The sequence below is a fragment of the Anaeromyxobacter terrae genome (genome assembly GCF_022690685.1).
Taxonomy (GTDB): domain Bacteria; phylum Myxococcota; class Myxococcia; order Myxococcales; family Anaeromyxobacteraceae; genus Anaeromyxobacter; species Anaeromyxobacter terrae.
Window position 1 is genome coordinate 1 of the sequence record NZ_JALCYY010000001.1, and the last position, 115,343, is coordinate 115,343.

92 protein-coding genes and 1 tRNA gene are annotated in these 115,343 nt (G+C 73.4%); 46 read left to right on the top strand and 47 right to left on the bottom strand.

Features of this window, described 5'->3' with window-relative positions; genetic code table 11:
- The coding region (locus MNY62_RS00005; RefSeq protein ID WP_242342007.1) for a hypothetical protein at positions 1-203 on the top strand (203 nt) is incomplete at its 5' end.
- A gap of 76 nt (positions 204-279) precedes the next feature.
- A complete protein-coding gene (locus tag MNY62_RS00010) occupies positions 280-1,101 on the top strand; it encodes a hypothetical protein (RefSeq protein WP_242342008.1) in 822 nt (273 codons plus the stop codon).
- A gap of 24 nt (positions 1,102-1,125) precedes the next feature.
- Here MNY62_RS00010 and MNY62_RS00015 read toward each other — a convergent pair whose 3' ends face one another.
- Positions 1,126-1,731, bottom strand: coding sequence for a hypothetical protein (locus tag MNY62_RS00015; RefSeq protein ID WP_242342009.1), 606 nt, complete (start codon positions 1,729-1,731; stop codon positions 1,126-1,128).
- Positions 1,732-2,145: 414 nt separating this feature from the next.
- Here MNY62_RS00015 and MNY62_RS00020 point away from each other — a divergent pair, with 414 nt between their 5' ends.
- On the top strand, positions 2,146-2,841 hold the full coding sequence (locus tag MNY62_RS00020) for a glycine cleavage system protein H (protein ID WP_242342010.1): 696 nt from the start codon (positions 2,146-2,148) through the stop codon (positions 2,839-2,841).
- Between the two features lie 84 nt (positions 2,842-2,925).
- Here the strand turns inward: MNY62_RS00020 and MNY62_RS00025 are convergent, their stop codons facing one another.
- Positions 2,926-4,668 carry an acyl-CoA dehydrogenase family protein gene (locus MNY62_RS00025; RefSeq protein ID WP_242342011.1) on the bottom strand — a complete coding sequence of 581 codons (1,743 nt, stop codon included), beginning with the start codon at positions 4,666-4,668 and terminating at the stop codon, positions 2,926-2,928.
- 196 nt (positions 4,669-4,864) lie between these two features.
- Positions 4,865-6,253, bottom strand: coding sequence for an IgA Peptidase M64 (locus MNY62_RS00030; RefSeq protein WP_242342013.1), 1,389 nt, complete (start codon positions 6,251-6,253; stop codon positions 4,865-4,867).
- 198 nt (positions 6,254-6,451) lie between these two features.
- Between MNY62_RS00030 and MNY62_RS00035 the strand changes: the two genes are divergently transcribed.
- Together MNY62_RS00035 and MNY62_RS00040 are read left to right on the top strand one after the other, a co-directional pair.
- Entirely contained in the window at positions 6,452-6,649 is a 198-nt protein-coding gene (locus tag MNY62_RS00035) for a hypothetical protein (RefSeq protein WP_242342015.1), read from the top strand.
- Positions 6,650-6,840: 191 nt separating this feature from the next.
- Positions 6,841-7,254: a response regulator gene (locus tag MNY62_RS00040; RefSeq protein ID WP_242342016.1), complete on the top strand. Its 414-nt coding sequence runs from the start codon at positions 6,841-6,843 to the stop codon at positions 7,252-7,254.
- Positions 7,255-7,265: 11 nt separating this feature from the next.
- Here MNY62_RS00040 and MNY62_RS00045 read toward each other — a convergent pair whose 3' ends face one another.
- The 4 genes from MNY62_RS00045 to MNY62_RS00060 form a co-directional block, all read right to left on the bottom strand.
- Positions 7,266-8,123 carry a tetratricopeptide repeat protein gene (locus MNY62_RS00045; RefSeq protein WP_242342017.1) on the bottom strand — a complete coding sequence of 286 codons (858 nt, stop codon included), beginning with the start codon at positions 8,121-8,123 and terminating at the stop codon, positions 7,266-7,268.
- A gap of 73 nt (positions 8,124-8,196) precedes the next feature.
- A complete protein-coding gene (locus MNY62_RS00050) occupies positions 8,197-8,775 on the bottom strand; it encodes a HEAT repeat domain-containing protein (RefSeq protein ID WP_242342019.1) in 579 nt (192 codons plus the stop codon).
- Positions 8,776-8,785: 10 nt separating this feature from the next.
- Positions 8,786-10,339, bottom strand: coding sequence for a zinc metalloprotease (locus tag MNY62_RS00055; RefSeq protein ID WP_242342020.1), 1,554 nt, complete (start codon positions 10,337-10,339; stop codon positions 8,786-8,788).
- A 56-nt stretch (positions 10,340-10,395) separates the two neighbouring features.
- Positions 10,396-11,067, bottom strand: a complete 672-nt coding sequence (locus MNY62_RS00060; RefSeq protein WP_242342022.1) for an NUDIX hydrolase — start codon at positions 11,065-11,067, stop codon at positions 10,396-10,398.
- Between the two features lie 103 nt (positions 11,068-11,170).
- Here MNY62_RS00060 and ilvD point away from each other — a divergent pair, with 103 nt between their 5' ends.
- The gene (gene ilvD, locus MNY62_RS00065) at positions 11,171-12,850 is read left to right on the top strand and encodes a dihydroxy-acid dehydratase (RefSeq protein WP_242342023.1); all 1,680 of its coding nucleotides are present in this window, start codon (positions 11,171-11,173) and stop codon (positions 12,848-12,850) included.
- Positions 12,851-13,073: 223 nt separating this feature from the next.
- Here the strand turns inward: ilvD and MNY62_RS00070 are convergent, their stop codons facing one another.
- Together MNY62_RS00070 and MNY62_RS00075 are read right to left on the bottom strand one after the other, a co-directional pair.
- Positions 13,074-14,339 carry an RsmB/NOP family class I SAM-dependent RNA methyltransferase gene (locus MNY62_RS00070; protein ID WP_242342024.1) on the bottom strand — a complete coding sequence of 422 codons (1,266 nt, stop codon included), beginning with the start codon at positions 14,337-14,339 and terminating at the stop codon, positions 13,074-13,076.
- Between the two features lie 67 nt (positions 14,340-14,406).
- Positions 14,407-15,135 (bottom strand): energy transducer TonB, encoded by a 729-nt coding sequence (locus MNY62_RS00075; protein ID WP_242342025.1) that lies wholly within the window; start codon positions 15,133-15,135, stop codon positions 14,407-14,409.
- 224 nt (positions 15,136-15,359) lie between these two features.
- Between MNY62_RS00075 and MNY62_RS00080 the strand changes: the two genes are divergently transcribed.
- The 4 genes from MNY62_RS00080 (at position 15,360) to MNY62_RS00095 (ending at position 19,731) form a co-directional block, all read left to right on the top strand.
- Complete coding sequence (locus MNY62_RS00080) at positions 15,360-16,808, top strand: sensor histidine kinase (protein ID WP_242342026.1); 1,449 nt, start codon at positions 15,360-15,362, stop codon at positions 16,806-16,808.
- Complete coding sequence (locus MNY62_RS00085) at positions 16,809-18,200, top strand: sigma-54-dependent transcriptional regulator (protein ID WP_242342027.1); 1,392 nt, start codon at positions 16,809-16,811, stop codon at positions 18,198-18,200. It begins immediately after the preceding gene.
- 250 nt (positions 18,201-18,450) lie between these two features.
- Positions 18,451-19,179: an EAL domain-containing protein gene (locus MNY62_RS00090; protein ID WP_242342028.1), complete on the top strand. Its 729-nt coding sequence runs from the start codon at positions 18,451-18,453 to the stop codon at positions 19,177-19,179.
- A gap of 72 nt (positions 19,180-19,251) precedes the next feature.
- Positions 19,252-19,731 (top strand): DUF456 domain-containing protein, encoded by a 480-nt coding sequence (locus MNY62_RS00095; RefSeq protein ID WP_242342029.1) that lies wholly within the window; start codon positions 19,252-19,254, stop codon positions 19,729-19,731.
- A gap of 19 nt (positions 19,732-19,750) precedes the next feature.
- On the opposite strand, the gene MNY62_RS00100 is transcribed toward MNY62_RS00095, so the two are convergent.
- Positions 19,751-21,406 (bottom strand): fibronectin type III domain-containing protein, encoded by a 1,656-nt coding sequence (locus MNY62_RS00100; RefSeq protein WP_242342030.1) that lies wholly within the window; start codon positions 21,404-21,406, stop codon positions 19,751-19,753.
- Positions 21,407-21,844: 438 nt separating this feature from the next.
- Here MNY62_RS00100 and MNY62_RS00105 point away from each other — a divergent pair, with 438 nt between their 5' ends.
- On the top strand, positions 21,845-22,297 hold the full coding sequence (locus tag MNY62_RS00105) for a response regulator transcription factor (RefSeq protein WP_242342031.1): 453 nt from the start codon (positions 21,845-21,847) through the stop codon (positions 22,295-22,297).
- A 162-nt stretch (positions 22,298-22,459) separates the two neighbouring features.
- Positions 22,460-24,484 (top strand): sensor histidine kinase, encoded by a 2,025-nt coding sequence (locus MNY62_RS00110; protein WP_242342033.1) that lies wholly within the window; start codon positions 22,460-22,462, stop codon positions 24,482-24,484.
- 170 nt (positions 24,485-24,654) lie between these two features.
- Here the strand turns inward: MNY62_RS00110 and MNY62_RS00115 are convergent, their stop codons facing one another.
- Positions 24,655-27,564, bottom strand: a complete 2,910-nt coding sequence (locus tag MNY62_RS00115) for a PAS domain-containing protein (RefSeq protein ID WP_242342034.1) — start codon at positions 27,562-27,564, stop codon at positions 24,655-24,657.
- Between the two features lie 208 nt (positions 27,565-27,772).
- Here MNY62_RS00115 and MNY62_RS00120 point away from each other — a divergent pair, with 208 nt between their 5' ends.
- Positions 27,773-28,030: a hypothetical protein gene (locus MNY62_RS00120; protein ID WP_242342036.1), complete on the top strand. Its 258-nt coding sequence runs from the start codon at positions 27,773-27,775 to the stop codon at positions 28,028-28,030.
- 67 nt (positions 28,031-28,097) lie between these two features.
- Here the strand turns inward: MNY62_RS00120 and MNY62_RS00125 are convergent, their stop codons facing one another.
- Complete coding sequence (locus MNY62_RS00125; RefSeq protein WP_242342037.1) at positions 28,098-28,301, bottom strand: hypothetical protein; 204 nt, start codon at positions 28,299-28,301, stop codon at positions 28,098-28,100.
- Positions 28,302-28,583: 282 nt separating this feature from the next.
- On the opposite strand from MNY62_RS00125, the gene MNY62_RS25520 reads away from it, so the two are divergent.
- The gene (locus MNY62_RS25520; RefSeq protein WP_279426183.1) at positions 28,584-29,414 is read left to right on the top strand and encodes a hypothetical protein; all 831 of its coding nucleotides are present in this window, start codon (positions 28,584-28,586) and stop codon (positions 29,412-29,414) included.
- An 89-nt stretch (positions 29,415-29,503) separates the two neighbouring features.
- Here the strand turns inward: MNY62_RS25520 and MNY62_RS00135 are convergent, their stop codons facing one another.
- Positions 29,504-30,868 carry an MEDS domain-containing protein gene (locus MNY62_RS00135; protein WP_242342039.1) on the bottom strand — a complete coding sequence of 455 codons (1,365 nt, stop codon included), beginning with the start codon at positions 30,866-30,868 and terminating at the stop codon, positions 29,504-29,506.
- 176 nt (positions 30,869-31,044) lie between these two features.
- Positions 31,045-31,299: a hypothetical protein gene (locus MNY62_RS00140; protein WP_242342040.1), complete on the bottom strand. Its 255-nt coding sequence runs from the start codon at positions 31,297-31,299 to the stop codon at positions 31,045-31,047.
- Between the two features lie 98 nt (positions 31,300-31,397).
- On the opposite strand from MNY62_RS00140, the gene MNY62_RS00145 reads away from it, so the two are divergent.
- Together MNY62_RS00145 and MNY62_RS00150 are read left to right on the top strand one after the other, a co-directional pair.
- Positions 31,398-32,561 (top strand): pyridoxal phosphate-dependent aminotransferase, encoded by a 1,164-nt coding sequence (locus MNY62_RS00145; RefSeq protein ID WP_242342042.1) that lies wholly within the window; start codon positions 31,398-31,400, stop codon positions 32,559-32,561.
- A 141-nt stretch (positions 32,562-32,702) separates the two neighbouring features.
- Positions 32,703-33,551: a DUF6544 family protein gene (locus tag MNY62_RS00150; RefSeq protein ID WP_242342043.1), complete on the top strand. Its 849-nt coding sequence runs from the start codon at positions 32,703-32,705 to the stop codon at positions 33,549-33,551.
- 49 nt (positions 33,552-33,600) lie between these two features.
- Here the strand turns inward: MNY62_RS00150 and MNY62_RS00155 are convergent, their stop codons facing one another.
- A complete protein-coding gene (locus MNY62_RS00155) occupies positions 33,601-34,707 on the bottom strand; it encodes a hotdog domain-containing protein (RefSeq protein ID WP_242342045.1) in 1,107 nt (368 codons plus the stop codon).
- Between the two features lie 196 nt (positions 34,708-34,903).
- Here MNY62_RS00155 and MNY62_RS00160 point away from each other — a divergent pair, with 196 nt between their 5' ends.
- Positions 34,904-36,037 (top strand): DUF4382 domain-containing protein, encoded by a 1,134-nt coding sequence (locus MNY62_RS00160; protein ID WP_242342046.1) that lies wholly within the window; start codon positions 34,904-34,906, stop codon positions 36,035-36,037.
- Between the two features lie 56 nt (positions 36,038-36,093).
- Here the strand turns inward: MNY62_RS00160 and MNY62_RS00165 are convergent, their stop codons facing one another.
- Both MNY62_RS00165 and MNY62_RS25525 read right to left on the bottom strand, forming a co-directional pair.
- The gene (locus MNY62_RS00165; RefSeq protein WP_242342047.1) at positions 36,094-36,516 is read right to left on the bottom strand and encodes an antibiotic biosynthesis monooxygenase family protein; all 423 of its coding nucleotides are present in this window, start codon (positions 36,514-36,516) and stop codon (positions 36,094-36,096) included.
- A 123-nt stretch (positions 36,517-36,639) separates the two neighbouring features.
- Complete coding sequence (locus MNY62_RS25525) at positions 36,640-38,616, bottom strand: sigma-54-dependent Fis family transcriptional regulator (protein WP_279426184.1); 1,977 nt, start codon at positions 38,614-38,616, stop codon at positions 36,640-36,642.
- Positions 38,617-38,891: 275 nt separating this feature from the next.
- Between MNY62_RS25525 and MNY62_RS00185 the strand changes: the two genes are divergently transcribed.
- From MNY62_RS00185 to MNY62_RS00215, 7 genes are all read left to right on the top strand, one after another.
- Positions 38,892-39,497 (top strand): OsmC family protein, encoded by a 606-nt coding sequence (locus MNY62_RS00185; protein ID WP_242342048.1) that lies wholly within the window; start codon positions 38,892-38,894, stop codon positions 39,495-39,497.
- Between the two features lie 80 nt (positions 39,498-39,577).
- Complete coding sequence (locus MNY62_RS00190) at positions 39,578-40,819, top strand: flavin-containing monooxygenase (protein WP_242342049.1); 1,242 nt, start codon at positions 39,578-39,580, stop codon at positions 40,817-40,819.
- Positions 40,820-40,833: 14 nt separating this feature from the next.
- Entirely contained in the window at positions 40,834-42,054 is a 1,221-nt protein-coding gene (locus tag MNY62_RS00195; protein WP_242342050.1) for an NAD(P)/FAD-dependent oxidoreductase, read from the top strand.
- A complete protein-coding gene (locus MNY62_RS00200) occupies positions 42,033-42,356 on the top strand; it encodes a hypothetical protein (protein WP_242342051.1) in 324 nt (107 codons plus the stop codon). Before MNY62_RS00195 ends, MNY62_RS00200 begins: the two co-directional genes overlap by 22 nt.
- 116 nt (positions 42,357-42,472) lie before the next feature.
- Positions 42,473-43,696 (top strand): TolC family protein, encoded by a 1,224-nt coding sequence (locus tag MNY62_RS00205; RefSeq protein ID WP_242342052.1) that lies wholly within the window; start codon positions 42,473-42,475, stop codon positions 43,694-43,696.
- Positions 43,693-45,078, top strand: coding sequence for an efflux RND transporter periplasmic adaptor subunit (locus tag MNY62_RS00210; protein ID WP_242342053.1), 1,386 nt, complete (start codon positions 43,693-43,695; stop codon positions 45,076-45,078). Before MNY62_RS00205 ends, MNY62_RS00210 begins: the two co-directional genes overlap by 4 nt.
- A gap of 7 nt (positions 45,079-45,085) precedes the next feature.
- Positions 45,086-48,184 (top strand): efflux RND transporter permease subunit, encoded by a 3,099-nt coding sequence (locus tag MNY62_RS00215; protein WP_242342054.1) that lies wholly within the window; start codon positions 45,086-45,088, stop codon positions 48,182-48,184.
- A gap of 12 nt (positions 48,185-48,196) precedes the next feature.
- On the opposite strand, the gene MNY62_RS00220 is transcribed toward MNY62_RS00215, so the two are convergent.
- The 3 genes from MNY62_RS00220 to MNY62_RS00230 all read right to left on the bottom strand — a co-directional run bounded on the left by MNY62_RS00220 (position 48,197) and on the right by MNY62_RS00230 (position 49,775).
- A complete protein-coding gene (locus MNY62_RS00220; protein ID WP_242342056.1) occupies positions 48,197-48,694 on the bottom strand; it encodes a L,D-transpeptidase family protein in 498 nt (165 codons plus the stop codon).
- A 134-nt stretch (positions 48,695-48,828) separates the two neighbouring features.
- A complete protein-coding gene (locus MNY62_RS00225; RefSeq protein WP_242342057.1) occupies positions 48,829-49,446 on the bottom strand; it encodes a hypothetical protein in 618 nt (205 codons plus the stop codon).
- 5 nt (positions 49,447-49,451) lie between these two features.
- Positions 49,452-49,775, bottom strand: a complete 324-nt coding sequence (locus MNY62_RS00230) for a hypothetical protein (protein ID WP_242342059.1) — start codon at positions 49,773-49,775, stop codon at positions 49,452-49,454.
- Positions 49,776-49,821: 46 nt separating this feature from the next.
- On the opposite strand from MNY62_RS00230, the gene MNY62_RS00235 reads away from it, so the two are divergent.
- Together MNY62_RS00235 and MNY62_RS00240 are read left to right on the top strand one after the other, a co-directional pair.
- Positions 49,822-50,610 (top strand): DUF6962 family protein, encoded by a 789-nt coding sequence (locus MNY62_RS00235; protein ID WP_242342060.1) that lies wholly within the window; start codon positions 49,822-49,824, stop codon positions 50,608-50,610.
- Between the two features lie 95 nt (positions 50,611-50,705).
- Positions 50,706-51,770: an AI-2E family transporter gene (locus tag MNY62_RS00240; RefSeq protein ID WP_242342061.1), complete on the top strand. Its 1,065-nt coding sequence runs from the start codon at positions 50,706-50,708 to the stop codon at positions 51,768-51,770.
- 38 nt (positions 51,771-51,808) lie between these two features.
- Here MNY62_RS00240 and MNY62_RS00245 read toward each other — a convergent pair whose 3' ends face one another.
- Together MNY62_RS00245 and MNY62_RS00250 are read right to left on the bottom strand one after the other, a co-directional pair.
- Entirely contained in the window at positions 51,809-57,346 is a 5,538-nt protein-coding gene (locus tag MNY62_RS00245; protein ID WP_242342062.1) for an AAA domain-containing protein, read from the bottom strand.
- A complete protein-coding gene (locus MNY62_RS00250; protein ID WP_242342063.1) occupies positions 57,343-58,554 on the bottom strand; it encodes a M48 family metalloprotease in 1,212 nt (403 codons plus the stop codon). The genes MNY62_RS00245 and MNY62_RS00250 overlap by 4 nt, the downstream gene beginning before the upstream one ends.
- Positions 58,555-59,064: 510 nt before the next feature.
- Here MNY62_RS00250 and MNY62_RS00255 point away from each other — a divergent pair.
- The 3 genes from MNY62_RS00255 to MNY62_RS00265 all read left to right on the top strand — a co-directional run bounded on the left by MNY62_RS00255 (position 59,065) and on the right by MNY62_RS00265 (position 61,213).
- Positions 59,065-59,502 carry a YciI family protein gene (locus MNY62_RS00255; RefSeq protein ID WP_242342064.1) on the top strand — a complete coding sequence of 146 codons (438 nt, stop codon included), beginning with the start codon at positions 59,065-59,067 and terminating at the stop codon, positions 59,500-59,502.
- A gap of 230 nt (positions 59,503-59,732) precedes the next feature.
- A complete protein-coding gene (locus MNY62_RS00260; RefSeq protein ID WP_242342066.1) occupies positions 59,733-60,386 on the top strand; it encodes a class I SAM-dependent methyltransferase in 654 nt (217 codons plus the stop codon).
- Positions 60,387-60,475: 89 nt separating this feature from the next.
- Positions 60,476-61,213 (top strand): patatin-like phospholipase family protein, encoded by a 738-nt coding sequence (locus tag MNY62_RS00265; protein ID WP_242342067.1) that lies wholly within the window; start codon positions 60,476-60,478, stop codon positions 61,211-61,213.
- Between the two features lie 20 nt (positions 61,214-61,233).
- On the opposite strand, the gene MNY62_RS00270 is transcribed toward MNY62_RS00265, so the two are convergent.
- The 4 genes from MNY62_RS00270 to MNY62_RS00285 form a co-directional block, all read right to left on the bottom strand.
- On the bottom strand, positions 61,234-61,716 hold the full coding sequence (locus MNY62_RS00270) for a hypothetical protein (RefSeq protein WP_242342068.1): 483 nt from the start codon (positions 61,714-61,716) through the stop codon (positions 61,234-61,236).
- 161 nt (positions 61,717-61,877) lie between these two features.
- The gene (locus MNY62_RS00275) at positions 61,878-62,588 is read right to left on the bottom strand and encodes a TFIIB-type zinc ribbon-containing protein (protein ID WP_242342070.1); all 711 of its coding nucleotides are present in this window, start codon (positions 62,586-62,588) and stop codon (positions 61,878-61,880) included.
- 84 nt (positions 62,589-62,672) lie between these two features.
- Positions 62,673-62,981: an FG-GAP repeat protein gene (locus MNY62_RS00280; protein WP_242342071.1), complete on the bottom strand. Its 309-nt coding sequence runs from the start codon at positions 62,979-62,981 to the stop codon at positions 62,673-62,675.
- A gap of 12 nt (positions 62,982-62,993) precedes the next feature.
- Positions 62,994-64,178: an FG-GAP repeat protein gene (locus MNY62_RS00285; protein WP_242342072.1), complete on the bottom strand. Its 1,185-nt coding sequence runs from the start codon at positions 64,176-64,178 to the stop codon at positions 62,994-62,996.
- 342 nt (positions 64,179-64,520) lie between these two features.
- Here MNY62_RS00285 and MNY62_RS00290 point away from each other — a divergent pair, with 342 nt between their 5' ends.
- The gene (locus tag MNY62_RS00290; protein WP_242342074.1) at positions 64,521-65,780 is read left to right on the top strand and encodes an HlyD family secretion protein; all 1,260 of its coding nucleotides are present in this window, start codon (positions 64,521-64,523) and stop codon (positions 65,778-65,780) included.
- A gap of 8 nt (positions 65,781-65,788) precedes the next feature.
- Positions 65,789-67,372 (top strand): DHA2 family efflux MFS transporter permease subunit, encoded by a 1,584-nt coding sequence (locus MNY62_RS00295; RefSeq protein ID WP_279426185.1) that lies wholly within the window; start codon positions 65,789-65,791, stop codon positions 67,370-67,372.
- 259 nt (positions 67,373-67,631) lie between these two features.
- Here MNY62_RS00295 and MNY62_RS00300 read toward each other — a convergent pair whose 3' ends face one another.
- Positions 67,632-68,198 carry a hypothetical protein gene (locus MNY62_RS00300; protein ID WP_242342077.1) on the bottom strand — a complete coding sequence of 189 codons (567 nt, stop codon included), beginning with the start codon at positions 68,196-68,198 and terminating at the stop codon, positions 67,632-67,634.
- Positions 68,199-68,650: 452 nt separating this feature from the next.
- On the opposite strand from MNY62_RS00300, the gene MNY62_RS00305 reads away from it, so the two are divergent.
- The 8 genes from MNY62_RS00305 (at position 68,651) to MNY62_RS00340 (ending at position 90,130) form a co-directional block, all read left to right on the top strand.
- Positions 68,651-68,878 carry a hypothetical protein gene (locus MNY62_RS00305; protein WP_242342079.1) on the top strand — a complete coding sequence of 76 codons (228 nt, stop codon included), beginning with the start codon at positions 68,651-68,653 and terminating at the stop codon, positions 68,876-68,878.
- A 748-nt stretch (positions 68,879-69,626) separates the two neighbouring features.
- Positions 69,627-70,904 carry a hypothetical protein gene (locus MNY62_RS00310; RefSeq protein WP_242342080.1) on the top strand — a complete coding sequence of 426 codons (1,278 nt, stop codon included), beginning with the start codon at positions 69,627-69,629 and terminating at the stop codon, positions 70,902-70,904.
- A gap of 125 nt (positions 70,905-71,029) precedes the next feature.
- The gene (locus MNY62_RS00315) at positions 71,030-81,838 is read left to right on the top strand and encodes a SpvB/TcaC N-terminal domain-containing protein (RefSeq protein WP_242342081.1); all 10,809 of its coding nucleotides are present in this window, start codon (positions 71,030-71,032) and stop codon (positions 81,836-81,838) included.
- A 4-nt stretch (positions 81,839-81,842) separates the two neighbouring features.
- The gene (locus tag MNY62_RS00320) at positions 81,843-82,271 is read left to right on the top strand and encodes a hypothetical protein (RefSeq protein ID WP_242342082.1); all 429 of its coding nucleotides are present in this window, start codon (positions 81,843-81,845) and stop codon (positions 82,269-82,271) included.
- An 81-nt stretch (positions 82,272-82,352) separates the two neighbouring features.
- Positions 82,353-82,694, top strand: a complete 342-nt coding sequence (locus tag MNY62_RS00325) for a hypothetical protein (RefSeq protein ID WP_242342083.1) — start codon at positions 82,353-82,355, stop codon at positions 82,692-82,694.
- A gap of 204 nt (positions 82,695-82,898) precedes the next feature.
- On the top strand, positions 82,899-83,870 hold the full coding sequence (locus tag MNY62_RS00330; protein ID WP_242342084.1) for a peptidylprolyl isomerase: 972 nt from the start codon (positions 82,899-82,901) through the stop codon (positions 83,868-83,870).
- 208 nt (positions 83,871-84,078) lie between these two features.
- Positions 84,079-89,058 (top strand): Ig-like domain-containing protein, encoded by a 4,980-nt coding sequence (locus tag MNY62_RS00335; RefSeq protein WP_242342085.1) that lies wholly within the window; start codon positions 84,079-84,081, stop codon positions 89,056-89,058.
- 22 nt (positions 89,059-89,080) lie between these two features.
- Positions 89,081-90,130, top strand: coding sequence for a Dickkopf N-terminal cysteine-rich domain-containing protein (locus MNY62_RS00340; RefSeq protein WP_242342086.1), 1,050 nt, complete (start codon positions 89,081-89,083; stop codon positions 90,128-90,130).
- Between the two features lie 130 nt (positions 90,131-90,260).
- On the opposite strand, the gene MNY62_RS00345 is transcribed toward MNY62_RS00340, so the two are convergent.
- Positions 90,261-91,037, bottom strand: coding sequence for a hypothetical protein (locus MNY62_RS00345; protein WP_242342087.1), 777 nt, complete (start codon positions 91,035-91,037; stop codon positions 90,261-90,263).
- A 104-nt stretch (positions 91,038-91,141) separates the two neighbouring features.
- Here MNY62_RS00345 and MNY62_RS00350 point away from each other — a divergent pair, with 104 nt between their 5' ends.
- The gene (locus tag MNY62_RS00350) at positions 91,142-92,014 is read left to right on the top strand and encodes a GNAT family N-acetyltransferase (protein ID WP_242342089.1); all 873 of its coding nucleotides are present in this window, start codon (positions 91,142-91,144) and stop codon (positions 92,012-92,014) included.
- Positions 92,015-92,131: 117 nt separating this feature from the next.
- On the opposite strand, the gene MNY62_RS00355 is transcribed toward MNY62_RS00350, so the two are convergent.
- Positions 92,132-92,207 (bottom strand) — tRNA-Gly (locus tag MNY62_RS00355).
- A 112-nt stretch (positions 92,208-92,319) separates the two neighbouring features.
- Between MNY62_RS00355 and MNY62_RS00360 the strand changes: the two genes are divergently transcribed.
- Positions 92,320-93,015 (top strand): molybdopterin-dependent oxidoreductase, encoded by a 696-nt coding sequence (locus tag MNY62_RS00360; protein WP_242342090.1) that lies wholly within the window; start codon positions 92,320-92,322, stop codon positions 93,013-93,015.
- Position 93,016: 1 nt separating this feature from the next.
- Here the strand turns inward: MNY62_RS00360 and MNY62_RS00365 are convergent, their stop codons facing one another.
- The 5 genes from MNY62_RS00365 to prfA all read right to left on the bottom strand — a co-directional run bounded on the left by MNY62_RS00365 (position 93,017) and on the right by prfA (position 97,547).
- Complete coding sequence (locus tag MNY62_RS00365; RefSeq protein WP_242342092.1) at positions 93,017-93,400, bottom strand: zf-TFIIB domain-containing protein; 384 nt, start codon at positions 93,398-93,400, stop codon at positions 93,017-93,019.
- 117 nt (positions 93,401-93,517) lie between these two features.
- The gene (gene hisG / locus MNY62_RS00370; protein ID WP_242342094.1) at positions 93,518-94,180 is read right to left on the bottom strand and encodes an ATP phosphoribosyltransferase; all 663 of its coding nucleotides are present in this window, start codon (positions 94,178-94,180) and stop codon (positions 93,518-93,520) included.
- Positions 94,177-95,445 carry a UDP-N-acetylglucosamine 1-carboxyvinyltransferase gene (gene murA / locus MNY62_RS00375; RefSeq protein ID WP_242342095.1) on the bottom strand — a complete coding sequence of 423 codons (1,269 nt, stop codon included), beginning with the start codon at positions 95,443-95,445 and terminating at the stop codon, positions 94,177-94,179. Before murA ends, hisG begins: the two co-directional genes overlap by 4 nt.
- A gap of 96 nt (positions 95,446-95,541) precedes the next feature.
- On the bottom strand, positions 95,542-96,405 hold the full coding sequence (prmC, locus tag MNY62_RS00380; RefSeq protein WP_242342097.1) for a peptide chain release factor N(5)-glutamine methyltransferase: 864 nt from the start codon (positions 96,403-96,405) through the stop codon (positions 95,542-95,544).
- A gap of 23 nt (positions 96,406-96,428) precedes the next feature.
- Positions 96,429-97,547, bottom strand: coding sequence for a peptide chain release factor 1 (gene prfA, locus MNY62_RS00385; RefSeq protein WP_242342098.1), 1,119 nt, complete (start codon positions 97,545-97,547; stop codon positions 96,429-96,431).
- 114 nt (positions 97,548-97,661) lie between these two features.
- On the opposite strand from prfA, the gene MNY62_RS00390 reads away from it, so the two are divergent.
- Complete coding sequence (locus MNY62_RS00390) at positions 97,662-98,954, top strand: amidohydrolase family protein (protein WP_242342100.1); 1,293 nt, start codon at positions 97,662-97,664, stop codon at positions 98,952-98,954.
- An 84-nt stretch (positions 98,955-99,038) separates the two neighbouring features.
- Complete coding sequence (locus tag MNY62_RS00395) at positions 99,039-100,841, top strand: sensor histidine kinase (RefSeq protein ID WP_242342101.1); 1,803 nt, start codon at positions 99,039-99,041, stop codon at positions 100,839-100,841.
- Between the two features lie 45 nt (positions 100,842-100,886).
- Here the strand turns inward: MNY62_RS00395 and MNY62_RS00400 are convergent, their stop codons facing one another.
- Genes MNY62_RS00400 through MNY62_RS00435 form a run of 8 tightly spaced genes read right to left on the bottom strand, consistent with a single transcriptional unit; the run spans position 100,887 to position 109,548 of the window.
- A complete protein-coding gene (locus MNY62_RS00400; protein WP_242342103.1) occupies positions 100,887-101,462 on the bottom strand; it encodes a GbsR/MarR family transcriptional regulator in 576 nt (191 codons plus the stop codon).
- 9 nt (positions 101,463-101,471) lie between these two features.
- Positions 101,472-102,377: a 4-hydroxybenzoate octaprenyltransferase gene (locus tag MNY62_RS00405; protein ID WP_242342104.1), complete on the bottom strand. Its 906-nt coding sequence runs from the start codon at positions 102,375-102,377 to the stop codon at positions 101,472-101,474.
- Positions 102,374-103,600 (bottom strand): amidohydrolase family protein, encoded by a 1,227-nt coding sequence (locus tag MNY62_RS00410; RefSeq protein ID WP_242342105.1) that lies wholly within the window; start codon positions 103,598-103,600, stop codon positions 102,374-102,376. The genes MNY62_RS00405 and MNY62_RS00410 overlap by 4 nt, the downstream gene beginning before the upstream one ends.
- Positions 103,597-105,474, bottom strand: a complete 1,878-nt coding sequence (gene mqnC / locus MNY62_RS00415) for a cyclic dehypoxanthinyl futalosine synthase (protein ID WP_242342106.1) — start codon at positions 105,472-105,474, stop codon at positions 103,597-103,599. The genes MNY62_RS00410 and mqnC overlap by 4 nt, the downstream gene beginning before the upstream one ends.
- 8 nt (positions 105,475-105,482) lie before the next feature.
- Positions 105,483-106,700, bottom strand: coding sequence for an aminofutalosine synthase MqnE (gene mqnE / locus MNY62_RS00420; protein WP_242342107.1), 1,218 nt, complete (start codon positions 106,698-106,700; stop codon positions 105,483-105,485).
- Complete coding sequence (locus MNY62_RS00425) at positions 106,701-107,324, bottom strand: UbiX family flavin prenyltransferase (RefSeq protein WP_242342108.1); 624 nt, start codon at positions 107,322-107,324, stop codon at positions 106,701-106,703.
- Positions 107,321-108,022, bottom strand: coding sequence for a ubiquinone/menaquinone biosynthesis methyltransferase (locus tag MNY62_RS00430; protein ID WP_242342109.1), 702 nt, complete (start codon positions 108,020-108,022; stop codon positions 107,321-107,323). Before MNY62_RS00430 ends, MNY62_RS00425 begins: the two co-directional genes overlap by 4 nt.
- Complete coding sequence (locus MNY62_RS00435) at positions 108,019-109,548, bottom strand: menaquinone biosynthesis decarboxylase (protein ID WP_242342110.1); 1,530 nt, start codon at positions 109,546-109,548, stop codon at positions 108,019-108,021. Before MNY62_RS00435 ends, MNY62_RS00430 begins: the two co-directional genes overlap by 4 nt.
- Before the next feature lie 128 nt (positions 109,549-109,676).
- Here MNY62_RS00435 and MNY62_RS00440 point away from each other — a divergent pair, with 128 nt between their 5' ends.
- From MNY62_RS00440 to MNY62_RS00450, 3 genes are all read left to right on the top strand, one after another.
- A complete protein-coding gene (locus tag MNY62_RS00440) occupies positions 109,677-109,952 on the top strand; it encodes a hypothetical protein (protein WP_242342112.1) in 276 nt (91 codons plus the stop codon).
- 12 nt (positions 109,953-109,964) lie between these two features.
- Entirely contained in the window at positions 109,965-111,101 is a 1,137-nt protein-coding gene (locus MNY62_RS00445; protein WP_242342113.1) for a glycoside hydrolase 5 family protein, read from the top strand.
- Positions 111,102-111,257: 156 nt separating this feature from the next.
- A complete protein-coding gene (locus tag MNY62_RS00450; protein ID WP_242342115.1) occupies positions 111,258-111,809 on the top strand; it encodes a cytochrome C in 552 nt (183 codons plus the stop codon).
- A 45-nt stretch (positions 111,810-111,854) separates the two neighbouring features.
- Here the strand turns inward: MNY62_RS00450 and MNY62_RS00455 are convergent, their stop codons facing one another.
- From MNY62_RS00455 to MNY62_RS00475, 5 genes are all read right to left on the bottom strand, one after another.
- Positions 111,855-112,511, bottom strand: a complete 657-nt coding sequence (locus tag MNY62_RS00455; protein WP_242342117.1) for a DUF799 domain-containing protein — start codon at positions 112,509-112,511, stop codon at positions 111,855-111,857.
- 1 nt (position 112,512) lies between these two features.
- Positions 112,513-112,917 (bottom strand): DUF4810 domain-containing protein, encoded by a 405-nt coding sequence (locus MNY62_RS00460; protein ID WP_242342118.1) that lies wholly within the window; start codon positions 112,915-112,917, stop codon positions 112,513-112,515.
- 1 nt (position 112,918) lies between these two features.
- Complete coding sequence (locus tag MNY62_RS00465) at positions 112,919-113,221, bottom strand: hypothetical protein (RefSeq protein WP_242342119.1); 303 nt, start codon at positions 113,219-113,221, stop codon at positions 112,919-112,921.
- Between the two features lie 8 nt (positions 113,222-113,229).
- Positions 113,230-114,189 (bottom strand): CsgG/HfaB family protein, encoded by a 960-nt coding sequence (locus MNY62_RS00470; protein ID WP_242342120.1) that lies wholly within the window; start codon positions 114,187-114,189, stop codon positions 113,230-113,232.
- A 237-nt stretch (positions 114,190-114,426) separates the two neighbouring features.
- Positions 114,427-115,233, bottom strand: a complete 807-nt coding sequence (locus tag MNY62_RS00475; RefSeq protein ID WP_242342121.1) for a prohibitin family protein — start codon at positions 115,231-115,233, stop codon at positions 114,427-114,429.
- Positions 115,234-115,343: the final 110 nt, after the last annotated feature.

Here is a 115,343-nt window from a genome sequence, read left to right on the forward strand (position 1 = left end):
ACGAGCGCCAGGCGCGGGTGCGGGCGCGGGCGCTCGCCGCAGCGCGCACGCGGCTCGAGCAGGCGGAGCGCACGGCTCGGGTGGCGCGTCGGACGGCCGAGGCGGCGCTGCGGCGCGCGGACGAGGCGCGCGCGCGGGCGGAGGGCTCGGAGGCAGCCGCCGCGGCCCGACGCGCCGAGCTCGAGGCGCTCGAGCGCGGATGACCCACCGTGACTGCGGGTCTTCCGGTCTCACGCAGCGTGTGCTCTCATCGGCGGACCTTTGCTTCCGGAGGTCCCCATGGGACGCCTGCGCGATGCGCTCCTCGACGTGCTCGGCGACGTGAAGGTGTTCCGCTGGCCGATGTGGATCGTCTACGACCCCGGCTCCTACCGGGTGAAGGGCCGCGACGCGCGGGCGGTGATCGACTGCGTTCGCCCCGGCGACGTGCTCGTCCGCGGCTACGACGCCTACCTCGACGGCAAGCTCATCCCCGGCCTGTTCAGCCACGCCGGGCTCTACCTCGGCCGCACCACCCACGCCGACCGCGCCCTCGCGCCAGCGGACGCGCGCGATCGGCTCGCGATCGGCGAGCAGATCGTCATCCACGCCATCGCCGAGGGCGTCCTCACCGAGGACGTGCTCGACTTCTGCCGCTGTGACCGGCTCGTGGTGCTGCGCTTCCCGGCACGGCTCCGGGCGCGGGCTGAGGCGCCCGCGGACGATCCCGGCCCGCTCGGCGAGGAGGAGCGGCTCGTGCGCGACCGGCTCGCGGGGGGCGGCGAGGTCTCGTTCGAGGAGGCGTGGCCGGTGGTGCGGAGCGTGGCGCTCGCCCAGCTCGGGCTGCCGTACGACTTCGACCTCGACTTCACCGACCTCGAGCGGCTCTCCTGCACCGAGCTCGTCCACCGCGCGACGCGCGCGCTCGCGCCGTTCCTCGGCGTGCAGCCGGAGCGCCACCGGATCCTGGGCCTGTCCGGCGTCGGCATCCTGCCCGACGCGTTCGTGCGCGCTCCGCTCGAGCTCGTCTACGCGAGCCCGTCGATCGCGGCGGAGCGGCTCGGGGCGCTCAGGCCCGTGGCGCCCTCCGAGAGGGCGGAGCAGTCGGTCGAGGCCGCCTGATCCAATGGCGCTGACCGCTCGGGTTCAGTTCCCCCTCGCGCAGCGCGCGAGCGCGGCCGCCTTGGCGCGCGCGTCGGACGACCAGGCGAGGGTGCGGAACGCGTCGGTCGAGAGCGCGAACCACGCGAGCGTCAGATCCGCGCCCTCCTCGGTCTGCTCGAGGCCCGCGAGGAAGCCCTGCGGGTCCGAGACCTCGATCCCCGACTGCTTCCAGATCTCGGCGAGGTAGGCGGCGCGCTCGGCGCTGCAGTCGGGGTGCGCGCTCCTCCACGGCGCGGGCGCCTCTTCCCCCGCTCCCATCCCGGTGACGGTGACCGAGGAGGGCTGCTCGCTCGCGCCCGTCCGCGGGGCATGCCGCTCCGCGGTCGCGGCCGCCGGCGCCTCCGCGCGCGCGAGCGCGGCGGCCGGGACGACGGAGAACGACCCGATCTCGTCGTCCTCGGGCCCGGCCTCCTCCACCCGCAGATAACCCTCCGGGAGCTCGATCGTCTCACCCGGAGCGTAGCGCCGTCCGAGCACCTCCACCTGCGCGTCCCCCGCGTCGATGCTCCCCTCCGCGAGGGGCGGCTCCGGGCGGGAGACGACGGGGATCGCGGCGAGCGCGGCGACGACGAGGAACGTGCGCGACATGGCGGAAGAGCCCTCCGGCACGACAACGTTCGCGCGGGCTCGAGGGTGCGCAAGGCTCCGGGTGCGCGCCTGTGGGGGAGGCGGGCACGCTTCATGGGGGCCCTCCGTCCGCGGGCAGGGAGGACGCACCGGGTGCTCCGGTCCCGCGCGGGCGGGGGCGCCCGCCCATCCGGAGGGACAGCGAGGAATTCACCATGCGTTGACGGACTCAACGTCGACCGCACGCGCGCGGATTCAGGGCGGTTCCGGAGGGAGGCGCGGCGGCGCCCGCTGAGATCCTCCACGCGGCGCGCTGCCGCGGGAGCGTGGACCCGAACGAAAACAAGGGCTCCCTGCCCCGCGAGCGCTGGCCCGCCTCTTGCGGTTGCGGAGGGTGTCCCGTCCGGACCTGGGACCGCGAAAGGGAGCGCATCCATGACGACGTTCGTCTCCATCCTCGAGGTGCTGGGCTCGTTCCTCCTCGGCGTCGCGGCGCGCTCGGCGGTGTTCCTCGCCGGGCTCCTCGCGCTCGCGCTGCCCGCGCTGCTCCTCGCGGTGCTGTGGCGCGCGTTCCAGCGCCGCCGCGAGGCCAGCGTGGAGGAAGCGGGCGGCCTCTCCTTCCGCCGGGGCGCCTACTACGCCCCGAACCACACCTGGCTCGCGCCCGCCGCGCACGGGCTGCGCGTGGGGCTCGACGACTTCGCGCAGCGGCTCCTCCCCTCCGCGAGCGCGGTCGAGCTGCCTCGCCGCGGCATGCAGGTGCGCCGGGGCGATCCCGTCGCCGTGGTGCGCGCGGGCGGCCGGACCATCCGGATCACCGCGCCGGTGGACGGGCGCGTCCTCGCGGCGAACGGGACGCTGCGCGGGGATCCCGGCCTCGTGAAGCGCGAGCCGTACGGGCGCGGCTGGCTCTTCGCCCTCGCGCCGTCGGACGGCATCTACATGACGTTCCCGCAGGACCGCGAGGGCGGCGGCTGGCTGCGCCGGGAGCGCGACCGGCTCGACCGCTACGTCGAGGAGGAGCTCGGTCTCGCCGCGGCGGACGGCGGCGCGCTCCCTCCGCCCGCGCCCTCCACCCTCGGCGAGGACGGCTGGCAGCGGGTCCTCGCGGTCTTCCTGCGCGCCGCCTGACGCTCCCCGGGCGGCACGCCGCCCTGGGCGATCTCGACGAGTGGCGGCCCGCCCCGCTCGAGCGCGGGGTCGGGCCGCGGGCGTTCAGAGGTTGTCCCAGGCGTACCGGCCGGCCTCGAGGACGTGCTTCGCGAGCTGCTTCACGGTCGCGTCCTCGTTGTCGTCGATGCCCGCGAGGTTCTGGTCGACGCGCCGCTTCGCCTGGCGGGCGAGCGCGCGGAGGATCTGCCGCTCCATCTCCGCCGACGCCTCCCCGTGGTCCTCGATCTTGGTGGAGACGCGGGCGAGCACCGCCGCGAGCGCGAACAGGTCCACCATGATGTCGGCGAGGCGCCGCGTCGCGAGCTGCTCGCCGATGATCTTCTTGCCGTGCTTGCGGAGGATCCGGTCCGCGGCGCGCGCGAGCGCGGTCGCCGCCTCCTCGAACAGCGCCGCCTCCGGGGCGAGCGACGCGTGGAGGAGCGTGAAGCGCCCCTTCTCGCGGCGCAGGCCGGTCGCGAGCTGGGCCCGCCGCTTCGCGTAGTCGGAGAGGACCCCGAAGCCCTTGATGGGATCGGCGAAGACCCCGCGCATGGAGCTCGACAGGTCCTTCAGCTCCTCGGCGACGTCGTTCATCGCGGTGAGCGCGATGAACAGGCGCAGGATCTCGTTCGTGCCCTCGAAGATCCGGTTGATGCGGCTGTCGCGCAGCGCGAGCTCGTACGGCATCTCGCGCATGTAGCCCTGGCCCGCCGCGATCTGGAGCGCCTCGTCGGCGGTGCGCCACAGCGCCTCGCTCGAGAGCACCTTGGAGATCGCCGCCTCGACCGCGTAGTCCTCGAAGCCGCGGTCCACGAGCCCGGCGACGAGGTTCACCACGCTCTCCGAGGCGTAGCAGTCGATGACCATCTGGCCGATCTTCTGCTGGATCGACTCGTAGCTCGCGATGGGCTGCCCGAACTGCACGCGCTCGCGGGCCTGGTACACCGCGAGCCCGATGAGCCGCTTCATGCCGCCCACCGAGCCGCCGCCGAGCCCGGTGCGGCCCGAGTTCAGGATCTTCATCGCCAGCTTGAAGCCCTGGCCGACCTCGCCGAGAACGTTCGCCGCCGGGACGCGGACGTCCTCCAGCACGACGGTCGTCGTGGACGAGGCGCGGATCCCCATCTTGTCCTCGTGGGGACCGGTGGAGACGCCCTTCATGTCGCGCGTCACGATGAAGGCGGTGATGCGGCCGCGCCCGTCGAGCGAGGTCTTCGCGAACACCGTGAAGAAGTCGGCGATGCCGCCGTTCGTGATCCAGAGCTTCTCGCCGTTCAGGATCCAGTCGTCACCGTCGCGCACGGCGGTGGTCTTGATGCTGGCGGCGTCCGAGCCGGCGCCCGGCTCGGTGAGGCAGAAGGCGGCGATCATCTCTCCGGTCGCGAGCCTCGGCAGGAAGCGCGCCTTCTGCTCTTCGGTCCCGAAGAGGAGCAGGCCGCGCATCCCGATCGAGCTGTGCGCTCCGACGGTCACCGCCACCGACGCGTCGTAGCGAGCGAGCTCCTGCATGACGCGCGAGTAGGCGGTCGCGCCGAGCCCGAGTCCGCCGTGCACCTCCGGGATGACGAGGCTGAACAGGCCGGCGTCCTTGAGCTCGTCCACGAACGCTCTCGGCATCTCGCCGGCCCGGTCCCAGGCGCGGAAGTCGCGCTCGCGCCCGCCGAGCATCGACTTCAGGGTCTGCAGCACCGCCGCGAGCGTCTCCTTCTCGCCCGCCTTCGGCTCCGGGAAGGGGAGGAGGATCTCCTCCTCGATCTCGCCCATGCAGAGCGAGCGCATGAAGCTCGCCGTCCTCTTGTCGGTCATCGGGGGGCCCTCCGGCCGTTGATTCTGGAATCATAACGCGACGCGCCATCCCGGGCGAGGCGGCGGCTGCGGCTCGGGCGGGGAGCGACCATGGTGGCGGCTCGGCGGGCCCCACCCGGCTTGCCGGGTCCCGTGCGCCGCCGCGGGCGGCTTCGCCGCCATCGCGGTGGCGCCCCGGCGGCCTCGCTTCGCTCGTCTACCGCTGCGGCGACGGACCCGCGTACAGATCGATCACCCGCGACAGCGCCCGCCGGCACACCGCGCAGAAGGGCACCGGATCGCGCGTGAACATCACGCAGTCGAGCTCCGGCCGGTAGTAGCCGCTCGCCTCGTAGTTCGCGCCCTCGAAGGCGCCCACCTTTCCGGTCGTCGGCGCGGAGGCGAGGAGCTTCGTCTCCTCCTTCTGCTGCGCGAGGAAGAGCGCGTCCATCTCCGACTCCGGCCCGTTGCGGGCGCGGATCGCCTTGCGCTGCTCCTGGAACTCCTTCGCGCGGCGGGTGAACTCCTCCTTCGGCCACGGCGTCGGGAGCGGCACGCCCGGCGAGAGGAGCTCCTTCCACTTGGCGGCGTGCGGGTCCGCCGTGACGTTCGGCTCCCACGGCTCGGGGCGCGCCTCGCTCGGCAGGTAGGCGGTGTCCGAGGTGAAGTACTCGTCGGCGAGCGCGGCGAGCGAGTGGCCGAGCTCGTGGACGAAGATGTAGCCCGCCCAGCGGTTGTCCGCGGCCACGGTGGCGTAGAGGTTGAAGATGCCCCCGCCGCCGTAGGTCTCGGCGTTCACGAGGATCGCGACCGCGTCGTAGGGTGCGAAGGAGGCGACGTCGCGCAGCGAGCGGTTCTCGAAGGAGAGGACGTAGCGCTCCGAGCCGAACGCGTCGTACGTCGCGCCGACCCGGCTGCGCCGGTGGATCCCGGTGAGCGGCCGGGAGACGCCGCGCTCCTCCGCCGGGGGACAGATCCCCCACACGTTGAAGTCCCGGCGGCGCGACCGGTACGGCTCGTGCTCGAAGAGGATCCCGACGAGCCGGCGCGCGTCCTTCTCGAACTTGGCGCGGTCCTTCTCGGTGTAGCCGTCGCCGACGAGGAGCAGGTCGAGCTTCGTCGCGGGGTCGCCCGACTCCTGGAGCGCGATGACCGGGCCGGGCGACGGCGGGCGGGCGTCGTCGACGAAGCGATCGTGCGGGTCGACCACGAGCGACCAGACCTCGCGGAACGTCCGCTCCGCGTCGCGCTTCTTCACGACGAGCTGCACCGGCGCGACGGGCGCCGGGAAGCGCACCGACTCCGAGAACGTCCGGTTCGCCTTGCGCGCCTCGTCGGTCAGCTCCCACTCGCCGAAGATCGAGGCGAAGCCGCGGGAGTAGAGGACCTTCTGCGTCGCGAGGTCGCGGATCTCGAAGAAGTACTTGCCGAGGTTCGAGTCGTCGATCGGCCGGTCCGGCCGGCCGGGGAAGGGCAGGGGCTCGAGCACCACGCGATCGAGGCTGAAGCGCTCCTCGGTGGCGGTGCCGGTGTGGAAGTAGTCGACGCGGAGCGTACGCGGGGGCGCCGCGGCGAGGGTGACGGTGGCGAGCAGGGTCGCGAGCATGGCGCGGCAGTGTACGAGGTCCCCGCCGCACCGGCCCAGGGGTGTGCTACGACCGGCCGCTGCGGGGGCGTGGGACCCCTTTGCGCCGATATCGAGCGGCTCGCTGGGGGATGGGCCCCAATCGCGAGCGCCTGAACGCCTGGGCGCACCACGCCGAAGGGGTTGCATCGTGCGCCAGGCGCGGTCTACTTACCGGGCATGGCGGCTCGGAACGACGATCGGCAGGGGCGGGCGCCGTTGAGCCCGAGGGACCTGCTCGAGTTCCGCCCGTGGATGCTCGCGCTCGCGGTCTTCCTCGCCTGCGCGATCGGCATCGCGCTCATGGAGCAGGTCCGCGACGCTCGCGACATGTGGGCCGCGTTCCAGCCGCAGGACGACGCGGGCCAGCACCCCTGAATGATCTGACGGGGCTGCGCCCCCGCCCCACCGAACTCGCTTGGCTCGCCGATCGCCCTCGCACCGCGGCGCGTCGCGCGTGCCCTCCCCCGTGGATCCGCTACGGTCTCCCCGGTACCTCCACGGAGAGAACCGGCGCGCCCCGCTTCTCCGCCGGGTGCCCGCGTCACTAGCTTGCTTCGGCGGCACCGATGGCGCTCCTTCGCATCCTGGTCGTCGACGATAACCACCTCGTCCGCAGGCTCGTGGGCCTGATCCTCGAGGACGCCGGGCACGGGTGCGTCGAGGCGGAGTCCGGAGAGATCGCGCTCGCCCTCGCGCACGCCGATCCGCCGGATCTCGTGCTGGTGGACGACGCGATGCCCGGCATGCGCGGCACAGAGCTCGTCACCGCGCTGCGTCGCTCACCGGATCTGCGCCTCGCCTTCGTACCGGTCATCGGCATGTCCGGGCGCCCCGCGGCGCGCTTCGAGCTGTTCGCCGCAGGCGCCGACGTGTTCGTGCCGAAGCCGGTGGAGGAGGGCGTGCTGCTCGCCGGGATCCGGGCCGCCCTCCACGCGCCGCGCCCCGGGGGTGCCGCGCCGCCCGGCCAGCCTTCGGCCTGATTCCGTGGCGCTCACTCGTCGAGGAGCACGGGGTCGTCGCGGAGCCGGCAGCCCTCGTCGTCGCCCTCCGCGCAGGCGCGCTCGAACAGCGCCCGGGCGCGCGCCTCGTCGTGCGGCACGCCGGCGCCGAAGCGGTGGAGGACGCCGAGGCGGACGCACCCCGCGGCGAGGCCGAGCTCGCAGGCGCGGCCATAGCGCTCCGCGGCGCGGGCGCCGTCCGCCGGCAGTACCCGTCCCTCCTGCAGCACCTGGCCCGCCTCGAGGCACGACTCCCGATCGCCGCCGGCGCAGCGCGCCTCGACCGCCGGCAGCGCCGTCGCCGTGCAGGCCGCGTCCGCGCCGAGGCGACAGGCACGCCACAGCAGCTCCGTCCGTCGCTCGCGGGGCGCGTCGCGGGCGAGCGCGAGGCAGCCCTCCGCGGCGCCGAGATCGCAGGCCCGCTCGGCGAGGCGATCGGCGCGCCCGGGCGAGGTCTCCGCCGCGAGCCGCGCGCAGGCTCGTGCGGAGCCCATCGCGCAGCCCTCCTCCAGGGAAGCGCGCGCCCCCTCGCGATCGCCGCGCTCCGCGCGCAGCCCGGCCGCGCCGTCGCACGCATCCGCGACGCCGGCGGCGCAGGCGCGAACGAAGAGCGTCAGGGCGCGCTCGGGGTCGGGCCTCCCCGCCGTCCCTGCCTCGAGCACGCGCGCGAGCCCGTCGCACGCGAGCCGCCGGCCGGCGTCGCAAGCCTCCTGGAGCGCGTCGGCGCAGCGGGGCTCGCCGCCGCGTGGCTCGGGCGCGCTCGGTAGGATTGCGCGGTAGAGCGCGCAGGCCGAGGGCGCCGGCGGGGCCGGGGCCAGCGAGAGCACGAGCGAGAAGACGAGGGGGAGCACCGGGGCGAGGAGGATAGCAGGAGCGGCCCGTCGCGCCCGCTCCGCGCGCGCTCACGGCGTCGTTCGCCTGGGGTCATCGCTCGCAGGCGGCGAGGGCGCGAGCGAAGAGCGCATTCCCGGCCGTCCCCTCGCGCCGGGCCTGCGCGCGGATCGCGGCGCACGACGCGGCGGGAGAGCGGCGCGAGAGCACCTCGGCGGCGCCCGCGCGGACGCCGCGATCGGGGTCGCGCTCGAGGAGCGGGCGCAGCGTCGCGTCGAGCTTTTCCCTGGCGACGAGCCGGCCGAGGCCGCGGATCGCGGCGCGGCGGACCGCGCGCGGCTCGTGCGTGTCGGCCGCGAGCGAGCGGTGCAGCGCCTCGGCGCGAGCGCCGCCGATCGCGGCGAGCCCCTCGAGCGCGAGGGCCCGGCGGGTGGGGAGCGCGTCCGAGGCGGCGACCTCGGCGAGCACCGGCTCCGCGCACGGCCCGAGCGCGCGCCAGGTCTCCGGCCGGATGGGCCGATCGATCGCCCCGAGGAGCGCGAGCGTCTTCTGGCGGACCGCCGGATCGCACTCGTCGGCGGCCACGCCGGACGGCCCGCGCGCGGGCGCGCCGGCGGCGCCGGTCGGGGAGACGAGGGCGAGGACGAGGACGGCGAGGGCGGCGGCGGTCATGGAGGCTCCGTCAGCGGACCGCGGGGTTGAGGCGCATGACCTCGGACTGCTGCGGCGTGACCGAGCCGTTCGAGCGCGTGTCGTCGAGCAGCCAGAACATGAGGTTCGAGGAGCCGGAGCACGTCGCCGCCTGCTGCGAGCAGTCGGCGCCCGTCATGTCGAAGGGCGTCTGGCTGGGGTCGGTGAGCTTGTTCTCGCAGGTCGCTCGATCGGCTGCCGGCGCGCAATTCGCGCAGGCGCAGGTGGGCGTGTCGGTGAGCGGGTCGAACATCGTCCCCGACCTCTCGGTCGTGTGGTACAGGCCGAGCCAGTGGGACGCCTCGTGCGCCACGATGTACGCCATGTGGTCGGTGCCGCAGTGGGCGATGTCGATCGTGCTGCCGCAGCTCCCCTGTCCGAGATCCGCGAGCGTCACGACCGCCCCGCCGTTCACCGTGCCGGGCACGCCGGACGGGCCGGGGATCGAGCCGTCGATGCCGACGATCGAGAACGGGTCGGTCGTGTTCGTCGTGACGGTGAGCTCGTCCACGAGGAACAGGTGGATCGACGGGCGCTGCGCCTCGGCGAGCGTGAAGAGCTGCGAGAGCGGATCGCAGGGGCCCGTCGAGTCGATGTTCACGTTCGCGTACTTCGCCTGCGCCCACGACGGCAGGTCGTGGAGCACCACGCTCCCGAGGCAGAGGCCCGCGTTCCCGAGCACCGTCGCGACGGTCTGGAAGAGGCGCGCGAGATGCGGGTCGCGCGCGAGGCCCGCAGCGGTCGTGCTCGCCGAGGCGACGTACACGTCGAGGTCGAGCGTCCCGGTCGAGGTGATCGGGCCCGCGCGGGTGAGGACCTGCACGTCGTAGCGGCCCGAGCTGCTGCCGCCGGTGCAACCGGTGGTGCGGACGCACTCGTAGGCGTAGTCGTTGACGGTGAACTTCCAGGTGCCGGGTGGAAGGCCGCCCGCGCTGCGAGAGATGTCGAGGCCGGGGGAGGTGTTCGGGAGCGTCAGGGCGCCGGACACCGGCGTGAATCCGCCATAGTAGCCGAGGAGGCCGGTGTAGTTGCTGTAGCCGTTGCCATCCTTGGGGGCGGTCGCGGAGTCGTCGTAGAACACCCGGCCGTCGGGGGCGGTGACGCTCGTCGGCACCACCGAGTTCGGGAACGAGACCGACTGGTACTGGATCACGTCCGGCGCGGAGCCGGGGACCTCCTGCGAAACGACGGAGATGCTCCAGGTCCCCTCCGGCACCTGGAAGTGCGCCTCCTCGCCCACCTGGAGCTGCCCGAGAGACTGGGCTGCAGGGTAGACCGGCGCGCGGATGGACGTCTGGCAGGAGGCGCCCGGATCCGCTGCGGTCATCGGATCGCCGAGGACGGGCGTCGGGCGGGACGGAGGCGTGCAGGCGGCCGAGGCCGGCGCCTGTGCCGCGCACTTCCCGGCGATGCAGAGGAGCGCGCCGCCGCAGTCGACCGCGGCGGTGCACGTCTTGCCGGTGCCGCCGCTCTTCGAGCCACCGCCGCCGCATGCGAGCGCGCAGGCGAGGGCGAGGGCCACGGCGGGGGCGAATCGTCGGCGCACTGCCGGACATCCTAAGCCGCGCCCCCGCCCCGGGCGAGCGGCGAGGACGGGGCGCCTCAACGCGGGAGGTCCCCGCGGAACGCGCGATCGAGCAGGTCCGCGAGCACGCGTGCGGTGAGCCCCCACACGACGCGCGCCGGATCCGCATGGAACGACCACACCCGCCAGTGGCCGGTCGCGGCGTCCACCTCCTCGAACGGGACCCGCACCGCGAGGAGCGCCGCGGCGGCCGTCGCCGGGAGCCGCGCCGGATCCCACAGGGCGGCGCGCCGGATGCTCGGGTCCAGCAGACGCGCGAGCGGGAGCTCGAACGGCTCGGAGACCTCCGCCTCGGCGGGGACGAAGGCGGGGGGCGGCGCCGGCACCGCCGCGACCACCGGCGTCACCACGTAGCGCGCGATGCTCGGGACGTCGTCGAGCGCGCCGAGGGGCTCGACGCCCGCGGGGGCGAGCCCCACCTCCTCGTCCGCCTCGCGGAGCGCCGCGGCGAGCGCGCTCTCGCGCGGTTCGCAACCGCCGCCCGGGAACGAGATCTCGCCCTTGTGGTGGGGGACCGTCTCCGTACGCCGGGTGAAGAGCAGCGTCGGACCCTCGGGCCGGGCGAGGATCGGGACGAGCACACCCGCGCGCCGGAAGCCGGGCACCTCGAGCGGGCGGGACGGCCGCTCCGCGAGCGCCTCGCGAACGCGGGCGACCGCCTCCTCGAAGCTGGGCGCGAGCGGGGCCACGGCTCTCGGTCATAACCGGGCGAACCGCTCGCCGCGAGCGGGCGGGCGGCCGGCGGGACCGCGCGGGTTGACAACCGTGGCGCCGAATGGGGACAACCGGAACGTGCGCAGCGACACGATCAAGAAGGGGTTCGAGCGGGCCCCCCACCGCAGCCTGCTCCGGGCGACCGGGCTCACCGACGCCGACTTCGACAAGCCGTTCGTCGGCATCGCGAACAGCCACGTCGACATCATCCCCGGCCACTTCTTCCTCCAGGAGTACGGGCGGATCGCGAAGGACGAGATCCGCAAGGCGGGCGGAGTCCCCTTCGAGTTCAACACCATCGGCGTCGACGACGGGATCGCCATGGGCCACGGGGGCATGCTCTACAGCCTGCCCTCGCGCGAGCTCATCGCAGACTCGATCGAGACGATGATGAACGCGCACATGCTGGACGCGCTGCTCTGCATCCCGAACTGCGACAAGATCGTCCCCGGCATGCTGATGGGTGCGCTCCGCGTGGACGTGCCGACGGTGTTCTGCTCCGGCGGGCCCATGCGCGCGGGCCACAAGGCCGACGGCACCCCCATCGACCTCACCACCGCGTTCGAGGCCGTCGGCAAGCGCGCGCTCGGGCAGATGAGCGACGCCGAGCTGTACGAGATCGAGTGCAGGGCGTGCCCGTCGGGCGGCTCCTGCTCGGGCATGTTCACGGCGAACTCGATGAACGTGCTCTGCGAGGCGATGGGCGTGGCGCTCGCCGGCAACGGCACGGTGCTCGCCCTCACGCCGGAGCGCGAGGCCCTGCTCCGGCGCGCGGCGAGGCGCGCCGTGGAGATCGCGGGCGACGAGCGCTTCCGCCTCCGCCGCGTCGTGACCGCGGACGCGATCCACAACGCCATGGTCGTCGACATGGCGATGGGCGGGTCGTCCAACACCGTGCTGCACATGCTCGCGATCGCGCGCGAGGCGGGCGTCACGTTCGGCCTCCGGGACATCGAGGCGATCGCCGGGAAGGTCGCGCACATCGCCAAGATCGCCCCGTCGCTCTCGACGGTGCACATGGAGGACATCCACCGCGCGGGCGGCGTCCCCGCGGTGCTCCGCGAGACGGCGCGGCGCGGCGGGATGGTGCGCGAGGGCGCGCTCACCGTCTCGGGCGAGACGGTCGGGGAGCGCATCCGCGACGCGCAGATCGCCGACGCCGAGGTGATCCACCCCCTCGAGCGCGCGTACTCGCCGGTGGGCGGGCTCGCCGTGCTGTTCGGGAACCTCGCGCCCGAGGGCGCGGTCGTGAAGACCGCCGGCATCCAGCCCTCGATGCGGAAGTTCACGGGTCGCGCCATCTGCTTCGACTCCCAGGAGGACACCATCGCCGGCATCATGGGCGGCAAGGTGAAGCCCGGGCACTTCGTGGTGATCCGCTACGAGGGGCCGAAGGGCGGGCCGGGCATGCAGGAGATGCTCGCCCCGACGTCCCTCCTCATGGGCATGGGGCTCGGCGAGCAGGTGGCGCTCGTCACCGACGGCCGCTTCTCCGGCGCGACGCGCGGCGCCTGCGTCGGCCACGTCTCACCCGAGGCCGCCGAGGGCGGCCCCATCGCGCTCGTGCAGGACGGCGACCCGATCACCATCGACGTCGAGGCGCGCGCGCTCACCGTGGACGTGCCCGACACCGAGCTCGCTCGCCGGCGCGAGGGCTTCCGGCCGGTGAAGAAGGAGGTCCGCTCCTCCTGGCTCCGCCGCTACGCCGCCTTCGTGACGAACGCCTCGGCGGGCGCGGTCCTGAAGTCGGAGCTCTGAGTCGGCGCTCGCTCCGATCGGTCGAGCCCGTCGAAGCGCGAGCGCGATCGCAGGAGTCCCGACAGCTCCGCTCGCACTGAGCCTGTCGGTGGGTCGGGCGGTGCCTACCGCGTCCAGTGGCCCGCCTGCGGGCGAGAGCCCCCGCCACCGTGGGGCGGCACGCTGCGGGCGTGGTGGGTGGAGGGTAGGCGTCGGTCGGCGTGGGCGGTCGAGGTCGAGGTCGTCACCGGTTTCCTCGTGCCCCGATCCGCTCCCACGTCGCCGCGAAGAACGCGTCCGTCCCGTGCCGCTGCGGCCAGGTCCGCACGAACCGCTCGCCGGTGATCACCTCCGGTTCGACCTCGGGCGCGACGCGCACGAAGCCGGGGTGCACCGCCTCGAAGGCGAGCGCCACCGCCTCGTCCTCCTCCCGCCGGAAGGTGCAGGTCGCGTAGACGAGCCGTCCGCCGGGCCGTACGTGGCGCGCGGCGCGCGCGAGGATCTCGAGCTGGAGCGCGGGGAGGTCGGCGAAGCGCGCCGGATCGAGGCGCCAGCGTAGATCGGGGCCGCGCCGCAGCGCGCCCAGCTCGGAGCACGGAGCGTCGACCAGGGCGCGATCCACCTGTAGGCCCTCCGGCACGGCGGCGCCGTGGACGGCGACGATCCCGGCCGCGCCGGCGCGCAGCGCCCGCGCGCGCAGCCGCTCGAGCCGGCCGGCGTCGGGATCCGCGGCGTGGACCCGGCCCGCGGGCCCGACGTCCGCAGCGAGCAGGAGCGTCTTCCCGCCCGCGCCGGCGCAGGCGTCGAGGACGGACTCCCCCGGGCGCGCGCCGACGAGCGCGCCGAGGAGCTGGCTCCCCTCGTCCTGCACCTCGACGAGCCCCTCGCGGTGGGCATCGAGGCCGTAGACGTTGGGGCGCGCCGAGGTGACCGTGAGGCAGGCGGGGGCGAAGCGCCCGGCCCGGGTCGCGACGCCCTGCGCGGCGAGCCGTGCGACCGCCTCCTCGCGCGTTGCGCGGAGCAGGTTCACTCGCAGGCATACCGGGCCGGGCAGGTTGAGCCCGTCGGCGAGCGCTTCTGCCTCTTCTCCGGCCGCGGCGACGAGCGCGGCAGCGAGCCACCCGGGGAGCGAGGCGCGGTCGGCGAAGGCGGTGGGCGCAGGGCGCGGCGCGGGGAGCGCGCCCGGAGCGAGCCCCGCGAGCGACTCCGCGTCGGTCCGGAGGGCGAGGTCGCGCAGGAGCGCGGCGAGGAGGAGGCGCGGCGGCGCGTCCGGGTCGCCGAGCTGAGCCCGGAGCCGGCGCCGCCAGAGCGACACGCCGAAGAGCGCCTCAGCGAACGCCCGGCGCGCGTCGCCCGGCAGCGTGCGGTCGCTGCGGAGAGCGCGCTCGACCACCCGCTCCGCCGCCGCGCCGCCGAGGATCTCCGCGAGCGGCACGTCGAGCGCCGCCGCCCGTCCGGCGAGCGCGCCCCAGGGGATGTCGCGGAGCCGCTCCTCGGACCTCGGTCGCACGGCGCGCATCCTCCCCGCGCCGCGGCCGTCGTGCAACTGCGCCGCCGCGGGGCGTCGCGCCTGCGCGTCAGGTGAGGATGTAGAGAATGGGCACCTCGACCGACTGGTCCTCCGACGGGCGAGGAAACGGGGAGGAGGCGCGGACGTCCTCGAGGGCGCAGTCGTCGAGGACCTTCTTCCCGCTCGACTTCACGACGCGCAGGTCGGCCACGCTCCCGTCCGTCCGGATCGTGAAGGCGACGCGCACCACCCCCGTCCAGCCCATCGCCGCGGCGAGGGCGGGATAGGGCCGCGTCGAGGCGCGCTCCTGGATGCGCCGCACGATGTCGCGCTGGTGGAGGACCAGCCACTCCGAGGCCTCGACCCCCGCCGGCGCGATCCCGCCGCCGGCGCCTCCCCCGCCGCGCGGGAAGCGGCTGAACGGATCGCCGCCCTCTCCGGAGAAGGCGACGTCATCGGCGGTGAGGGGCGGCTCCTCGGGATCGGCGGCCACGAGCGGCGGCGCGTCCGCCGAGACGGGCGTGTTCGGGGGGATGAGCCGGCGGGGATCCGGGCGGCGGCGCGGTCCGGGCGCGGGGCTCTTCGGCCCCGAGGGCCCGCGGGCCGGCGCGGTCGTCGCCGCGGGCGGGAGGAGCCGCTCGCGCAGCGCGCCGCGCGGGATGAGCAGGACGTCCAGCGGGACGGCGGGCTTCGGCGGCGGCGGCCGCGTCGCGACCCACACCATGAGCGCGTGCACGACGACGGCGCCCCCGGTGAACCCGAGCCTCCGTGCCCCCACCGGCTCCCGCGAGATCAACGCCCCTCCCTGGCCCGCCACCGCTGAGACGCCATCCCGTCCTCCACCCGCGGTCACCGCCCGGGGGTGCACCGGGTTAGCTTTGATACCACCGGAACGGGCGCTCACCCCCGTGGCCCGCTACACTGTAATGGGTAGCGGAGCCAGCCTCGACCCGTCGCCCGGCGCGCGCGTGCTCGCGCGCCCGGCGGTCCGGAGGCAGCGCGCCGCGCGTGAACGAAGGCATGCGATACGGATCGGGAACGGCGCGCCGGCTCGCGCTCGGCTTCGGGGCGCTGGTGCTCCTCTTCGCGGCCGCGTCGGCGGTGGCGATCGCCGGCTCGATGCGGATCCACCGCGGCCTCGGCGAGATGAAGTCGCGCGAGGAGGGGGTCCGTCTCTCGCTGGAGCTCGCGAGCGCGGTGCGCGACCAGTACGCGCACCAGGCGCACACGATCATCATCGGCGACGCCTCGCACCTCGGCTTCTACGCCACCTCGCGCGAGACGGTGCTCCGGCTCACCCGCGCGCTCCGCCAGGCAGCGGAGGAGCCGGAGGAGCGCGCGCTCGTCGACCAGATCGAGGCGGAGAGCGGCCGGCTCGACGGGATCTTCCGTGAGCGCATCGTGCCGGCCGTCCTCGCCGGCGAGCGCGCGAGCGTGAAGCTCGAGCACGACCGCGCGCAGCTCGTCGTCACGAAGATCCAGGACCTCACCCAGGCCCTCGTCGAGCGCTTCGAGGCCAAGATCCGCGCCTTCCGGCGGGAGGCCGACGTGGTCCAGCGACGGACGCTCGGGTTCCTCGTCGGGCTCCTCGTCGCGGCGCCGGGGGTGGCGGTGATCGTCTCGGTGGTCATCGGCCGCTCGATCGCGACGCCGGTCGCGCAGCTCCATGCCGGCGCGGCGCGCATCGCGGCCGGGGAGCTGGACGCGCGCATCGAGGTTCGCGGCGCGCCCGAGCTGGAGGCGCTCGCGCGGCAGTGGAACGCCACCACCGCGGCCCTGCGCGAGCACCAGGACCGGCTCGTCGAGTCGGAGAAGCTCGCCGGGATCGGCCGCCTCGCCGCCGGCGTCGCCCACGAGATCAACAACCCGCTCGGCGTCATCCTCGGCTACGCGAAGCTCCTCCGGAAGAAGGCCGACCCCGCTGCGGCCGAGGACCTCGCCGTGATCGAGGAGGAGACCTTGCGCGCGAAGGAGATCGTGGACGGGCTCCTCGACCTGTCCCGGCCACTGCCCGCCCCGGCGCAGCCGGTGGATCTGCGCGCCCTCACCGAGGACGTGGTCTCCCGGCTGCGCGACGCACGGCTGCTCGACGGCGTGGCGGTCTCGGTCGACGGCGGCGCCACCGCGCCGGGCCACCCCGACAAGCTCCGCCAGGTGCTCGTGAACCTCGTGCGGAACGCCGCCGAGGCGGCCGGGCCGGGTGGGCGGGTCGCGGTCCGCGTCGCGGCCCAGGACGGCACGGCGGAGGTCGCCGTGGAGGACTCCGGCCCCGGCATCGACGCGGCGAACCGAGGGAAGCTCTTCGAGCCCTTCTTCACGACGAAGCCCCGCGGGACCGGGCTCGGCCTCGCCGTGTCGCGCGCCATCGCCCGCGCGCACGGCGGCGATCTGGCGGCGGATCCGGGCGGCGGCGGGGGAGCGCGCTTCGCGCTCAGGCTCCCGGCGCGAGCCGAGCGGGCGGAGGCGTAGATGGAGCCGGTGCGGATCCTCGTCGCGGACGACAAGGAGAACATGCGCAAGCTGTTCGCGAAGATCCTCGCGGACGGCTACGAGGTCGAGACCGCGCAGGACGGCGCGGGCGCGCTGGCCCTCGTGGCGACCCGCTCCTACGACGTCGTGGTGACCGACATCCGCATGCCCGGCGCGGACGGGTTCGAGCTCCTCGCCGCGGTGAAGGCGCGCGCGCCGACCACCGAGGTGGTCATGATGACGGGCTACGCGACCGTCGCCGACGCGGTGCGCGCCATGAAGCAGGGCGCGTTCGACTACCTCGAGAAGCCGTTCGACCCGGACGCTGCGCTCGCCGTCGTCGCGCGCGCCGCCGAGCACAAGCGGCTCGTCGACGCGGCGCGCGGCGCCACCGCCCCCGGCGACGAGGACGCCTTCCACAACCTCATCGGCCGAAGCGCGCGGATGCGCGAGGTGTACGCGCTCCTCGAGAAGGCGGCGCAGGTGGACGCGACGGTGCTCGTCCTCGGCGAGACCGGGACCGGCAAGGAGCTCGCCGCGCGCGCCATCCACTACCACTCGGCCCGGCGCGAGCGCCGCTTCGTCGCGGTGAACTGCGGCGCGCTCCCGGGAGAGCTGGTGGAGAGCGAGCTGTTCGGCCACGCGCGCGGGGCGTTCACCGGCGCCGCGACCGCGAAGCCGGGGCTCTTCGAGGAGGCGCAGGGCGGCACGATCTTCCTCGACGAGGTCGGCGAGCTGCCCTTGCCCGCCCAGGTGAAGCTCAACCGCGCCCTCCAGGAGAAGGAGATCCGGCGGGTCGGCGAGAGCACGCCGGTGAAGATCGACGTCCGCATCATCGCCGCGACGCACCGCGACCTCCGCGAGGAGGTGCGGGCTGGCCGCTTCCGCGAGGACCTCTTCTACCGGCTGAACGTGATCGCGGTGACGCTCCCGCCGCTGCGCGACCGGGCGGAGGACGTGCCGCTCCTCGCCGCGCACTTCCTCGAGAAGCACGCCCGCGCGCTGCGGCGGCGCATCGAGGCGATCGAGCCGGAGGCGCTCGTCCGGCTCGCGGGGCACGGCTGGCCGGGCAACGTGCGGGAGCTGGAGAACACCATCGAGCGCGCCGTCGCGGTGGCCGGCGGGGATCGCATCACGCTCGCGGACCTCCCGCCCGAGATCGCCTCCACGCCCGCCGTGGCGACGCCCGCGGGGGCGCTCGCCGCCCTGCCCTACCGGGACGCCGTCGCCGGCGCGCGCGACCGGGTCACGCGCGAGTACCTCGTGGCGCTCCTCACCGAGTTCGAGGGGAACGTCACGCGCGCGGCGGAGCGAGCGGGGCTCGAGCGCGAGAGCCTGCACCGGCTGCTCCGCAAGCACGGGCTCCGCTCCGAGGACTTCAAGGCGTCCTGAAACGATCTCACCGGGGGCTGCGCCCCCCGCGGGCGGCTTCGCCGCCATCGCGGTGGCGCCCCGGCGGGCTCGCTTCGCTCGCCTGTTCCAATCGTGATCGGCCGCTTGTCCCCCGCGCGGGAGCCAGGCGAAGCGGCGAGCGGGCGCCGCCCCGCTCGTTCACGAAAATCGGGCGCGCGGAGAATTCAGGCGCGCGCCGCGCCGTTTGTATTCACGAGTGCGAGACCCAGCCACCGCAGCAGCGCTCCACGTGGCGCGAGATCACCGGACCTTCCCCGGACCCGACGGACTGGACGTCGTCCGGGCCGGCCGCTTCGGCGTGCAGTACGAGCCCATCGTCGAGGTCGCCACCGGACGGCTCCACGCCTACGAGGCCCTCGCGCGCTTCCACCGCCGCGATGGCGTGGCGGTCCCGCCCGCCGTGGTGTTCGAGCGGCTGCGGGCCGCGCCGGAGCTGCTCGTCCGAACGGAGCTCGCGCTGAAGCGGCTGCAGGTCAAGGAGGCGCCGGGGCCGCGCGTGTTCCTGAACGTCACCCCGGAGATCTGGTCCCTCGCGGCCGCGAGCTTCCAGGAGGTGTTCGCCTCCGCGCGCGTGGCGGTGGTGGTCGAGGCCGTCGAGTGCGTCCACGCGAACGCCGTCGGCCGCGGCGCGACGATGCTCCGCGACCTCGCCGCCGCAGGCATCCCGGCGGCGCTCGACGACCTGGGCGGCGCGAACGTGTTCGTGAGCCTCGAGGAGCTCCACCTCGCCCGCGTCCTGAAGCTCGACCGCTCCGTGCTCCGCAGCGTCGGCGACCCGTCGCGGCGCGCGCTGCTCGACTCGCTGCTCGCCTTCGCGAGCCGCACCGGGAAGCGGGTCGTCGCGGAGGGGGTCGAGACCGCCGCGGACTTCGCGCTCGTTCGCGGCCTCGGCATCGGCTTCGCGCAGGGCGATCTGTTCCGCGAAGGGTACCGGCGGGTCCTTCCGCTGCACCACTGACCGCGCGGGCGCCGAAGGCGCCTCCCCGGGGCCTCGACAGGATGGGCGGGTCACGGCAAGAACCCGCTCCACGTGACCGTCCTCCCCTACGTGCTCGGCGCGGCGGCGCTCGTCGCGGGGATCGCGGGCCTCGTGCTCCCGGTCCTGCCCGGCTCGCTCCTCCTCGTCGCCGGCGTCGTGCTCATCGCGTGGGCCGAGAACTTCACCCGCGTCGGCTGGGGCACGGTCGCCTTCGCGGCCGTGATCGGCGTGCTCATGTGGCTCGTGGACCTCGCCGCCGCCGCGCTCGGGGCGAAGGCGTTCGGGGCCTCGCGCCGCTCGATCCTCGGCGCGAGCGTCGGGCTCCTCGTCGGCCTGTTCCTCGGGCCCGCCGGCGTCGTGCTCGGGCCGATCGTGGGCGCCGTGGTGTTCGAGCTCACTCGCAACCCCGACCTCCGCGCGGCGGGGCGGGCGGGCGCCGGCGCGTTCGTCGGGTTCGTGCTCGGGAACGCCGTGAAGATCGCGCTCGCCTTCGTGCTGGTGGGCGTCGTCGTGCTCGCGCTCGTCGTGTGAGCGCGGCGAGGCCCCGCGCTCAGTCGGCGCGCGAGAGCGTGCCGCGCGCCGGCTCCTGCTGCGGCGCGGCGCAGGCCTCGAACGAGCGGGGGGACTCGCGGCCGTCTCCGTCCACGGCGGAGACGCGGTAGCAGCGCCGCTCGGCCGACCGGGCCGTCGCGCTGAACGCCGTCTTGGCGGTGGACCCGATCCGGCCGCCCTTGTCCCAGTAGACGGCGTAGACGACCCCGCTGTCGGGCGAAGGCTCCCAGAAGAGCGCGACCGAGGTCGTCGACTCCGGCTCCGCGCGCAGGGCGGCAGGGGCGGAGGGGACGCCCGGCTCGGCGGTCCGGGCGCAGGCGGGCCCTCGCGGCGGGGAGCGGTTGCCGGCGGCGTCGAGCGCCACCACGGAGTAGCAGGCCTCGCTCGAGGGCGGGAGGCCAGCGTCGACGTGATGGTGGAGTCGGGCGTCCACCCGCGCGACCACGGCGCCCGCGCGCTGGATCTCGTAGCTCGTGACGGCGACGTCGTCCGCCGCGGCGCCCCACACGAGGGCGATCCTCGTGGCCGAGTTCGCCAGCGCGGCGATCCGGGTCGGCGCCGACGGCGGCGTGAGATCCGGGGTGGTCGCGCACGCGCGCTTCGAGGCGGCGGAGACGTTTCCGGCCGCGTCGTGCGCACGGACGACGTAGCAGTAGTCGCGGGCGGGCCGCAGGCCCCCCTCGCTCGCGATCGTCGCCTCCGTCGCGGCGACGGGCCTGTCCTCGCGGAGGACCTCGTAGCCCTGCACGCCAACCTCGTCCCTGGACGCGGTCCAGCGAAGCTCGACGCGCGTGTCCGAGGTGGCGGTCGCGACGACGCCCGACGGCGCCGTCGGAGCGGTGAGATCGGGGGGCGTCGCGCACGCCGGCCCGCCCTCCGCGGAGCGGTTCCCGGCGGCATCGCGTGCACGCACCGTGTAGCAGTAGCGCTCCGTCGGGCGCAGGCCCTTCTCGAGCGCGTCGAGGTCGCCGGCCGTCGCGACCACGCTGCCGTCGCGCAGGAGCTCGTAGGCGGTGACGCCCACGTCGTCGACGGACGGTGCCCAGTGCACGCGGACGGCGTGCTCGCCTTGCGCCTCGGCGACGACCGGGTCCGGGCGCGATGGCGGCGTGAGATCGGGCGTCGTCGCGCAGGCCGGGGCGGCGGCCGGCGAGAGGTTCCCGGCCGCGTCGCGCGCGCGCACCGTGTAGCAGTAGGTCTGGCCGGGCGCGAGGCCGGAGTCCGTGACCGCCTTCCCGGGCACCCGCGCGACGAGCGCCTCGGCGCGCAGCACCTCGTAGCCGGCGACGCCGACGTCGTCGCTCGCCTCGTCCCAGCTCACCACGACCTGGCGCTCGCCGTGCGCCTCTGCCCGCACCGCGGGCGGCGCGGTCGGCGGGCTCTGGTCCGGCGTCTCCGCGCAGACGGTCCGGGTCGGTCCCGAGCGGTGCCCGGCCGCGTCGAGCGCGACGACCGCGTAGCAGTGGCGCGAGCTCGGCCTGAGGCCGTCGTCCGTGAAGCGCGTCTCCGCGACGAGGCCGGCGGCGCTGCCGTCTCGGAACACCTGGTATCCCGTCACACCCTCGCCCTGCTCCGCCGGCTCCCACGCCACCGCGATCCGGGAGGCCGACAGCGCGGCCGCCGTGAGCAGGCGCGGCGCGGGAGGCCTCGGCACCCTCGGCCCAGGAGCCGCGAGGGGCAGGTCGGTCGCGCTCCCATCGCGGCCCGCGACCGCGTCGGTCTCCGTGCGCGGCTCCGCGGCAGGTTCCGGGGCGGCGGAGGGCACCGCTGCTTCGGCGTTCCGCGGTGCGGCCGGCGCGGGGGGCGGCACGGCGGGGGAGGCCTCACGCGCTCGCTCGCACGAGACCGAGCTCACTGCGAGGCAGAGGGCTGCGAGGACGGCGGAGCGGAAGCGCGGCATGCGATTGTCCCCTCGTCTGGAGCTCCCAGGGGGAGAGGTGCGGACGTTGTCGGAGACGAACGTCTTGACGAGCAGGCTAGCACACATGCGCTCCTGCTTCTCCCCCCTTCAGGGCCCCCAGAACGATTGATCCAGGGCAAGTGCCGCCGGAGTGGGTTGTCCGCTCGCGCACCGCGAAATATGTCGATCCGCGTGGAGACCCTGTCGCTTCCTGGCAGCGCCCGACCGGGCGAGCACGCGCGCACGCGTCCGCTCGTGCTTCACGTCGAGGACAACGAGGCGACGCGCTACCTCGTCGCCCGACTCCTGGCTCGCGGCGGCTTCGACGTGGTCTCCGCGGCGACGGGCCGCGAGGCCATGCTGCGACTCTCCGAGCGGCCGGACGCCATCCTGCTCGACGTGAAGCTGCCCGACGTCACCGGCTTCCAGCTCTGCCGGCACCTGCGCGGCGACCCGCGGGCGGCGACCCTCCCCATCGTCCACCTCTCCGCGAGCCACCCTCTGCCGGACGACCAGCGTTATGGCCTCTCGGTCGGGGCCGACGCCTACCTCGTCCACCCCGTCGACGGCGCGGTCCTCACCGAGACGCTCCGCCGGTTGATCGGTCGCGCGACCGGCGAGGGGCGCGGCGCGCCGAAAGGCTGACGGGCGCCCGGGGGCTCCCGGCGCAGTGCGCGAGAGCGCAGGTTCTGCCCGGCGCCGGAGCGCCCGCCCCAGGCGTGCGGTGGCCGGAGCACTGGGCCCGCCGAGAGGAGCCGCTTCCAGCCCACCCGGCGAGAACGAGGCGAGGAGAACCTGCGAGCGACGATGTCCGAGAGGCCTGATCGCGCGGGCGCGCCGCCTCCGTGGAGCTACGCCGCGGCGCTCGCGCTCGTCGCTGCGGGGCTCGGCACGACGCACCTCCTCCTCGGCGCGCTCGGGGGTGAGCGGTACGTCTTCGTGCTCGCGGCGGTCGCCCTCGCGTCGGTGCTCGGCGGCACCTTGCCGGGACTCCTCGCCGCCGCGGCGAGCGCGGCCGGCTTCTCCTGGCTCTTCCTCGAGCCGCAGGGCAGCCTGCGCGTCGCGTCCCGCTCCGACATGCTCGCGCTCGCGGGGTACCTCGCGAGCGCGAGCGTCACCGCGGTGGCGGTCGGCGCGTTCCGCGCGGCAGATCGCCGGACGCGCCGCGCGCTCGCCGAGGCCCGCGCCGCCGAGGAGCGGCTGCGACTCATGACCGAGGGGATCCACGCGCACGCGATCCTGCTCCTCGATCAGAGCGGGCTCGTGACGGGCTGGAACGCCGCCGCGGAGCGGCTCACCGGCTGGCCGGAGGCGGAGATCCTCGGCAAGAGCTTCGCGCTCTTCCACACGCCCGAGGAGCGCGAGGCCGGGCGGCCGGAGCAGCTCCTCTGGCGCGCGACGCGGGACGGCCGCGTGGAGGAGGAGGGCTTCCGGGTGCGCAAGGACGGGACCCGCTTCTACGCGAGCGTCACCCTGACCGCGGTGCGAGACGGCGAGGGGCGCCTCGGCGGGTTCGCGCACGTGCTGCGGGACGTCACGGACCGGCGGCGCGCGGACGAGCTCGATCGGTTCATGATCGACGCGGGCAACGTGCTCGCCGAGTCGATGCATCCGGAGCAGATGCTCGAGCAGCTCGCGCGTCTCGCCGTGCCTGCGATCGCCGACGCATGCACGATCGAGACCCTCGACGAGCTGGGCCGCCTGCGGCTCGTCGCGCTCGCCCACGCGGATCCCCGCCGCGAGCACGCCCTGCGCGACCTGCGGCTCCGCTTCCCGCCCGAGCCGGCGACCTCGCCGGTCTGGCGGGTGCTCCGGACCGGCCAGCCGGAGGTCGCTTCGGAGGGCGACCCCGCCGCGCTCGCTGCGCTCGCGCCGGAGCCGGAGCACCGGGAGGCGCTGCGGTCAGAGGGCCTGCGCGCCTGGCTCGTCGTGCCGCTCGCCGCCGGGCGGCGGAACCTCGGCGTGCTGTCGCTCGCGCTCACGAGCCCCGGCCGCGAGCTGGGCTCGCGCGAGCTCGGCGTCGCCCGCGATCTCGCGCGCCGCGCCGCCCAGGCGATCCACGGCGCGAGCCTGTACGTCGAGATGCAGCGCGCCGGCCGCGAGCGCGACGAGGTCCTCGCGATCCTCTCCCACGACCTGCGCGCGCCGCTCGGCGCGACGTTCGCCTCGGCGCGGGCGATCCGCTCCGACGCGCCGGAGGGTCCGGCCGGCGAGCGGATCCGGCGCGGGGCGAGCGCGATCGAGCGCGCCGCGGAGGCGATGTCCCGCCTGGTCGGGGACCTGCTCGACCTCGCGAGCCTCGAGGCGGGCCGGCTCGTGGTGAACCGTCGACCCGAGCACTCCGCCGCGCTGGTACACGCCGCGGCGGACGCGCTGCGGGAGCCCGCCGCGCGCGCCGGCGTGACCCTCGTCGCCGAGGCGGCCGGGACCCTCCCGGACGTCGACGCGGACCGCGAGCGCGTCCTGCAGGTGCTCGGGAACCTGCTCGCCGACGCTCTCGACGGGACCGAGGGGGGGATCCTCACGGTGCGCGCGCGGGCGGTGGACGCCGGTCGCGCCGTCGCCTTCGAGATCGAGGACAGCGGGCGCGTCATCCCGGAGGAGGAGCTCGCGCACTTCTTCGATCGCTTCCGGCGCGGCCGCGGCTCCTCCGCCCGCGGTGCCGGGCTCGGGCTCGCGGTGGCGCGCGGCATCGTGGAGGCGCACGGCGGGCGCATCTGGGCGGAGAGCCGCTCCGGCCAGGGGAGCCGCTTCACCTTCACGCTCCCGGCGGTGGCGCCGTGGCAGGCGCAGGCGGCCGGCGAGGCGATCGCGACGCGGGCGCCGGGATGAGCGCTCAGAGGCCGTGAACCAATCCCCTCCCGTCGCCGCGGCGGACGATCCGCGGCGCATCGCGTCGTTGCTCCTCCCTCACATACCCTACGGGTATGCTCGGTCGTCGCGCCTCGCGCTTACTTGCGTCTCATCCGCCTGGCTCGGTCCGGAGATTGATTCACGACCTCTCAGCCGGCGACGGCTTCGCGCTCGGGCGCCGGAGCGCTCGCGACGGGCAGCGCGAAGCGGACGACGGTGCCCGCCCCCGGCGTGCTCTCCGCCCAGATCCGCCCTCCGTGCGCCTCGATGAGCGCGCGGGCGATCGCGAGACCGAGGCCGGTGCCCGCGTACGGCGCGGAGCGGCCACGGCGGAACCGGTCGAACACGTGCGGGAGCTCCTCCGCGGGGATCCCCGGACCGGTGTCGCGCACCTCGAAGACGACCTGATCCCCGTGGGCGATCGCCGCGATCGCCACGTGCCCCTCCGCGGTCGCCTTTACCGCGTTGGAGGTGAGGTTCCCGAGGACCTGCAGGACGCGATCGTGGTCGCACGACACGAGCGGCAGCTCCTCCGGCGCGCGGCAGCGCACCTCGAGCCCCTTCGCCTCCGCCTGCGGGCGGATGACGTCGGCCGCCTCCCGCGCCAGCGTCCGCGGCGCGAGCGGCTGGCGATGCATCGACAGCCCGCCCCGCTCGAGGCTGGTGAGGTCGAGCAGGTCGCCGATGAGGCGGTTCATCCGGTCCCCGGAGCTCGCGATCCGCGCCGCGGTCGTGCGCACGCGTTCCGGATCCGCCGCCAGGGCGCCGCCGAGCATGCGCGCGCCCATGACGATCGCGCTGAGGGGCGTGCGCAGGTCGTGAGAGACGATGGCGAGCACCTCGTCGCGGCGCCGCACCGCGTCCTCCGCCTCCTGCTGCGCGCGGCGCGTCTCGGTGACGTCCTGGAACGCCGCGACCGCGCCGGTGATCCGCCCGAAGGCGTCGCGGATGGGGGCGGCGTTGTTGAGGATCGTGGCGCGCTCGCCGTCGAAGCGCACGATGTCGATGAGCTCGCCGGTCACGGTCTCGCCGCGGAGCACGGCGCGCTGGATCGCCCAGTCGCCGGGCGCGAGCGCGAGGCCGGTCTCCGCCCAGGCGCCCCGGTACGCGTCGAGCGCGGCGTCGCCCCCCCAGATCTGGCGGGCGTGATCGTTCGAGCTCGCCGCGCGGCCGTCGGGCCCGGCGAGGATGACGCCGACCGGCAGCGTCCTCAGGATCGCCTCGAGGCGGAGCCGCTCGTCCTCGGCCACCTTGCGCGCCTCCACCTGCTCGGTGACCTCGGTCACCAGGAGGAGGACGTCGGGGCCGATCTCGCCGGGGATGGGCCGCACCGACCAGCGCCACCACGTCGCCCCGCGCGCGAGGCCGTCGAGCCGGTACTCGGGCGTGTCGGCCGGCTCGCCCGTCGCGGCGACCCTCCGGATGATCTCGACGAGCCCTGCCTCGCCCGCGTTCGGCACGAAGTCCTCGATCCGGAGCCCCTCGATCCCGAGCTGCGCGAACGGCGCGTCGAGGAACGAGAGGTAGGTCCGGTTGGACCACTTCGCGCGGAGGTCGCGCCCGTCGAAGATGACGATGCCGGCGGGCGCCTCGCGGAACACCGCCTCGAACCGCCGCCGCTCGGCCTCGACGATCGCGAGCGACTGCGAGGCCGCCGCCTCCGCGTGGCGCCGGTCGGTGACGTCGCGGAACCGCACCGCGACGTGCTCGAGCCGGTTGCCCTCGCGGACCGGGTGGTAGCTCGCCTCGACGCAGCGGCGGCCGGCGGGCAGGTCCGTCCAGAGCTCGTACTGCACCGACTCGCCGCCGAAGGCGCGCTCGATGCGGGGCGCCATCGCGTCGAACGCGTCGACGCCGATGATCTCGACGAGCGGTCGCCCGAGCAGGTCGGCCGTGGGGAGGCCGCGCATGGCCGCGTAGGCGGGGTTCACCGCCCGCAGGCGCAGCGCGCGATCGAGGACGATCATCGAGTCCGGCGAGGTCTCGAAGATGCGCTCGTGCAGCACGAGCGAGGCGTTCGCGGCGACGAGCTTGCCGGCCATGTCGTCGAACGCGCGCCCGAGCCGGACGATCTCCGCCGGGCCCGTGACGGGGGCGAGGTCGGCGCTCCCGCGCCCGAGCACCTGGACGTGCTGCTCGAGGCGACGGAGCGCGCGGGCGATGCGCCGGGTGACGAGGACCGAGACGAGCACCGCGAGGGCCGCCGCGGCGGCGCCCAGGCCGGCCGCGCGGGCGATCGCGGTGCGGAAGGGCGAGGCGACGTCCGCGTAGGAACGGCTCGCGACGGCGGCCCAGCCGACGAGGCTCACCGGCACCGCCGCGGTGATGGCGCCGCCCTCGGGCGTCCTGCGCGCGATCTCGCCCCCGCGGAGCGCCTGCGCGACCGCAGCGGTGTCGAGCACGCCCCCCGCCGGGCCGCCCTCGCCCGGCCGGCGGAACACGATCTCGCCGCGGTGATCGGCGAGCGCGATGTCGGCGCGACCGAGCCGCTCGAACGGGAGGGCGAGCTCGCCGAGGCGAGTCGCGTCGACCGTGGCGAGGACGATCCCCTTCAGCTCGCCGCCTTCCCGGACGGCGCGCGCGATCGCGACGCTGCGCGAGCCGTCCGACTCGGCGGCGCGGACGTCGCTCACCGTGAAGACGGCCCCGGCGAGGAGCCGGCGCAGGTCGTCGCGCTCCGCGGTCGAGCGTCCGACCAGCCTGCGGTCGCTCGAGGCGACGACCCGCCCGTCGGGGGTCACCCAGGAGAGGTCCCGGACGGAGATGTACTCCTGCTCTGCGCGAGAGAGGAGGAGATCGACGACGTCCGGCGCGAGCCGCCGCGTCGCGATCGCGTCGCCGACGAGCTCCTCCTGCCGGAGCACGTCGCGCACGAAGCCGTCGAAGGCGTGGGAGGCGGCGCGGGCGAGCTCGAGGTTGGCGTCGAGCTCGGCGCCGATCCGCTCGCGGTACACCACCGCCCCCGCGCACGCCGAGATGGCCACGAACGGCACGAGCCACGCGAGGACCACGAGGACCACGCGCCCGGTGATGGATCGCCACAGCGGAATGCCCCCCATCGCTCGCGATCAACCGTCGCGCACGGGAGCGCATTCCATGCGCGGAGGTGCGCCCCGGGCGGTGCCTCGCTCGCCGGGACGGTGGACGAGCGGCGCCTCTCCCGGCGCGTCTCCGGCGCCGCGGGCTGCGTCGCGGCGCGCCCCGAGGGGACGGCCCCGCAAACGCCCTGTTGCGCGCGGCCGCGCTGCTGCCAGCTTGTCGGTGGCGATGATCGAGATCCGCGACCCCGGCCTCCTCGCGAGCCTCATCGAGCTCGAGCTCGTGCGGTTCCGCCACGCCGAGGGCCTGCTCCGCGTCCCGCCCTCGCTCGCGGACCTCGCGGACGCGCTCGAGCGCGTCGCCGCGATGCTGCGCGAGGCGGACGACCGGGGTCAGGCGGTGGAGCTCGGTGACGACGTGATGCGGCTCGTCCAGCAGTTCCGGGGCGTGCTCCGCGCCGTGGGCGGCGCGCCCGCGGAGGCGTGAGCGGCCGTGAGCCGATCACCCGGCGCCTGCTGCGACGGCCTGGGATTGCCTCACCACTGCCGAGCGCTCACCCGCGCGGCTTGAAGCGCGCGGCGTCGATGATCGACCAGAGGTGGACGATCCACCCGAGCAACACGAGCCAGAGCAGGCCGGCGAGCACGAACATCGCGAGCGCGAGGAGCGGCCGCCCCTGGATGAGCTGACCGAGCCCCGGGATGAAGAAGCTCGCCAGCGCCGCGATCACGTTGCCCGTCGACCCCTGTCCCGCCATTCCGTTCCTCCCGTCTCGGCCGGGAGCATAGCCCGGCCAGCCGGATCGCGCCGCGGCGAGGGATGCGCGCCCGCGGCGGCGCTCGGCGCGGTCCGTGCGTCGTTCACCCGCGGTGAGCGACGCTGTAGGTGTTCGGGCGCGATCGGGCGCATCAACGGTGTGTGAAATGTGGCTGCATGGAGTTGCCGTGGCCACAGGCCCTTCGGGGACATGGAAAAGTGGCGATCGATGATCCGACAGTACGCATCATCGGCGGTGATTCGTGCCGGAGAGGGGTTCACCATGAAGACCATCGCAGCGCTCGTGCTCGCGCTTTCTGCGCAGGCAGCGCTCGCCCAGCAGGGTAAAGTCGAGATCACACGCGCCGACGCGGATCTTGGCGCGGGAGTGCTGTTCGTGAAGGGGCAGGGCTTCGGCGCCCAGCCCGCGAAGGTCCTCGTCGGCAAGACCGTCCTCGAGGTGAAGAGCCACTCGCCCACCGACGTCGTCGCGGCGCTGCCGCAGGGGATGCCCCCGGGCACCTACCGGCTCACCGTGGTGGAGGCGCCGGGAAACGCGAGCGCGTCGATGGACGTGACGATCGGCTCCGAGGGACCGCAGGGTCCCGCCGGGCCCGCGGGGCCCGCGGGTCCCGCGGGTCCCGCCGGGCCCGCCGGGCCGGTCGGGCCGCAAGGCGCGACGGGGCCGCAGGGCCCGCGCGGCGAGATGGGACCGCAGGGGCTCGTCGGGCCGCAGGGAGCGACCGGGCCGGAGGGACCGCGCGGGTTCATCGGGCCGATGGGGCCGGCCGGTCCGCAGGGCGAGACCGGGCCCGCTGGGCAGATCGGGCCGATGGGGCCGGCGGGCGCGGCTGGAACGAACGGGGTTTCCGGTTACGAGGGTCCCCTCTATCGCTCTGTCTTCGTGAACCCGAGCACGCAGGCCATCCAGCAGGTCACGGCCACGTGCCCGAGCGGCAAGAAGGTGCTCTCGGGCGGAGCGACCTCCGTCCGTACCGGCACGCTCGTCGGTACGTATCCGAAATTGGACGGAACGGCCTGGATCGGTGAGTTCGCCTCTCAGCCCGAGGCGTACGCCGTCAAGGTGTACGTCATCTGCGCGATCATGAACTGAGGCAGGACGACCGCTCGACCGCGGTCGTGACGCGTGCCCGGCCCGCCCGCGAGCGGCGCCGGGCGCGCGCGTATTCGGCCACCGGTGTTTCAGCTCGCGGCCGCGGTGGCGCCCTGGCGCGTGGCGTCCCACGGTAGCGCCACGACGAACGTCGCGCCGCCGCCCGGCGTTTCCCGGATCTCCACCCGGCCGCCGTGCGCCTCGACGATCCGCCGGACGACCCAGAGCCCCACGCCCACGCCGCCCAGGCGGCGCGCGCCCTCGAGCTGCGCGTAAGGGGCGAACACCCGCACCCGCGCGTCCGCAGGCACACCCGGCCCGTGATCGCGGACCGACAGGACGGGGCCGGCCGCGCTCGCGGCGATGGAGAGCTCGACCGGCCCGCCGCCCGCGTGCCGCGCGGCGTTCGCGAGCAGGTTCGTGAGCACCTGCTCGAGCCGGAGCCGGTCCCAGCGGCCCGGCGTCGCGGGCGGGACCGACAGCGTGAGCGTGCAGCCGGCCCGGGCGAGCGGCTCCTGCATCCGCTCCGCGACGTCGCGGACGATCGATGACAGGTCCGCATCGGAGGGGAGGAGCTCCGCGCGCCGGCCGGGCCGCGACACGTGCAGGAGATCGTCGAGCAGCCGCGCGATCCGCTCGCACTGGGCCGCCGCGCGCTCGAGGCGCCTGCGCTCGTCCTCGGCGGAGCGGCTCGCCCGCTCGCGCGGGCGGAGCAGCGAGTCGACGAGGAGCTGCAGCGACGCCATCGGCGTGCGGAGCTCGTGGGAGGCGACGACGAGCAGCTCCTCGCGCTCGCGGAGCGCGGCCTCGAGCTCGGCGGTGCGCCGCTCCAGCCGCTCGCGCTGGAGCGACTCCTCCCCGGCCGTCCGCCGGGGCGCGACCGCCTCCCAGGCTCCGCCGCGGAGCGAGAGGGTCTTGTCGTGATGGCGCACGATCTCGAGCGCCTCGCCGGCGCCGCAGCCGTCGAGCGGGTAGCTGCACAGCCCGAGGAGCCTGCGGCGCGCGAAGGTGGCGCTCACGCGCGACTCGTACTCCATGAAGCCCGGGTCGCAGCACGCGCCGCCCCCCCGGCCCGAGTTCCCGGTGAGGCGGAGCCCGGCGAACCCCGCGCGGCGGGCCGCTTCCTCGCGCGCGAGCCAGCTCTGCAGCACCCGCGCCGTGTCGTCCCCGCCGGACGCGCGGTACCAGCCGTCGTGATCGAGGATCTCGAGCTGCCCGCGCGCCTCCCGCGCTTCGAGATCCGGCACCTCGGCGGCGAGCGCGCGCCGCGCGGCGTCCGCCCCGAGCGGCGCGGCCGTCACCCAGACGCAGCGCTCCCCCTGCTCGAGCCCGCGGCGCAGGAACGGGACGAGGACGTCCTCGAGCTCCCGCTCCGTCCGATAGAAGTGGCAGACGTGGCTACCCCACCTCAGCCGGCCGAGGCCGTCGATCCCGCTGTCCGTGGAGGCATGCATCGATCCGCTCGTACGGTCCGCGCCGAGCTGCCGCAACTCCTGTGGGGGCGGCGGGGTCCCACGTAGCTCTCCGGAGCGTCGCCCGAACGGGAGACCCGGTCACCGAGGCGGTTCCGGGCGCCGAGCGGCGTGCGAAGCGGGAGCCCCGGTGACCTCGCCGGCGATCCCGCGCCGCGTCAGCCGCGCGAGCCGCTGCCCGGGCGGACGAGTCGTGTGGGGAGGAACACGAGCGGAACGACGAGCACCGCGAGCACGAGCAGCTCACCCCACCCGAGCCGGCGGGCGAGGAGCACGTACGCGCCGAGCACGGCGATCGTGATCGGGACGAGTCGGCGCTGGCGCCAGCGCCCGGTCCTCGCGAACCAGGCGACCGAGATCGCCGCGAGCGCGGTGAGGACGAGGACGAGGAGCTGGACGCGGCCGAAGCCCATGCGCGCCGCATGATCGGCGGGCGTCCCTCCGCGCGCAAGGGGCCGCGCGCCGGAGGCTCGCCGGTGTATGGGAGATGGAAACGAGCCCGAGGAGCCCGATGCCGCGCCACCCCCGCGTCGCCCCCGCAGCCGCCGGCTTGTCCCACGAGGTCTACAGCGCGCTCGCCCTGCGCGCGCGTGAGCGGCCCGGTCCCGTCTACCCCCTCCACGTCGGCGACACGTGGCTCGAGCCGCTCCCCGCCGCGCGCGCCGAGGCGCAGCGCTCCGCCGAGCACCCGCGGCTCCACGGCTACGCGCCCGTCCAGGGTGAGCCGGCGCTGCTCGCCGCGATCCTGCGCCGCCTCGCGGCGCGCCACGGCGTGGACGTGGACCCCGCCTGCCTGCAGGTGATGCCCGGCGCGACGACCGGGCTCGCCATCGTGGTGGGCGCGCTCCTCGCGCCCGGCGACGAGCTCGTCGTGCCGTCGCCGTTCTGGCCGCTCATCCGCGGCATCGCGATCTCCCGCGGGTGCACCAGCGTGGAGGTCCCGTTCTTCACGCGCCTCGGGGAGCGGGGGTTCGATCCCGAGGCTGCGCTCGAGCGGGCGATCGGGCCTCGGACCGCGGCCATCTACGTGAACGCGCCGAACAACCCCACCGGGCGGCTCCTGCCCGCCGCCGCCGCCGACGCGATCGCGGCGGTGGCGCGCCGGCACGACCTGTGGGTGATCGCGGACGAGGCGTACGAGGATCTCGTCCACGCCGGGGAGCACCGGCCGCTGTGGCGCCGCCCGGAGCTCGCCGGACGCACCGTCGTCACCCACACGCTCTCGAAGAGCCACGCGCTCGCCGGTGCCCGCATCGGCTACACGCACGGGCCGCCCGAGGCGATGCGCGCGGTCCGCGCCCTCCAGTTCCACGAGAGCTACTGCGCCGCGCGACCGATGCAGTTCGCCGCGGCCGCCGCGCTCGACGGGGGCGACGCCTGGCTCGCCGAGGCCCGCGCCGCGTACGCCGCCGCCGGGCGGGCCGCGGCGGCTGCCGTCGGCGCCCCGCCGCCCGAGGCGGGGACGTTCCTCTTCTTCGACGCGGCGCCGGCGTTCGCGCCGGGCGAAGGGCTCTCCGGCTTCCTGGAGCGATGCCTCGACGCGGGCGTGCTCCTCACGCCCGGCCCGGCGTGCGGGCGGGACTTCGAGACCTGGGTGCGGCTCTGCTTCACGGCGGTGCCGCCAGACGCGCTCGCTGACGCGCTCGCCCGGCTCGGCGCGGTGCTACGGCGCTGAGTCCTCCGCCCCGTCCGGAGCCTCGCGCCCCGCCCGCGGTGTCGCCCACCACCCAGGTTCCACAGGACGGCTCACTCCAGAAGACGACCGTGCGGCGCGCGAGCGATCGTGGAGCATGCCGGAGAGGGAGGAGCTCACGACATGCTGCGCAGGTCGATGGGGATCGCCGCGGTCGCCGCCGGAGGGCTGGGGCTCGTCGTGGCGGTGCAGCGGAAGCGCTTCAGCGAGCGCATCGCGCGCGAGGCGCGCGAGCTCTGGAGGCAGGAGAGCTCGGGGCCGGAGAAGCGCACCCCGCTCGACGCGCTGCCGCCCCCGGTGCGCCGGTACGCGGAGGCGTCGGGCGCGGCGAGCCACGCGCCGGTCCGCGCCGTGCGCCTCCGCCACGGCGGCACCTTCCGGCCGCGCTTCGACCGGCCCTGGCTGCCGATCCGCGGCGAGCAGTACTTCGCGAGCGATCCGCCCGGCTTCGTCTGGTGGGGGCGCGTGCGCACGGGGGCGGGGGTGTGGATCGACGCGCGCGACCGCTCGCTCGCGGGCGAGGGGAACATGCGGATCATGCTCGCGTCGAGCTGGAAGCTCGCCGAGGTGCGCGGCCGCGAGATGGACGAGGGCGCGCTGCAGCGGCTGCTCGCGGAGATGGTGTGGTTCCCGACCGCCTTCCTCGACGCGCGTCACGTGAGCTGGTCGCCCATCGACGACACCCGCGCCCGGGCCGTCCTGCGCCTCCGCGGCCGCGAGGTCGCGGTGGAGTTCCGCTTCGACGCGAACGGCCTGCCATCTCGCATCTCCGCCGACCGCTATCGCGACGTGAACGGCAAGCCGGTGCTCACGCCCTGGATCGGCGAGTGCAGCCACTACCTCGAGGTCGGCGGGCTGCGCGTGCCGTTCCGGCTCGAGGCGACCTGGCACGTGAACGGCCGCGCGGTGCCGTACGCGCGCTTCTCCGTCGACGAGCTCGAGCTCGATCGGGCAGAGACGTTCCGCGGCTGAGCCCGCGCGCGACGGTCGACCGACCTCGCGCCGGAGATGGCCGGCCCTTTCACCGGGAGGCGCGGCCCTCCGCCGCCGGGCCCCGCTCCCGGGCGCCGGCGATCCAACCCCGGCCCGCGTGGCGGGAGAGGGCGAGCTGCTGTCTCCGCGCCGCCAGGAGCCGGGCGTCCTCGCCGAACGTGGTCGGGTAGACGGGCAGCGCGTCGCGCTGGCGCATCTCGCGGTCGACGTTCACGAACGTGAACAGGCAGGAGTTGGAGATGGCGCGCACGCTCCGATCGCGGCTCCGCCGCTCGATGCTGGCCTCCACCGAGACGAGGCTGCCCGCGGTGTGCACGACCCGGCTGGAGAAGTGCAGCGTGTCGCCGAGCCGCACGGGGTTCAGGAAGTTCACCCGGTTCACGGCCGCCAGCACCGGCCGCTCCGGGGCCGCGAGCTCCGCGCAGATGGAGGACAGCTCGTAGGCGCGGCGCATGAGGTAGCCGCCGAAGATCTTTCGCGGCACGTTCTCCTGCTCGGGGAACATGCGCTCCCAGGCGTCGGTGACGAGCCGTCCGGCGAGGAGCCCGGTGAAGGCGGGCTGCTCCTGCTCGCGGTGGAGCCGGTCGAGCAGCTCGAACTCCTCGCGGCTCGGGGGCTCCTGCGAGGCCGCGACGTAGCGGCGGTACTCCTCGCGGCGCTCCTCGGCCCGCCGCGCGCGGCGCCTCGCGAGCTCGTCCCCGTAGTCGAGCGGCGGCAGCGGGACGCTCTTCGCCTCGTCCCCCTCGCCGACCCGGGCGACCATGGTGAAGTAGCAGGACGCGACGTGGAGCGGCGGCTCACCCGGCAGGCCCGGCTGCGTGACCCGGATCCCCACCTCCATGGAGGTCCGGCCGACGTGGTTGATCCGCGCGACGAGGTCGAGGTCGCGCTCCACGTCGGCGGGGCTTCGCACGAGGATGTTGTCCACGGCAGCCGTGACGACCCTCGCCTGCGGGTGCGCGCGGCGGGCGTACGCGAGCGCCGCCTCCTCTGCGAGCTTGTCGAGGACCTCGAGGAGCAGGCCGAAGCGCAGGTTCCCGTGGAGCGGCTCGTCCACGACCCTGTAGCGGTGCCTCAGGGACGCCTCCCGGGAGAGGGGCAGCGTCAGGGCGAGATCGGTGTCCGGAGGGGTCATGTCGCCCTCCATCATCTTCGGCTTCGCCCCCGGGCGCGCGCGCCGTTGCAGGCTGCGCGAAGCTGCCGGAAGGGGCGGGCGCGTGGGCCCATCGAGGGACACGCGAATTCCCTGCGTCGCCGCATGTTGCTACGGGCGGGCGAGCGCCAGTCCGCGCGCACCCCCGCTCACACGCAACCCTGGAGGCACACAAAAGATGTGGTCTCGAAAGTTCTGGAAGGTCGGAGTCGTGGCGGCCCTCGCGGCCGCGCTCTCCGCCTGCGGCTCGAATGACAGCGGCGCCATCCGCGTACGGCTCGTCGACGCGCCCGGCGACTACCAGGCGCTCAATCTCGACGTCCGGCGGGTGGAGATCCACGGCGAGGGCGGGGGCTGGATCGTGCTCGGCACGCCCAACGTCGAGGTCGACCTCCTCTCCCTCACCGGCGGCGTGAGCGCCACGCTCGTCGACGGCGCGACGATCCCCGCCGGCAGGTACACGCAGCTGCGGCTCGTGCTCGGCCCGAAGAACACGGTGACGCTCACGGACGGCAGCGTCCACGACCTCACCGTCCCGTCCGGCCAGCAGTCGGGCGTGAAGCTCACCGTGAACTTCGAGGTCGCGCCGAACACCACCCGCGACGTCCTCGTCGACCTCGACGCCCACCGGTCGGTCTTCGTCCACGAGGCGGGGGCCTCGGAGAAGTTCATGCTGCGGCCCACCGTGCGCGCCGTCGACGTGCTCGCGACCGGAGCGATCACCGGAAGGCTCACCGACTCGGCGAGCGGCGCCGGCCTGCCGGGCGTGCTGGTCACCGCGCAGGCGCTGTCGGCGACGGGCGAGCCCTCGATCGTGCGCGCTGCCCTCACCGGGCCGGACGGCTCGTACCTCCTCGATCTGCTCGACGCGGGCGGGACCTACTACGTGGTCAGCCAGCCGGTGGTGGGGGCGACGGTGTACGCGCCCCGGGCGAGCGGTGCGATCGCGATCGCGGGGGTGACCCCGGTCCTCGGGTGGAATGGGGCGTTCGACGTGGCCCCGCAGGTGGGGATGCTCTCCGGCGGCATCGCGCCCGCCGCGAGCGAGTCGCAGGCGGACGAGGTGCAGGTGCGCCAGAGCCTCGACGCGGGCGGCTCGCCGCGGACGTTCATCGTGCGCACCGCGCCGGGCACCGTCGCGAGCGGGACGGAGAGCTACTCCGTGCCGAGCGTTCCGGCCGGCGCCTACACCGTCCTCGCCACCCGCCGGACCGTGGACGCGGACGGGAACGAGACGGTCACCGTGAGTGCACCGGTGAACGCGAGCGTCCCGGCGGCCGGGACCGCCACCGCCGATCTCGCCCTGCCGTAGGCGAGCGGCGGCTCACCGGGGGGCTCGCGCCGCTCGCGGCGCGGCTCCCGGTGTCGTCAGGGCGCCTGGTCGGCGACGACGATGTCGTAGTTGTGCACCGTCGGCTCCGGGTCGATGAGGAACTCCGCGTCCCGCGGCAGCGCGCGCGTCCGCGAGATGTCCTCGCCCGCGTACGCGTGGATCGCGTCGCGCGAGGCCCAGTAGCTCACCACCATGAAGTGCGACTCCGACGGTCCGTCCTCCCGGTACATGGCGTAGCCGAGGTTTCCGGGGATCTGGCGGAACTTCCGGATCGCCTCCGAGGCGTACGCCGCATACTCGTCGGCGCGGGCCGTGGGGGTGCGGCCGTGCCATACGCGGGCGACGCGAGCGCCCGCGGGAGCGGCGGCGCCCATTCCGGCCTTCGCCCCGGGCTGGCCCGCGGACGGGCTGGCGCAGGCGACGGCGAGGAGCAGCAGCGAGAGAGCGAGGGTGCGCATGGGGACCTCCTTCGGCTGACGGGGAGCGCGCGCGATCCTTGCCGGGGTCGGCGTGCGTGCACCCGGGCCACTCGGGTGCACCTGCCCGGCGGCACGCGGCTCTCCGTCCGCCGGCGGCACCCATCACGGTGCGTGATGATCCGCGTCGCCGGCCGGACCTCGGTGCTCTCCGGGCCGCGCGATCGCGAGCGCCTTCATGCGGGACTTGAGCGTGGAGGGGCTCACGCCGAGGAGCGCGGCGGCCCCGCCCCTGCCGCCGACACGCCAGCCGGCCCGCTCCAGCGCGGCGATCATGTTCCCGCGCTCGATCGCGCGCACGCGCTGGTCGGTCAGGACCTCGCTGTCCACGGGTAGTGCGTGTGCATCGCTCGCGGTGGCCGGGAACCCCGCCTCGGGGAGCGCGCGGTGCAGGTGGAGCCGGCCGTCGGCGGAGGTGATGATCGCCCGCTCGACCACGTTCCTCAGCTCCCGGACGTTCCCGGGCCAGGGATACGACCTGAGCGCGGCGGCGTCCGCCGCATCGGGCGGGGCGACCCTCCTCCCGAGCGCGCGGGCGAGCTTCTCCGCCATCGCCGCGGCGAGCAGCACGACGTCGTCGCCGCGCTCGCGCAGCGGCGGGAGCGGGAGCGGGAAGACGCTCAGCCGGTAGAAGAGATCCTGCCGGAACCGGCCCTCGCGGGCAGCCCGCGCGAGGTCGCGGTTCGTCGCCGCCACGACGCGCACGTTCACCTTGCGCGTGCGCGAGCTCCCCACCGGCTCGAGCTCGCCCTCCTGCAGGACCCGCAGGAGCTTGCCCTGCAGCTCCAGGGGGAGCTCGCCGATCTCGTCGAGGAAGATGGTCCCGCCGTCGGCGAGCACGAACCGTCCGTCGCGCCGCTGCGTCGCCCCGGTGAACGCGCCGCGCTCGTGCCCGAAGAACTCGCTCTCGATGAGGGTCGCCGGGATGGCCGCGCAGTTCACCTTCACGAGCGGGCGGTCGCGGCGGGCGCTGCGGTCGTGGATGGCCCGGGCGAAGAGCTCCTTCCCGGTGCCGGTCTCGCCGAGGAGCAGCACCGTCGCGTCGGTGCCCGCCACCTGCGCGACGCCCTGGAGCGCCCGCCGCAGCGCCGGGCTCCTGCCCACGATCTCGTCGAACCCGTGCTCCGCCGCGAGCTCCTCGCGGAGGTAGTCCGCTTCCGCGCTCAGCGCCCGGATCCTCCGCTCCGCCTCGAGGCGCTCGTCCACGTTCCTCAGGATGAGCGTGTAGAACGGCCGGCCGCGCACCTCGAACCGCGAGAGCGTCGCCTCCGCCGGGAACGGCTTGCGCCCTGGCGGCTCGGCCACGAGGTCACCCGGGATCCACAGGGAGCGCTCGCCGCCCGTGCGCCGCTCCAGCTCGCCGGTCAGGGCGCGGAGCCTCGCGGTCGCGGCGCTGCCCAGGAGCTCGTCCGCCGGCCGCCCGTGCAGCTCGGCGGCGGCGCAGCCAAACACCTTCTCGGCCGCGGAGTTCATGAGCGTGATGTGGAGCTCGCCGTCGAGCTCGACGATCCCGTCCATCGCGCTGCCGATGAGGCCGGAGAGCTTCTCCTGGCGCTCGCGCAGGTCCTGCTCGACGCGGACGCGCCGCATCTCCGCGAGCGCGCGGCTCGCGAAGATCCGGAACAGCGGAACGAGCCGCTTCTCGGCGGGCATGGGTCGGGTGTCCACGACCGCGAGGTGGCCGAGCACGCGGTCCTCCCGCCCGAGCAGGGGAACGCCGAGGTAGCTGACGACCCCGGAGCGGGAGAACTTCACCTCGCCGTTGGGGTACAGCTCGATCACGCGATCGGGGATGTGCACCACGCGTCGCTCGCGCACCGCCGTCTCGCACGGCGTGCCGGCGATCGGGTACTCGAACCCCTCCACCCAGCCGTCCCCGAACCAGAACGCGAGCGCACGCAGCCGATCCCGGCGCTCGTCGTACTCGGTGAGCCAGGCGCCGCGCGTGTCGAGCGCCAGCGCCATGTTCCGGACGAGCGCCCGGTAGAACTCCTGCCCGGTCTCCGAGGCGGTCCCCTCGACCACCGCGCGGAGGGCGAGCTCCTCGTCGATCCGCCGCTCCGTGACCTGGGAGAGCTCCATGTTCGGCTCCGGGGTGAGGACCCGAGGCGTGGCGCGCCGCGAACCCGGAACATAGCGAGGCCGCCGCGGCGCGCCCGGCGAAAGCCCGTCGAGCCGCGCGACGAGATCTCGCCCACGCCGAGGTCTCGTCGCGACCCCGCCGGGCCGGTGGCGCCCGGAAATCCCGCTGAATCCGGTCGAACCGAGGCTCGGTCCGCCGTGGCACGCCGCCTGCGATTCCCGCCGTCGCCCAGCGAAGAGACCGATGACCGGTCCACGGGCCACGGAGAACGAGGATGGAGACCCCCACGATGCAGAACCCCACGACCACGAAGCGGCCCGCACGCACGCCCGTGCCGATGAACGGCGTCGACACACCCACGCTCTTCGCGACCATCGGCGCGGTGAAGGGGCAGCCCGAGCTCGGGAGCTTCCAGTTCCGGGCGACGAACCGCTGGCAGCAGGGCACCCACAGCCGGACGCGCATCGAGGGATTCAGCGGCGCCGGGGGCGAGCACGCGCACGCGCGCGAGTTCAGCTACGACGCCGATCACCCGGCCGTCCTCGTCGGGCGGGACCAGGGCCCGACGCCGGTCGAGTTCCTGCTCCACGCGCTCGCGTCCTGCCTCACGGCGGGGATCGGCAACATCGCCGCGGCGCGCGGCGTGACGCTCTACGAGGTCGAGTCCACCGTCGAGGGCGACATCGATCTGCGCGGGATCCTCGGGATCTCGACGGAGGTCCGCAACGGCTACCGGCAGCTGCGCGTGAGCTTCCGGATCAAGGGCGACGCGCCGGCGGAGAAGCTCGAGGAGATCGTCGCGCAGTCGCGGGCCCGCTCGGCGGTCTACGACGTGCTGACGAACGGCGTCCCGGTCGCGGTCTCGGTGAACGCGGGGTGAATGAGGGGTTCGAGGCCGCCGGCCGGACGCGAGACGCGCGCCGGCCGGCGGCCCCCCGCCACGCTCCTCGAGGAGATGCCATGAAGCGCACGGACGTGGTCGTCATCGGAGGTGGGCAGGCCGGGCTCGCGGCCAGCCGCTGCCTGCAGGCGCGCGGCGTGGATCACGTGGTGCTGGAGCGCGGACGCGTCGCCGAGCGCTGGCGCTCGGAGCGCTGGGACTCGCTCCGGCTGCTCACCCCCCGCTGGCAGTCGCGGCTCCCGGCCTTCTCCTACCGTGGCCCGGAGCCGGACGGGTTCATGTCGCGGCGCGAGGTGATCGGCTACCTCGAGGCGTACGCGCGCTCCTTCGCGGCGCCGGTCGAGGCGGGCGTCGCCGTCCACGCCGTCGAGCGGGACGGGGACGGCTACCGGGTGACGGCCGATCGCGGCGCGTGGCGCGCCCGGAGCGTCATCGTCGCGACCGGTCACTGCGACCGGGCCCACGTCCCACCGCTCGCGGCCGAGCTCCCCGCGGACGTGGTCCAGCTCGTCCCGGCGCGCTACCGGAACCCCCGGGCCCTGCCCGCCGGTGGAGTCCTCGTGGTGGGCGCGTCCGCGACCGGAATCCAGCTCGCGGACGAGATCCACCGCTCCGGCCGGCCGGTGACGCTCGCGGTGGGCAGGCACGTCCGGCTGCCCCGGCGCTACCGGGGCCGCGACGTGATGGAGTGGCTCGACGCGACGGGCATCCTCGACGAAGGGGCGGACGCGGTGGCGGACCTCGAGGCGGCCCGCCGCCAGCCGTCGCTCCAGCTCGTCGGCCGTCCCGATCATCGCACGATCGATCTGGGCGTGCTCCTCGACGCGGGCGTCCGACTCGTCGGACGGGTCCGGGGCGTCGAGGGCGGCCGCGTGCTCCTCGCCGAGGACCTGGACGAGACGGTCGCGGCGGCGGAGCGGCGGCTGGCGCGGCTCCTCGGGCGGATCGACGCGCACGTCGCGCGGCACGGCCAGGCGGCGGCGGTCCCACCGGCGGAGCCGGTCCGCGCCATCTCGCCGCCCCGTCCGCCGGGCGCGATCGATCTGCGCGCGGACGTGATCCGGACGGTGATCTGGGCCACGGGCTACCGCCGCAGCTACCCGTGGCTGCGCGTGCCGGTGCTCGACGAGCGCGGCGAGATCCGCCACGCAGGCGGGATCACCCCCGCGCCCGGGCTGTACGTGCTCGGGCTCCAGTTCCTGCGGCGGCGCAACTCGAGCTTCCTCGACGGCGTCGGCCGGGACGCCGCCGTGCTGGTGGACCACCTGGCCGGACGCCTCGCGCGCCGGTCCGCCGCGTGAGCGGAGGAGAGACCATGACGACCTCGAGCCATTCGAGCATCCGCCGCGAGTACGACGCCCTCGTCGTGGGCGCCCGCTGCGCCGGCGCCGCGACGGCGATGCTGCTCGCGCGCGCCGGCCTCCGCGTCCTCGCCGTGGACCGAGATCGCGAGGGGAGCGACACGATCTCGACCCACGCCCTCATGCGCGGCGGCGTGGTCCAGCTCGTGCGCTGGGGGCTCATCGATCGGCTGCGCGCGACGGGCACCCCCGCCGTCCGCAGCGCGACCTTTCACTACGGGGACGAGGCGCTGCCGTTCGCGGTCAAGCCGCGCGATGGCGTGGACGCGCTCTACGCGCCGCGCCGGACGGTGCTCGATCCCATCCTCGTCGACGCGGCCCGCGCCGCGGGCGCGCAGGTGGTGCATGGCGCAGCGCTCGCGGAGGTGGTCCGTGGCGCGTCCGGGCGGGTCGAGGGAGCGGTGATCGAGACCCTCGACGGCGCCCGCGCGCGCGTGGCGGCGCGGATCGTGATCGGCGCCGACGGCGCGCGGTCGAGAGCTGCCCGCCTCGTGAGCGCCCCCACCGAGCGCGCGGGCCGCCACGCGTGCGGAGTGGTCTACGGGCACTGGTCGGGTCTCGAGGTGGAGGGCTACCACTGGTACTACCGACCCGGCGTGAGCGCCGGCGCCATCCCCACCGGCGACGGGCGCACCTGCGTGTTCGCCGCGCTGCCGCGGCCGCGGCTCCTGGACGCGCTTCCCGGAGGCGTGGACGCCGTCTACCGGGAGGTGCTGGCCGAGGCTGCGCCCGAGCTCGCCGCCGCGCTCGGAAGCGCCCGCCTCGACGCGAGGCTCCAGCCCTTCCCCGGGATCCCTGGCTTCATGCGCCGGGCGTGGGGCCCGGGCTGGGCGCTGGTCGGCGACGCCGGGTACTTCAAGGACCCCATCACCGCGCACGGGATCACGGACGCGCTGCGGGACGCGGAGCTGCTCGCGCGCGCGGTGGCGAGCGGCACCGAGGCCGCGCTGGCCGCCTACCAGGCGGCGCGCGACGCGGCGTCGGTGGAGCTGTTCGAGGTCACCGATCGCATCGCCTCGTTCGAGTGGGACCTCGAGGAGGCGAAGGGGTTGCACAGGCTGCTCGCGCGCCACATGGCGAGCGAGGTGGAGCTGCTCGGCGCGCTCGACGTCGTTTGCGTCCCGGGTCAGCCCCCGCTACCATCCGGGGCGTCGTGCGGGTACTCCTCGTCCTGATGCTCGTGCACGGGCTCGTCCCCGGCCTCGCCGAGGCCGGCGAGACGCTCGTTCACTACGTCCGGACCGGTCACGTCGCGCACACCGCGGCCGACCGGGGCGATCTCGGCGACCAGGGAACCGAGCACGGCTGCGGGACGACGCAGCACCACTGCGCCTGCTGCGAGACCCAGCTCGTCGCACCCTCCACCGCCGTGGTCGTCACCACGCGCGATGCCGGCCTCGAGCGGCCGGCGGCTCCCGCCGAGCTGAGGCTCGCGGCACGAGAGCCGGCGCGCCCGTTCCGCCCCCCGATCTCCTGACGTCGTGACCTCGTTCGCGCGAGCGGCGGGCACGTGCGCCCGCTCCGCTCGCGCGTGCCCGGACCGGCGCCGCTCTCGCGCGGCCCGGTCGTGCGTCTCGCGTCCGGAGGCAGGACTTGTCGGCACATCGTCTTTGGGCCTGCGCGCTCGTGCTCGCGTACGGCGTGCCCGCGCTCGCGCAGGAAGTCGCATCCCAGGGTGGACCGCTTCGCTGGAGTGACATCACCGCGGCGATCGATCGGGACCCGCGGGTCGCGGCGTCGCGCTCGCGCGTCCGCTCGGCGCAGGCCGGCGTCGCCGTCGCGCGGACGCCGCCGAACCCGGAGCTCGAGGCGACCGCGGGCCGCGGCACGGCCCGGGAGGGCCCGGCCCGCCGCGACGAGTGGGAGCTCGCGATCTCCCTCCCGCTCGACTGGCTCGCGCGAAGGGGCCCCGAGATCGACGCCGCGCGGGCGGGCGCCGACGCGCTGGCCGCGGAGGCCGAGGCGCTCCGCGCCGAGGTGACGGCGGAGCTCTGGCGGCTGTTCGTGCAGAGTGGCTACGGGGTGGCCGAGGTCGAGGCGCTGGAGGCGACCGAGCAGCAGGTCGAGGCGCTGACCCGGCTCGTGCGGCGCAGGGTGGAGGCGGGCGAGGGCCGTCCCGTCGAGATCCCGCGGGTCGAGCTCGAGCTCGAGCGCGTGCGGAACGAGCTCGCCGCGGCGCGCGCGGGCCGCGACGGCGCGCTCGCGCAGCTCGGGGCCTGGCTCGGCGCGACGGTCCAGCGGGTGGAGCTCCCCGCGGCGCCGCCCGCCATCGGCGCCAGCAGGGCCGCGGACGACCTCGCGCGCCACCCGCGGATCCGCGCGGCCCTCGCGCGCGCCGCCGCGGCGAGGGCGGAGGCGTCGGTCGCGCGAAGGTCGCGCGTCCCGGCGGTCTCCGTGGGCGGGTTCTACGCGAGCGAGCTGGATCGCGAGGCCGCCGGCGGACGGCTCACGGTCGAGCTCCCGCTCTGGGACTGGAAGACCGCCCGCGTGAAGCGGGCGGAGGCGTCGGCCGCGGCGGAGGGCAGCCGCGCAGACGCGGAGGGGAGGGCCCTCGCGGCGGCGGTCGCGCAGGCGGTCACCTCGTGCAGCCGAGCGCGTGCAATCGCCGACCGCCAGAAGACGAACGTCCTGCCTCGCGCCGAGGAGTCGGCCCGCACGCTGGAGCGCACGTTCCAGCTGGGCGAGGCGGGGATCCTCGACGTCATCGACGCGCGCCGCGTGCTGCTCGAGGCGCGACGCGAGGCGCTCTCGTTCGCCCGCGAGAGTTACGTGGAGTGCGGTGCGCTCATCCTGCTGTCCGGTCGGGAGCTGCCATGATCCGTCGCGATCTGAACGTCGTCATCCTCGCGGTCGCGCTCGTCGCCCTCGCTTGCCGAGGAGGTGGAAAGCCGGACGCCCCACGGCCGGACACGGCCGAGAAGACCCGTGGCGAGGCCGGGCACGAGGAGCACGGCCCCGGGACGCCCGCCGCCGCGCACGCCGAGCGCGGGGAGGGGGACGGCCACGGACACGGGGGGGAGGAGGCATCCGATCTGGACCGTCCTCTCGACGAGCTCTTCGCGGCCACCTGCGAGCACGGCAAGAAGACCCACGCGTGCGACGAGTGCCGCTACGAGGTGGGCGTCGTCCGCGTGCCCGGGAAGCTCGTCGAGGGCGGGCTCGTCACGAAGGCGAGCGTCTCGAGGCGGCGCGTCGAGGCGCCGATCGTGCTCACGGGTGAGGTCCGGCTCGACGAGCGGCACGTCACGCACATCTCCCCCCGGGTCGAGGGGACCGTCCGGAAGGTTCACGCGAGCCTGGGAGAGCAAGTCCGGCGCGGGCAGCCGATCGTCGAGCTCGAGAGCGTCCAGCTCGGCGAGGCCGAGAGCGAGTACCTCGCGGCACGGGCGGCGCTCCGGCTCGCGCGGTCGAGCTTCGATCGGCAAGAGCAGCTACGAAGGGAGCAGATCTCGTCCGAGAAGGAGTACCTCACCGCGCATCAGGAGCACGAGGCGGCGCAGATCCGAGCCCGCTCGGCGCAGGAGAAGCTCGCGCGCCTCGGCGTCGCCCACGGCGACGTCGAGCGCCTCGCCAGCGCGGGCCGGAGCTCGGGTAACGGACTCGTCGTCCGCGCGCCCGCGGACGGGATCGTCCTCGAGATGCATGCCGTGCCGGGCGAGCTCGTGAAGCCTGACGAGAGCATCGTGACGGTGGGCGACGTCTCGTCGGTGTGGGTGTGGGCGGATCTCCACGAGGACCAGCTCGGAAGGGTCCTCGACGCGCAGCGCGCGGGGAAGCTCCGGGCCGCGATCGGCGTGAAGGCGTTCCCGGACGCGTCGTTCCCGGGGGACGTCGACTTCGTCGGGCCGACCATGGACGAGCGTACGCGGACGGTGAAGGTGCGGATCGCGGCCGCGAACCCCGAGGCGAGGCTCCGGGCTGGGATGTTCGCGACCGTCCGGATCTTCCTGCCCGGCTTGGAGGAGGCGCTCGCGGTGCCGAGCGCCGCCGTCCTGTCCGACGCGGGGCGCTCCTTCGTCTTCGTGCACCACCACGCCGACTACTGGGTCCGGCGCCCGGTCGAGCCCGGCCGCAGGTGGCTGGACTGGGTCGAGGTGAAGGACGGCCTCTCCGGCGGCGAGACGCTCGCCGCCGACGGGGCGTTCCTCCTGAAGTCGGACGTCCTGCGCTCGAAGATGGGCGCAGGCTGCGCGGACTAGGGCGAAGATGCGCACCATCGAGTGGCTCCTCAGGAACCGCCTCCTCGTCCTCGCGGTCACCGCCGTGCTCGCCGTCGCCGGCGGCGTCGCGTGGAAGCGCCTGCCGATCGACGCCTTCCCCGACGTGACGAACACACAGGTGATGATCCTCACGAAGGCGCCCGGCCTCGCCGCCGTGGACGTCGAGCAGCGCGTCAGCTTCCCCATCGAGCAGGAGATGCGCGGGCTCCCGCGCGTCCTCCAGGTGCGGTCGCTCTCGAAGGCGGAGCTGTCCCAGGTCGTGGTCGTCTTCGAGGATGGCGCCGAGACCTACTGGACGCGCCAGGTGGTGTTCGAGCGGCTCGCCGGCGCGCGCGAGCACCTGCCGCCGGGGGTCGCGCCGGAGCTCGGCCCGATCTCCACCGGCCTCGGAGAGATCTTCCAGTACACGCTGGAGGGAGAGGGGCTCTCCCCGATGGACCTGCGGACGATCCAGGACTGGATCCTGGCGCCGCAGCTCCGGCCGATCCCCGGCGTGAACGAGGTGAACAGCTTCGGCGGCGAGGTGAAGCAGTACCAGGTCCTCGTCCATCCGGACCGCCTCGTGAAGTACCGGCTCACGGTCCGCGACGTCTCCGAGGCGATCGAGCGGTCGAACGGGAACGCCGGCGGCGGCGTGGTGGTCGCCGGCTGGGAGCAGACCTACCTCCGCGGCGTGGGCCTCCTGCGCGACGTCCCCGACATCGAGCGGATCGTGCTCGGCGCCTTCGACGGCTCACCGGTGTACCTGCGCGACGTCGCCGACGTCGTCATCGGCGCGGAGCCGCGGCAGGGGGCGGTGACGCGCGACGGCGCGGGCGAGGCGGTCGCCGGCATGGTGATCATGCTGAAGGGCGCGAACGCGAAGGAGGTCGTCTCGGGTGTGCAGGGGGCGATCGAGCGCGCCCAGGGGACCCTGCCGGCGGGCGCGCGCATCAGCGTCTTCTACGACCGCACCTCGCTCATCGAGGCGTGCATCGAGACCGTGGTCGACGCGCTGCTCGAGGGCGGGATCTTCGTGGTCCTCGTGCTGTTCCTGTTCGTGGCGGAGCTTCGCACGGCGGTGGTGGTCCTCTTCTCGCTGCCGTTCACGTTCCTCGTCTCCTTCATCGTGATGGGCTGGGCGGGGCTCACCTCGAACCTCATGTCCCTCGGCGGGCTCGCGTTCTCGGTCGGGATGGTGGTCGACGCGTCGATCGTGGTCGTCGAGAACGTGCGGCGGCACCTCGCCGAGGATTCCAGCCGGAGCCGGCACGACGTCGTCGCGATGGCGGTCCGCGAGGTGGCCAGGCCGGTGGCGTTCTCGGTCCTGGTGATCGCGGTGATCCTCGTGCCGCTCTACGCGCTCCAGGGCGTCGAGGGGAAGATGTTCGCCCCGCTCGCCACCACGATGCTCGTCGCGCTGCTCGTGTCGCTCGCCGTCGCGCTCACGGTGGTCCCGGTGCTCTCCGCGACGCTGCTGAGGCAGGCGCCCGAGAAGGAGTTCCGGCTCGTGCGGCGCCTCCACGAGGGGTACCTGCGCCTCCTCCGCCGGGCGGTCGCCCGCCCGCGCCGGACCATCGCCGTCAGCGCGGCGGTCCTCATCGCGTCGGCGGCGCTCGTCCCGCTCGTCGGGACGGAGTTCATGCCGCCGCTCGACGAGGGATCCATCGCCATCAACGTCGTCCGGCTGCCGAACGCCTCGCTCGCCGGCTCGGTGAACGTCGCGAGCTACCTGGAGAAGCGGCTCCGGGAGTACCCGGAGGTGGAAACGGTCGTCTCGAAGACCGGCCGCGCCGAGATCTCGGAGGACCCGATGGGCCCCGAGCAGACGGACGTGTTCGTCATGCTGAAGCCGCGGCGGGCCTGGAGGAGCGGACGCGACAAGGCGGAGCTCGTCGAGGCGATGCGGAGGGAGCTCTCGGACGTTCCGGGCCTCCGGCTCTCGTTCTCGCAGCCGATCGCGCTCCGCGTGAACGAGCTCATCTCGGGCGTGAAGAGCGACCTCGCCGTGAAGATCTTCGGGCCCGATCTCGAGATCCTGAAGGGCTTCGCCGACCGGATCGGCGCCGCGGTGGGCGGCGTCCGGGGCGCGGGCGACGTGAAGGTGGAGCAGGTGTCGGGGATGCCGCAGTACGACCTCGACATCGATCGCGAGGCCGCGGCCCGCCACGGCATCCGCGTCGGCGACGTGAACGACACCATCGAGACCGCGATCGGCGGCCGCCAGGCGACGACGTTCATCGAGGGCCAGCGCCGCTTCGCGGTCACGGTCCGCTTCCCGGAGGAGAGCCGGAAGGACATCGACGAGATCGAGCGGCTGCTCGTTCCGGGCCCGGAGGGCGCGCGGGTCCCGCTCGCGCAGCTCGCCCGGGTGAACCTCGTCGAGGCGCCCGCCCAGGTGAGCCGCGAGAACGGGATGCGGCGCGTCGTCGTGGAGGCGAACGTCCGCGGGCGCGATCTCGGCGGCTTCGTGGACGACGTGCGCGCGCGGATCGAGGGGATCGAGGAGGAGCTGCCGCCCGGCTACTTCCTGCGGCTCGGCGGCCAGTTCGAGAACCAGGAGCGGGCGATGAAGCGGCTCGCGATCGTCGTCCCGGTCGCCCTCGCGCTCGTCTTCCTGCTGCTCTACCTCGCGCTGGGCTCCGTCCCGTACGCGGCCCTCGTCCTGCTGAACCTCCCGTTCGCGCTCGTCGGCGGCGTGGTCGCGGTGGTGATCTTCGGGATCCCGCTCTCCGTCTCCGCCGCGGTGGCGTTCATCGTGCTGCTCGGCGTGGCGGTCCAGAACGGCGTCGTGCTGGTCTCGTTCTTCCGCCAGCTCCGGGAGCGCGGGCTCTCCGTCGCCGAGACGGTGGAGCAGGGCTGCAACCTGCGCTTCCGCCCGCTCCTCATGACGGCGCTGACGAGCTTCATCGGGCACCTGCCGATGCTGTACGCCACCGGCTCCGGCGCCGACATCCAGCGGCCGCTCGCGGTGGTCGTCATGGGCGGGCTCGTCACGTCCACGCTGCTCACGCTGCTCGTGCTCCCCGCGCTGTACGCGCTGCTCGCCGGGCGTCTTCCGGCCGAGCGGTCCGTCGGGGCGGAGGTCGCGGAGCGCGAGGGGTGAAGGACGTCGGGATCACCGCAGGACGATGGACGGTCTTCGCTCGCGGACGAAGGCCGCGACGCGCGCGATGTCCTCGTCCGTTCCGGTCGCGACGCAGCCCGCGGTCCAGTCGACCCAGGTGGACGCGCGCCCGAGCCAGGAGAGTCTCCGACCCGGGCCATGGATGCCGACGTTGCTGCCGCTGAGCCCGCGCGCCCGCTGCGCTGCGGTGGGGTAGCCGATCGGGATGAAGGTGCCGAAGCGGGAGGGTCGGGGCTCTCCGAGCGTGTACGCGCCGAGCGGCGTTCGCCCGTCGCCCTCGCGCTCCTTGTCGACACCTCCGCGCCCGAGCGCCACCCGCACGCGCGCAACGGCGTGCCGATCGGTGCACAGCCAGAGCACGCGTGCCCGAGTGTCGACGACGACGTGATCGCCGACATCAGGGCAGGGCGCGGCTTCGGCCTCGGGAAGGGCGGCCGACACGCAGCCCAGCAGGGGGAGGAGCCCGGCGGTGAGGAGGGCGAGGCGCATGTCACTTGCCGGAGCAAGGAGCGCGCCGAGGCCGTACTGCCGAAACTCGGCAGCGGCGCGGCCGCCTGGACACGGACGCGTATCGGCCCGGAGACACAGCCGCGCGCGCCGCGTACCGTCAACCCTGACGGTCGTCAGTCGAGCAACAGGCGAAGGTCATCGGGCTCCGGAGCGGAAACGACCGCCGGGTCGGCGTCGTCGGCGTCGTAGCCCGCGATCGAAGTGCCCGCTGGGACGTGCGCGCCGAGGCACGAGATCGAGCGCGGCCGCGCGCCGACCCCATCGCCGTCCTGGTCGCGGTAGGTCACCACCCAGCGGTACAGGCTCGCGGCGGAGTCGTCGCAGTCGTTCCCGCTCGCGGCGGAGAGGTAGGGCGGCGGGAGCGCCGCACCCGTGCACAGCGAGCCCTCCTCGCGGTAGGTGAACCCGTCGCCGTCGAGATCCACGAGCTTGTCGACGAGGCGCCACCGCGTCGGGTCGTCGGGCGCACAGTCGGCCCCCGCGAGCGCGTAGCCGGGCGGAGCCGAGCCACCGGTGCAGAACGGAGCCCCCGACCCGGCGCCCACGCCGTCACCATCGACATCGCGGTATGCGGTCACCGAGGCGTACACCGCCGGATCAGAGTCGTCGCAGTCGGCCCCTGCGGCGACGCCGTCGCGGTCGGCGTCGGCGGGCCGGTGCTCGCGGGAGCAGGCCGCGGCGACGATCCCGGCGGCGACGAGGATCGAGCGCGCCAGGCGCATCGTCGTCACCCGGGTCACGGCGCGACGAGGGCGACGTTGCAGCAGTCGGACCCTACCTGGGCAACGTACTGGCCGGGCTTGCTGAGCGCGAGGAGCAGCGAGCGATGGCAGGCCTCGAGGCGGGCGGCCTTCAGGGTGTCGCTCGGGTTACCGAGTGTCCACCGAACCGTCTTCGTGCTGGGACTCGACTCTCCCTGGACGATGCCGGTCACCTGGAGCGTTTCCGTCCCCACGTTGACGGCGTCCACCGTCATGTAGGGAAGCGACGTCTGCGCGCCGGTGGCAGGCGAAAGCGAGAGCACCGCGAGCGTGATCGCGGCGAGCGAGAGCCTCTTCATCTGTATCCCCCGTGCGGCGTCGCGCTCACCGCCGACGCTCCGGCGCATGAGAGCAGAGGACGCACGATTTGTAAAGATCGGCTCGGAGTACGATGCGCTCCTGGCGCTCGCGGAGTGGCGTCTCACTTCATCGCGCCGGGCGTGGGGTGCTACCGTGGTCGGCAGCGCACGTTCGTCGTGGCGGCGCGCCGGAGATCGCATCGTGCTCGAGCCGGACGTCACGCTCACCGACATCGGCCTCGCGCTCGAGTGCGCGGCGTTCGCGGTGCTGCTCGTGCGGGACGGCGGGGCGCCGGCGCGGCGATGGTTCGCCGGGTTCTTCGCCCTGATCGGCGCGGCGGCTGCGCTGGGTGCGATCGAGCACGGCTTCGTGGCGGACAAGACCTCGTCCGCGGGCGTGGCCGTCTGGACCGCAACGCTGCTCGCGGTCGGCCTCGCCGCGGTGGCCGGCTGGGGCGTGGGGGCGCGGCTCGTGCTCGGCCGGCGCGCCGCGCCTGCGGTGACGAGCGGGGTCGCGCTGGCGTTCGCCGTGTACGCCGCGGCGGTCGTCCTCGGCGAGCGACGCTTCGTCGTGGCGATCGCGTTCTACCTGCCGGCGGCGCTGTTCCTCCTCGTGGCCTTCCGGCTCGCGGCGCGGCGCGGAGACGCGCGCGTGAACGCCGGTGCGTGGGGGCTCGGGCTCACCTTCGTCGCGGCGGCCGTGCAGCAGGGACGCGTCGCGGTGCACCCGCGATTCTTCGACCACAACGCGCTCTACCACGTCATCCAGGCGGTGGGCCTGTACCTCGTCTTCCGCGGCGCGCGGCTCGCGACGCGGGTCGCGCCGAGGGCCTGAAGGTAGCCCGGCGCGGCGTTCGGTCCGCCGTCAGGGGCCGCGGTGGCCTCTCCACCGGCTCGCGGCCCGGCCGCCGGGTGTGCACATTCGATCCGGTGCGCGACGTCCGTCTGCTGAGCGAGTCCCGGGTTGCCGAGCGGTCGCTCGCCGTGCTGGCGACCGGCGCGGCGCTCGCGTTCTGCTACCTCGCCCGCGAGCTCCTCGTCCCGAGCGTCGTCGGGATCATCCTCGCGTTCAACGTGCACCCGGTCGTCGAGGCGCTGGAGCGGCGCAAGGTCCCGCGATCGATCGCGGCCCTCGTGGGGACGCTCATCGCCCTCGCCGTGGTGGCAGCCATCGTCGCGCTGCTGTGGAACCGCGTCGCGGCCTTCCTGGATGAGCTCCCGAGCTACGAGGGGAGGCTGCGGCAGGCCTCCTCCGCGGTGGCGCGCCACCTCGGGCACTTCCGTGCGCAGACGGAGCAGATCGCGAAGCCGCCGTCGCGCCCGGGCGCGGTGCGAGTGGAGGAGGGAATTCCCTGGGGGCAGGTCCTCGTCGGCACCGCGCAGGGCGCGATCGCCATCGCCGCCGCGTGCACGCTCGCGATCTTCGTCCTCTACTTCGCGCTGGCGGAGGGTCCACGGTACCGCGCCAAGTTCCTGGCGCACGTCGGCCGCGATCCCGCCGCGCGCACCCGGACGCTCGCGGCGTTCGAGGAGCTCCACCGCGACGTCGAGCAGTACATGCTGAACCGGGTCGGGCTGAACGCGCTCCTCGGGCTCGTCACCTGGGCGATCTACGCGATCTACGGCCTGGAGCACGCGGCGGTGTGGGGGATGGCCACCGCGCTCCTGCACTTCATCCCCTACGTCGGACCGGCGATCGGGCTCGCGCTCCCGACGCTCATGGCGCTGCTCCAGTACGGCTCGGTGAAGCACGTCCTCGCCGTCGGCGGGATCTACCTCGCGCTCGTGTCGCTCCAGGGGAACGTCGTCGACCCGATCTTCCTCGGTAAGCAGCTGCGGCTGAACGCGCTCGCGGTCTTCCTCGGCTCGCTGTTCTGGTTCTGGATCTGGGGACCCGTCGGCCTGTTCGTGGCGGTGCCCGTGCTCTCGACCATCCGGATCGCGTGCAAGTACATCCCGCGGCTCCAGTTCATCTCGGACTTCCTCGCGGAGTGAGCGCCGCCGCGCGCTCCCGGCTCGACGAGGCCGCGGCCCTACGCCGACCCGGCGTCGGCCTTCTCGAGGTATCCCTTCGCGAGCTTCTCGCGGACGAGCCGGTCGGCGGTGCGGGCCGCCGTCGCCGGGTCCGAGAAGAGCTTCTGCTGCGTCTGGCCGGCCGTGCCCAGGCGCCCGAAGCGGACCGTGACCGCGCTGCCCGCTACCGCGACCTCCCAGAACTTCCGGGACGCGCCTGCGACGAACTCGAAGTGGCGCGTGCCTGGGGCGGGCTCGCTCGTGGCGGCGCTCTGCTCGGAGGCGGCGCCCGGCGCCGGCGGCGGGGCGGCGGCGAGCGGCGGAGCGGGCCGCCTCGCCTCGACCACGGCGTCGAGCTCGGCCCAGGGGTCATCGAGCTCGTCCTCGGGCGCGTCGTCGACCGGCGCGGCCTCGCCCTGCTCGATGAGCCGCAAGAGCTCGTCGAGCACCGCCTGCCGCCGCCGGTACCAGTCGGACGAGAGGACGTGCGCGACCTGCCAGCCGAACGCGCGAAGGAGCTGCGGGCGCATCAGGTCGCGCTCGAGCAGGTCGTCGTGCCGGTAGTGCTCCTCCGTGTCCACGAGGATGCCCAGCCGGTGGCGCTGCTCGCCGTGGCGCCGCGCGGCGAGGTCGCAGCGGAAGTGCGACATGCCCACGCGCTCGTCCACGGCGTACCCGCGCTCCGCCAGCGCGGCGGCGATCTGCCGGACCACCGCGTCACGGCGCTCCGTGGCCGGCTCGCCGAGCTCACGCCAGACGGCGATCTCGCGCAGCACCCGCTGGCCCGCGGCGGCGTCGCCGCACGAGGTGGCCTCCGCGTAGCGCAGGTAGCTCTTCAGGCAGTTCGCGCCGTCGTTGAAGTCGTTCGTGATCTCCGCGTGCCGGATCGAGCTGACGATGCACATGTGGTGCTTCGCGCGAGAGAACGCCACGTTGAGCCGCTTCTCGCCGCCGCTCTGGTTGATCGGGCCGAAGTTCATCCGCATCTTGCCATCCGGCGCCCGGCCGTAGCAGACGCTCAGGATGACGACGTCCCGCTCGTCGCCCTGGATGTTCTCGAGGTTCTTCACGAGGAGGCCCACGAACTGCCCGTCCTCCTCGCGCTCCCACTCCGCCTCGAGCCGCTCGGCGAAGGCCTTGTCCTCGCCTGCGAGCGCGGAGAGGGCGCTCTCGATCTCGGCCTGCTGCGCCTCCGAGAAGGCGACGATGCCGATGCTCCGCCGCTCCGGGCTCGCGAGGAGCCCGCGGACGAGGTGCGCGACGTAGGCGGCCTCGGCCCGGTTCCGCCGGCTCTCGTAGGTGCCGTGCTCGAGCAGGTGGAAGCTGAGCGGACGGTCCAGGATCCGCGCCACGTTCGCGGCTGCGTCGGCGGGATCGCGAGCGAGCGTCTCGCCGCGCCCGGCGGCGGCGAGGCGATCGTCCGGCACGGTGAGCAGGCGCCCCTGGTAGAAGGCCCAGTTCGAGAACCCGATCAGCGACTCGGAGCGGCTGCGGTAGTGCCACCCCAGCATCCGCGAGGGTAGGTTCTTCGCCGCGTGCCCGAGGAAGCTGTTCGCAGACAGGTCGTACTCGAACACCTCTCCGTCGTCGCCGACGAGGAGCCCCTCCTCGTCCTCTCCGTCGGACTTGGCCGAGAAGAAGTCGGTCGGCGGGAGCTGCATCTCGTCCCCGACCACGATCGCCTGCGGCGCGCGGAAGATCGACGGCACGGCCGACTCGAGCGTGATCTGGCTGGCCTCGTCGAAGATGACGACGTCGAACGCGTCAGGCCGCAGCGGCAGCGTGTCCGAGACGCTGAGCGGGCTCATGAGCCACACGGGCTTCAGGTCGAACACGACCTGCCCGGACTCGCCGGCGACGAGGTCCCGGATCGACTTGTGGCGCATGACCTTGCCGAGCTCGTGCTCGAGGTCGCGCCGGCCGCGGTTGTAGGCCGCCTTGAGCTCCTTCTGCTCGCGGGTCAGCTCGGCCGCCGGTAGCGACGCGATCCGAACCCGCTCGAGGAAGGCCTCGCGCGCCCGCTCCAGCACCGCGCCCGCGTTCGCCTCCTGCCACTGGGCCGCGAACCTCGAGAGCTGCCGCAGGTGGCGCTCGCGGACCGCGCCGTCGAGGCGGTGGACCGCGCGCTCGGTCTGGAGGGCCTCGTCCACGCAGCGGCCCACGATCGCCGCCTCGAGCTGACGGGGCGTGAGCGGCCGGGTGCGGAAGGCCGCGGCGAGCGAAGGTGGCAGTCGGGCGAGGAGCCCGAGCACGTGCAGCGCGCCGCCGAGCGACGGGAGCGCCCCGTCCATCGCGCGGAGCGCGTCGCCGAGCGAGGCGAGCGCCTCGCGCTCGAAGTCCACCAGGAAGCCGCCGAGCGTCTCCCGCAGCGCCTGGGCGGTCGCCCGCGCCGCGGCGATCGCGCCGACCACCTCCGCGGCGCGCGCCGAGCGGACGACCTCGTCGTGCAGCGGGCGGAGCGCTCGCGGGAGCTCCCGGAGGCCGCGGCGCGCGGCCTCGACCTGCTCGACCACCTCGTCGAGCGGCTCGTCCACCCCGAGGCCCTCCTTGCCGCCGAGCTCGGCGGCGGCGAGCCCCGCCACCGCGGCATGCTCCGCGCCGAGCGCCGTCAGGATCTGCGACCACGGGGGCTGGACGGCATGCTGCGCGAAGGCGTACCGGCTCCGCAGCGCCTTCCTCAGCCGCCACCACGCCGGCCGGAACACCGAGCTCCAGCGACCCTCGAGCGCCATCGCCTGGGCGAGGGCCGTCGCGACCTCGTCCGGCGGGAGCTTCTCGACCCAGTGACGGGTTCCCTCACGCGCCCGGGCGAGCTCCTCGCGGGCGGCGCCGAGGCCCTGGCGCGCCTTCGCGAGGCGGCGCGACGCCTCGCTCCGCTCGTCGAGGAGCACCATCAGGTCGCGCCGCGCCAGCCACTCCACGCCGGCGGCCCACGCGCCGAGGGCGAGCGCATCCTCGAGCGTACGCCAGTGACGCTCCGCGACGGCCGTCGCGGAGAGCGCGGCGCGGAGCTCCTCGAGCTGGCCGAGCGCCGCTGCGACGCTCGAGGCGACGAGCTGCGCCGGCCGCTCGTGGCCCACGACCGCCGGGCCGAGCAGGCGCATCGGGTGGTGCGCGAGGACGCCGTCCGGCTGCAGCTCGCCGACGCCCGCCACGAGCGCCTCGACCGTCTCGAGGTGGGAGGCCCAGTCCGCGTAGGACGGGAGCGCCTCCTTCTCGGGAGCGGAGAGGGCGGGCGCGTCCGGGAGCAGCTCGACGGCGCGCTCGAGCGCGGAGCGGAGCGGCACGCCGGCGTCGGGCGGCGCCCCGCGCATCGCGCGGTCGAACGCCTCGAGCGGCTCGAGCTCCCGTCGGAGCGCGTCGAGCAGCGCCGCGCGGCGATCCCGCCAGGTGCGCGGCTTTCCGACGGGCTCCGCGAGGAGGCGCTCGTAGGTCGCCTTGAGATCCTGAATGAACTCCTTCTTGTCGGCCTGGGAGTCGTGGATCAGGCAGCAGAGCGAGTCCAGCCCCTGCTGGCGCAGGCGGGCGTAGACCACGTCGATGGCCGCGCGCTTCTCGCAGACGAAGAGGACGCGCTTGCCGCGGAGGACGTAGTCGGCGACGAGGTTGGTGATGGTCTGCGACTTCCCGGTGCCGGGAGGGCCCTGGATGATGTAGCTCGCGCCGGTGCGCGCGAAGCCGATGGCCGACGCCTGGGTCGGGTCGCACGCGACCACGTGGTAGCGCTCCGCGAGCGCCGGCGCGAGCGGCGCGTCCCGCTCGATCGGGCGGGGCGCGAGCGAGAAGACCGCGTCGAAGGCCTCGTTCGGCGCGCCGTCCGCGAGGAGCTCGGCGTAGTCGCGGACGAGGGTCATCTTCCGGTACTTGAAGTTGCCGAGCGTCACGCGGCAGAGGTCGAAGTCCCAGTGGTACGGGTTGTCGTCGGTCGCCTCGCGGAGCGCGTAGAAGCGCTTCTCGCGGGAGGCCACCGGAGCGTGTTCCTCGGCCGGCGGCGCCGCCCAGCTCCGCGGCGCCGGGCGCTCCTCGAGGATCGCCCGGAGGTGCGTCGGGCGTGGCTTCACCCGGGCCCGGAACAGCGCGAGCCCGAGCGGGTGGAAGTTGGCCGCGTCGTAGCTGTAGTCGACGTCGAGGAAGCTGCGGACGCTCCGGCCCGACAGGCGCGCGGAGCGGCGGTAGCGGTCGAGGCGTCGCTGGGCGAGGTCGTGGATGAGGTCGATGCGAGGGCGGTCCACCTTGCGCAGCGTGACCCCCGGCTCGCTCGCGGCGATCTTCGCCGCGAGGTCCTCGAAGAGCGCGTCGAGGGACGTCTCGGCGAGGTCGAGCGAGGCGGGGAGCTCGATGCCGTGGAGCTGCCTGAACAGGTGGCGCACCACCGGGTTCACCTCGGCCTCGGTGCCGAGGGGCTGCAGCCAGAAGGAGTCGCGCACCCCCTTCTTCTTCACGAGGCGCACCGGCAGGAGCACGAGCGGCGAGTCGTAGTGCTCGGCGGGTGTCTCCTTCAGGTTCGCCCAGCGCAGGAAGCAGATCGCGAGCCGGAGCTGCTCGAACCCGAACTCGGCGGCGTCGCGCCGCGCTTCGGCGCGGACGCGGTCGAGGACGCTCGGGAGGTACAGCTGCTCGGCGAAGTCGAGGTGCCGGTTCAGCGAGACCGGCTCTCCCGCGGAGATCGTCCTGGAGAAGTCGCCGGCCCAGGTCAGGAGCTGCTCGGGCCGGATGTGCTGCACGTCGAAGGACAGCGGCACCGAGGCGTGGGTCAGGTTGACCGAGCCGAGCGTGCTGCGGAAGTGTAGGAGCCGGTTCCGCCTCGAGAGCTCGAAGAGTCGCTCCTGCAGCTTGCCGAGGATGACGGGCCTCTTCGCGCCGCCGATGGCGGCCTCGGCGCTCGCGAGGTCGAAGTCGAAGTCGACGTTCTGGTCGCGGTAGTGCGTGAGGTTGTGCAGCAGCGTCGCGAGCTCCTGCGGGCGGTCGCGGCGGGAGAGCTCGGTCATCTTCACGATGGCCTTCGCCAGGACCGGGTGGAGCCGCGGCTGCAGGCGGAACAGGTTTCGCCGGCTCGAGACGAACGCCTCGAGGTCGGCCGGCTCGGCGAGGTCGAGCCCGCAGGCGAGGCTCGCGAGCACGAGCCCGAGCGAGAACACGTCCGAGACCGGGTCGTGGTGGCCGGCGACGTGCTCCCAGCAGACGTAGCCCGGGAGATAGACCGGGCGCGTGAGCGGCTGGTCCCGCGCGCCGATCTCGAGGTTGGCGGCCTCACCGCCTCCGCGCTCCACGTCGATGGCCCGCCGCTGGTCGGAGAGCACCTCGACGCCACCCACGGGTCGATCGAGTCGCTGCACCTCGGAGGCGGCGCGGGTCGGCTTCCGCGTCAGGCTCTCGTGGAACCAGATCCGCGCGCCCTCGACCTGGAGCGCCGCCACGCCGTCGAGCGGCGCGACGAGCCCGGCGGCGTGCGCGTCGGCGACCTGGCGGGCGAGGGGCAGGAAGCTCGCGAGCGCGTCCTCGGTAGAGAAGCCGCCCGCCGCGAGCCGGGCGCGGAGGAACTCGTGGAAGGTGGTCACGCCTGGGCGTCTCCCGCCGCCGCCTTCGCCACCATCGCGGCGGCGCCGGCCTCGAGCGCGTCGAGCTGCTTCTTCTTGAGCCCGAGCTCCTTCGCGGCGATCCGCCGGAAGCGCTCCCCCAGGCCGAGCTCCTCCGAGCGGAGCAGCGCGGCGGCGAGCGGCGCGTCCTCGAGGTCGCGATCGGCCGCGGCGAAGTCGAGGATCACGTAGCACCAGTAGTCGAGCAGCTTCTCGTCTCCCTCGGCGAGGTCGGCGGCGAGCGTGGGGTCCTCCGCCGGTGAGGGCTCGAGATCCTCGAAGAAGAGGCGCGCGTGCGCGAGCAGCGGCTCGGTCTGGAGCCAGGCCGGCCGCAGCAGCGCGGTGACCAGCCGGCGCGTGAGCGACGCGATCTCCTGCTGGCCCAGCAGATCCAGCTCCGCGAGCGAGATCCTGCCCTCGATGACGCCCCGGAGCTCCGCGGCGCTGCGCTCCGGCGCCTCGGCCCAGACCCTCAGCGCCCGCGCGCGGACGAAGGTCTCGGGGTGCGTCACGCCCTCGGTCTGCGCGTGACCCTTCCCGAAGATCTCGTCCGCCTGCCGGAGGTAGCTCTCGGCGGAGGCCTCGGCGATGCCGGTCTCGATCTTCACGAGGGCGGAGACGGCCGCGGCGAGGTCGCCGGCGACGAGGTGGGCGCCACGATCGCAGTAGACCTCGGTGTAGAGCCCGAAGCGCCGCGCCGTGGTGGCGTGCACCGGCTCCGCTGCCGCGTCGTGGGTCATGGCCGAGAGGATCTGCGAGGCGACGAGGTACTCGCTCCAGCCGTCGAGCAGCAGGAAGTGCAGCAGCTCGTGGCCCAGCACGGCCCGCAGCTCGAGCGGCGTGAGGCGGTCGGTCACGGAGCCGTGGAGCACGAGGTGAGCCTCGCCCGGAACGTAGGCGAGCGACGCGTTCAGGCCGCCGGAACCCTGGGCCTGGTAGAGGGTGAGCGGAGCCGTGAGGCCGAGCCTCTCGGCCGCTTCCCGGGCGGCGTCGTGCAGGGCCGGGTGCGCCTCGGGCTCGAGCCGGTAGGTGGACTTCAGGAGCTCGAGCCGGACGGACTCGACCTGCTCGGCGCGGAGCTTCTCGGCGGAGAACCACGCCCACAGCTCGTTCTCGTGCGCCTGGAGGTGCTGAACCACGTTCACGTGATAGGGGAGCGGCGCGAGCGGGAGCTGCGGGAGCGAGGCCATGGGGACGTTCCTCTGCGGCCGCAGGCGCATCTCGCCCCATCCGCGTTGCGCATTCTACCGTCAGGCTTCCGCTGAAAGAATCGCTGCTCGCTGGCCAGCCTCGCTCCGCAAGCCGCCGAGACGATCGCACTCGGCGCGCTCGACCACGAGCTCCTCGCCCCGGAAGCGCTGCACGCGCGGGAGGTTCGAGGCCTGCCGGAGCGCCGCCCCGTATCTCGCGGCGTCGACGGGGATCCTCGCCATCACGACGCGCCTGTCGGGCCGCTCGTGCGGCCGCCGCCCTTCTGGAGCTTGCCCGTCCGGACCCGTCGCGCCATCCCTCCGTGCCGTGCCGGCGCGTGGTCACTCGTGGCGGCCCCGCGCCTACCCGGGAGCTCGGTCAATGCTCGAAGGAGCTCGGCAGCTTGGCTCCTCGACGACGAATCCGCTGCACCGATGTCGATCTCGCCCTGGCTCCTTCGTCGCACGGGTAGAGCAGCCGAGTCAGGCCAACCAGAAAGGAACGAGACGATGCGCGTGATGGTCATCGTGAAGGCGACCCGGGAGTCGGAGAACGAGGTGAGCCCCGGAGACGAGAAGCTCCTCAAGGAGATGGGGGCGTACAACGAGCAGCTGGTGAAGGCCGGCATCATGCTCGCCGGGGAGGGCCTGCGCCCCAGCAAGTACGGCAAGCGGGTCCGGTTCTCCGGCGCGCAGCGGAACGTGATCGACGGACCCTTCACCGAGACGAAGGAGCTCGTGGCGGGCTTCTGGCTCTGGCAGGTGAAGTCCATCGAGGAGGCGGTCGAGTGGGTGAGGCGCTGCCCGAACCCGATGCCGGGCACAGAGGCCGAGATCGAGATTCGCCCGGTCTACGAGGTCGAGGACTTCGCGTCGGCCGACCCCACTGGCGAGCTCCGCAAGCAGGAGGACGAGCTTCGCAAGCAGCTCGAGGCCCGGCGGACCTGAGGTCACGCGCCTGCATCCCGCCGCGAGGCCACTCGTGAGGCTGCGCGCGACGGTCCGGAGCAGATGGGGCGGGTCGGAGGAGTGGCCTGCGGTGGCCGCGCGGCTCACGGCGCTGTCGCGGCGACCTGTCGACCCAGACGTTCCGTGAGGTCGGAGCGCGCAGGTCCGCTCCCGGAGCCGGCGTATGCGAGACTCGCGATCGGGCCACGTCCCAAGTCGAAGGAGTGAAGGTGCGCAAGGCGCTTCTGTTCCGGCTGCTGGACCCCGTATCCGGCGTCATCGCGGGTCAGCTGGCCAGGCCGCGTGGCTGGTTCGGTCGCACCGTCATGACCCGGGTCCTGAACCGCGGGAACCGCGGCCTCATCGTGGCGACCCTGGAAGGTGTGGAGCTCACCGCGGGCTGCCGGCTCCTCGACGTCGGCTTCGGCGGCGGGGCCTTGCTCGAGCTCGCGCACAGCCGCGGCGTCCGGAACCTCGCGGGCGTCGATCCCTCCGAGGCGGCGGTGGCGTGGCTTCGCGCGCGGCGTGATCGGCTCGCGGGTTCGGAGCTTCGCCTGGAGCAGGGCGCCGTCGAGGCGCTCCCCTTCGACGACGCGAGCTTCGACGTCGTGGCGTCCACGAACACCGTCTACTTCTGGCCCGACCTCGCCCGAGCGTTCTCCGAGCTGCACCGCGTGCTCCGGCCGGGCGGGCTCCTCACCCTGGGCTTCTCGAGCGCGGCGAAGCTCCGCCAGTTCGGCGGCATCACCCGGCACGGGTTCCGGTTCCACGAGAGCGGCGCGCTCGCCGCGGCGGCCTCGGCGGCCGGGTTCTCCAGCGTCCGACTCCTCGAGCTGCACGGGCGCGTGACGGAGGACGACCTCGTGCTGCGGGCGAGCCGATGACGCGGTCGCCGCGCGAGCGGACGGGGCAGCGGGTCGAGCGGGACCAACCCGGCGTTGCGCGTCGCGCCGGCCGACGGCATGCTGCCCCGGTGCCCACGCTCCGGGAGTGGCTCGCCTCGGGACCCTTCACGCTCGCGCTGTCGTCCGGGTTCTTCGGGTTCTACGCGCACGCGGGCGTGGTGCGGGTCCTCGAGGACGAGGGGCTGCTCCCCGCGCGCGTGCTCGGCTCGAGCGCGGGCGCGCTCGTCGGAGGGCTCTGGGCCGCCGGGGTCCCGGCGCGGCGGCTCTGCGAGGAGCTGCTGGCGCTGCGCCGCGAGCACTTCTGGGATCTCCGCCCCGGGCTCGGGCTCCTGCGCGGAGCGCGGTTCCGCGCGCGGCTCGAGGCGCTCGCTCCCGCGAGGACGTTCGAGCAGTGCCGCGTCCCGCTCGCCGTGTCGGCGTTCGACGTCCTCGCGAGGCGCACGACCGTGCTCGACGCCGGCGAGCTCGCGCCGGCGCTCCACGCCTCGTGCGCGCTGCCGTTCCTGTTCCACCCCGTGCGGATCGGGTGGCGCCTGTACCTGGACGGCGGCGTCCTGGACCGCCCCGGCCTCGCCGGCGCGCTCGACGGGGAGCGCGTCCTCTACCATCACCTCGCGTCGCGCTCACCGTGGCGCCGGAGGGGTAGCCCCGCGCTGCACATCCCGGAGCGCCCGCGCATGCAGGCCGTCGCGCTCCCGGGGATCCCGCGCGTGAACCCGTTCCACCTGGAGCACGGCCCCGAGGCGATGGAGCGCGCGGCGCAGGGCATGCGGAGCGCGCTCGCGCGCGAGCTGTTGCGGGGGTGACCCCGCCCGCTGTTCGCCTCTCAATCCCAGGGACAGGAGCGCTGGCACCGCATCCCGGCCGGCGAGATGGGTTCGATCCGGCCGCGGCTGCGGTCGAGCCGCCACGCCTTGCGGGGGCTCGAGAACACGCACCGCGCACCCGGGGGGACCGGCGGATTGTCGACCAAAGCGACGACGTCCGGGTCCGGGCCGGCCGAGCCGGCGGGGGTGCAGGCGAAGCCGATCGCGTGGTCGCGCGGCACCGCCACCCGCAGCGCGTCGGCAACGTGGTCTTCACTCGTGAGGAACACGATCGCCAGGCCGGGGCGCGTCCAGATCACCCACCCGTACCGCGGGGCCGCTCCAGGCTCGTCGACCAGCCAGGTGTCCTGAAGCTTCCACGCGGCGAAGTCGTCGCGCCCGGCCTCGGGGAGTGGCTGCCCGACGAGCGAGCGCGGATCGGCGTCCCTGGCCCGCGACGGGACAGCGAGGAGCAGGGCGGCAGCGAGGAGGGTCGCGTGCATTCCGCGATGCTCGCCGAGATCCGGTTTGGTGTCTCCTGGTAACGATGCGCCAGCCTGCGGACAGCGCGCGTCCCCCGATTGCGAGGGGGCGCGCCGACGCGAGACGCGCATGGAGAGGCGTCTCGTGCGCGCTCGCTCCGCTCGAGTGCCGGCCGTCGCCGTCAGCGGCCGCGCCCCGCGGCCCATTGCTCGAGCGCACGCCAGGCGAAGTAGAGCGAGACGAGCCCGAGCAGCACCGGACCCGCGCCGTAGCTGCGCTCGAAGTACCGGGGATGGAACGCGCGCCACAGGGACCACACCCCCACGACCGCGAAGAAGGCGGCGACGAGCAGCCTCGGGATCCGGCTCGGGACGTCCCAGCCTCCGTCGTTGCCCGCCAGGACGTCGTAGAGGTCGTCGAGCGACGCCTCCCGCGGCAACGGTCGCCCCGCGCCGGACGGCGAGGGCCTTTCGCGCTCCGCGCGGCGGCGCTGCTCGTACTTGCGCACGCCGCCATTCCTCAGGAAGCGCCGGATGGCTCCGAGCTCCCCGCGGTCGAACCAGGCGCCGTGCTGGCGGCAGACGTCGATCACGACGCCGGACACCCGGCCGAAGTTGGACCGGTTCATCACGTCGCGACACTCCGGGCAGGCACGGTACCGGACCCGCTCCGTCTGGCCCGGCCCGACCCGGGGAGCTCCCGCGCCACGCGAAGGTGCCGGGCCGGTCTCGTCGTCGGGCGGCCGGGTCTCCTCCTCGCAGAGGCGCTGGAAGGACCCGGGATCGAGCCAGATCCCGCGGCAGCGCTCGCAGCGGTGAGCCAGGACGGAGCCGGAGGCCACCTGCGCCAGGTCGACCTTGCAGTCCGGGCAGGTGAGGCGCGCGCCGATCACCCGCGCGATCCTGCCCGAGCTGGACGCTGCCGGCGAATGTCCGTCGACTCCGCGCCGTCCATGCGGCCGATCCCCTCGGCCGCGCTACCGGAACACGAGCACGAACCCCTGGTGGGCGTTCGCGCCCACGTCCGCGAGCGGCGCGCCTCCGACGATCGTGCTGCCGTCTGACGACACGGCGACCGAGTCGCCGAACGCGTCCCCGTCCACCCCGTCGGCCGCGACCAGCCTCGCCACCGACCATCCGCCGCCGGCCGCGTCGTACACGTACACGGCGCCAGGGTCGGCGGCGCCGCCGCCCTGGTACGCCCCGGCGACGAGTCGCGCGCCGCTCGCCGACATCGAGAGGGCGCACCCGAAGAGATCGTACGCGTCGAGGTCGGACGGCGTCACCCAGCTCTCGACTCAGCCCGCTCCGCCGTCTCGGTACAGGTACACCGAGCCGTGATTGATCGTCGGGATCGTCGAATGGAACGGCATGCCCGCCGCGACGGTGGCGCCATCCGCCGACATCCCGACCGCCCGGCCGAAGTACTCGCCGCCGCTGCCGTTCGACGCGGTGAGCTGCGTCTCGTTCCAGGTCGAGCCGTCCCACGCGTAGAGGTACGCGGTCCCCTGTCCGCCGTTCGCGCCGACGTCATGGTACGGCGCGCCCGCCACGACGGTGTTCCCGTCGGCCGACACCGCGACGGACGTGCCGAGGTTGTCCCACGTCGCGCCGTCCGAGGCGGTGAGCTTCGTCGCCTCCTCGAAGGACGACCCGTTCCAGCGGAACACGTAGGCGGCGCCCTGGTCCGTGGTCGTCGGCCCATCGTCATACCGCGCGCCCGCGACGAGCGTGGTTCCGTCCGAGGTCAGCGCGAGCGACGAGCCGAAATTTGCCTGCGCCGCGCCGTCGGACGCCGTGAGGGTCGCCTCGGCGACGTAGCTCGAGCCCGTCCAACGGAACACGCGCGCGGAGCCCTGCCGCGCGTTCAGGCCCACGGTTTCGCCCGGGGCGCCGACGACGACGAGCCCGCCGTCCGCCGACGTCGCCACGGACATGCCGAACCACTCGTCCGGCGCGCCGTCCGCGGTCGTCAGCTTCAGCTCGTCCCAGCCCGACCCGCTCCAGCGGTACACGTACGCCGCACCCCCGCCCGCGAGGTGCGCCCCGACGACGAGGGTGCTTCCGTCGGACGAGGCCGCCAGCGACCCGCCGAAGCTCGCGGACGGCGTTCCATCGGACGCGACGAGCTTCCGGCCCACGACGCAGGTGACCGCCACGTTCGTCACGTCCGCGCCGGAGACGGTCCCTGAGCCGCTCGCGACGGTGCACAGGTGGCCGTCGGGCTGGGCGCTCGCGGACACCGAGTACGCGGCGCCTGCTGGGAGCCTCGTCGGGAACGCGAACGGACCGTTCGCCGCGATCGCGAGGGCGTCGCCGCCGTTCAGCCGGAGGACGAGGCCCTGGCCGGCGAGCCCGCTCACGACGCCTCCGACGGCGAAGCGCGGCGTGGTGGCGCCTCCGCCACCGCCGCTGCAGCCTGCGAGCGCGACGAGGATGGCCTGGGTTGCCGCCGCGAGGGCGGTGCATCGAGCTCGGGTCATGTCCGGCTCCAGGGAGGGATGGGCTGCTTCTCGATGGTGACACGGGGAGTGCATGGGCGCAACGCCGACATCCGGGGAAGCGTCACACTGAACGTACAGTGGTACCCAGCGTAAATGGCGTGCAGGTATCGGGCCTCTCCGAGTGCGGCGGGCCCCCCATCCACGGGGACGTCGGAACGGCGCCGCGCATCGGTTTCCCGGCGTGGAGGAACGACGTCTCGCGTGAGCCCGGGAAACCGTCGAGCGACCAGGAGCCCGGAGCGCCGGCGGCGTGCGATGGCAGCCCGAGCGAGCGCGCCCGCATTCCGTGCGGCGGTCGACCGACGGAAATAGTTGTCGGGGATGGCCGAGGTCCCCGCCGAGCACGAGGCGCAGGCCGACCTGCGGAACCGCGAGGCGAGGGACCGTGGGGCGGCGGGCCCTGGGGGCGCCGCGAAGGCATCGCGCAGCCGGCGCCGCGCCCTGCTCATCGTCGGCGGGATCGCGGCGGCCGTCATCCTGAGCGTGCTCGTCTATCTCCTGGTGAACGCAGGGAAGGAGCGCACCGACGATGCGCAGGTGGACGCTGACGTGGTGCCGCTCGCGCCGCGCGTGGCGGGCCAGGTGGCCGCCGTCCCTGTGGTCGAGAACCAGGCGGTGAAGAAGGGCGACGTCGTCCTCCAGCTCGACGAGAGGGAGTATCAGGCGAAGGTCGTCCAGGCCTCGGCCGAGCTGGACAGCGTGCGCGCGCAGGCGGATGCCGCCGACGCGCAGGTCGCGGTGGCCGAGGCGGCGGCCCGCGGCTCCCTCACCGAGGCGCAGGCCAACCTCCTCGGCTCGAGCCGCACCGTGTCCGGCGCGCGGGCGCAGCTCGCGCAGGCCCGGGCGAACCTCGCCAGCCGCGAGGCCGATCTCGCGCTCGCCGACGTCAACCTCCGGCGCGCCCGGGAGCTGGGGAAGGCGGACGTCATGCCGCAGCAGCAGCTGGACCAGATCCAGACGCAGGCGGAGTCGGCGCGGGCGGGGGTGGAATCGGCGCGCGCGAACGTGAGGGTGGCCGAGGAGCAGGTGCGTCGGGCCGAGGCGCAGGTCGGCGAGTCGCGGGGACGGGTGGCCGTCTCGCAGCCGGTCGGCGCGAGCATCGCCGCCGCGCGCGCCAGCGCGGCGTACCAGCACGCGCGCGTGCGGAACGCCGAGGCGGCCCTGACGCTCGCCCAGCTGAACCTCGAGTGGACCCGGCTGCGCGCCCCCGAGGAGGGATTCGTGAGCGGGATCGGCAGCCACCCCGGGGCCTGGCTGGCGGTGGGACAGACGGTGGCGCAGTTCGTGCCGATGAAGAGATACGTCACCGCGAACTTCAAGGAGACGCAGGTGGGCAGGATGCGCACGGGCCAGGGGGCCGACGTGTCGGTGGACACCTACGGGCGGACGCTCCGTGGAAAGGTGGAGAGCGTGTCCGCGGGGACCGGCGCGCGGTTCTCGCTCTTGCCGCCCGAGAACGCCACGGGCAACTTCGTCAAGGTCGCCCAGCGCATCCCGGTGCGCATCGCGCTCGAGGCGCCCGCGGACTTGCCCCTGCGCGCGGGCCAGTCGGTGGAGGTCACCGTCCACGTCAGGGAGTGATGCCCGCGATGGCTGGCGCCGCCGAAGAGGCCGCCTGGAGGCCTCGACACAGCCCCTGGCTGGTCGCATTCACCGTGACCCTGGCCACGTTCATGGAGGTGCTCGACACCGCCATCGCGAACGTGGCGCTGCCGCACATCGCCGGCGGGCTCTCGGCCAGCCAGGACGAGGCGACGTGGGTCCTCACCTCCTACCTGGTCTCGAACGCGGTGGTCCTGCCCATCAGCGCCTGGATCTCCAGCCGGGTCGGGCGCAAGCGCTTCTACATGACCTGCGTGACGCTCTTCACGTTGAGCAGCTTCCTCTGCGGGTTCGCGCCCACGATGTCGGCGCTCGTCTTCTTCCGGGTGCTCCAGGGCGTCGGCGGCGGCGGGCTCGCGCCCAGCGAGCAGGCGATCCTCGCCGACACGTTCCCGCCCGCGCAGCGCGGCATGGCGTTCGCCATGTACGGCCTGGCGGTGGTGTTCGCGCCAGCCATCGGCCCGACGCTAGGCGGCTACATCGTGGACCACGCGAGCTGGCGCTGGATCTTCTACATCAACGTGCCGGTGGGCATCGCCTCCCTGTTCCTCAGCTCCCTCATGGTCGAGGATCCGCCCTGGCTCCGGGACGAGAAGGAGCGCTCGAGGCGAGTCCGGGTGGACTGGCTCGGGCTGGGGCTGGTGGCGGTCGCGTTCGGGAGCCTCCAGGTCGTCATGGACAAGGGCCAGGAGGACGACTGGTTCTCCTCCCCGTTCATCGTCGTGTTCGCGATGGCGACCGTCATCGGCCTCCTGGGGACGCTGGTATGGGAGTGGGCCCACCCCAACCCCATCGTGAACATCCGGCTGTTCCGGAACCGGAACTTCGCCGTCAGCGTCGGCCTCATGTTCACGCTGGGTGGGGTGCTGTACGGCACCACGGTGCTCCTCCCGCTCTTCCTGCAGACGCTCATGGGCTACAGCGCCCAGAGCGCCGGCGAGGTGCTGAGCCCGGGCGGCTTCGTCACCATGGCGACGATGCCCCTCGCGGGCTTCCTGGTCTCCCGCGTGCCGGCGAAGTACCTCATCGCGGCCGCCTTCACGGGGATGTCGCTCGCCCTCTTCCACATGTCGAGCATCAACCTCGGCATCGACGTGCACACCGCCACCCTGTACCGCGTGTACCAGGCCCTCGCGCTCGCGTTCCTCTTCATCCCCATCAACACCGTGAGCTACATCGGCGTGCCGCGAGAGCAGAACAACCAGGTGTCCGGGCTCATGAACCTGGCGCGCAACATCGGCGGCAGCGTCGGCATCGCCTTCGTGAGCACGGCCCTGGCGCGTCGCTCGCAGGAGTTCCAGAGCCGCCTCGTCGAGCACGCGACGCAGTCGAACCCCGTCTTCCAGGAGCGGTTGGCGCAGCTCACGCACGCGTTCTCCTCCGCCGGCCCGGCGCAGGCGACGCGACGCGCCCTCGGCGTTCTCTACGCCACGATCCAGCGGCAGGCGGCGGTGCTCTCGTACGCGCGGATCATCGAGGACCTGGCCATCGTGTGCGCGCTCTTCGTCCCGCTCATCCTCCTGCTGTTGAAGAGGAACGATCCCCGTGCCGCGCCGGCGGGAGCGCACTGAGCCGCCGCTAGCGGGCGCCCATCGACGATCGATCGACGGCGACCTCCGGAGAGCGCGCCCTAGCCACCCGATGTCAAGGCTCACGGCGAGGCGTGGACGCGGCGAGCCGCGACCGCCACGCCGCTGTCGGGTCGCGTCCGCGCCGCAGCGCTCCGCGACCACTCCGACCGCCGCTGGGCTCACTGCACTCTGAAGCGGGACACCAAACGCGAGACGAGTGAGCGCCAGCTCCGCCTGCGTTGGTTCGGATCGAGGAAGTTCAGAGCTCGTAGGCGGACGCGAGCACGGCGTGAGTCTGCAGGTCCACCTCGATCGGACGCCACTCATCGTTGATCGCGTCCATGCCCAGGCCCCTGAGCCGGTCTCCCTCCAGCTCGAGGTCTGCAATTCCGTCCCACGCAAGCCGTTCGGAGACCCACGTGCCAAGCGGTTCGACGACGATTGCTTCGGTGTCGGTCGCCAGAACGAGCCTCCGCTCGTTACGAACTCCTTCCCGGACATCCGGTCCGAACGTCTCGACACACCTTCGCATCGACGGATCGATGACGTAGGCCTGTCCGCCCGAGATCACGAAGAAGCGCGCCATCGTTGGATGCTCGAAGACAGCGGACAGATACCGACCGCCGGATCCGCGCTGGAAGTTGCCGACCCAGCTCTCGCCCTGGTCCGCGGTGAACCGCACGACGAAGCCCTCGCGGTGGGTCGCCCCGCTGGTCGTGAACTGCTCCGGGTAGGGTCCAGTTCCAGGAAGGCCCGGCAGGATCTCGAACGACCAGCGCATGCAGGGATCGGAGCACGGCGCTCCGGTGTTGTCACGCACCGTCATGGACTCTCGAGAATGGCAGCAACGTCGTCGACTGCGGCGGACACCGGAGCCGAGCCGAGCGGGTGAAGGACGGGAAGGGCCGCTCAGGTCGTCCTGGTGGAATATGCTCCTGGCACTTCCAGCCACGTCGTCGAACGGAGAGGCACGAGATGAGCTACCGCAGACGGCTGATCCTGGGTGTACCGAGACGGCACGCTCGTCTATCGGTCGGACGTCGTGAGAGGTGAAGGACTTCAGAATCCGGAGCTCGCGTTCGCTCGCGCCAAGAACCGTCTCATGTTCACCTGGCTGCTGCGTGCGACGAGGGCGCCGGTACGGACTCGACGACGCGATGGTTCACGCGGTCGAGCAGAAGCTCGTGCCAGGGGAGAGGGGCGAGTGAGCGGCAACTCAATGGCTCGTGGATCGGGAGCGGATCAAGCTCGGGCCTCGCACGAGGGGAGGTGTTGTCGATGAGCTACCACGTGACCATCCTCCGGACCCACGCGGGCAAGCAGCTCCCCATCAGTCGCGAGGATGTGGTGGGTGCGGTCGAGTCCAGGCCCGATCTCCAGGCCAGCCCGGGCGACGATGGGACCCTCGAGATCACGGTGAAGGCCGGGGGCGAGGAGAGCCGGTCCTGGTCTGGCAGGACGGCGAGGTTTGGACTCGTAATCCCGACGCCGACACCCTGCGGCTGATGATCGAGTTGGCCACGCCCTCGGGGGCGCGTGTCAGGGGCGACGAGCTGGAGACCTACCGGTCTCCGAGCGAGAGCTACGTGCACCCGGACGACGCGGCTGCGGTGCGGCTGCGGTCAGGATGGCAAAGGCCGACGTCAGCAAGCTCATCCTCCGCCATCGCGTCATGCGCTTCATCCCCCTGGTGCTCTTTTTCGCGTTGGCGCTGCTGTATGGTTACTGCTCGAGGCCAAGGCCGCACTGAGGCGAGCGCGAAGTGATCGCGTGAGGCATTGCGCCTGGTCCTCCCGCGGTGATCGGTGTGGAAGCGCTCTACCTGCGCGCGCTGCTGGGGCGGCGCGGTGTACGTCTGCGCGGCCTGGAAGGCGTTCGCGCGCCCCTGCATCGGCGGGTGGTGAGCCTCGACCATACCGCATTCTCGAGGGCTACCCGAACCCCCGGGGCGGATGGCGACGATCCACGCGCTCCGGATGATCAAGGCCCGGTGGCGAGGGATCGAGATGTGTCATGAAATCCTACTCACGCGGAGTGCCAAGAAACCCGCCGTGAACCAGAACGGTTGCGGTGGAACGGAATCGCGTGTTGACTTGGCGAGAAGTTCGCGCAACGTGTGAGCCTGGACGGCACGACAATAGCGACCTCGTCGAAAGGCGAGCAGGCAAACGCCCGGACCCACGCGGCCCCAGGGCCCACCGAATGCCGGTGAGTGCGTGATCGCGCACCCCCGGATGCGATTTCAGGGGTGCGCATGGTTCGCGCAGCGCGGCGGTACCTCGTCATTCTCGGCGGCATCGTCGCGGCCGCATGTAGCGGCGGCTCGACGAGCGAACCCGCGGTTCCGTACACCGCGACGGCGGCGCTCGGCACCTATGAGGACGGATCCGGGCGTCTGGGCCTCGCGGCGCTCACCACGGTCCGGAGCGACGCGGGGGCGGGGCCGGACTCGGACTGGCTGCTCGGCGTCGTGCGCGACGGGGCGTCGCTCGGGCCTCCCGCCACCTACGCATCCGGCGCCGGTTACGCGGTCGCCTACTGGCCGGACGTCGCGCCGGCCGACGGCAGGTTCGAGATCGTGGCCTCCAGCGGTGGGCAGACGCTGAAGGCGGTAGCGACCCTGGCCGGCGCGACCCCGCTCGCGGTGCCGCTGGCCGCGCTCTCTCTCGACGGAACGCGCCTGGAGTGGGCCGACGTCGCCGGCGCGGAGGCCTATGCGTGCGTCCTGACCGCGGGCGGCACGATCCAGGAGCAGCAGGTCTCGGCGGCCACGGGCTGCGACGTCTCCGCGCTCCCCGAAGGATCCTACCTCGCGTCGATCCAGGCGCTCGGCGCCGACCCGACGGCGCTGGAGCCGGGAGTCGCTCCGGCGATGCCTGCGAGCTTCCACGTCTCGCAGGCGCGGCTCGGATTGCTCGGGCGCGCCTCTGGAGCGCCGCTCGTGCTCCGCGCCGCCGGCGGGCGCATCGACTATGGCCTCGTCCCCGGGCTGGCGATCTGGGTCGGCCTCTCGGCGCCGGACGGAGCGCCGGACGGCGGCGCCTGGTCGATCGCGGTGACCGGCCCCGACTTGCCTGCGTCGGACCCCCTGCGCTTCGAGCTGCCGGCCAACTTCACGAAGCGGCTGGTCTGGGCCTACGGCCTGCCGCCGACGCCCGGGCTCTACACCCTGGTCGCGAGCGACGGGGTCGAGTCGGTCACGACCCAGTTCGCGATCGCGCCGCCGCTCCCGCTGCCGCTCCCCGGGGGCGTGTCCGCCAGCGGCGACGCGAAGCGCGGCGCCCACGTGACCTGGGACGGCGTCCCGGGCGCCCAGAGCTACTTCGCTTCCGTCTGGCTCGGGAGCTCCTACGTCGCCGGACAGTGGGTGACCGGCACGTCCGCGGACTTCCTGGCCGGCACGTTCACCTCCGGGAGCACCTACGAGGTCTACGTCACGGCGGCCGACTTCGACGTCACGGCGGGTCCTCCGCCGACCCGCGTCTCCGCATCCGAGAACAGCTACACCCCGGCGCGCTTCACCTCGCCGTGAATCGGGGGCATGGAAGCATGGTCCGCACGAATCGATACCTTTCCGCCGCGTGCCTCATCGCCGGCGCCGCCCTCGCCGGCTGCAGCCGGTCGTCATCGCCAGCCGCGACCATCGTCGGTGCGACGATGCGCCTGTCGCCAGTCAGCGTGCAGGCCGCGGGGACCGATCTCTCGGCCGTCGCCGACCGGGACACGACGACGGGGGCGACCGTCAGCGGACCGCTCGACGTCGTGATGCGCTTCGACCACCCCGTCGAGATCCGCGCAGTGAAGGCGCGCGGCGACGGCCTCTCCATCGCGGTCCCGGGGCGGGGCGAGCTTCAGCTCAACGGCGCCTGGGGGGCGATTTCGTTCGCCGCGCCCGTCGTGGCCACAGAGCTCACCGTTCGCGTGAGCGGCGCAGGGGCCGCGCCGCTCCTCCAGGAGCTCGAGGTCTGGGGCGCCGGTCGGAAGCGCTCGCCGCGGAGCATCGCGGCGATGGCCGAGGCGACCCGCGCCGACGCGAACGCCTTCGAGGACGTGCGCGTCCTGGCGGCCACGCCCGCCGCGGCGACGCTCGATCCCTCCGAGAGCAGCGGCGGCGCCCGGTGCCTGAAGGCCACGTTCCCCAAGGTCGACGTGGCCGGCGCTCGGCGGGCGTATCTCGCCTACGAGGCGGACGTCCCGCGCGCCTTCGCGCTCGAGCGGATCCTCGACGGTGACGCGGTGACGGGCGGCTTCTGGGTGGGGAACGTCGCGGCGGCCCGGACGCTCGTCGACGAGCTCGACCCGGAGCGGCTGGGGACGGCGAGCGGGGTCACCCTGTGCGTGCCGCCCGTCGCGACGGGGAAGGTCCAGGTGGCGGGGCTCCGCCTGCTCGTGGTGTCCGACGACGGGCTCGACCTCTTCGATCGCGAGACGCACCTGAAGCAGGCGAGCGCGGTGGACGGCGAGGCGACGCCGGCGGCGGTGTCCGGGAACGTAGACCTCACCCTGGATCGGCCGATCGCGCTCGACGAAGGCTCGGTCCGGCTCGGGGCGGCGCCGGTGACCCTCGCGGCGCTGGAGCTGCTGGAGGCGAGCGGCTGGAGCCGGGTGCCGAACGTGGAGCTCGCGAGCGAATCGAGCACGCTCCCCGTGGCTGGGCGCGAGGCGAGGGCGCTGCGGCTCGTCTTCCCGTCGCCGCTGCGCGCCGAGGTGCCGACGGCCAGCGTGACGGAGATCACCGTCGCGGGCAGCGGCGTCGGGCCGAGGGTCGGCGCCGCCCGCATCGTCCTGACCGCGCCGCACCTCACGTTCGAGGGAGGACGCGAGGTGGGTGAGCGCTTCGGCGATCGCGCGTGGATCGCCGGCTGGGCGGAGTCGCCCGCCGGCGTCGGGCGCGTCGAGATCGGCGGCGCGGAGGTCGGCGTCGCGGGGGCATTCGGCGTCGCGCTCGAGCGCCCGGCGACGGCACCGTCGCCGTGGACGGTGGACGTCAAGGCCACCTTCCCGGACGGGACGACGGTGGTGCGCACCGTGGTCCTCGAGCGGGATGGCGCCGCGGAGCTGGCGAACGAGGCGTCGGCGAGCGCACCTTCGCTCTCCGACGCCGCGCGCTTCGGGCGGGAGGGCCAGACCGCCTGGGGGAAGATCGATCCCGAGGCGGGCGGCACGGTGACGCTCGGGACGGACGTCACCTTCGAGGCGGGGAAGGGGGCCGTCGGGAAGGGCACGAGCGTCGGCATCACGCGCGAAGGGCCCGAGGTGGTCCCTCCCCTCGAGGCGGGGATGGTGAACGTGACGGCGCCGGCCAACGGCGCCTACCGCTTCCTTCCGAAGGGCCAGAAGTTCGCGAAGCCGGTGCGCGTCGGGCTCCCCTACGACCCGTCGCTCCTCCCCGAGGGGATCGCCCCCGAGGAGGTCCAGACGTGGTTCTACGACGCGGCGGCCGAGCAGTGGACGGCGCTTCCGCGCGTCGAGCTCCAGCGGTCGAGGAACCGGATCGTCAGCGAGACGACGCACTTCACGTTCATGATCAACGCGGTGCTCGTGCTCCCCGAGCACCCGGGGCCGGCGTCGTTCAACCCGAACTCCGTCAAGGACCTGAAGGCCTCGGATCCGTCGGCCGGGATCGACCTCATCGCGCCCCCCGGCGTCAACAACCTGGGGACCGCCCAGCTCGCGCTCCCGATCCGCCTACCGGCCGGCCGCGGCGCGTACCAGCCGGAGCTGCGCCTCTCCTACGACTCCGGAGGAGGCAACGGCTGGCTGGGCGTCGGCTGGGAGCTCCCGTCGTCGAGCGTCCAGATCGACACGCGCTTCGGGGCGCCGGAGTACGGCGTCAGCGAGCCCCGCTACCTCCTCGACGGCGAGCAGCTCGTGCCGACGAGCGAGTCGCCGAAGTGCGAGGATGGCTCGGCTGGGACGCGCTATCGCGCCCGGGTGGAGAAGAGCTTCCGCAGGATCCTCCGCTGCGGGACCGGCCCGACCGACCACTGGTTCCAGGTCCATGACAGGCAGGGGAACCTGTACGTCTACGGCAGGAGCGGCGCGGCGCGCCTCACCAGCTACGAGGGGCTGGCCAACATCGGCGCGTGGTACCTGGAGCGTGTCGTCGACACCAACGGGAACCTGACGCAGTTCGTCTACGACACCGACGCGAAGGCGCGTCCCACCGTCCGGCACCCGCAGCAGACGGCGGCCACGCACGAAGAGGACTTCCGGCAGCTCTACCTGAGCAGCATCCAGTACACGGGGCGCGCGTACGACGGGGCGCGGGATGCCTTCGGGATCGCGGAGATCGGCCACTACCACGTCGAGCTGCGGAGCGAGCAGGACACGCGTGGCCGTTACCTCGATCGCCCCGACGAGATCACCTCGGGCCGGCTCGGCTTCAAGACGGTGCTCCGGCGCCGCCTCAAGTCGATCCTCGTTCAGCTCGACCGAGACGGCAGGACCGACACGATCCGCGAGTACCGGTTCTCCTATGAGCGGAAGGCGGAGAGCTTCTGGAAGTCGCGCCTGACGAAGGTGGAGGTCTTCGGAGCGGGAGAGGTGACCGCGCGGAAGCTCTTCCACACCCACGCGTTCTCCTGGTTCGACGCCGACTACGCAAACTCCTTCGCTGCGCCCGTCGCCTGGAGCTTCAAGGAGGCGCCGGACGACCTCTCGCTCTCGCACGCCGAGGAGAGCGGCTGGTCGATCCACGGCTACGGAGGGATCGGCTTCACCTACGACAAGATCACCGGCACCGTCGGCGCCCGCGTCGGCCGCACGCAGCACCAGTCGGTGACGAACAGCCTGCTGCTCGACGTCAACGGCGATGGCCTGCCGGACCGCGTCACGGGGAGAGGCGGGAGCTACGACGTCCGGTTCAACAGCGGCTCGCTCGTCTCCGGGTCGCGCGAGCTGCGGCGCGCGCTGCCGGCCGGGGATCCGGGCGACGGCGAGGTGGTGTCCGTGCCGCTCCCGACCCTCGGCAAGGAGGAGGGCAAGGGGTGGAACACGGCGGGGCAGGCGTCGTACGGGCCGGTCTCGGTCAACGCCGGCTACTCGCACTTCTCGTCCAAGACGACGGAGTTCCTGGGAGACGCCGACGGCGACGGCCTCGTGGACGTCGTGCAAGAGTCTGGCGTCCTCCTGAACCAGCACCGATCGGGCACGGCGAAGGCGTTCGCCTTCGCGCCGATGGTCACCGGCACGAGCCTGACGTCCACGCCCACCGGCGCCAACCCGGACCAGGAGGCGCTCGAGCAGAGCATCCACGAGCAGCTCAAGCCCTCCGACGCCGTCCTGGAATGGATCGCGCCGTTCGCGGGACGCGTCGACGTCTCCGGCAACCTCTTCTTCGTCGATCACGCCCAGCCTTCCCCCCTCCCCGCGGAGCGGGACGGGGTCCGCATCCAGGGGTTCGTCTGGGACGGAAGCCGCGATCACGCCGCCATCAAGGTCTTCGAGCGCGTGAAGACGCTCGCGGACGGGGGCGTGCCGACCCCGGTGGGCATCGCGGACCTGGACGTGGCCCCGGGCATGCGCGTCTTCTTCGTCCTCTCCACGCTCGAGGACTTCCCGGTGGATCGGGCCGTCCCGTCGCCCCTCGAGGACGTCCACTTCTCGCCGACGATCTCTTACTCGCACCTGGGCCCGTGCAGCGTCGGCGCGTGCCGTGCCCTCAGCGACGAGGAGCAGGGCCGCGTCGAGCCGAGCGGCGCCGCGACCTTCCACTTCGACCAGGCCCGTGACTTCAGGATCGCCGGCCAGCCCGCGCCGTCCATCGCCGTCCCGGCCACGGGGACCCTCCGGATCGAGACCTCGCTCGTGAAGAAGGCGTCGACGGACGACGTCCGGGTCTGCGTCCAGCGCTTCGCGCAGAAGGCCGAGGTGAAGGACCTCCGCTGCGAGGAGAAGAACCAGGGGTTCGACAACCTCATCGACGAGACGCTGCCCGCCGACGGCGCCGGGACGTGGAACCTGGCGGTGACCTCCGCGGTCGTCGCCGGCGAGAAGCTGGTGTTCCGGATCCAGACGGACCTGCCCGTCGATCCGGCGGCCGTGGACTGGGCGATCGCCGGCCGGATGGAGACGGCCTGCGGCCTGGGACCGAACGGCTGCGAGCCGCCGCCGCCCGAGCTGGCCGAGGCGATGTCGTTCACGGGCGACGCGTGGTTCCCGGTGTACAACCCGATCTCGCCGCGCTGGTACCTCGACCCGAACGCCGACGTCTCGGCAATGCCGGACGAGCGCCCGATCGAGCCGTGGGTGGCGCCGGAGTCCGGCACGATCCGCGTGTTCGTGAACCCGAAGTACCCGGATCCGCGAGATCCGCGCAGGTACATCCCGGCGCTCCAGATCGGCGGCCACGCGTCCGACGCGCTCTACGTCGCGGCCCGCACGGCGGAGTCCCTGATCGTCAAGCGGCGCTTCGACCAGCTCTACGGCTCCACGTACACGCCCATCGTCGAGGAGCTGCACGTCGACGGAGGCGAGCGCGTCTACTTCGAGATCTTCTCCGACGCGCAGTTCGTCGCGACGTGGTTGCCTGGCGTGACGTTCGTGTCGGACGCGACGGGCCTGTCGTCGTCGCCGAGCGTGACCGTCAACAGCCGGTACTCGTCGTACCGGAACGGCTCGGACACCTACGCCGTCCGGTCTCGCTTCGGCGGCGGCCATCACCTCTTCCACTACGGCACCTGGCGCGACGCGAACCACGAGGACCTCGACCCCCGGCGGCTCTACAAGAAGGTGGACGCCTACGAGCAGGGGACCGTGGACGTCGAGCACCAGGATCCGGACGTGAAGGACACGACCGAGGTCGCGCAGCCGCTCGTGCCGAGGCGGCTCGGGACCTGGGTGTCCAAGGCGGAGCCGGGGCTCGCCCCGCGCGTCCCGTCCTTCGTGAGCAGGGAGGGGACCACCTTCGTCTCGGCAGGGATCTGGCACGCCTCCCGCGAGGGGGAGTTCGTCCAGCAGGGCGGCGGGGCGGGGCAGTCCACGTCGCTCATGGCGATGTTCGCGCTGGGGCCCGCGCTCCGGCAGAGCGAAGGCGAGTCGACGTCGCTCTCGGCGGGCGTCTCGGTGGGCGCCGTCGGCGTGAGCCTCAACGTCGCCAGGGGCACGAGCACCCAGAAGACGGACGTCCTCGACATGAACGGCGACCGCGTGGTCGACGTCGTCTCCCGCGCCGGCGACGGGACCGCCGTTCGCGTGACCGACATCCGCGATCCCGCCAGGCCCGGCCTCCAGCGAAGCCCGGAGACCTTCGGCCTGCGCGTGAGCAAGGACGGCTCGGCGAGCCTCGGGCTCGGCGTCTCCGATCCGTGGCGACGCATGTCCGACGACGGCGTCGTCAAGGCGCTCGTCGCCATGTACCCGTCCGTCGGCGGCGGCATCGGCGTCAACTTCAGCTCGACGGAGCGTGAGCTGGCCGACGTCAACGGCGACGGCCTCCCCGACGAGGTCTCGCGCGACGGCGGCTGCTTCCGGGTCCGCCTGAACCTCGGCTCGCACTTCGCGGCGCGCGCGGACTGCGTCCCGGTGGGCAGCTGGAGCGAGGGGAACCTCGACGACCTCGTCGGCAGCCTCGCGAGCGCCCTCCCGGACGACGTCGTGTCCCCGGAGCGGGTGCGCAAGACCACCTCCATCAGCCTCAACGCCAACGCCGGCTTCACGCTCTACGAGAACTACGGCGCCTCGGTGAACTGGGACTCGAGCGTCGCGGCGACCGGCATCTCGCTCGCGGACGTCAACGGCGACGGCCTGCCGGACTACGTCCGGAAGACCACCGGGAAGGGCCACTTCACCGTCCGGCTGAACAACGGCTTCGGGTTCGACGAGGAGGTGCAGCTCCCCGTCCAGCCGTGGCCGGCCTCGGTGACGAAGCCGTGGCTGCGCGACACCGGGCTCGCGGCCGGCGTCAACAAGGTGCTCCGGCTCGTGAACGGCGACACGCCCAGCGTGGACGCGGTCGAGGCGAGCGGGACGTACGGCGAGCTGCCGTCCATCGGCTTCGTCGTGTCGTGGGGCGTCGGGCCGCTGTCGCCCGCGATGACGCCGTGGCTCCACTTCTCGGTGGGCGGCGACAAGACCTTCAAGCGCGTCTCCGGGTTCGCGCTGGGGCTCCAGGACATGGACGGCGATGGCCTCGCCGATCACGTCCTGAAGGCGGAGAAGAACCCGGGCGGCGACAACGAGGCGGTCTGGGTCAGGCTCAACCAGCTCCGCAAGGGGAACCTGCTCAAGGCGGTCTCGCGGCCGCTCGGCGGCAGCTTCGAGCTGGACTACGCGCGCAAGGGGAACAGCGTCGCGATGCCCGAGAGCCGCTGGGTCCTGTCCAGCGTCGTCGTCCACGACGGGCGCGCGGATGGCACGCCCGGCCACGACCTCGCGACCTCGTACGGCTACGGCGACGGCCGCTACCACCGCTACGAGCGCGAGTTCCTGGGGTTCGACGAGACGCGCGAGACCCGCGCCGACGGGGCGAAGGTCGTGCGCACGTTCTGGAACGACTCGGTCCTGAGAAAGGGCCTCGTCGTGACGGAGACGCTCTCGGACTCCAGTGGACGCGTGCTCGGCAAGACAACCAACGGCTACTCCCTGCCGTCAAGGTTTGCCGACACCGAGGCGAGGGCCGCGCCCGAGGTCGATCCGTGCAGGGAGGCGGCTCCGTTCTTCCTCCGGCCGACGCTCGACGAGTGGTGCGGCTCGCACGTCATCACGCTCGACAGCGTCACGCAGGAGCTCCACGAGACGACCGGCGATCCGACGGCCAAGCTCGTCACCTACCAGAGCTACACGTACGACCGCTCGAACGGGAACGTGCTGACCTTCACCGACCTGGGTGACGCGGATCCCCTCAACACGGGCGACGACGTCCACGCGACGGTCACCTACGCCGACGACGAGGCGGCGAGGAGCTTCTACTCGATCGCGCGGCCGGAGCTGATGCTGGTGAAGGCGCACGCGACCGACGCCGACGAGGCCTTCCTCCGCAAGCGGATCGGCCACTACGACGCGAGGGGAAACCTCAAGGACCTCCAGTCCTTCCTCGATGGCACGCGGTACATCCAGGTGGACCTGGCCTGGAACGCCGACGGCAAGCTCTTCGAGGTGCACCAGCCCAGGGTGAAGAGCGGCCAGTACTGGGTCCGCTACCGCTACGACACGAGCGGCGTGACCCGGAACTTCCCGACCCACGTCGAGGACGCCCACGGGTACGCGTCTTCGGCCGTCTATGACGAGCGCTTCGGCGAGGTCGAGACGACGACCGATCTCAACGGCAACCTCACGCGCCGCGTCCTCGACGCGAACGGCCGCATCGTCCAGGTGTTCGGGCCATACGACACCACCGTCCCTGCGGTCCGCGTCGAGTACGCGCCCGACGCGAGCCCGGCGCGCGCGGCGACGCACAACCTGCTGCCGAGGAACGGCGGCTGGCTCGATACCTTCGTCTACATGGACGGGATGGGCCGCACCATCCAGACGCAGAAGACCGTGCTGGCCCACGGCAAGGGGCTGGGCGTGCTCGCCTCGGGGCGGCAGCGCATGGATGTGATGGGGCGCGTCACGGAGCAGGGGATCGCCTACTTCATCGGCGGAAGGGATCCCGGGTTCCGCGAGGACGTTCCCGTCTACGAGACGTCGACAGTCTATGACGTGCTGGGCCGGAAGGTCAGGACTGTCGAGCCAAACGGCGGTGTCCACGAGCTGACCTACGACCTCGCGCGCGCAGCGAAGGACCCGTTTCTCCGGCGACGCGCGACGGTGATCGACCCGCTCCGCAACACCCGCGTGATGTACCGGCGGCTCGACGACAAGATCTCCGCGGTCGAGGAGCACATCGATTCGCTCGTCCACACGACCCGGTACCAGTACGACCCGGTCGGCGACCTGCACGCCGTGATCGACGCGAAGGGGAACGAGACGCGCGTCGAAAATGACCGTATCGGTCGGCGGCGGCAGCTCGTCAGCCCCGACGCGGGGACGACGGACTTCGCCTACGACGACATGGGTAACCTCGTGTCGCGTCAGGACGGGAACCTCGTCCAGGCCGCCAAGGATGGGAAGCTGCCCGCGGACCAGGCCTTCGTCTTCTACGAGTACAATCTCGACCAGCTCATCGCCGTCAACAAGCCCTTCGGCACCGACGTGAAGTACGAGTACGGACCGCCGGGATCCCCCGAGAACGGCGCGGGCAGGATCGTGCGGGTGGTGGACGACGGGGGGGCCGAGACGCGCGGGTACGGGAAGCTCGGAGAGACGATCCGTTCCACCCGGACGGTGAAGCCCCTGAAGCCGAACGATTCGCCCCAGACCTTCGAGACGCGGTTCGAGTTCGACTCCTTCGGCCGGATGCTGCGGCTCTGGTACCCCGACGGCGAGGAGCTCACGTACGCGTACGACGCCGCGGGGCTCGTGAACCACGCGGAGGGACACCGGCCCGCCACGAAGCACTGGGAGGAGGCGACCGAGGTCTACCTCTCTACGCTCACCTACGACGAGTTCGGGGCGCGCCGTCACGCGGTCCTCGGGAACGCCGCCACGACGACCTGGACGTACGAGCCCGACACGCAGCGGCTGAAGCACGTGGACACCGCGTCGCAGGGACGCACGCTCCAGGCGCTGACGTACACCTACGACCTCGTGGGCAACGTGAAGACGCTCACGAACGCGCTCGGCGAGGCGATCGGTCGGCGCTCCGGGGCGGTCTCGTACACCTACGACTACGACGACCTCTACCGGCTCACCACTGCGACAGGGACGGCGCTCTCGCGTCCGGGCGTCGTCGACCGGTTCAAGACGACCTACACGTTCGGCGACGAGATTCACAACATGACGCGGCTCGACCAAAAGCACTGGCTGACGACCGCGAACGACCCCGACAACGAGACGGCGCATCCGCCGCACACGAACCACGACTTCGACTACTCCTACGGCGGCGCCGGGCCGCACCAGGCGACGAAGATCGGCGACCGTAACCTCGTCTACGACGCGAACGGCAACACGCTGCGCGAGTGCCGCGACCACGGCGACACGACCTGCCAGGCGAACTCCGACAAGCTGCGCCGCTACTTCTGGGGCGAGGAGAACGAGCTGAACGCCGTCATCGACGGCGGGGGCTGGAACATCACGCGCTTCATCTACGACGCCGGCGGCCAGCGGGTCGTGAAGCTCGGGCGCGGGGGCGAGTCGATCACTGTCGGCCAGTTCTTCGCGCTGAAGGGGCGCAAGGCGGCGACGAAGCACGTCTTCATCGGAGAGACGCGCGTCGCCTCGAAGCTGCTGCCGTCGCCGGGCTGGGAGCCGAGCTGGAGCGAGGGGACGGCGGTCTCCGGGCCGATCGTGCAACCGGCGGTGGAGACGGTCAGCGGGTGCGACCCCAGCACCTACCAGCCTCAGAAATGCCCGATCGATCCCGCGGCGAACCCCGTGATCGACCGGCGCCCCGACACGACGAAGATCAAGCCGGCGACGTACTACTACCACTCGGATCAGCTCGGCTCGACCTCCTGGGTGACTGACCAGAACGGCCGCGTCCACGAGCACGTGGAGTATTTCCCGTACGGCGAGGTCTGGCGCGACGCGCGGTACGACTCCGACGGCGACCCCGTTCACCGGCAGCAGTTCCTCTTCTCGTCGAAGGAGATGGATGAGGAGACGGGGCTCTACTACTTCGGGGCGCGGTACCTGGATCCGATCAGGGCGAGGTGGGTGAGCAGCGATCCGATATTGCCCGAGTTGATGAGCGAAAACCCGCGGGACCTGTCGAGGAAGCTCTCGCTGTATTCATACGTGCTCAACAACCCGTTGAACTACGTCGATCCGGATGGTCGTGACGCGGTGATCTTGCACGGAGGATTCGTCGGTAGCCCATCCGGCGTGGAGGAGCTCGGCAAGACGGTCAGAGGCCTGTACAAGACGCCCATCACTGAGTATCGCCCGGAGATCAATTACACGAAGTGGTCCATCAGGAACGACACTCCGGCCACGGGTATCTCGATCGCCGAGAAGTACAAACATAATAAGGACGAACCGCGGATCCTGGCTGGCTTCAGCATCGGCGGAGATGCCGCGCTGGGCGCAGCAGCGTCTGACGGAGGCAAGAACTGGGATCTGCGCGTCGCGGCCGGCGCTCGAGTGGACGCGGACTTCGTGAGCAAGGTGGAAACTGCGGCCAAGACCTCGAACATGTTCATCATCGTGGGTATCCGAGGCGACAAGGACATGGCCAATGACTCGGGGGTGCCGGGCTGGATGGGGAAGAGCTTCGGGGACCGATCCTACGAGGCGATCGTCACGGCGATAACCGCCAAATATGGCTCGCTCGAAGCCTTCTACAAGGCGTTCCCCAACGTCAGCGTGCAGGCTTCGACTGGCGCGCACGGCGGGGGAGGCAATCGGCCTGAAACGCAGGACGCCATCAGGAGCGGCTTCAAGGAGATCCAGGAGAGGTCGAGGAAACTCGGTGCGTGCCACTAGGTCCATGCCGCGGCTGTACATGCTGCTGGCGTCGCTCCTCGCGCCGCTGGCGGTCCTGGCGTTCGTCTTCGTCCGCGCCTCCGTGGAGGTCGGGGAGGAGCGCGTATGGCTCTTCGCGTTCGTGACGCTTGCTCCCGTGCCCGTGGCAGCGGCCCTCGTGTGGAGCCTGAACGGCTTGAGCTGGCCGCGCAGGCTTGGAACGGGAGCGGTGGCGCTCGTTCTCTTTCCGGTGCTCTTGATCCAGTGCGCCAAGCTGGCGGACGACATCGACCGCAACCCGAAGGCATTTCGCCTGGTCCTTCCCGTGGTGATTGGTGCGGAGTCGCTCTACCTGCGCACGATGGACGCCGACCCGTGGCGACGTCAGCGGCACGAGGAGAAGCGAGAGCGTTGGCGCCGTGCGGCGAGCCCAGACCGGGAGCCAGGCCTGTGACGAGTGGGTCCCGGACCGAGAGTAATGCACGAAACCAGTGAGCCGCGACGGGAGGGGGCGTCGTTCACCGGGAGGTTCGCGATGAGGCCGCGCGTCACATGGCAGACCCTCGCGAGCTGTCTGCTCAATTATACGATTGTCGTGCTTGGTGGTGCACTGGCGGCATTGGTGCTCATGCGGGAATGCGCGGACGGGTGGGCGGCCGTCTTCGTCGGTGTGACTGCGCTGGTCGCCTTCGTGGGTGGCTTGACGGCGTTACTGCGCGGGGCGCCCCCGCGATCGGTCCGGTTGGCTGTGGGGGTGACGGCGATCGGGGCCTACCTGCTGGCGGTGTGGTGGTGCAATCGCTGGACGTCCGATGACGAGAGAGCGCTTCGCGACTGGCAGGAGAAGCATTCGGCGCCCGAGCAGCGCAAGCCCTGACCGCGGGGGCCGGACCGAGAGTAATGCACGAAACCAGTGAGCCGCGACGGTGAACGTCGCCCGAGAACGAGGGTGCGGTGCACCGAATGCGGGGCGATCGGAACTGAAGAGACACGATGCAGGCCACGAGCATGCACACCACGCCGAAGCCCATCAGCCGCAACGCGGTTGACCGTAGGTCTAGATGGCCAGAATGGTGATCGAGTGAGCGACAACGAGACTCCTGCAGGCCCCACCAACTCCAGGCGGCAGGTCGTCGTGACCGCCGTCATCACGGCGGTGATCGCCGGTGTCGCGGGCTACCGCATCGGCCACGCTGGCGGTGGCGGCAGCCCGCTCGACGGGCGTCCGTCGAGCGGCGCCGTCCTCGCGCGGTTCGACCACGACGAGGTGACGGCCGGCGAGATCGAGGCGCTCGCCGGGCCGAAGGATGGTCCTCTCCGGGCGCAGCTCGCGGACCCTGCGGCGCGGAAGGAGTTCGTCGAGGGCTGGACGCGGACGCTGCTGCTCGCGCGCCGGGCCGAGGCGGAGGGCTTCCACCGCACCAGCGAGTTCGCGCGGAGCTACGCGCAGGAGCTCTCGACCGCCTTCGTCGAGAAGAAGCTCGACGAGTCCGCCGCCGGCCGGCCGTTGACGGACGACGAGGTGCGGGCCTGGTTCGCCGAGCACGAGAAAGAGCTGCTGCGGCCCGAGCAGGTCCGGGTCGCGATCATCACGCTCGACGCCCCGGACGCCGCCGCGCGGGCGCGGAAGCTGGGCGCGGCCCAGGCCGTGCTGGTGGCGGCGCAGCAGCGCCCGCTCGATCCGCTCGCGTTCGGAAACCTCGCGCGACTCCGCTCCGAGGACCCGCGCACCCGGGCGCTCAACGGCGAGCTGCCGCCGATGAGCCGGGAGGAGCTCACGTCGCTGTACGGGCCCGAGCTGTCCGCCGCGGCGTTCGAGCTGACCGAAGCCGGGGCGATCCTCCCGCGCGTGGTCGAGACGGCGAGCGCGCTGCACGTCGTGAAGCTCGTCGTCCGCGAGCGAGAGCAGCGGCCGTCGTTCGACGACGTGAAGGAGGTGCTCCGACAGCGGCTGACGTCGGAGCGGCGCTCCAGGGCGCGCAGGGAAGTCGTGGACGCGGCGGTGAGGGACGCCGCGATGAAGGTCGACGAGAAGGCGATCGCCGGAATGTAGGCAGGCGGGCGCCGAACGGCGCCATCGGCTCGTGCGCAGGGACGGGCGCCGGTCTTCGCGGGCGGCCCCTCGGGGAGAGGACATGTCCAGGCATTCAACGATGAGTCTCACGGCCGCTCTCGCGCTGGCGCTCGCCGCCGGTGGCGGCTGTTCGCGCGGAGGGACGTCCTCCACCCCCGCCCCCGCCGGAGCCGAGCGGATCGCGCGCGTGGAGCAGCCGATCCCGGATCAGTACCTGGTCGTCCTCGCGCCTGGCGACAGCGCAGCGGACGTGGCCGCGGTCGCGGCGAGCGTCGCGAACGATCACGGCGCCACGGTGCTGAACGTCTACCAGCACGCGCTGCGCGGCTTCTCCATGCGCGCCGGGCTCGCCGCCGCCGGCGCGGTCGCGCTCGATGCGCGCGTGGAGAGCGTCGAGCAGGACGGCGTCGCCCGGGCGGCCGCCGTCGCCTGGCAGTACGGCCCGACGTGGGGACTGGACCGCGTCGACCAGCGCGGCGCCGTGCTCGACGACAGGTACGGCTGGGACGACCGGTGGACGGGATCGGAGGTGGACGCGTTCGTGCTGGACACCGGCGTGCTCACGTCGCACGCCGCGTTCGCCGGCCGGGCCTCCTTCGCCTTCGACGCCCTCGGCGAGGGCGTCGTCGGGGACTGCAGCGGCCACGGCACCCACGTCGCGGGGACCATCGCCGGAGGGCCCTACGGCGTCGCGAAGGGCGCCAGCATCCGGTCGGTGCGCGTCCTCGACTGCAGCGGGAACGGCAGCGCCTCGAGCATCGTCGCGGGGCTCGACTGGGTGATCGCGAACCACACCCGGCCGTCCGTCGCGAACCTCAGCCTCTTCGCCAGCCCGTCCGCCGCGATCGACGCGGCGGTGGAGGCAGCGACGGAGCACGGGATCGTGGTCGTGGCGGCCGCAGGCGACGGGGGCAAGGACGCCTGCGACGTCTCCCCGGCGCGCGCGCCCAGCGCGCTCACCGTCGCGGCGATGCAGCAGCGAATGCCTCCGGTGGTCGGTGGAGTGCCGGTGGACGAGCTCGCGCCCTTCTCGAACGTCGGCGACTGCGTGGATTTCATCGCGCCCGGGACCGACATCGTCTCCGCGTGGAACACGACCGCGGTCGCGGCTCTGCCGCTCTCCGGCACGTCGATGGCGGCGCCGCACGTGACCGGCGCAGTGGCCCTCCTCCTCTCGCGGAACCCGGCGGCGACCTCGCAGGACGTCGTCCGGGCGCTCGTCGCGAGCGCGACCCGCGCTCCGGCGGGCGCGCCCGGGTTCACGCCCGATCGGCTCGTCTACACGCGAGGGGTGGAGCTCACGCCGGCCGCCGACGACGTCGCTCCGACGGTCGCGACCACGGCGCCCGTGGAAGGCGACGCCCTCACGGGCGTCGTGAACGTCACCGGCACGGCGAGCGACGACCACGGGCTCACGCGCGTCGAGCTGCTCGTCGACGGGCGCTGGCGAGGCAGCAGCGACTCGAGCCCGTTCGAGATCGCCTGGGACACCTCCACGTCGCTCGACGGCGCGCACTCCCTCGTGGTCCGGGCGTACGACTCGGCCGGCCACGCGACCGACTCGACGGCGATCTCGGTCACGGTGAGCAACCCGGGCGTCGCCCACCTCGACCCGGCGCTGCGGATCGCGCGGTGCGAGACGCTCGCCGCGTCCTGCGACTCGCGGGACCTGGTCCGCGGGCGCGCCGGGCTCGGCCCGGAGCGGTACGCCCCGAGCGCGCTCCGCGACGCGTGCGACGCCGATCCAGCGGGCTGCGTCTGCCACGACGGCGAGCTCGGGGTGTACCTGCTGGACGAGTCGATCGAGCAGCTCCGCATCTCCTCCGCCGACGGGACGCCGCTCGCGGCCGGCGGGAACGTGAAGCTGGAGGTGGACGCGATCGTCGGCGGCGAGCTGGGTGACTCCCTGGACGTGTACGCGTCGCCGGCGGTGAGCCCGCCGGCGTGGCGCCACCTCATCACGCTGACGCCGCTGGCCTCCGGCCCGCAGACGCTCACGGCCTGGTACACGCTCCCCGCGGGCGGCACGCAGGCGGTTCGCGCGGCCTTCCGTCGCGGCGGGGAGGAGGCGGTCTGCTCCTCGGGCGGCTTCGACGACCGCGACGACCTCGTCTTCGAGGTGGGGGACGGCACCGCGGACGGCGCGCCGCCGACCGTGGAGATCGTCGCGCCTGCCGCCGGCGAGGTGCTGGCGGAGAGCACCACGGTCGAGGTCGCGGCGGCGGACGATCGGCTCGTGTCGAAGGTGATGGTGACCGCCGACGACTGGAAGGGGAAGACCTACGCGATCGCCCAGCTCACCGCGGCGCCGTACACGGCAGCGTGGAACCCCGCGCTCCTCCCGAACGGCAAGTACGTGGTACGGGCGGTCGCGCACGACGGCGCCGGCCACACCGCGACCGACGAGGTGGCGGTCACGCTCGCCGATCTCACCGGGCCCACGGTGGCGATCCTGGAGCCGCTCGACGCGGCGTCGCTGCCCTCCAACCTCATCGCGGTCTCGGCGAGCGCGACCGACGCCGGCGCCGTGGCGAAGGTGGACCTGCTCGTCGACGGCGTCTTCCAGGGGAGCGACCTCGTGGCCCCGTGGCGGTTCGAGCTGCGGGCCCCGGCGAACGGCACCTACGCGCTGCGCGTGCGGGGGACCGACCTCCAGGGGAACGTGACCGAGTCGGGGCCCGTGACGGTGACGGTGGACGACGTGACACCTCCGGACGTGAAGGTGATCGCGCCGGAGGCCGGGGCGGTCGTCCCCAACGCCGTCACGTTCTCGGTGGACCCGACCGACGACAGCGGGATCCGCAAGGTGGAGTTCTTCCTCGACGGCGTGTCGCTCGGCACCAACACGGGCGCGCCGTGGGAGATCCCGTACGACTTCTCGCGCGCTCCCAACGGCAGCTACGTCTTCTCCGCGAGCGCGCAGGACGGCGTCGGCAACGTCGGGACCGCGAGCGTCACCGTGAGGCGCGAGGACCGGACGCCGCCCACGGTGACCGTCACGTCACCGCCGTCCGGCTCCTATCTCAGCGGCGAGGTTCAGCTCACCGCCGACGCCTCCGACGACAGCGCCGTGAAGCGGGTCGAGTTCTGGCTCCACGTGCCCTACACGACCTACGGGTTCAAGGTGGGCGAGACCACCTCCGGCGCGCCGTGGACGTTCACCCTGGCGAGCAGCACCGTTCCGTCGGGGACCTATCTCCTCTACGCCAAGGCGTTCGACTTCGCCGGAAACGTCGGGGACTCCAAATCGGAGCCTCTTGTCTGGGTGAGGACCGGCGACATCACGCCGCCCACCACCACGCTGCGGGCGCCGGTCTCCGGCCTCACGCAGGTCGCCGGCACGATCCCCGTGGCGGCCGACGCCGCCGACCCGGGCGGCGTCCTGGCGAAGGTCGAGCTGCGCGTGGACGACGTGCCGTTCGCCACGTTCACGGCCGCGCCGTTCGAGGCGACGTTCGACACGACCTCCGTGGCGAACGGCGACCACGTCCTCACGAGCAAGGCCTACGACAAGGCGGGCAACACCGCCGTCAGCGACCCCGTCTCGATCAACGTCCAGAACCCCGGCGCCACGTTCGACCCCGTGGCGGGCGCGCCGTTCTGCGACGCGATCTCGTCGTTCTGCCACACCGGCATCCTGCTCATGGGGCGCGGGCCCCTCGGCCCGGAGGCGAACGCCTCGAACACGGTCGACGGGTGCCCCGACGGCACCGAGGGCATCTACCGGATCGACGAGTCGATCGAGCACGTCGCGATCTCGTCGCTCGACGGCGCGCCCCTCACCGGCGGCAAGCTCGCGCAGGTGGAGGTGCGGGCCTTCGTCGCGGATCCCATGTACGACCGGCTCGACGTCTACGTCGCGGCCGATGCTGCGGCGCCGCAGTTCGTGCTGCGCGCGACGGTCGAGCCGACGCTCGCGGGCGAGCAGACCCTCTCGGCGACCGTCCCGCTCGCCTACTCGGAGCGGCAGGTCGTCCGCGTCGCCCTCCGGGGCGGCGGGCTCCCCGAGGCCTGCGGGACCACCGGGTACGACGACCGCGACGACGTCGTGATCGCCACCGAGCCGGGCACGCCGGACACGACGGCTCCGTCCGTGTCCATCTCCGCTCCCACGGCCGGGGCGAAGGTGCGCGACGCGGTCGCGGTGTCCGCCGCCGCGAGCGACGACGTCGGCGTCGAGCACGTCGCCTTCGAGGTGGACGGGGGCGCCCTGTCCTCCGACGGGACCGCGCCCTTCACGGCGAGCTGGGACACCGCGGGGCTCGCGCCGGGGACCTACAGCCTGACGGCCGTGGCGTTCGACTACTCGGGCAACTGGACGAGGAGCGCGCCGGTCTCCGTCGAGGTCGAGGACGTGGTGAAGCCGACCGCCAACATCACGGCGCCCGTGGACGGCGAGACGGTCTCCGGGGCGATCACCGTCCAGGTGACGGCCACCGACAACGTGGCGGTGACGGAGGTGAGGCTCGTGCGGCTCGACGCGGCGGGCGTGGAGACGCTCGTCGCCACCGACACCGCCGCGCCTTGGGCCTTCTCGACCAGCGTCGCGGCGCTCGCGGATGGCGCGGACTACCGGTTCGTCGCGCGCGCCTACGACGCGGGGATGAACGTCGGGGAGAGCGCACCGGTGACGGTGCACGTGGCCCTGACCGGGCTCGCCTCGTTCGACAGGAAGCTGAAGGCCCCGAAGTGCGCGCTCCCGGGCGCGCGCTGCTGGACGGGAGGGCTCGTGGTGGGACGCGGCCCGCTCGGCCCCGAGCCCTCGGCGCCCAACACCATCGCCGCGAGCTGCCCGGACGGCGCGTCGGGCTTCTTCCACCAGGACGAGTCGGTGGACGTCGTCACGGTGCGGGCGCTCGATCCGGCCGCCGGCCTCAAGGAGGGCGGCGCCGTCCGGATCGAGGCGAAGGTCTGGGCGACCGCGAGCTACGAGACCGACGCGCTCGACGTCTACGTCGCGCCGAACGCGCTGTCCCCCTCCTGGCGCTGGGTGGCGACGCTCACGCCGACCCGCGCCGGCCCCCAGGTGCTCGGCGTCGATCACGTCCTCGAGCCGGGGGCGCTGCAGGCGGTGCGGGTGCAGCTGCGCCACGCGGGGACGCAGCAACCTTGCAGCACCGGCGAGTTCGACGATCATGACGACCTCGCGTTCGCAGTCTCGAAGTGAAACGCCGGAGTCGGGAGGACACATGACGTCGAAGAGGATTGCGCTTTCGTTCCTGCTCCTGGCCGCCGCGTGCTCGAGCTCTGGCGGAGGCGACCCGGGCGGCGGTGGCGGCCCCGGCGGCGGGCCGGCGCCCGCGACGGTCTCGGCGTACTGCGACGCGTACTGGGGCGCGTACGCGACGCGCTGGGCGGCTTGCGAGCGCGGCTCGGCGGCCGAGGCGGCGGCGGTGTTCGCGCCGGCGGCGCGGTGCGCGGACCCGGTGCAAGCCGTGGCGGCGGGGCGCGCGACGTACGACGCCTCGCGCGCCGGGGCGTGCCTCTCCTTCCTCGCGACGGCGAGCTGCGACGTGCTCGAGGCGTTCATGAACGGGGCCTACGCTCAGGCAGACTGCGGGGCGGCCATCGCCGGCAAGCTGACGGACGGTCAGGAGTGCTTCTCGGACGAGAGCTGCGCGTCGGGCGTCTGCCTCTGGTCGCCGGATGCGTGCCCCAGCACCTGCGTGACGCCGATACCCTCCGGGTCGCCATGCGACTACGCCCGGCCGTGCGCCGCGGGGGCCTCCTGCAACATCCTCCTGGCGACGCCCACGTGCGCGCCGCTGTCACCGCTGGACGGCCCCTGCCTGAACGACGTCTGGTGCGGACCCGGCCTCTTCTGCGAGTGGATCTCCTACACGGACAACCGCTGCCGTCCGCGGGCGACGTCCGGGGGGTGTACGCGCGACGAGGAGTGCGCGATCGGCTACCGGTGCTCGAGCGCCTCCACCTGCGTCGCGTGGCGCGGACCGGGGGAGAGCTGCACGCAGGGGGAGAACGCCTGCGGCCCGGGGCTCTTCTGCGGCGCGAGCGGCACGTGCGTGGACGGTCCGAAGCCTTCGGAGGTCTGCAGCAACGTCAACGGCGAGGACCGCCCCTGCATCGGCGGGTGGTGCTCCTGGAACGGCGCGGCTTACGCCTGCGCGGCCTGGCGCGCGCCGGGCGAGACCTGCTCGCTGCAGTCGCAGTGCAGGCCGACAGACGTGTGCGACTACGCGAGCACCGGACAGTGCACGACCCTCTGCGCGGAGCCTTGACCGCCCCGCACCCCAAGGACGAGGACGTCGCGTTCTGCTGGGCCTCGAACGCGCCGCAGCGGCGGGAGCGCACTGAGGGCCTCCATGTCTGAACATGGCCGAGCAGCGCGGCCGGAGCGAGGACGTCGCGCTACTTCACCGTGAACGGGATCGCCACCGTCCCGAAGCTCTGCCCCGTCGCGGCGTCCACGAGGGCGGCGAAGAACGTGAGCGCCGTGCCCCTCGGCTGATCCGGGAAGTAGAGGAAGCCGGAGATGTGCCCGCCGGGATCGAGCACGCCCTCCGGCAGCGCCTGGCGGAGCACTTCCTCGTCGGGCAGCGCAGCCGGCCAGCCGCCGTAGAACCGATCGTAGTAGGCGGCGTCGAGCGGGAACTCGCCGTGCAGCCAGAGGGGCGCGCGGCGATAGTAGCGCCCGGCCCAGGGCGCGTACCAGAAGCCGACGCCCCCGAACCCCGGGTCCACGACCATGGGGTTCCGCGCCGCGACCTGGTACGGCGGCAGCGCGGCGAGGCGGAACCCATTCGCCCCGCCCAGCGTGAACTCGCCGTAGGCGATGCGCAGTGGACGGGGGCTGCCGTTCTCGATCGTCACGCGCACGGGGGAGAGCACGTCGCGCACCATCCCCGCACGCCAGGCGTCCGAGTCCACGATCACGTGGACGCCTTCGACGGTCTCCTCGGCCCTCCGAGGATGCCCCGGCACCGTCTGCGCGGACGACCCGGGGACGAGCTGGCGCTGGTGCACGCACGCGGTCGCCGCGAGCACGAGCGCGAGCGCCATCCTGCGAATCGGCTGCATCCGGCGGCGAACATGCGGCAGGCCCGGCTGGACGGCAAGGTGCCGGGTCGCATCGTTCACGAACGCGGCGTGGGCTGACTGGGCGCGGGGATCGTTCGCGTAGATCATGGTTCGCGCGAACGTCGGAAACGGTCCTCGTACTGCACCATCCGTGGTCTTCTTCGGGTCGACGCGACCGGGCGTCGGCGGGGGACGAATTGACACGCGATCGGATGCAGAAGCCGGCGGCGCCTCGCGACATCGTGCCGTGGTCGAGCGCGCGCGACTGGGCGCCCATCGCGGCGCTTCTCGGTCGCGACGTCGCCGCGCTGCGGGCTGAGGTGGCGGCGCTGCCGGACGGGATCGAGGGCGTCGCGCTTCTCGAAGACGGCGCGCCGGCCGCCGTCGGGCTGTGGGTCGCGAAGGGCCTCGCGGAAACGGGCCGGTGCGCGCTCACGTGGCTCGCGGGACCGGCGCCGGCGGCACTCGCGATCGTGGATGCGATGGAGGCGCGCGCCCGAAGCGCCCAGGCGCGGACGCTTCGGGTTGTCGAGCGCGAGGCACGCGGCATCGGTGCGGAGCTCGAGGCGCGGGGCTACCGGCCGGCGGACGCAGTCGTCGGCATGCGCCGCACGCGCCCGCGGCCGCCGCTCGCGCTGCCCGCTGGACTCGCGGAGGTCGGCCTCGAGCAGGTCGGGCTGGAGGCGTGGGCGGCGCTCGAGAACGACGCCTTCGCCGGGATCGGGTTCACGGTTCCCGTCACCGCGGACGACGGTGCGCGCATCATCGCCTCGCCAGGGTTCGACCCGAAGCTCCTGCGGTTCGTCGTCGACGCGGACGGCGCGGTCGGCCTGCTGCGTGGTGTCGTAGCACCTGAGCGCGAGGGTGAGAACGAGGTGGAGACGATCGCGGTTGCGTCGTCGCGCGCGCGGCGTCGCGGACTCGGGCGATGGCTGCTGCGTCGGTGCGAGGCGTTGCTCGACGCGGCTGGCGCACGCGAGGTCGTGCTGCGCGTCGCAGCATCGAACGCGCCAGCGCTCGCGCTATACCGCGCCGAAGCGTGGGTCGAGCGGTGGCGCCGGGGCGCGTGGGAGCGGGCGCTCTGAGCCGTACGCCATCGCCCGGCTTCGAACGGGCGAGTTTGCCTGCACCCGAACCCGTCTACCGAATGACGAAGGCCGGAACCCAGGGCGACCAAGCCGCCGGATTCCGGCCTTCAGAACTGGAGCGGGAAACCGGGTTCGAACCGGCGACCCTCAGCTTGGGAAGCTGATGCTCTACCAACTGAGCTATTCCCGCGTCGCGGACCAGTTTTTGCCGTGAAGAGGCCCGGGAGTCAAGGAGTTCGGCCGGGTGGAGCCGCCCGGGATGCGGGGTGCGTGGGCGCCGTCGAGCGGCTAGAACGGCTGCCGTGAACGACGAAATCCGGCGGCGGATCGAGGACGGGACGGCGGCGCTGCGGGCGCGCTTCGGGGAGAAGCTGCGGGCGACGCCCTCGCTCTCCGACGCCGAGCCGCAGGGCGACGGCCCCCCGAACCGGCACGGCATGCCGAAGGAGCCGCCGGGCCAGAACGTCTTCGAGAAGGCGGAGTGGCCGGTGCTCGATCTCGGCGAGACGCCGGAGATCGCGCCCGAGCGCTGGCGGCTCGTGGTGGACGGCGCCTGCGAGGCGCCGCTCACGCTCTCCTTCGCGGAGCTCATGGAGCTCCCGCAGGAGGACCTCGAGGCCGACTTCCACTGCGTGACCGGCTGGTCGGTCCTGGACCTCGCCCTCCGCGGCGTCCGGCTCGAGACCGTGCTCGCGCTCGCGCGGCCGCTCGTGGGGGCGACGCACCTCATGGCGCACGCGTCCGACGGCTACTCCACCAACCTGCCGCTCGAGGAGGCGCTCAAGCCCGACGTCCTCCTCGTCCACGCGGTCGAGGGCGCGCCGCTCCCGCGGGCACACGGCGGGCCGGTGCGCGTGGTGACGCCGCAGCTCTATGCCTGGAAGGGCGCGAAGTGGGTCTCGCGCCTCGAGCTCATGACGCACGACCGGCGCGGCTACTGGGAGATCCGCGGGTACTCGAACACCGCGTACCCGTGGCGCGACGACCGGATGTGGTGAGCTACTTCTTCTTCGCGAACCGGCGGAAGAAGGCCACGATCTGCTTCTCGGCGTCCTTCCAGCCGATCTCCGGGGCGGGCTCGTCCTCCTCGCCCTCGATCCAGATTCCGCCGCAGGACTCGCAGGTGTCGTAGGTGACCGCGCGCTTCTCGCCGCCCTCGACCACCACGAGGTCGACGTTGCACGCCGGGCACATCCCCGCCATCTCGTCCGCGTTCACGTAGCCGCCGAGCGCCGAGAGCGCTGGCAGGTTGGCGTGCAGCAGCATCTTGTTCAGGTCCGCGACATCCACCACCCAGACTCCGCCGCACTCGCCGCAGCGGTGAACTACGCTGTCCTCGTGGGAGATCTCGGCCATCTCGACGCTGCACCGCGGGCAATCCATAACGGAAACGGGTCCTCCTTGGGACCGTGAAGCACGAGAATCAGCGGAAGGGATCCAAGCGAAACGCCGGAGCTATCCAAGAAACTCCCGGATACTAGGCAGAAGCCCCCCGACCTTTCAACGGACTTTCGGCGCCGCCGCCTCGCCGCATACCCGGCGAAGGGCCGCGATCAGCCGGCGCAGCCGCTCGGCGTGGAGCTTCAGGGCGACCCGGTTCACCACCAGGCGCGCGGAGACGTCGAGGACCGACTCCTCGATGACGAGCCCGTTCGCGCGCAGGGTCTCGCCGGTCTCGGTGATATCGACGATCGCGTCGGCGAGGCCGAGCGAGGGGGCGACCTCGATGGAGCCGTGGAGCGGGATGATCTCCGCCGGGATGCCCTTCTTCGCGAAGTGGTGGGCGGCGAGGGACAGGTACTTGGTGGCGACGCGCGGCGCGACCCCGCGGGGGAGGGGCTTCGCGTCCCGGGGCCGGGCGACGATGACCCGGCAGCGGCCGATCCCGAGGTCGAGCGGCTCGTACAGGTCGCGCGGCTCCTCTCGCAGGATGTCGAGCCCGACGATGCCGACCGCAGCCGCGCCGTGCTCGACGTAGCTCGCCACGTCGGCGGCTCGGATGGAGATGAAGCGCAGCCCCGCCTCGGGCGCATCGGCGGCGAGCTTGCGCGTCCCATCGAGGAGCTTCTTCGGGGAGACGCCCAGGGCGCGCTCGAAGAGCGCAGACGACTCCTCGAGCAGCCGGCCCTTCGGGACCGCGACCGTGATGATCTCGCCGTTCACGCCTTCTCCCGCCGGATGCGCGCCCCGAGGGGCGCGAGCTTCTCCTCGATCCGCTCGTAGCCGCGATCCAGATGGTACACGCGATGGACCTCGGTCGTGCCCTGCGCGGCGAGGCCCGCGAGGACGAGCGCCGCCGAGGCGCGCAGGTCGGAGGCCATCACCGGCGCGCCGGAGAGGCCCGGGACGCCCTTCAGCACCGCGGTCTTCCCGTCGACGGCGATGTCGGCGCCGAGCCGCTGCAGCTCCTGCACGTGCATGAAGCGGTTCTCGAAGACCGTCTCGGTGATCTTCGACGAGCCGTCGGCGAGGCAGAGCAGGACCATCATCTGCGCCTGCATGTCGGTGGGGAAGCCCGGGTGCGGCCCGGTGCGGACGTCCACCGGGCGCGGGCGGCCGTCGCCGACGACCCGCAGCCCGCCCTCGACCGGCAGCACCTGGGCGCCGACCGTCCGGAGCTTCTCGACGAGCGCCTCGACGTGCGCGGGGACGCAGCCCTTCACGGTCACGTCGCCGCCGGGCAGCGCGCCCGCCACGAGGAAGGTGCCGGCCTCGATGCGATCGGCGATCACGACGTGGTCGATCGGCCGGAGCGACTCGACGCCCTCGATCCAGATGTCGTCCGTGCCGTCGCCCTCGATGCGCGCGCCCATCCCGCGGAGCGCGTCCGCGAGATCCACGATCTCCGGCTCGCGCGCGCAGTTCCGGAGCAGCGTCTCGCCCTCGGCGAGGACCGCCGCCATCATGACGTTCTCGGTGCCCGTGACGGTCTGGCCGTCGAAGGTGAAGGTCGCGCCGTGGAGGCGCCCGCGCGGCGCGGTCGCCTCGACATAGCCGTGCTCGAGGTGGAGCTCCGCGCCGAGCGCGGCGAGGCCCTTGAGGTGCTGATCGATCGGTCGCGCGCCGATCGCGCAGCCGCCGGGCATCGACACCCGCGCCTTGCCCCAGCGCGCGACGAGCGGGCCGAGCACCACGACCGAGGCGCGCATCGTCTTCACGAGCTCGTAGGGCGCCTCCGGCTCGACCGCCGCCGGCACGCGGACCCAGAGCGCGCCCTTCTCGCCCGCGTTCCGCTCGGCCTGGCAGCCCATGTGGCCGAGGAGCCGCCCGAGCGTGCGGACGTCCGCGAGGTCGGGGACGTTGCGGATGCGGTGCTCGCCCTCGGCGAGGAGGGAGGCGGCGATGATGGGGAGGGCTGCGTTCTTCGCGCCGGAGGCCGCGACGCTGCCGCGCAGCGGGACGCCACCGTCGATGAGGATCTTGTCCAATTCCACTCCGTGCCCGCGGCGTGCGCCGCGGGTGTTGCACCGCGCGTGACAGCGCGGGCCCGTTCGCGAGAGACCGGGCGTCGAGGCGGGCGGATTCTACGCCGGGTGGGGTCCGCCCGCCATGTGGGCCACCCCCAGCCTGGGCAGGCCGGCGTGGTCCCGGCGAGCCTCCGCGCACTCGAAGCCGGCCTGCAAGCACAGGCTCGGCAGCTCGTCGAGGTGCCGCTCGTGCATCTCGAGCAGGAGCGTGCCCCCTGGAACGAGCCGCGCCGGTGCGCCGGCGACGATGCGGCGGAGGATCGCGAGTCCGTCGGCCCCCCCGTCGAGCGCGATGCACGGCTCGCGCCGCACCTCGCGCGAGAGCCCGGGGAGCTCGCCGGTCGGAACGTAAGGCGGATTGGAGACGATCACCTCGAACCGCGCGTCCCCGTGGACGGCCGCCCACAGGTCGCCGTGGGCGAGCTCGACCACGGCGCCGAGCCGGGCGGCGTTCTCCCGCGCGACGGCGAGGGCGTCCTCCGAGGCGTCGGTCGCGAGGACGTGCGCGTCCGGCCGCTCCAGCGCGACGCTGACGGCGATGGCCCCCGAGCCGGTGCAGAGATCGAGGAGGCGCCCGCCCGGCGGGAGCGCCGCGAGCGCTGCCTCCACCAGGAGCTCGGTCTCGGGGCGGGGGACGAGGACGCGCGCGTCCACGGCGAACGGCCGACCGTAGAACTCCTTCTTGCCGACGAGGTAAGCCGTCGGCTCCCCCTCGCCGCGCCGCCGGACGAGGTCGCGGTAGACGGCGAGCTCCCGATCACCGAGCGGCTTGTCGAAGTCGAGATAGAGCCGGACGCGATCGCAGGAGAGCGCGTGCGCGAGGAGCACCTCCGCGGTGAGGCGCGGGGAGTCGACGCCCTTCTTCGCGAAGAACTCCTGAGTCCAGGCGAGGAGCTTGAGCGTGGTCCAGGGTTCGGGCACGGGCGAGGGCCTCGGGGCGCTGCTCACGCGCGCCGCTCGGCCCCGCCCTCCGCGGCGTTGCCGCGCGAGGCCTCGCGCAGCGCCGCGGCGGCGTAGAACGTGCGGCACGCGTCGATGACGTCCTGCACGTCGCCGTCCATCACCGCCGGCAGGTTGTGGCGGGTGTAGTTGATGCGGTGATCGGTGAGCCGGTCCTGCGGGAAGTTGTAGGTCCGGATCTTCTCGGAGCGGTCGCCCGTGCCGACCTGGCTCTTCCGCGCCGCGTCGCGCGCGCTGCGCTGCCTCTCCAGCTCGATCTCGTAGAGCTTCGCGCGCAGCATGCGCATCGCCATGTTCCGGTTCTTGAGCTGGCTCTTCTCCTGCTGGCACTTCACGATGATGCCGGTCGGCTTGTGCGTGAGGCGCACGGCGGAGTCGGTCGTGTTGACGCTCTGGCCGCCCGAGCCGGTGGAGCGGAACACGTCCATCTCGATGTCGGCGGGGCTCACCTGGATGTCGATGTCCTCGGCCTCGGGCATCACCGCCACCGTCGCGGTGGAGGTGTGGATCCGCCCCTGCGCCTCGGTGGCGGGCACGCGCTGCACGCGGTGCACGCCCGACTCGTACTTGAGCCAGGAGTAGACCTGGTCGCCGGCGATGTTGACGGTGACGTCCTTCACGCCGCCGAGGTTGCCGCCGGAGGTGTCCGCGATCTCGGCGCGCCAGCCGCGGCGCTCCGCGTAGCGGAGGTACATCCGGAGCAGCTCCGCCGCGAACAGGCCCGCCTCGTCGCCGCCCGCGCCGGCGCGGATCTCCAGGATGACGTCCTTCTCGTCCGCCGGATCCTTCGGGACGAGGTAGATCTTGAGCTGCTCCTCGGCCGGATCGACCTGCGGGCGGAGCTGGGCGAGCTCCTCCTTCGCCATCTCGCGCAGATCGGGGTCCTTCTCCGCCAGCAGCGCCTCGTTGTCCCCGATGTCCTTCACGAGCCGCCGGTAGGCGCGGAGCGCCTCCACGGTGGGCTCGAGCGACGCGCGCTCCTTGGACACCTTGCGGAACCGGTCGCCGCTCGAGGCCACGCCCGGATCCGACAGGAGCGCGGTGAGCTCCTCGAAGCGCTGCTCGATCGCCTCGAGCTTCTTCAGGACTTCCTGGGACAGCATGGGGGCACGTTCTTAACCGCTCCGGGCCTCGCCCGGCAAGGCGCACGGGGGCTCGGGGCCGCGGCGGACCGCCGCCTTTGCGCCGGATCGGCACGGGAGGGATGATGCGCGCCCGTGGACGGACGGATCGTCATCCGGAACGGGATCGTCCCCGCGGCGGGAGCGGGGGCCACCGTCGTGGTGGAGGGGCGGCGCGTCGCCCAGGTGGCTCCGCCGGGACGGCCGGTCGAGGGGCGGCCGGGCGACTGGGACGTGGACGCGGACGGGCGGCTCGTGGTGCCCGGGATGATCGACGCGCACACCCACCTCGCCCTCGGCGCGCTTCAGCGGCTGGCGGGACTCCCGGGCCGCCCCCCGCCCACGGTGTCGGATCTGCGCGCCGGCCTGCGCGCCCGGGCGGAGCGCCGCGCCACCCCGGAGCGCCTCGCCGCTCTGGCCCGCGCAGGCGCGCTCGCCGCCCTCCGCGCCGGCGTGACCTGCGCGTTCGACCTCGTGCGCGCTGCGCCTGGCGGGGCCGCCGAGGCGCTCGAGGCGGTGGCCGGCGCCTGCGCGCTGGGGCTCCGCGCGGTGCTCGCCTACGGCGCGCGCGGCGATGGCGGCGAGGACGAGGTGCGTGCGTCGGCCGCGTTCGCCGCCCGGCACGCGAGCGGCGAGCGGCTGCGGGGCGCGGTGGGGATCGCCGGGCTCCTCGACACGTCCGAGGAGACCCTCGCGCTCGCCGGTGCGCACGCGGGCGCGGGCGTGCACGCCTGCGTGGGCGAGGACGAGGCGGATCTGGCGCACGCGTTCGCCCGGTTCGGCCGGCGGCCGGTGGAGGTCCTCGCGGCGCACGACCTGCTCGGCCCGCGCACGGTGGTGGCGCACGGCGGGACCACCGTCCACGCGGAGGCGGTGATGCTCGCGGACACCCTCACTGCGCTCGCGGTGACGCCGCGCGCGGCGATGTTCTTCGGGGCCCCCATCCCGGCGCTGCTCGACTTCGCGAGCCTGGGCGTCCCCATCGCGTTCGGCAGCGACGGCCTCTTCCCCGACGTCGCCGGCGAGGCGCTCCACGCCGCGACGCTGCTCCGGCACGCGGGGCGGAGCGCGGGAGCGGCGGGCGGCCTCGTGGGGCGGATCGCCTGGCCGACCGCCGCGCGGCTCGCCTCGGAGGCGTTCGGCGACACCCTCGGGCGGCTCGAGGTCGGCGCGCTCGCAGATCTGGTCGTGCTCGACTGGCGACCGCCGGTGCCGCTGCCAGACCTTCCCGGCGGCGATCTCGCCCTCCTGTGGGCGGGCGCTCCTGCGGCGTGGGTCATCGTGGATGGTGACGTGCGGCTCCGGGAGGGCCGGCTGCTCGGCGCCGACGAGGCGGCGATCGCGGCCGAGGCGCGCGAGGCGGCGCGCGGGCTGCTCGAACCCTCCTGAGTCGCCCGCACGGCCGGCGGTACCCCGAGGGCTACCTCCGAGGAGGATGCGCACGGACCCGCGTGACGCGCTAGGCTGCGCCCCGTGCGCGTGCGCTTCCCGCCGCCCGAGCTGAAGCCAGAAGTGGCTCTCGCGCTCGGCGCCGCCTTCCCGCTCCTCTCCACGGCGCTCTCGCTGGCGACGCGTTCGCTCGTCTCCGGCGTGCCTTTCGCGCTGTACGTCCCCGCCGTCGTCTTCGCGACCTACCTGGGCGGGCTCGGACCGGGGATACTCTCGCTCGCGCTCTCCGCGGGGCTCTGCGGCTACTACCTCATCGCGCCCTACGACGCGTTCGGCCCGTCGCAGGCGGAGGTGGCGGTCGTCTCGCTGTTCCTCGTCATCGGGGGCGTGCTCTGCTGGATCGCGGCGGCCCTGCGCGACGGGTACCTCGAGCGCGCCGCGCACGCGCACCGCTTCGAGTCGCTCGTGGCGACGAGCTCGGACGTCATCTGGACGGCGACCCCGGAGGGCCTCGCCCGGGAGGACTCGCCGTCGTGGCGCGACTTCACCGGCCAGAGCCTCGAGGAGTACCGCGACGCGGGCTGGCTCGACGCGGTCCACCCCGACGACCGCCCCCGCGTGGCGCTGGCCTGGCGCGAGGCCGTCGCGCGGCGCGACCGGTTCGAGCTCGAGTACCGTCTGCGCCGGCGCGGGGGCGGGTGGGCGCCGGTGGTCGCGCGCGGCGCGCCGGTGATCGACGCGCGCGGGCGGGTGGTCGAGTGGGTGGGCGCGAGCTCGGACCTCAGCGCGCGCGACGCGGCGGAGGCGGCGCAGCGCGAGTCCGAGGAGTGGTTCCGCACGCTCCTCGGGACGATCCCGCAGATGGTCTGGACCGCGGACGCCACGGGGCGCACCCAGTTCCAGAACCCGCAGATCCGCGAGTACACCGGCAAGGGCGACGAGGAGCTCGCGAACGGCCGCTGGCGGACGCTCGTGCACCGCGAGGACCGCGCGCCGGTGGTCGCGTTCTGGAGGCGCATGCGGGACGAGCAGATCGGGGGCGACGGCACGTTCCGGCTCCTCGGCCGCGACGGCGCGTACCGCTGGTTCCTCGTGCGCGCCGCCCCGCTGCGCGGCGCGGACGGGCGGCTGCGCCAGTGGGTGGGCACGCTCACCGACATCCACCTGCAGAAGGCGTCGGAGGACGCGAAGAACGAGGCGATCCGCGCGCGCGACGTGTTCCTCTCCGTGGCGAGCCACGAGCTCAAGACCCCGGTGGCGGCGGCGCTCCTCCAGATCCAGCAGGCGCACCGGCTCCTCCGCAGGCAGGGGACCTCCCCGGAGCTCGCCGGCGTCACGCAGCGCGTGGCGGCGAGCGCGGCGAGCGTCGAGCGGCTCGGCTCGCTCGTCGGCACGCTCCTCGACGTCTCGCGCATCGCCACCGGGAAGCTCGAGCTGGAGCGGAAGCGCTTCGACCTGACGGAGAGCGTCACGCAGGTCGCCGCGCGGCTCGCCGAGACCGCCGATCGGGCGCGCTGCCCGCTCGAGGTGGACGTCGCGCCCGGGATCGCCGCCCTCGGCGACCGGCTCCGGGTCGAGCAGGTGATCACGAACCTGCTCGCGAACGCGATGAAGTACGGCGCGGGGAGCCCGATCGCGCTCGCGCTCGCGCGGCGGGACGGCGTCGCGGTGCTCACCGTGGCCGATCGCGGGATCGGGATCGCCCCGGAGGACCAGCTCCGCATCTTCGAGCCGTTCGAGCGCGCGGTGAGCGCGCGGCACTACGGCGGGCTCGGGCTCGGGCTGTGGATCGCCCGCGAGATCATCGAGGCCGGCGGAGGCGCCATCCGCGTGGAGAGCCGGCCCAGCCAGGGCTCCACCTTCCACGTGGAGCTGCCGCTGGCGTGAGGAATCGGGAGTCCCGCCGCAGGGAACCGGCCGTTCAGCCCGACCTCAACGCCGCCCGAGCACGTCGCTCAGGGCCTTGAGGGGCCCGGCGTCCACCCGCGCGCTGTCGACGAGGAGCTTCAGGACGTTCAGCGCCGCGCGGGACAGGTCCGCGAGCTGCTCGAGCCTGCGCACCTTGAAGCGCGCGGCGGCCTTCACGGCGGGGTCCACGTCCGCCGTGGCGGCGCGCAGCTCCTGGAGCGCCCGCTCGAACGTCGCGAGCGCCTCCTCCACCGCGCGCTTCTCGCGCTCGCGCAGCACCTTCGCGACGAGCTTCCAGACGTTCGTCTCCGCCTCGAAGTGCTCCTTGCGGTCGCCCGCGATCGGCACCGTGCGCACGACGCCCCAGTGGCGCAGCTCGGCGAGGCTCATGGAGAGCAGGCCGGTCGAGATGTGCAGCCGGTCGCACAGCTCCGGCGCGGCGAGCGGGCGCTCCGACAGGAACAGCACCGCCCACACCCGCCCGAGCTGCCGCCGGAAGCCCCACAGCTCCATGAGCGCGCCGACCCCGTCGGCGACGGCGAGGTCGGCGCGCGTGAGGGCGTGGGAGGTGGCCGGTGAACGGGACGCGGTCGCGGTCATGGCGGGCCGTCAGGCGAGGACGAGATCCAGGAGCGCGGCGAGCGCGAACGCGATGGACGCGAACGCGTTGTAGTTGAAGAACGCGACGTTGATCCGCTCGGGCCGGAGCTGGCCGCGCGGCGCCACGTAGACGTGCTCGGCGGCGACCACGGCGGCGAGCACGACGGTGCCGGCGATCCAGCCCGGACCGCGCCCGGCGAGCGCGCCCGCGAGGGCGACCCAGGCGATGGCGAGCACGTGGAGCCCGCGCGCCCACACGATCGCGCCCCGGACGCCGAAGCGCGCCGGGATGGAGCGGAGCCCCGCCCCGCGGTCGTAGTCCATGTCCTGCAGCGAGTAGAAGACGTCGAAGCCCGCGATCCAGGCCCCGACGCCGAGGCCGAGCGCGATCGCCGAGGCCGGCGCCGTGCCGGTGAGGGCGATGGCGACGCCGATGGGCGCGAGCGCCTGCGCGACGCCGAGCCAGAGGTGGCAGGCCCAGGTGAAGCGCTTCGCGTAGGAGTAGCCGAGCAGGATCGCGAGCACCGGCAGGGCGAGCCACCCGCAGATGGGCGCGATGAGCGCCGCCGAGGCGACGAAGGTCGCGCCGCTCGCGGCGAGGAGCGCCCACGCCGCCCCGGGCGACACCTCGCCGGTCACGAGCTCACGCCGCGCGGTGCGCGGGTTCCGCGCGTCGAAGGCGCGGTCGGCGAGGCGGTTCATCGCCATCGCGGCGGTGCGCGCCGCGACGACCGCGAGCGCCACGAGCGCGAGCCTCACCGGCTCGAGCCGCGCCTCGCGCGACACGAGCACCACCGCGGCCGCCGCGAACGGCAGCGCGAAGAGCGAGTGGCTGAGCTTCACCATCCGCGCGAGCGCGGCGACGGCCCCGCCGGTCGCCGGGGGCGCGGCGCGGGCCGGGGAGGGAGAGGTCATGCGAGGGCCTCCGCGCGCTGGCGCGCGAGCCAGGTGAACGGGCGCTCCTCCGCGCCGAACGCCGAGACGACGAAGTCGAACGGATCCTCGACCCGCGCGCCGCCCAGCGGCGCGGCGAGGACGCCCGGCGCCGCGCCCGGCGCGAGCGCGCCGACGTGGGGCGCCCCGACCGCGGGCCCGTTCCAGGCGAGGGGCAGGAGCGTCGCCGCCGGGAGCTCCGGGAGCTCGCGGCGGAGCAGGGCGAGGTCGGCGAGCGGGGCGAGCGATGGGCAGGAGGCGAGCGAGTCGGTGCCGACCGCGAGTGGCACGCCCGCCGCGAGGAGCGCCGCGACGGGCGGGAGCTTCCCGACGATGTAGCGGTTCGAGCGCGGGCAGAGGACCACCGTCGCGCCGGAGCGGGCGAGGAGGGCGACGTCGTCCGCGTCCACGTCCACGCAGTGGACCGCGAGGTGGTGGGGCGCGAGGTGCTCGGCGACGAACGCGACCGCCGAGCGGGCGCGCGGGCGCAGCGAGCGGGGCGCGCCGAGCGAGTTGAACATGCGCGCGAAGTCGCCGGTGCCGGTGGCGCACAGCGCGCGCTCGGCGGGATCCTCGGCGAGGTGGATGGAGGCGGGGCCGGCGGCGAGGAGCTGCCCGAGCGTCGGGCCGTGCGTGGAGTAGATCGCGTGGGGCGAGAGCGCGATGCGCAGGCCCGGCGCCGGCGCGCAGGTCGCCCGCGCGGCGCGGGCGCCGGCGAGGGCCGCCTCGATGCGCGCCGGCGTCGCCCCGAACACCTCGTGGTAGACGGTGCCGGTGAACCCGGCCGCCGCGAGCGGCCCGACCGAGTCGAGCGTGTTCGAGACGTCGCCCACCGCCGCGACGCCGGCGCGCGCCATGTCCTCGGCGGACATGATCATCGCCTGCGCCGCCTCCTCCTCGGGGCGGGGGAGCGCGCGGGCGGAGATGAAGAGGTGGATCCACGAGGGGAGCCCCTCGCCGCCGGCGACGCGGCCGGCCATGTGCGAGAGCTCGAGGTGCAGGTGCGCGTTCACCAGGGCGGGGAGGATCACCGCGTCGAGCCGCTCGCCCCTCCCGAAGCGCTCCTCGACGGCGGCGCGCGGGCCGATCGCGAGGACCCGGTCGCCGCCGAGGGCGACCGCGCCGTCGCGGATGGCGCCCGGGGTCGCGGCCGCGGCCGCCCGCCCGGGGAGCACCCACGGCGCGCTGTAGACGCGCGGGGTCACGCGACCCGGTCCTCCAGGCGCTCGTATCTCATGTTCCGCCGCACCGCGCGGAAGCCCGCGTCGCGGATGTGCCGCTCGACCTCCTCCGAGTCCATCTGGAAGGTCGTGCCCGCCGCCGAGACCACGTTCTCCTCGATCATCACCGAGCCGAAGTCGTTGCAGCCCATGTGCAGGGAGGCCTGGGCGACGCCGCCTCCCATCGTGACCCACGAGGCCTGCAGGTTCGGCACGTTGTCGAGGACGAGCCGCGACACCGCGTTCACCCTGAGATAAGCCTGCGCGCTCGTGTCCGACGCGGTGAGCCGCGTGTTCGCCGACTGGAACGGCCAGCAGATGAAGGCGGTGAAGCCCTGCGTCTCGTCCTGCAGCTCGCGGAGCCGCGTGAGGTGCGCCACCCGGTGGCACGCCTCCTCGCCCACGCCGAACATCATGGTGGCCGTGCTGCGCAGCCCTTTCACGTGGGCGGCCTTCATGACGGAGAGCCACTCGTCGGTCGAGCACTTGAGCGGTGCGATCCGGCGGCGCACCTCGTCGTCGAGGATCTCGGCGCCGCCGCCGGGGATCGAGTCGAGCCCGGCGGCGATGAGCCGCTCGATGGTCTCGTCGAGGGGCAGCTCGCTCGTGCGGGCGATGTGCCAGATCTCCTCGGGCGAGAGCGCGTGCAGGTTGATGACCGGCCACTTCGCCTTCACCCAGCGGAACAGCTCCTCGTACCACTCCACGCCGAGGTCCGGGTGCAGGCCGCCCTGGAGCAGGATCTCGATGCCGCCGAGCGCCACCGTCTCGTCGATCTTGCGGGTCAGCTCGTCGCGGTCGAGGACGTACGCCTCCTTGTGGCCGCGCGGCCGGTAGAACGCGCAGAAGTGGCACGCCGTCGTGCAGACGTTCGTATAGTTCACGTTCCGCGAGACGATGTAGGTGACCGTGCCGTCCGGGTGGAGCGCGCGGCGGCGCGCGTCCGCGGCGAGGCCGAGCTCGAGCAGCGGCGCCTTCTCGTCGAGCAGCTCCGCCTCGTCCGCATCGAGCCGCTCCCCGTCGGCGCCCTTCTGCAGCGCGGTGTCGAGCGAGACCACCCGCCGGGTGCGCTTCGAGCGGACGACGTCGTCGACGAAGCGCAGCTTCATCGGCGGGAGGAAGCCCTTCGCGGCCGCCTTGCCGAGGAACGCCTCGAGGCCGTCGAGCTCGTGCGGCCCGAGGCCGTAGCGGATCCGCTGCGTGAGGTAGCGGCGGTAGCGCTCCGGGTCGCCGCCCTTCTCGGCGGCGAAGCGCTGGGCGAGCTCGGTCCGGACGCCGAGGCCGTGCTGCGCGGCGCGCGTCAGCTCCTGCACGTCCTCCGGCGAGACGCGCCCGGGCCGCGCCGCCCAGAGCGCGAAGATCATGGGCAGGCCGGTGAGGTGCGTCCACTCCCGCCCGAGATCGACGATGTGGTTCGCGCGCACCCCGAAGCCGCGGTCGCCGATGACGAGCGCGCCCTTCGTGCCCTTCGCGCGGGCGAGCCCCTCGTCCGCATGCATGGGCGTGAACTTCGGGTGCACGCCCATCTCGTCGAGGACCAGCTTCGCGAGGACGTGGGAGGTGCGGGAGGCGGTGTCGAGGAACACCTCGTCCCAGATGGCGGGCGACTGCTCGCCGGCGAGGACCACCGTCTGCACCGGGCCGTCGGCGCCGATGGCCATGCCGGGCACGATCTCGTACTCGCCCTTGGTGAGGGCGGCGACCGAGACGAGCGCGAGATCCACCTCGCCCTCCTCGAGCATCGCGGCGCAGCGCGACGGCTCGGCGAGGACGAGCTCGATCCGCTCGGAGCCCTCGAGCCCGACGGTGAGCGGGTGGGCGTTCAGGAAGGAGACGGCGGCGGCGCGGAGCTTCGGCATGGCGTGACCTAGCGGCGACGGGGCGTCGCGGCGAGCTGGGAGCCCGGGGGGGCCTGCAGCTCGGCCCCCCCGGTGAGATCGTCCGCGGGCTCGCGGTCGGGCGCGGCGGCGTGCACCTTCAGCACGCGGTAGAGGCTGTCGCGCTCCGCCGGCACGCGGCCGGCGGCGCGGATGAGGTCGTGCAGGCTGCGTTCCGAGAGCGCCTGGGGGACGGTCGAGCCGGCCATGTGGTAGATGCGCTCCTCGAGCACCGTGCCGTCCACGTCGTCCACGCCGAAGGCGAGCGACGTCTGGGCGAGCCGCTCCCCGAGCGACACCCAGTACGCCTTCACGTGGTCGAAGTTGTCGAGGTAGAGGCGCGCCACCGCGAGCGTGCGGAGCGCGTCGTAGCCCGTCGGCTTGGGGAACGCCTTGCCGATCATGTTGTGCTCGGGGTGGAACGCGAGCGGGATGAAGACCTGGAACCCGCCCGTCTCGTCCTGCAGCTCGCGCAGGAGCCGCATGTGGTCGACGCGCTCGTCGAGCCGCTCGATGTGGCCGTAGAGCATCGTCGCGTTGGTCTTGAGGCCGAGCCGGTGCGCGGTGCGGTGGATCTCGAGCCACTGCTCGGCGGTCGCCTTGTCGTCGCAGATCTTCCGGCGCACCCGCTTCGCGAAGATCTCCGCGCCGCCGCCGGGCATCGTGTCCATGCCGGCCGAGTGCAGCTCGCGGAGCACCTGCTCGTAGCTCTTCCCGAACTTCTCCGCGAAGAAGTGGATCTCGATGGCGGTGAACGCCTTGATGGCGAGCTCGGGCCAGGCGGTCCGGATCCGGCGCAGGAGCTCCGGGTAGTACTCCCACGGGAGGTCCGGGTGCAGGCCGGAGACGATGTGCACCTCGGTGATGCCGAGGCCGCGCCGCGAGAGGACCTTCTGCACGGCGTCGTCGAGCGACATCGTGTAGCCCTCGGACGCCACCTGGTCGTCCTTTCGCGCGAACGAGCAGAACTTGCAGGTCGCGACGCAGACGTTCGTGGGGTTCAGGTGGACGTTGCGGTTGTAGAAGGTGAGGTCGCCGTGGCGCGCCTCGCGGACGTGGTTCGCGAGCGCGCCCACCGCGGCGAGGTCGGCCGCCTCGAGGAGGCGCAGCGCGTCGGCGTCGGTGAGGCGCTCGCCGGCGAGGACCTTGTCGCGGATGGGGCCGAGGCCGTCGCGCTCGAGGGCGCGGTGCGCGAGGGTCGAGATCATCTAGGGTTCCTCTCGTGAATCGGCGAGCGGGGGGTCCGGAGGGGCTTCATCCCCCCGGCTAGAAGGAGAGAGACCCTCCCAGCGCTTCATGAGCTCGTTCGGCAGGCCGAGCCGGTCGAGCACGCGCGCGACGACGGTGTCCACGAGCGCGTCGATGGTCTTCGGGGAAGAGTAGAACGACGGCGAGGCGGGCATGACGAACGCGCCCGCCTCGATGACCTGGGTGATGGCCCGCGCGTGCACGAGCGAGAGGGGCGTCTCGCGCAGCACGAGCACGAGCTTCTTCCGCTCCTTCAGCATCACGTCGCCGGCCCGGCCGACGAGGTCGATCGAGATGCCATGCGCGATCCGCGCGAGCGCGCCGGACGAGCAGGGGATGATCACCATCCCGTCGTACAGCGCAGAGCCGGAGGCGAAGGGCGCGGTGAAGTCCTGGTTCTTCCAGACGCGGAACGGGTAGCGCGGCTCCGTCCCGATCTCCTGCTTCCAGACCTGCTTGCCGGTCTGGGTGAAGACGAGATCCACCGAGACGCCGTGCTTCTCCCCGTTCGCGGCGAGGAAGTCGAGGAGCCGCTTCGCGTAGGGCGCGCCGGACGCGCCGGAGATTGCGACGACGAGCTTCACGCCCGCACCGCCGTCACGAGGCCGCACACGCCCGGGAAGAGCGTCTCGCCGCGCACGTCCCGGAAGCCCGCCCGCCGCGCCGCGTCCTCGAACTCCGGGCGCGAGGCGAAGCGCTCCATCGAGGCGACCAGGTAGCGGTACGCCTCCGGGTCGGGGGAGAGGATCCGGCCGAGGACCGGCAGCGCGAGCCGGTTGTACGCCCCGTGCACGAAGCGGGAGCCGGTCGACTCCGGGCGGAAGAACTCGAGGACGCCGAGGCGGCCGCCGGGCCTCAGCACGCGCGCGAGCTCGGCGAGCCCCACCTCGTAGCGCTCCAGGTTCCGCATCCCGAAGGTCACGGTGGCGAGGTCGAAGCGCGCGCCGCGGAACGGCAGCGCCATCGCGTCCGCCTGGCTCGCGGGCAGGCCCGTCTTCTCCACGCCGCGCGCGAGCATCTGGAAGGAGAAGTCCGCGCCGACGATGCGGAGCCCCGGCGCGCGCCGGCGGGCGAGCGCGGCGACGTCCATGGTGCCCGCGCACAGGTCGAGCAGCGCCTCGCCGTCCCGCGGCGCGAGGTCCGAGAGGAGCCGCCGCCGCCAGGCCTGATCGACCTTGAGCGTCATGACGCGGTTGAGCAGGTCGTAGCGGGGGGCGATGCGGTCGAACATCGCGCGCACCGCGGAGCCGCGCTGCGCCTCGCCGGGAAGGGGAACGGTCACTGGAGGATCCCTCCGCGCCGGGGCGTCCACGACGCCGCGGGCGGCGGCGCGATGCGGGGACGTCGCGGGTTCTCCGCGCCGGGGACCAGGCGCGCGTAGAGCGCATCCATCCGCGCGACCACCTCGGGCGGGTGGACGCACACCTCCGGCCACTCGCGCCCGCCCTCCTCGGTCCACTTGCGCGTCGCGTCCACGCCGATCTTCCCGCCGAAGGCGAAGTGCGAGGCCGCGTGGTCGAGCACGTCCACCGGCCCGTCGGCGATGACGAGGTCGCGCTTCACGTCCACGTTCGCGAAGGCGCGCCACGCGGCCTGCGAGACGTCCTGCACGTCCACGTCCTCGTCGAACACGACGAGCGTCTTCGTCTGCGCCATCTGGCCGGAGCCCCACAGGCCGTGGATGACCTTCTTCGCCTGCCCGGGGTGGTCCTTCCTGATCGAGACGAGGCAGAGGTTGTGGAACACGCCCTCCACCGGCATCGCCATGTCCACGATCTCGGGGAAGATCATCTGCAGCATGGGCAGGAACATCCGCTCCGTCGCCTTGCCGAGCCACTGATCCTCGACCGGCGGCGGCCCGACCACGGTGGCCGGGTAGATCGGGTCGCGCCGGTGCGTCACCGCGACGACGTCCAGCGCGGGGTAGTCGTCCGCGAGCGAGTAGAAGCCGGTGTGGTCGCCGAACGGCCCCTCGCGCACGAGCGGCGCGGAGGTGTCGACGTAGCCCTCGATGACGAGATCCGCGTCGGCGGGGACGTCGAGGTCCACCGCGACGCCCTTCGCCATCCGCACCGCCTCGCCGCGCAGGAACCCGGCGAAGAGGTACTCGTCCACGTTGGGCGGGAGCGGCGCGGACGCGCAGTAGGTGAGGGCGGGGTCGCCGCCGAGCGCGATCGCGACCGGCATCCGCTCGCCGCGCTTCTGGTAGGCGCGGTAGTGCGCGGTCGCGGTCTTGTGGAGCTGCCAGTGCATGGCGAGCCGCCGCGGCCCGAGCACCTGCAGCCGGTACATGCCGACGTTGCGGATCCCCGTCTCCGGGTCGCGCGTGATGACCTGCGGGAGCGTGATGAACGGACCCCCGTCGTGCGGCCAGGTGGTGAGCACCGGCAGGATCCCGAGATCCGGCTCGCGGACGACGACCTCCTGGCTCGCCGCCGACGAGACGTGCTTCGGCGTCATCGTCGCGAGCTTCCCGAGCTTCGGGAGCATCTTGAGCTTGTCCCAGAGCGACTGCGGCGGGGCCATGTGCAGGAGCGCGCGCAGCTCGCGGGCGTGCTCCTCGAAGTCCTCGGAGGAGAGCGCCCAGCTCGTGCGGCGGCGCGTCCCGAACAGGTTCATCGCGACCGGGAAGCCTCCGGGCGCTCGACCCTTCACGTTCTCGAAGAGGAGCGCCGGCCCGCCCTGCTTCGCCGCGCGGTCCGCCAGCGCGGCCATCTCGAGCACCGGATCGACCGGCTCCTTCACGCGGACGAGCTCGCCCGCCGTCTCGAGCCGATCGAGGAACTCCCGCAAGGAGCGGTAGGCCATGGCGCGGCGATCTGTACCAGTGGCGCCGCCGGGTTTCAATGTTCGTTGAACGGGAACGTCCGGGGCGAACAGGCCCCCGCGCCAGCCCGGTTTCCCCCGGCGCGAAGGTCGGATACAACGCGGGCCCGATGGACCGCAGAAACCAGGCCCGCACCCTCGTCGCCAGCGCGCTCGCCGAGGTCGAGGCGGAGCTCGCGGCCCCGAAGTACCAGCTCTGCCCGACGCAGCTCGGCGCCTGCCGGGACACGCTCCGCTCCTACCTCCGGTCGCTCGACGCGGGCGCGCTCCCGCCGAAGCGCGACCGCGAGGAGGGCCTCGGCCGGATGATCGCGGACTCCTGGCCGTTCGACGTCCCGCTCGGCGCGCTCGTGCTGCGTGCCGAGCGCGCCTGGCGTAACGCCTGATGTGAGCGCCCCGTGCGCGCGGCGCTGCTCGCCCTCATCTTGCTCGGCGTGGCCGCGTGCGACGCCGGGCGCGATCTGGAGGAGGAGGCCGCCGCCTGCGACGAGGGGCCGGCGTCCGCCCTGCCCGGCGTGGACGGCCACCTCGTCGCCCTGAACGCGTACTACCTCCAGGAGGAGGCGACGCGCGCGCTCCGCCGCGGCGAGGTCGAGGCCGCGGCCGTCGAGGAGACGCTCGCGAAGGCGGCCGCGCTCGGGGTGCGCGCGGTGCGCACGAACGCGTTCAACGACGGCGCGGGCGACGCGGCGATGCAGACGGCGCCGCTCCTCTACGACGAGGTCGCCCTGCGCGGCCTCGACCTCGTCCTCGCCCGCGCGCACGCCCACGGGCTCCGGCTCGTCCTGCCGCTCGCGAACCGCTGGGATGACTACGGCGGCCAGCGCCAGTACGTCGCGTGGGCGGGGCTCCCCGAGCCGCGCGAGGGCGACCCGCGCTTCTTCACGGAGCGCGCGGTCGTCGAGCACTTCCGCGCGCACGTGGCGGCGCTCCTCGACCGGGTGAGCACGATCGATGGGATCCGCTGGGGCGACCACCCCGCCGTGCTCGCCTGGGAGCTCGTGAACGAGCCCCGCGCGGAGGGCGTCTCGCGGGAGGCCCTCCGCGCCTGGGTGGACGAGCTCGCCGCGCTCGTGAAGGCGCGCGCGCCCGGCCACCTCGTCGGCTCCGGCGAGGAGGGGCTCGACGGCGAGGAGTTCGCGCTCCTCACCGCGTCGCCGTACGTCGACTACGCGAGCGTGCACCTCTACCCGGAGGCGTGGGGCGTCCCGGCGGACTTCGCGGCGTTCTTCGGGGCGGGATTCCTCTCCGAGCGGATCGCGACCGCGCGCCGGCTGGGGAAGCCGCTGCTGGTCGGCGAGCTGGGGCTCCGCAACGACGGGCTGCCGCTCGAGGACCGCCGCGCGATCTACCGCGGCTGGTTCCGATGCATCCGCCGGGCGGGCGGGGCGGGCGTCGCGCCCTGGCTCTTCGCCTACGACGCGCGCCCGGACGGGTGGGACCCGTACACGTTCCGGTGGCGGGACGGCACCGACCCCGCCGACCCGGTGAACCGCTACGCGGACCTCGTGCGCGACGCCGCGGCGATGCCTTGACGGTCGGTGCAGCAGGGACCGCACGCATCCCGGGCGCCTGCCCGCCCGCCGGGCTGAACGTTGGGGATGGCCACGCGGAGGCGCTGGCGCGACCCGCGCGCGTCCGCGAGCTTTCCGCCCTGCGGCGCGCGTTCGGTCGCCGCGAGGAGGTTCGACATGGGTCGGTTCGGCGTGACGGCGTGGGCGGCGGGGCTCGCGAGCGCGGCGGCGGTGGCGCTCACGGTGGGTGTACCGGCGCGTGGGGCGGGAAACGGCGACGGGGGCGACTCACGGATCCAGCGCGGCTTCGCGATCGCGCCGGTCGAGCTCAACCTCGAGGGGAAGAACCGCGGGCTCGTCGGCCTCGGCAGCTACCTCGTGAACGCGGTCGGCGGCTGCAACGACTGCCACACGAACCCGCCGTACGCGCCCGGCGGAAACCCGTTCCTGGGGGAGCCGAAGCAGGTCAACGCCGCCCATTACCTGGCCGGCGGCATGGCGTTCGGGCCGTTCATCTCGGCGAACATCACCCCCGACTCCTCGGGCCGGCCGGAGGGGCTCACGCTCGACGAGTTCAAGGAGGTCATGCGGACGGGCGTCGACCCCGACAGCGGGATGCTCCTGCAGGTGATGCCGTGGCCGGTCTACGGCCAGATGACGGACCGCGATCTCGAGGCGATCTACGCCTACCTGACCGAGATCCCGCACGCCGAGCCCGCGGCGCCGTGACCTCGAGCGGGCGCGGGCGCCAGCGAGGGCCCGCGCCCTTTGCCATCAGAGCCGCGTGTCGGCGCCGAGGTCCTTGCCGAACTCGGGCCGGTACGGTCCCGCCGGGAAGCCGGGACCGGGGAACGAGAGCGCCTTCCAGTTCGCCTGCCGCGCGAGCGGCATGTAGTTCGGCGAGGCCTTCGTCACCGCGGCGGCCACCATCGCGCCGATGATCCCGCCGCCGCCGGAGTCGGGCTGGTAGGTCATCGCCTCGTGGTCCGTCCAGATCGTCTCGCCGGTCTTCCCGTCCTTGAGGACGTACGCGAACTCGACGTTCACCTGCGTCGTGACGACGAGGTACTTCGCCTCCCACTTCTCGATGGAGACGTAGAGCGCAGCGTCGGCGCCGAAGAGCGCGCAGAGCCGGCCGGGATCGGCGCCGTGCACGAGGGCGGCGTCGGCGAGGCCGTCGTCCTCGAGGAGCCGCTTCACGAGGTTCACCGGGAAGACGTAGTAGCCCCGCTCCGCCACCGGGATGGGCAGGGTGGAGAGGAAGTAGTCCGCGGCGTCCACGTTCACCGTCTTGTTGACGACCGGGACGATGAGGATGGCGCGGGGCTGCGCCGCGACGAACTTGGAGTAGTCCTTGCGCGGCGCGGTCGCGCAGGCGGAGAGGAGCGCGAGGATCGCGGCAGCGGCGGAGATGCGGGCGTGCCGGGACATGTCAGCTCCTCCTCGTCGCGCCGGCGGGGCCCTTCGCCGGAGTGGACGGGGTCTTCGCGCGCTTCTGCTCCGCGTTGCGGATCATCTTCTCCATGAAGACGCGCGACTCGGGCCACTGATCGCGCTCCCGCTGGAAGTAGGCGATCGCGTCGTCGTGGCGTCCTTCCTCCATGAGCGCGTAGCCGTACTCGGCGAAGCAGCCGGGCGGCACCTTCTCGCCGCGCTGGGTGGCGTCGCGGATGACGGCGTCGAGGCTCGCCACGAAGTTCTCGCGATCCTGGGGGTTCTTGTAGTGCGCGTACAGCGCCTCGTCGTAGTCACCCCAGGAGTACATCGTCTGGCGAGCGCAGCCCTGGAGGCCGACGAGGAGCGCCGCGGAGGTGAGGAGCAGGGTCGGCCGGTTCATGTCAGTGCACCTGGATGGTCTTGAGCTCGCTCTCGACGAACACCTTCTGCCGGTGCAGCACGTTCCCGGCGCCGTCGCGCACGTCCACCTCGTGCGAGCCCGGCTCCACGAGCAGCACGTTCGGATGGCCGTCGTACGCGCTCGCCGCGCCCGCCGACTGGCCGTCGACGAACAGGACCGCCCCCGCGGGCGCGCCCGCCACGGCGAGGCTGGGGCGGGTGTCCGGCGTGCGAACCACCGTCTGCGGCATCGCGCAGGCGCCGAGCGCGAGCACTGCCTGAAGCATGAGGACCTTGCCCGTCATTGCGCACCTCACGACTTCGGCTCCGTCACGAAGAGCTTCGCGAGCGCCGCGGGTTCGACCCGGCCGCTGACCACCTGGCAGGCCGCGCCCTCGTTCGTCTCGCTGTCGCCGAACAGGCTCACCACCCGCAGCGTCGCGACCTGCTTGGGCGGGAGCGTCACCTCGAACCCGCTCTGCTTGCTCTTCACCGTCGAGCCCGCCTCCATGACCGCGAGGGTGTCGCCCTCGCGCAGGCCCTGGTGCTTGCCGCCGGTGATGAACAGCTGCGCGCCCTGCACCTCGAGGATGTCCGTGCGCCAGGGGCGGTCGGCGAGCGTCGCCGCGAGCCGGTCGATGACGTCGGAGATGGCCGCGGCGATGGCGCGGTCGTTGAGCGTCGCGTCGTACTCGGAGTGGCTGCCGAACCCGGCGATCTCGCCCGACTCGGTGCTCGCCTCCCCGGCGCCGATCGCCGAGAAGTAGGCGTGGCCGGTCTTCACGTCCACGAGGCGGACGTCGACCTTCGCGTGCGCGAGCTGGACCTTGGTGCTGCTCAGGAACCCGCTCTTCCCGCCGACCGAGCGGCCGAACTCGGTGACCGAGCCGGTGATCACCGTGTCGGCCCCGACCAGCTTGCCGCCCGAGAGCTGCTGCTCGCGCTCGAGCTTCTGGAGATCCGGGCGCTCCAGCACGACGAAGTTCCCGGACATGATGAGCCGCGAGGCGAGCATGTCCGACGCCTGCTTGCCGATCCGATCGAGGTCGGCGTCGTTCAGCAACGACCGCCCGTAGTTCGTCTCGTTCGAGAAGCGCGCGATGGCGAGCTTCATCTTGTAGCGCTTCGCGGCGGGCGCCTGGCGCGCCTCCTGCGCCGAGAGCTGCGCCGCCTTCGGCACCGGCGACTCCGCCGGCGCGGGCTTCTCCGACACCGTCGCGCAGGCCTGCAAGAGCAGGGCGGCGGCGCCGGCAGCGATCCCGATCCTTCTCATTTCCCCTCCACCTCGGGCCGCCCCGAGGGCGGCGCGAACACGGACCGGCAGTCTCTCACGGCGGGGCCCTCACCGTGCGAGAACTCCACGCCGCGCCGTGTCCCGTGACCGAGGGTGAGGCGCGTGTGCGCGCGCGGCGCACGTCGGCCGCCCCGAGGCGCGCGCTGGAGCTCGCCGCGCCCTCGGCGCCGGGTCGACCACCGTGAGGAAAGGACGGGTGAGCCGCGGACGCCGGCCCTACTTGTCGCCCTGGAAGATGAGCGGCAGCCCGCTCTTCGGGCTGCCCACGATCACGATCTTGGCGTTCGAGCTCGCCGCGAGCCGCTCGGTGGCCTCGATCCCCTTGAACTGCAGGTACTCGGGCGTGAGCCCCTGGCGCACGATGTTCTGGTACTTGAGGATGCCCTCCGCCTCGATCTGCTTGCGCTGCGCCTCCTGGCGCTCGCGATCGAGCGTGAACTTCATCTTCTGCGCGCGCTGCTCCTCGGCGAGCTTGTCGGAGATGGCGGTCTTGATCGCGTCCGGCAGCTCGACGTCGCGGACGAGCACCGCCTCGACCACGATGTGCTTCCCCTGGAGGGCCTTCGTCACCTCGTCGTAGATCTGCTGCTCGATCTCCTCGCGCCTCGTCGAGTAGATCTCCTCCGGCTGGTAGCGGCCGAAGACCTTGCGCGCCTCGGAGCGGACGATCGGGGCGATGAGCTTCGAGTCGTAGTCGGGGCCGATCTGCGTCTGGAGCTCGTAGAGCTCCTGCACCATCGGGCGGAAGCGGACGCTCGCCTCGACTCGCAGCGGCAGCCCGTTCGAGGAGAGCACCGAGAGCTGCTCCTTCATCTCGTGCACGCGGGTGTCGTAGGGGATGACGCTGTTCCACAGCGGCATCACGTGCATGCCCTCGTCGAGCACCTCCCGGCTCGTGCCGCCGCCGAGGGTCTTGAAGACGATCCCGCGGTGGCCGGAGTCGACCGTCGGGCAGCGGCAGGCCTCGAGGAACGGGGCGACGGCGAGCGAGACGTAGAGCAGCGTACGGACGACCTGGCGCATTGGATCTCCTGGGCTGGCGGGCAGCCTATCGCGCCGGGTGTGGCGCGGGGCACCTCAGGTGACATGCCCGCAGGGAGGGGCCCCGTCGCGAAGCGACGGGGAGGGACGCA

Coding starts and splice junctions, on each gene's coding strand:
- MNY62_RS00010 (WP_242342008.1), top strand. CDS start 280: ATGGGACGCCTGCGCGATGCGCTCCTCGACGTGCTCGGCGACGTGAAG.
- MNY62_RS00015 (WP_242342009.1), bottom strand. CDS start 1,731: ATGTCGCGCACGTTCCTCGTCGTCGCCGCGCTCGCCGCGATCCCCGTC.
- MNY62_RS00020 (WP_242342010.1), top strand. CDS start 2,146: ATGACGACGTTCGTCTCCATCCTCGAGGTGCTGGGCTCGTTCCTCCTC.
- MNY62_RS00025 (WP_242342011.1), bottom strand. CDS start 4,668: ATGACCGACAAGAGGACGGCGAGCTTCATGCGCTCGCTCTGCATGGGC.
- MNY62_RS00030 (WP_242342013.1), bottom strand. CDS start 6,253: ATGCTCGCGACCCTGCTCGCCACCGTCACCCTCGCCGCGGCGCCCCCG.
- MNY62_RS00035 (WP_242342015.1), top strand. CDS start 6,452: ATGGCGGCTCGGAACGACGATCGGCAGGGGCGGGCGCCGTTGAGCCCG.
- MNY62_RS00040 (WP_242342016.1), top strand. CDS start 6,841: ATGGCGCTCCTTCGCATCCTGGTCGTCGACGATAACCACCTCGTCCGC.
- MNY62_RS00050 (WP_242342019.1), bottom strand. CDS start 8,775: ATGACCGCCGCCGCCCTCGCCGTCCTCGTCCTCGCCCTCGTCTCCCCG.
- MNY62_RS00080 (WP_242342026.1), top strand. CDS start 15,360: ATGCGATACGGATCGGGAACGGCGCGCCGGCTCGCGCTCGGCTTCGGG.
- MNY62_RS00085 (WP_242342027.1), top strand. CDS start 16,809: ATGGAGCCGGTGCGGATCCTCGTCGCGGACGACAAGGAGAACATGCGC.
- MNY62_RS00110 (WP_242342033.1), top strand. CDS start 22,460: ATGTCCGAGAGGCCTGATCGCGCGGGCGCGCCGCCTCCGTGGAGCTAC.
- MNY62_RS00115 (WP_242342034.1), bottom strand. CDS start 27,564: ATGGGGGGCATTCCGCTGTGGCGATCCATCACCGGGCGCGTGGTCCTC.
- MNY62_RS00120 (WP_242342036.1), top strand. CDS start 27,773: ATGATCGAGATCCGCGACCCCGGCCTCCTCGCGAGCCTCATCGAGCTC.
- MNY62_RS00125 (WP_242342037.1), bottom strand. CDS start 28,301: ATGGCGGGACAGGGGTCGACGGGCAACGTGATCGCGGCGCTGGCGAGC.
- MNY62_RS25520 (WP_279426183.1), top strand. CDS start 28,584: ATGAAGACCATCGCAGCGCTCGTGCTCGCGCTTTCTGCGCAGGCAGCG.
- MNY62_RS00135 (WP_242342039.1), bottom strand. CDS start 30,868: ATGCATGCCTCCACGGACAGCGGGATCGACGGCCTCGGCCGGCTGAGG.
- MNY62_RS00140 (WP_242342040.1), bottom strand. CDS start 31,299: ATGGGCTTCGGCCGCGTCCAGCTCCTCGTCCTCGTCCTCACCGCGCTC.
- MNY62_RS00145 (WP_242342042.1), top strand. CDS start 31,398: ATGCCGCGCCACCCCCGCGTCGCCCCCGCAGCCGCCGGCTTGTCCCAC.
- MNY62_RS00150 (WP_242342043.1), top strand. CDS start 32,703: ATGCTGCGCAGGTCGATGGGGATCGCCGCGGTCGCCGCCGGAGGGCTG.
- MNY62_RS00155 (WP_242342045.1), bottom strand. CDS start 34,707: ATGACCCCTCCGGACACCGATCTCGCCCTGACGCTGCCCCTCTCCCGG.
- MNY62_RS00160 (WP_242342046.1), top strand. CDS start 34,904: ATGTGGTCTCGAAAGTTCTGGAAGGTCGGAGTCGTGGCGGCCCTCGCG.
- MNY62_RS00165 (WP_242342047.1), bottom strand. CDS start 36,516: ATGCGCACCCTCGCTCTCTCGCTGCTGCTCCTCGCCGTCGCCTGCGCC.
- MNY62_RS25525 (WP_279426184.1), bottom strand. CDS start 38,616: ATGGAGCTCTCCCAGGTCACGGAGCGGCGGATCGACGAGGAGCTCGCC.
- MNY62_RS00185 (WP_242342048.1), top strand. CDS start 38,892: ATGGAGACCCCCACGATGCAGAACCCCACGACCACGAAGCGGCCCGCA.
- MNY62_RS00190 (WP_242342049.1), top strand. CDS start 39,578: ATGAAGCGCACGGACGTGGTCGTCATCGGAGGTGGGCAGGCCGGGCTC.
- MNY62_RS00195 (WP_242342050.1), top strand. CDS start 40,834: ATGACGACCTCGAGCCATTCGAGCATCCGCCGCGAGTACGACGCCCTC.
- MNY62_RS00210 (WP_242342053.1), top strand. CDS start 43,693: ATGATCCGTCGCGATCTGAACGTCGTCATCCTCGCGGTCGCGCTCGTC.
- MNY62_RS00215 (WP_242342054.1), top strand. CDS start 45,086: ATGCGCACCATCGAGTGGCTCCTCAGGAACCGCCTCCTCGTCCTCGCG.
- MNY62_RS00220 (WP_242342056.1), bottom strand. CDS start 48,694: ATGCGCCTCGCCCTCCTCACCGCCGGGCTCCTCCCCCTGCTGGGCTGC.
- MNY62_RS00230 (WP_242342059.1), bottom strand. CDS start 49,775: ATGAAGAGGCTCTCGCTCGCCGCGATCACGCTCGCGGTGCTCTCGCTT.
- MNY62_RS00235 (WP_242342060.1), top strand. CDS start 49,822: ATGAGAGCAGAGGACGCACGATTTGTAAAGATCGGCTCGGAGTACGAT.
- MNY62_RS00250 (WP_242342063.1), bottom strand. CDS start 58,554: ATGGCCTCGCTCCCGCAGCTCCCGCTCGCGCCGCTCCCCTATCACGTG.
- MNY62_RS00255 (WP_242342064.1), top strand. CDS start 59,065: ATGCGCGTGATGGTCATCGTGAAGGCGACCCGGGAGTCGGAGAACGAG.
- MNY62_RS00270 (WP_242342068.1), bottom strand. CDS start 61,716: ATGCACGCGACCCTCCTCGCTGCCGCCCTGCTCCTCGCTGTCCCGTCG.
- MNY62_RS00285 (WP_242342072.1), bottom strand. CDS start 64,178: ATGACCCGAGCTCGATGCACCGCCCTCGCGGCGGCAACCCAGGCCATC.
- MNY62_RS00290 (WP_242342074.1), top strand. CDS start 64,521: ATGGCCGAGGTCCCCGCCGAGCACGAGGCGCAGGCCGACCTGCGGAAC.
- MNY62_RS00295 (WP_279426185.1), top strand. CDS start 65,789: ATGGCTGGCGCCGCCGAAGAGGCCGCCTGGAGGCCTCGACACAGCCCC.
- MNY62_RS00300 (WP_242342077.1), bottom strand. CDS start 68,198: ATGACGGTGCGTGACAACACCGGAGCGCCGTGCTCCGATCCCTGCATG.
- MNY62_RS00305 (WP_242342079.1), top strand. CDS start 68,651: ATGAGCTACCACGTGACCATCCTCCGGACCCACGCGGGCAAGCAGCTC.
- MNY62_RS00310 (WP_242342080.1), top strand. CDS start 69,627: ATGGTTCGCGCAGCGCGGCGGTACCTCGTCATTCTCGGCGGCATCGTC.
- MNY62_RS00315 (WP_242342081.1), top strand. CDS start 71,030: ATGCGCCTGTCGCCAGTCAGCGTGCAGGCCGCGGGGACCGATCTCTCG.
- MNY62_RS00320 (WP_242342082.1), top strand. CDS start 81,843: ATGCCGCGGCTGTACATGCTGCTGGCGTCGCTCCTCGCGCCGCTGGCG.
- MNY62_RS00325 (WP_242342083.1), top strand. CDS start 82,353: ATGAGGCCGCGCGTCACATGGCAGACCCTCGCGAGCTGTCTGCTCAAT.
- MNY62_RS00340 (WP_242342086.1), top strand. CDS start 89,081: ATGACGTCGAAGAGGATTGCGCTTTCGTTCCTGCTCCTGGCCGCCGCG.
- MNY62_RS00345 (WP_242342087.1), bottom strand. CDS start 91,037: ATGATCTACGCGAACGATCCCCGCGCCCAGTCAGCCCACGCCGCGTTC.
- MNY62_RS00350 (WP_242342089.1), top strand. CDS start 91,142: ATGCAGAAGCCGGCGGCGCCTCGCGACATCGTGCCGTGGTCGAGCGCG.
- MNY62_RS00365 (WP_242342092.1), bottom strand. CDS start 93,400: ATGGATTGCCCGCGGTGCAGCGTCGAGATGGCCGAGATCTCCCACGAG.
- prfA (WP_242342098.1), bottom strand. CDS start 97,547: ATGCTGTCCCAGGAAGTCCTGAAGAAGCTCGAGGCGATCGAGCAGCGC.
- MNY62_RS00400 (WP_242342103.1), bottom strand. CDS start 101,462: ATGACCGCGACCGCGTCCCGTTCACCGGCCACCTCCCACGCCCTCACG.
- MNY62_RS00405 (WP_242342104.1), bottom strand. CDS start 102,377: ATGACCTCTCCCTCCCCGGCCCGCGCCGCGCCCCCGGCGACCGGCGGG.
- mqnC (WP_242342106.1), bottom strand. CDS start 105,474: ATGCCGAAGCTCCGCGCCGCCGCCGTCTCCTTCCTGAACGCCCACCCG.
- mqnE (WP_242342107.1), bottom strand. CDS start 106,700: ATGATCTCGACCCTCGCGCACCGCGCCCTCGAGCGCGACGGCCTCGGC.
- MNY62_RS00435 (WP_242342110.1), bottom strand. CDS start 109,548: ATGGCCTACCGCTCCTTGCGGGAGTTCCTCGATCGGCTCGAGACGGCG.
- MNY62_RS00440 (WP_242342112.1), top strand. CDS start 109,677: ATGGACCGCAGAAACCAGGCCCGCACCCTCGTCGCCAGCGCGCTCGCC.
- MNY62_RS00450 (WP_242342115.1), top strand. CDS start 111,258: ATGGGTCGGTTCGGCGTGACGGCGTGGGCGGCGGGGCTCGCGAGCGCG.
- MNY62_RS00455 (WP_242342117.1), bottom strand. CDS start 112,511: ATGTCCCGGCACGCCCGCATCTCCGCCGCTGCCGCGATCCTCGCGCTC.
- MNY62_RS00460 (WP_242342118.1), bottom strand. CDS start 112,917: ATGAACCGGCCGACCCTGCTCCTCACCTCCGCGGCGCTCCTCGTCGGC.
- MNY62_RS00465 (WP_242342119.1), bottom strand. CDS start 113,221: ATGACGGGCAAGGTCCTCATGCTTCAGGCAGTGCTCGCGCTCGGCGCC.
- MNY62_RS00470 (WP_242342120.1), bottom strand. CDS start 114,189: ATGAGAAGGATCGGGATCGCTGCCGGCGCCGCCGCCCTGCTCTTGCAG.
- MNY62_RS00475 (WP_242342121.1), bottom strand. CDS start 115,233: ATGCGCCAGGTCGTCCGTACGCTGCTCTACGTCTCGCTCGCCGTCGCC.